This is a genomic window from Rhodococcus tibetensis, from assembly GCF_024438035.1.
GTDB classification, from domain to species: Bacteria; Actinomycetota; Actinomycetes; order Mycobacteriales; family Mycobacteriaceae; genus Rhodococcus_F; species Rhodococcus_F tibetensis.
The window spans coordinates 56,788-170,874 of the sequence record NZ_JANFQF010000007.1 but is presented as its reverse complement, the minus strand read 5'-3'; the positions used below and the strand labels follow the sequence as shown (position 1 = coordinate 170,874).

General features: G+C 65.1%; 108 protein-coding genes, 2 tRNA genes and 7 pseudogenes (1 of these 117 only partly in view). 65 read left to right on the top strand and 52 right to left on the bottom strand.

Annotated elements, in window-relative coordinates; all coding sequences use genetic code 11:
• A protein-coding gene (locus tag NOF53_RS10635) for an SDR family oxidoreductase (protein WP_255968014.1) crosses the window boundary here: on the top strand, nucleotides 1-239 show its end. The gene continues 430 nt to the left of window position 1, outside the view; the window shows 239 of its 669 coding nt (coding positions 431-669); its start codon lies off the left edge, out of view; the stop codon is at nucleotides 237-239.
• 170 nt (nucleotides 240-409) lie between these two features.
• Nucleotides 410-751 (top strand): hypothetical protein, encoded by a 342-nt coding sequence (locus NOF53_RS10630; protein WP_255968012.1) that lies wholly within the window; start codon nucleotides 410-412, stop codon nucleotides 749-751.
• 3 nt (nucleotides 752-754) lie between these two features.
• Here NOF53_RS10630 and NOF53_RS10625 read toward each other — a convergent pair whose 3' ends face one another.
• Nucleotides 755-1,405, bottom strand: a complete 651-nt coding sequence (locus tag NOF53_RS10625) for a maleylpyruvate isomerase N-terminal domain-containing protein (protein ID WP_255968010.1) — start codon at nucleotides 1,403-1,405, stop codon at nucleotides 755-757.
• A gap of 149 nt (nucleotides 1,406-1,554) precedes the next feature.
• Here NOF53_RS10625 and NOF53_RS10620 point away from each other — a divergent pair, with 149 nt between their 5' ends.
• Both NOF53_RS10620 and NOF53_RS10615 read left to right on the top strand, forming a co-directional pair.
• On the top strand, nucleotides 1,555-2,112 hold the full coding sequence (locus NOF53_RS10620; RefSeq protein ID WP_255968008.1) for a CsbD family protein: 558 nt from the start codon (nucleotides 1,555-1,557) through the stop codon (nucleotides 2,110-2,112).
• 28 nt (nucleotides 2,113-2,140) lie between these two features.
• Entirely contained in the window at nucleotides 2,141-2,818 is a 678-nt protein-coding gene (locus NOF53_RS10615) for an IF2 family translation initiation factor (protein ID WP_255968006.1), read from the top strand.
• Here NOF53_RS10615 and NOF53_RS10610 read toward each other — a convergent pair.
• From NOF53_RS10610 to leuS, 5 genes are all read right to left on the bottom strand, one after another.
• Nucleotides 2,815-3,795: an alpha/beta fold hydrolase gene (locus NOF53_RS10610; RefSeq protein ID WP_255968004.1), complete on the bottom strand. Its 981-nt coding sequence runs from the start codon at nucleotides 3,793-3,795 to the stop codon at nucleotides 2,815-2,817. The genes NOF53_RS10615 and NOF53_RS10610 overlap by 4 nt on opposite strands.
• Entirely contained in the window at nucleotides 3,795-5,534 is a 1,740-nt protein-coding gene (gene kstD / locus NOF53_RS10605; protein ID WP_255968002.1) for a 3-oxosteroid 1-dehydrogenase, read from the bottom strand. Before kstD ends, NOF53_RS10610 begins: the two co-directional genes overlap by 1 nt.
• Before the next feature lie 79 nt (nucleotides 5,535-5,613).
• Nucleotides 5,614-6,678, bottom strand: a complete 1,065-nt coding sequence (locus NOF53_RS10600; protein ID WP_255968000.1) for a DUF6777 domain-containing protein — start codon at nucleotides 6,676-6,678, stop codon at nucleotides 5,614-5,616.
• Between the two features lie 61 nt (nucleotides 6,679-6,739).
• The gene (locus NOF53_RS10595) at nucleotides 6,740-7,114 is read right to left on the bottom strand and encodes a nuclear transport factor 2 family protein (RefSeq protein ID WP_255967998.1); all 375 of its coding nucleotides are present in this window, start codon (nucleotides 7,112-7,114) and stop codon (nucleotides 6,740-6,742) included.
• A gap of 71 nt (nucleotides 7,115-7,185) precedes the next feature.
• Nucleotides 7,186-10,050 (bottom strand): leucine--tRNA ligase, encoded by a 2,865-nt coding sequence (gene leuS / locus NOF53_RS10590; RefSeq protein WP_255967997.1) that lies wholly within the window; start codon nucleotides 10,048-10,050, stop codon nucleotides 7,186-7,188.
• Nucleotides 10,051-10,167: 117 nt separating this feature from the next.
• Here leuS and NOF53_RS10585 point away from each other — a divergent pair, with 117 nt between their 5' ends.
• The 3 genes from NOF53_RS10585 (at nucleotide 10,168) to NOF53_RS10575 (ending at nucleotide 12,504) form a co-directional block, all read left to right on the top strand.
• Nucleotides 10,168-10,569 (top strand): SdpI family protein, encoded by a 402-nt coding sequence (locus tag NOF53_RS10585; RefSeq protein ID WP_255967996.1) that lies wholly within the window; start codon nucleotides 10,168-10,170, stop codon nucleotides 10,567-10,569.
• Nucleotides 10,570-10,591: 22 nt separating this feature from the next.
• A complete protein-coding gene (locus tag NOF53_RS10580; protein ID WP_255967995.1) occupies nucleotides 10,592-11,563 on the top strand; it encodes a DUF1648 domain-containing protein in 972 nt (323 codons plus the stop codon).
• Nucleotides 11,564-11,721: 158 nt separating this feature from the next.
• Nucleotides 11,722-12,504: a Mut7-C RNAse domain-containing protein gene (locus NOF53_RS10575; RefSeq protein WP_255967994.1), complete on the top strand. Its 783-nt coding sequence runs from the start codon at nucleotides 11,722-11,724 to the stop codon at nucleotides 12,502-12,504.
• On the opposite strand, the gene NOF53_RS10570 is transcribed toward NOF53_RS10575, so the two are convergent.
• Complete coding sequence (locus NOF53_RS10570) at nucleotides 12,492-12,701, bottom strand: hypothetical protein (RefSeq protein ID WP_255967993.1); 210 nt, start codon at nucleotides 12,699-12,701, stop codon at nucleotides 12,492-12,494. The two genes, NOF53_RS10575 and NOF53_RS10570, sit on opposite strands and share 13 nt — an antisense overlap.
• 228 nt (nucleotides 12,702-12,929) lie before the next feature.
• Here NOF53_RS10570 and NOF53_RS10565 point away from each other — a divergent pair, with 228 nt between their 5' ends.
• The 4 genes and pseudogenes from NOF53_RS10565 to NOF53_RS10550 all read left to right on the top strand — a co-directional run.
• The gene (locus tag NOF53_RS10565) at nucleotides 12,930-13,718 is read left to right on the top strand and encodes an SDR family oxidoreductase (RefSeq protein ID WP_255967992.1); all 789 of its coding nucleotides are present in this window, start codon (nucleotides 12,930-12,932) and stop codon (nucleotides 13,716-13,718) included.
• 726 nt (nucleotides 13,719-14,444) lie between these two features.
• Nucleotides 14,445-15,008, top strand: a complete 564-nt coding sequence (locus NOF53_RS10560) for a dihydrofolate reductase family protein (protein WP_255967990.1) — start codon at nucleotides 14,445-14,447, stop codon at nucleotides 15,006-15,008.
• A gap of 388 nt (nucleotides 15,009-15,396) precedes the next feature.
• Nucleotides 15,397-15,528 carry a hypothetical protein gene (locus NOF53_RS10555; RefSeq protein WP_255967988.1) on the top strand — a complete coding sequence of 44 codons (132 nt, stop codon included), beginning with the start codon at nucleotides 15,397-15,399 and terminating at the stop codon, nucleotides 15,526-15,528.
• Between the two features lie 713 nt (nucleotides 15,529-16,241).
• Nucleotides 16,242-16,454: pseudogene (locus NOF53_RS10550) on the top strand (hypothetical protein); the annotation flags it as partial.
• Here the strand turns inward: NOF53_RS10550 and NOF53_RS10545 are convergent.
• The 3 genes from NOF53_RS10545 to NOF53_RS10535 all read right to left on the bottom strand — a co-directional run bounded on the left by NOF53_RS10545 (nucleotide 16,444) and on the right by NOF53_RS10535 (nucleotide 18,554).
• On the bottom strand, nucleotides 16,444-16,812 hold the full coding sequence (locus tag NOF53_RS10545; protein WP_255967986.1) for a DUF1330 domain-containing protein: 369 nt from the start codon (nucleotides 16,810-16,812) through the stop codon (nucleotides 16,444-16,446). The pseudogene NOF53_RS10550 and the gene NOF53_RS10545 sit on opposite strands and share 11 nt — an antisense overlap.
• Nucleotides 16,813-17,195: 383 nt before the next feature.
• Nucleotides 17,196-17,669 carry a winged helix-turn-helix transcriptional regulator gene (locus NOF53_RS10540; protein ID WP_255967984.1) on the bottom strand — a complete coding sequence of 158 codons (474 nt, stop codon included), beginning with the start codon at nucleotides 17,667-17,669 and terminating at the stop codon, nucleotides 17,196-17,198.
• 9 nt (nucleotides 17,670-17,678) lie between these two features.
• A complete protein-coding gene (locus tag NOF53_RS10535; RefSeq protein WP_255967982.1) occupies nucleotides 17,679-18,554 on the bottom strand; it encodes an alpha/beta fold hydrolase in 876 nt (291 codons plus the stop codon).
• A 200-nt stretch (nucleotides 18,555-18,754) separates the two neighbouring features.
• Between NOF53_RS10535 and NOF53_RS10530 the strand changes: the two genes are divergently transcribed.
• The gene (locus NOF53_RS10530) at nucleotides 18,755-19,102 is read left to right on the top strand and encodes a hypothetical protein (RefSeq protein ID WP_255967971.1); all 348 of its coding nucleotides are present in this window, start codon (nucleotides 18,755-18,757) and stop codon (nucleotides 19,100-19,102) included.
• A 169-nt stretch (nucleotides 19,103-19,271) separates the two neighbouring features.
• The gene (locus tag NOF53_RS10525) at nucleotides 19,272-20,243 is read left to right on the top strand and encodes an NAD(P)H-binding protein (protein WP_255967970.1); all 972 of its coding nucleotides are present in this window, start codon (nucleotides 19,272-19,274) and stop codon (nucleotides 20,241-20,243) included.
• Between the two features lie 465 nt (nucleotides 20,244-20,708).
• Here NOF53_RS10525 and NOF53_RS28025 read toward each other — a convergent pair.
• Nucleotides 20,709-20,819, bottom strand: a pseudogene (locus tag NOF53_RS28025) (DUF2716 domain-containing protein); the annotation flags it as partial.
• Between the two features lie 147 nt (nucleotides 20,820-20,966).
• Between NOF53_RS28025 and NOF53_RS10515 the strand changes: the two are divergent.
• Nucleotides 20,967-21,215: pseudogene (locus NOF53_RS10515) on the top strand (hypothetical protein); the annotation flags it as partial.
• 605 nt (nucleotides 21,216-21,820) lie between these two features.
• Here NOF53_RS10515 and NOF53_RS10510 read toward each other — a convergent pair.
• Nucleotides 21,821-22,210 carry a winged helix-turn-helix transcriptional regulator gene (locus NOF53_RS10510; RefSeq protein ID WP_255967969.1) on the bottom strand — a complete coding sequence of 130 codons (390 nt, stop codon included), beginning with the start codon at nucleotides 22,208-22,210 and terminating at the stop codon, nucleotides 21,821-21,823.
• Between the two features lie 94 nt (nucleotides 22,211-22,304).
• Here NOF53_RS10510 and NOF53_RS10505 point away from each other — a divergent pair, with 94 nt between their 5' ends.
• On the top strand, nucleotides 22,305-22,706 hold the full coding sequence (locus NOF53_RS10505; RefSeq protein ID WP_255967968.1) for a nuclear transport factor 2 family protein: 402 nt from the start codon (nucleotides 22,305-22,307) through the stop codon (nucleotides 22,704-22,706).
• A 67-nt stretch (nucleotides 22,707-22,773) separates the two neighbouring features.
• On the opposite strand, the pseudogene istB reads toward NOF53_RS10505, so the two are convergent.
• Both istB and NOF53_RS10495 read right to left on the bottom strand, forming a co-directional pair.
• A pseudogene (istB, locus tag NOF53_RS10500) lies at nucleotides 22,774-23,603 on the bottom strand (IS21-like element helper ATPase IstB); the annotation flags it as partial.
• Nucleotides 23,600-24,957 (bottom strand): annotated as a pseudogene (locus NOF53_RS10495) (Mu transposase domain-containing protein). The pseudogenes NOF53_RS10495 and istB, both read right to left, overlap by 4 nt.
• On the opposite strand from NOF53_RS10495, the gene NOF53_RS10490 reads away from it, so the two are divergent.
• Nucleotides 24,920-25,156, top strand: a complete 237-nt coding sequence (locus NOF53_RS10490; protein ID WP_255968177.1) for a hypothetical protein — start codon at nucleotides 24,920-24,922, stop codon at nucleotides 25,154-25,156. The pseudogene NOF53_RS10495 and the gene NOF53_RS10490 sit on opposite strands and share 38 nt — an antisense overlap.
• 335 nt (nucleotides 25,157-25,491) lie before the next feature.
• Nucleotides 25,492-25,890: a low affinity iron permease family protein gene (locus tag NOF53_RS10485; RefSeq protein WP_255967967.1), complete on the top strand. Its 399-nt coding sequence runs from the start codon at nucleotides 25,492-25,494 to the stop codon at nucleotides 25,888-25,890.
• 165 nt (nucleotides 25,891-26,055) lie between these two features.
• Here the strand turns inward: NOF53_RS10485 and NOF53_RS10480 are convergent, their stop codons facing one another.
• Together NOF53_RS10480 and NOF53_RS10475 are read right to left on the bottom strand one after the other, a co-directional pair.
• Nucleotides 26,056-26,922: an alpha/beta fold hydrolase gene (locus NOF53_RS10480; protein WP_255967966.1), complete on the bottom strand. Its 867-nt coding sequence runs from the start codon at nucleotides 26,920-26,922 to the stop codon at nucleotides 26,056-26,058.
• Nucleotides 26,923-27,205: 283 nt separating this feature from the next.
• Complete coding sequence (locus tag NOF53_RS10475) at nucleotides 27,206-27,937, bottom strand: TetR/AcrR family transcriptional regulator (protein WP_255968159.1); 732 nt, start codon at nucleotides 27,935-27,937, stop codon at nucleotides 27,206-27,208.
• Nucleotides 27,938-28,067: 130 nt separating this feature from the next.
• Here NOF53_RS10475 and NOF53_RS10470 point away from each other — a divergent pair, with 130 nt between their 5' ends.
• The 4 genes and pseudogenes from NOF53_RS10470 to NOF53_RS10455 form a co-directional block, all read left to right on the top strand.
• Nucleotides 28,068-28,499 carry a hypothetical protein gene (locus tag NOF53_RS10470; protein WP_255967964.1) on the top strand — a complete coding sequence of 144 codons (432 nt, stop codon included), beginning with the start codon at nucleotides 28,068-28,070 and terminating at the stop codon, nucleotides 28,497-28,499.
• Between the two features lie 66 nt (nucleotides 28,500-28,565).
• On the top strand, nucleotides 28,566-28,760 hold the full coding sequence (locus tag NOF53_RS10465; protein ID WP_255967962.1) for a CsbD family protein: 195 nt from the start codon (nucleotides 28,566-28,568) through the stop codon (nucleotides 28,758-28,760).
• Between the two features lie 61 nt (nucleotides 28,761-28,821).
• Nucleotides 28,822-28,977, top strand: a complete 156-nt coding sequence (locus tag NOF53_RS10460; RefSeq protein WP_255967960.1) for a DUF6131 family protein — start codon at nucleotides 28,822-28,824, stop codon at nucleotides 28,975-28,977.
• Between the two features lie 79 nt (nucleotides 28,978-29,056).
• Nucleotides 29,057-30,052: pseudogene (locus NOF53_RS10455) on the top strand (fatty acid desaturase family protein); the annotation flags it as partial.
• Nucleotides 30,053-30,179: 127 nt separating this feature from the next.
• Here the strand turns inward: NOF53_RS10455 and NOF53_RS10450 are convergent.
• From NOF53_RS10450 to NOF53_RS10435, 4 genes are all read right to left on the bottom strand, one after another.
• On the bottom strand, nucleotides 30,180-30,401 hold the full coding sequence (locus NOF53_RS10450; RefSeq protein ID WP_255967958.1) for an antitoxin VbhA family protein: 222 nt from the start codon (nucleotides 30,399-30,401) through the stop codon (nucleotides 30,180-30,182).
• Nucleotides 30,402-30,423: 22 nt separating this feature from the next.
• The gene (locus NOF53_RS10445) at nucleotides 30,424-30,621 is read right to left on the bottom strand and encodes an antitoxin VbhA family protein (protein WP_255967957.1); all 198 of its coding nucleotides are present in this window, start codon (nucleotides 30,619-30,621) and stop codon (nucleotides 30,424-30,426) included.
• A gap of 111 nt (nucleotides 30,622-30,732) precedes the next feature.
• Nucleotides 30,733-30,900: a hypothetical protein gene (locus NOF53_RS10440; protein ID WP_255967955.1), complete on the bottom strand. Its 168-nt coding sequence runs from the start codon at nucleotides 30,898-30,900 to the stop codon at nucleotides 30,733-30,735.
• Nucleotides 30,897-31,121: a hypothetical protein gene (locus tag NOF53_RS10435; RefSeq protein ID WP_255967953.1), complete on the bottom strand. Its 225-nt coding sequence runs from the start codon at nucleotides 31,119-31,121 to the stop codon at nucleotides 30,897-30,899. The genes NOF53_RS10440 and NOF53_RS10435 overlap by 4 nt, the downstream gene beginning before the upstream one ends.
• 196 nt (nucleotides 31,122-31,317) lie before the next feature.
• On the opposite strand from NOF53_RS10435, the gene NOF53_RS10430 reads away from it, so the two are divergent.
• From NOF53_RS10430 to NOF53_RS10405, 6 genes are all read left to right on the top strand, one after another.
• Complete coding sequence (locus NOF53_RS10430; RefSeq protein ID WP_255967951.1) at nucleotides 31,318-31,512, top strand: hypothetical protein; 195 nt, start codon at nucleotides 31,318-31,320, stop codon at nucleotides 31,510-31,512.
• A gap of 21 nt (nucleotides 31,513-31,533) precedes the next feature.
• Nucleotides 31,534-32,454: a tyrosine-type recombinase/integrase gene (locus tag NOF53_RS10425; protein ID WP_255967949.1), complete on the top strand. Its 921-nt coding sequence runs from the start codon at nucleotides 31,534-31,536 to the stop codon at nucleotides 32,452-32,454.
• A gap of 60 nt (nucleotides 32,455-32,514) precedes the next feature.
• A complete protein-coding gene (locus tag NOF53_RS10420; RefSeq protein WP_255967947.1) occupies nucleotides 32,515-33,324 on the top strand; it encodes a hypothetical protein in 810 nt (269 codons plus the stop codon).
• Complete coding sequence (locus tag NOF53_RS10415) at nucleotides 33,302-34,879, top strand: site-specific integrase (RefSeq protein ID WP_255967945.1); 1,578 nt, start codon at nucleotides 33,302-33,304, stop codon at nucleotides 34,877-34,879. Before NOF53_RS10420 ends, NOF53_RS10415 begins: the two co-directional genes overlap by 23 nt.
• The gene (locus tag NOF53_RS10410; protein WP_308213804.1) at nucleotides 34,867-35,262 is read left to right on the top strand and encodes a DUF6262 family protein; all 396 of its coding nucleotides are present in this window, start codon (nucleotides 34,867-34,869) and stop codon (nucleotides 35,260-35,262) included. The genes NOF53_RS10415 and NOF53_RS10410 overlap by 13 nt, the downstream gene beginning before the upstream one ends.
• Nucleotides 35,263-35,541: 279 nt before the next feature.
• Nucleotides 35,542-35,889 (top strand): hypothetical protein, encoded by a 348-nt coding sequence (locus NOF53_RS10405; protein ID WP_255967943.1) that lies wholly within the window; start codon nucleotides 35,542-35,544, stop codon nucleotides 35,887-35,889.
• Between the two features lie 113 nt (nucleotides 35,890-36,002).
• On the opposite strand, the gene NOF53_RS10400 is transcribed toward NOF53_RS10405, so the two are convergent.
• Entirely contained in the window at nucleotides 36,003-36,335 is a 333-nt protein-coding gene (locus NOF53_RS10400) for a hypothetical protein (RefSeq protein ID WP_255967941.1), read from the bottom strand.
• A 377-nt stretch (nucleotides 36,336-36,712) separates the two neighbouring features.
• Here NOF53_RS10400 and NOF53_RS10395 point away from each other — a divergent pair, with 377 nt between their 5' ends.
• The 5 genes from NOF53_RS10395 (at nucleotide 36,713) to NOF53_RS10375 (ending at nucleotide 40,331) form a co-directional block, all read left to right on the top strand.
• Nucleotides 36,713-37,429, top strand: a complete 717-nt coding sequence (locus tag NOF53_RS10395; RefSeq protein ID WP_255967939.1) for a hypothetical protein — start codon at nucleotides 36,713-36,715, stop codon at nucleotides 37,427-37,429.
• Nucleotides 37,426-37,671 (top strand): hypothetical protein, encoded by a 246-nt coding sequence (locus NOF53_RS10390; RefSeq protein ID WP_255967937.1) that lies wholly within the window; start codon nucleotides 37,426-37,428, stop codon nucleotides 37,669-37,671. Before NOF53_RS10395 ends, NOF53_RS10390 begins: the two co-directional genes overlap by 4 nt.
• Nucleotides 37,672-37,784: 113 nt before the next feature.
• Nucleotides 37,785-37,979 (top strand): hypothetical protein, encoded by a 195-nt coding sequence (locus NOF53_RS10385; protein WP_255967935.1) that lies wholly within the window; start codon nucleotides 37,785-37,787, stop codon nucleotides 37,977-37,979.
• 542 nt (nucleotides 37,980-38,521) lie between these two features.
• Nucleotides 38,522-39,034, top strand: coding sequence for a hypothetical protein (locus NOF53_RS10380; RefSeq protein WP_255967934.1), 513 nt, complete (start codon nucleotides 38,522-38,524; stop codon nucleotides 39,032-39,034).
• A gap of 922 nt (nucleotides 39,035-39,956) precedes the next feature.
• A complete protein-coding gene (locus NOF53_RS10375; protein ID WP_255967933.1) occupies nucleotides 39,957-40,331 on the top strand; it encodes an AMIN-like domain-containing (lipo)protein in 375 nt (124 codons plus the stop codon).
• A 93-nt stretch (nucleotides 40,332-40,424) separates the two neighbouring features.
• Here the strand turns inward: NOF53_RS10375 and NOF53_RS10370 are convergent, their stop codons facing one another.
• Nucleotides 40,425-40,829, bottom strand: a complete 405-nt coding sequence (locus NOF53_RS10370; protein ID WP_255967931.1) for a hypothetical protein — start codon at nucleotides 40,827-40,829, stop codon at nucleotides 40,425-40,427.
• A gap of 259 nt (nucleotides 40,830-41,088) precedes the next feature.
• Here NOF53_RS10370 and NOF53_RS10365 point away from each other — a divergent pair, with 259 nt between their 5' ends.
• Entirely contained in the window at nucleotides 41,089-41,517 is a 429-nt protein-coding gene (locus NOF53_RS10365) for a hypothetical protein (protein WP_255967929.1), read from the top strand.
• Between the two features lie 101 nt (nucleotides 41,518-41,618).
• Here the strand turns inward: NOF53_RS10365 and NOF53_RS10360 are convergent.
• The 8 genes and pseudogenes from NOF53_RS10360 to NOF53_RS10325 form a co-directional block, all read right to left on the bottom strand.
• Nucleotides 41,619-41,831: pseudogene (locus tag NOF53_RS10360) on the bottom strand (alpha/beta hydrolase); the annotation flags it as partial.
• 53 nt (nucleotides 41,832-41,884) lie between these two features.
• Complete coding sequence (locus NOF53_RS10355) at nucleotides 41,885-42,319, bottom strand: DUF6653 family protein (protein WP_255967927.1); 435 nt, start codon at nucleotides 42,317-42,319, stop codon at nucleotides 41,885-41,887.
• 23 nt (nucleotides 42,320-42,342) lie between these two features.
• Nucleotides 42,343-42,702 carry a hypothetical protein gene (locus NOF53_RS10350; protein WP_255967926.1) on the bottom strand — a complete coding sequence of 120 codons (360 nt, stop codon included), beginning with the start codon at nucleotides 42,700-42,702 and terminating at the stop codon, nucleotides 42,343-42,345.
• Nucleotides 42,703-44,703: 2,001 nt separating this feature from the next.
• Entirely contained in the window at nucleotides 44,704-45,234 is a 531-nt protein-coding gene (locus NOF53_RS10345) for an MTB12 C-terminal domain-containing protein (protein ID WP_255967924.1), read from the bottom strand.
• Between the two features lie 110 nt (nucleotides 45,235-45,344).
• Nucleotides 45,345-45,863, bottom strand: coding sequence for a hypothetical protein (locus NOF53_RS10340; RefSeq protein ID WP_255967922.1), 519 nt, complete (start codon nucleotides 45,861-45,863; stop codon nucleotides 45,345-45,347).
• Between the two features lie 510 nt (nucleotides 45,864-46,373).
• Nucleotides 46,374-47,138, bottom strand: coding sequence for a DAPG hydrolase family protein (locus NOF53_RS10335; protein WP_255967920.1), 765 nt, complete (start codon nucleotides 47,136-47,138; stop codon nucleotides 46,374-46,376).
• 230 nt (nucleotides 47,139-47,368) lie between these two features.
• On the bottom strand, nucleotides 47,369-47,974 hold the full coding sequence (locus tag NOF53_RS10330; protein ID WP_255967918.1) for a YqgE/AlgH family protein: 606 nt from the start codon (nucleotides 47,972-47,974) through the stop codon (nucleotides 47,369-47,371).
• Between the two features lie 68 nt (nucleotides 47,975-48,042).
• Entirely contained in the window at nucleotides 48,043-48,738 is a 696-nt protein-coding gene (locus NOF53_RS10325) for a TetR/AcrR family transcriptional regulator (protein WP_255967916.1), read from the bottom strand.
• A gap of 140 nt (nucleotides 48,739-48,878) precedes the next feature.
• Between NOF53_RS10325 and NOF53_RS10320 the strand changes: the two genes are divergently transcribed.
• Both NOF53_RS10320 and NOF53_RS10315 read left to right on the top strand, forming a co-directional pair.
• A complete protein-coding gene (locus NOF53_RS10320) occupies nucleotides 48,879-49,820 on the top strand; it encodes an NAD-dependent epimerase/dehydratase family protein (RefSeq protein WP_255967915.1) in 942 nt (313 codons plus the stop codon).
• Between the two features lie 10 nt (nucleotides 49,821-49,830).
• On the top strand, nucleotides 49,831-51,144 hold the full coding sequence (locus tag NOF53_RS10315) for an MFS transporter (protein ID WP_255967913.1): 1,314 nt from the start codon (nucleotides 49,831-49,833) through the stop codon (nucleotides 51,142-51,144).
• Nucleotides 51,145-51,162: 18 nt separating this feature from the next.
• Here NOF53_RS10315 and NOF53_RS10310 read toward each other — a convergent pair whose 3' ends face one another.
• Together NOF53_RS10310 and NOF53_RS10305 are read right to left on the bottom strand one after the other, a co-directional pair.
• On the bottom strand, nucleotides 51,163-51,573 hold the full coding sequence (locus tag NOF53_RS10310) for a PaaI family thioesterase (RefSeq protein ID WP_109334736.1): 411 nt from the start codon (nucleotides 51,571-51,573) through the stop codon (nucleotides 51,163-51,165).
• A 37-nt stretch (nucleotides 51,574-51,610) separates the two neighbouring features.
• The gene (locus tag NOF53_RS10305) at nucleotides 51,611-52,096 is read right to left on the bottom strand and encodes a hypothetical protein (protein ID WP_255967909.1); all 486 of its coding nucleotides are present in this window, start codon (nucleotides 52,094-52,096) and stop codon (nucleotides 51,611-51,613) included.
• Nucleotides 52,097-52,336: 240 nt separating this feature from the next.
• On the opposite strand from NOF53_RS10305, the gene NOF53_RS10300 reads away from it, so the two are divergent.
• The gene (locus NOF53_RS10300; protein WP_255967906.1) at nucleotides 52,337-53,851 is read left to right on the top strand and encodes a glycoside hydrolase family 183 protein; all 1,515 of its coding nucleotides are present in this window, start codon (nucleotides 52,337-52,339) and stop codon (nucleotides 53,849-53,851) included.
• A gap of 35 nt (nucleotides 53,852-53,886) precedes the next feature.
• On the opposite strand, the gene NOF53_RS10295 is transcribed toward NOF53_RS10300, so the two are convergent.
• The 6 genes from NOF53_RS10295 to NOF53_RS10270 form a co-directional block, all read right to left on the bottom strand.
• Nucleotides 53,887-54,966, bottom strand: a complete 1,080-nt coding sequence (locus NOF53_RS10295) for a sulfate/molybdate ABC transporter ATP-binding protein (RefSeq protein WP_255967905.1) — start codon at nucleotides 54,964-54,966, stop codon at nucleotides 53,887-53,889.
• Nucleotides 54,963-55,769, bottom strand: coding sequence for an ABC transporter permease (locus NOF53_RS10290; protein ID WP_255967904.1), 807 nt, complete (start codon nucleotides 55,767-55,769; stop codon nucleotides 54,963-54,965). Before NOF53_RS10290 ends, NOF53_RS10295 begins: the two co-directional genes overlap by 4 nt.
• A complete protein-coding gene (gene modA, locus NOF53_RS10285; protein ID WP_255967903.1) occupies nucleotides 55,766-56,536 on the bottom strand; it encodes a molybdate ABC transporter substrate-binding protein in 771 nt (256 codons plus the stop codon). Before modA ends, NOF53_RS10290 begins: the two co-directional genes overlap by 4 nt.
• The gene (locus tag NOF53_RS10280) at nucleotides 56,533-56,937 is read right to left on the bottom strand and encodes a TOBE domain-containing protein (RefSeq protein ID WP_255967902.1); all 405 of its coding nucleotides are present in this window, start codon (nucleotides 56,935-56,937) and stop codon (nucleotides 56,533-56,535) included. Before NOF53_RS10280 ends, modA begins: the two co-directional genes overlap by 4 nt.
• A gap of 87 nt (nucleotides 56,938-57,024) precedes the next feature.
• Complete coding sequence (locus NOF53_RS10275; RefSeq protein WP_255967901.1) at nucleotides 57,025-61,167, bottom strand: bifunctional nitrate reductase/sulfite reductase flavoprotein subunit alpha; 4,143 nt, start codon at nucleotides 61,165-61,167, stop codon at nucleotides 57,025-57,027.
• Between the two features lie 232 nt (nucleotides 61,168-61,399).
• Nucleotides 61,400-62,851: a CCA tRNA nucleotidyltransferase gene (locus NOF53_RS10270; protein ID WP_255967900.1), complete on the bottom strand. Its 1,452-nt coding sequence runs from the start codon at nucleotides 62,849-62,851 to the stop codon at nucleotides 61,400-61,402.
• 151 nt (nucleotides 62,852-63,002) lie between these two features.
• Between NOF53_RS10270 and NOF53_RS10265 the strand changes: the two genes are divergently transcribed.
• The 5 genes from NOF53_RS10265 to NOF53_RS10245 all read left to right on the top strand — a co-directional run bounded on the left by NOF53_RS10265 (nucleotide 63,003) and on the right by NOF53_RS10245 (nucleotide 71,384).
• Entirely contained in the window at nucleotides 63,003-63,578 is a 576-nt protein-coding gene (locus NOF53_RS10265) for an NUDIX hydrolase (protein ID WP_255967898.1), read from the top strand.
• A 2-nt stretch (nucleotides 63,579-63,580) separates the two neighbouring features.
• On the top strand, nucleotides 63,581-65,971 hold the full coding sequence (locus NOF53_RS10260) for a DUF6049 family protein (protein ID WP_255968156.1): 2,391 nt from the start codon (nucleotides 63,581-63,583) through the stop codon (nucleotides 65,969-65,971).
• Nucleotides 65,972-66,084: 113 nt separating this feature from the next.
• Nucleotides 66,085-69,933 (top strand): murein biosynthesis integral membrane protein MurJ, encoded by a 3,849-nt coding sequence (murJ, locus tag NOF53_RS10255; protein WP_255968155.1) that lies wholly within the window; start codon nucleotides 66,085-66,087, stop codon nucleotides 69,931-69,933.
• Between the two features lie 47 nt (nucleotides 69,934-69,980).
• On the top strand, nucleotides 69,981-70,562 hold the full coding sequence (sigM, locus tag NOF53_RS10250) for an RNA polymerase sigma factor SigM (protein ID WP_255967896.1): 582 nt from the start codon (nucleotides 69,981-69,983) through the stop codon (nucleotides 70,560-70,562).
• 78 nt (nucleotides 70,563-70,640) lie between these two features.
• Nucleotides 70,641-71,384, top strand: coding sequence for an RsmA family anti-sigma factor (locus NOF53_RS10245; protein WP_255967894.1), 744 nt, complete (start codon nucleotides 70,641-70,643; stop codon nucleotides 71,382-71,384).
• Between the two features lie 11 nt (nucleotides 71,385-71,395).
• On the opposite strand, the gene NOF53_RS10240 is transcribed toward NOF53_RS10245, so the two are convergent.
• Nucleotides 71,396-71,965 (bottom strand): TetR/AcrR family transcriptional regulator, encoded by a 570-nt coding sequence (locus NOF53_RS10240; RefSeq protein WP_255967892.1) that lies wholly within the window; start codon nucleotides 71,963-71,965, stop codon nucleotides 71,396-71,398.
• Nucleotides 71,966-72,053: 88 nt separating this feature from the next.
• Between NOF53_RS10240 and NOF53_RS10235 the strand changes: the two genes are divergently transcribed.
• The 5 genes from NOF53_RS10235 (at nucleotide 72,054) to NOF53_RS10215 (ending at nucleotide 77,071) form a co-directional block, all read left to right on the top strand.
• Complete coding sequence (locus NOF53_RS10235) at nucleotides 72,054-73,025, top strand: NAD-dependent epimerase/dehydratase family protein (protein ID WP_255967890.1); 972 nt, start codon at nucleotides 72,054-72,056, stop codon at nucleotides 73,023-73,025.
• 36 nt (nucleotides 73,026-73,061) lie between these two features.
• On the top strand, nucleotides 73,062-74,249 hold the full coding sequence (gene nox, locus NOF53_RS10230) for a 4,4'-dithiodibutanoate disulfide reductase (RefSeq protein WP_255967888.1): 1,188 nt from the start codon (nucleotides 73,062-73,064) through the stop codon (nucleotides 74,247-74,249).
• A 108-nt stretch (nucleotides 74,250-74,357) separates the two neighbouring features.
• The gene (gene trxB / locus NOF53_RS10225) at nucleotides 74,358-75,341 is read left to right on the top strand and encodes a thioredoxin-disulfide reductase (RefSeq protein WP_255967886.1); all 984 of its coding nucleotides are present in this window, start codon (nucleotides 74,358-74,360) and stop codon (nucleotides 75,339-75,341) included.
• Nucleotides 75,342-75,379: 38 nt separating this feature from the next.
• Nucleotides 75,380-75,703, top strand: a complete 324-nt coding sequence (gene trxA, locus NOF53_RS10220) for a thioredoxin (RefSeq protein WP_005249122.1) — start codon at nucleotides 75,380-75,382, stop codon at nucleotides 75,701-75,703.
• A 168-nt stretch (nucleotides 75,704-75,871) separates the two neighbouring features.
• Entirely contained in the window at nucleotides 75,872-77,071 is a 1,200-nt protein-coding gene (locus NOF53_RS10215; protein WP_255967884.1) for an N-acetylmuramoyl-L-alanine amidase, read from the top strand.
• A gap of 4 nt (nucleotides 77,072-77,075) precedes the next feature.
• Here NOF53_RS10215 and NOF53_RS10210 read toward each other — a convergent pair whose 3' ends face one another.
• The 10 genes from NOF53_RS10210 to rpmH form a co-directional block, all read right to left on the bottom strand.
• On the bottom strand, nucleotides 77,076-77,771 hold the full coding sequence (locus NOF53_RS10210; RefSeq protein WP_255967882.1) for a GNAT family N-acetyltransferase: 696 nt from the start codon (nucleotides 77,769-77,771) through the stop codon (nucleotides 77,076-77,078).
• Between the two features lie 154 nt (nucleotides 77,772-77,925).
• On the bottom strand, nucleotides 77,926-78,993 hold the full coding sequence (locus NOF53_RS10205; RefSeq protein WP_255967880.1) for a ParB/RepB/Spo0J family partition protein: 1,068 nt from the start codon (nucleotides 78,991-78,993) through the stop codon (nucleotides 77,926-77,928).
• The gene (locus NOF53_RS10200) at nucleotides 78,990-80,003 is read right to left on the bottom strand and encodes a ParA family protein (protein WP_255967879.1); all 1,014 of its coding nucleotides are present in this window, start codon (nucleotides 80,001-80,003) and stop codon (nucleotides 78,990-78,992) included. The genes NOF53_RS10205 and NOF53_RS10200 overlap by 4 nt, the downstream gene beginning before the upstream one ends.
• Before the next feature lie 69 nt (nucleotides 80,004-80,072).
• Entirely contained in the window at nucleotides 80,073-80,756 is a 684-nt protein-coding gene (gene rsmG, locus NOF53_RS10195; protein ID WP_255967877.1) for a 16S rRNA (guanine(527)-N(7))-methyltransferase RsmG, read from the bottom strand.
• 1,386 nt (nucleotides 80,757-82,142) lie between these two features.
• Nucleotides 82,143-82,322: a hypothetical protein gene (locus NOF53_RS10190; RefSeq protein WP_255967875.1), complete on the bottom strand. Its 180-nt coding sequence runs from the start codon at nucleotides 82,320-82,322 to the stop codon at nucleotides 82,143-82,145.
• Between the two features lie 515 nt (nucleotides 82,323-82,837).
• Entirely contained in the window at nucleotides 82,838-83,392 is a 555-nt protein-coding gene (locus NOF53_RS10185) for a Jag family protein (protein ID WP_255967873.1), read from the bottom strand.
• Between the two features lie 19 nt (nucleotides 83,393-83,411).
• On the bottom strand, nucleotides 83,412-84,521 hold the full coding sequence (gene yidC, locus NOF53_RS10180; RefSeq protein ID WP_255967871.1) for a membrane protein insertase YidC: 1,110 nt from the start codon (nucleotides 84,519-84,521) through the stop codon (nucleotides 83,412-83,414).
• A gap of 4 nt (nucleotides 84,522-84,525) precedes the next feature.
• Nucleotides 84,526-84,903, bottom strand: coding sequence for a membrane protein insertion efficiency factor YidD (yidD, locus tag NOF53_RS10175; protein ID WP_255967869.1), 378 nt, complete (start codon nucleotides 84,901-84,903; stop codon nucleotides 84,526-84,528).
• Nucleotides 84,904-84,909: 6 nt separating this feature from the next.
• On the bottom strand, nucleotides 84,910-85,275 hold the full coding sequence (rnpA, locus tag NOF53_RS10170; RefSeq protein WP_255967867.1) for a ribonuclease P protein component: 366 nt from the start codon (nucleotides 85,273-85,275) through the stop codon (nucleotides 84,910-84,912).
• A gap of 27 nt (nucleotides 85,276-85,302) precedes the next feature.
• Nucleotides 85,303-85,446: a 50S ribosomal protein L34 gene (gene rpmH, locus NOF53_RS10165; protein ID WP_005263481.1), complete on the bottom strand. Its 144-nt coding sequence runs from the start codon at nucleotides 85,444-85,446 to the stop codon at nucleotides 85,303-85,305.
• Nucleotides 85,447-86,152: 706 nt separating this feature from the next.
• Here rpmH and dnaA point away from each other — a divergent pair.
• The 19 genes from dnaA to NOF53_RS10070 all read left to right on the top strand — a co-directional run bounded on the left by dnaA (nucleotide 86,153) and on the right by NOF53_RS10070 (nucleotide 110,401).
• Nucleotides 86,153-87,739: a chromosomal replication initiator protein DnaA gene (dnaA, locus tag NOF53_RS10160; RefSeq protein WP_255967864.1), complete on the top strand. Its 1,587-nt coding sequence runs from the start codon at nucleotides 86,153-86,155 to the stop codon at nucleotides 87,737-87,739.
• Nucleotides 87,740-88,385: 646 nt separating this feature from the next.
• Nucleotides 88,386-89,570: a DNA polymerase III subunit beta gene (dnaN, locus tag NOF53_RS10155; RefSeq protein ID WP_255967862.1), complete on the top strand. Its 1,185-nt coding sequence runs from the start codon at nucleotides 88,386-88,388 to the stop codon at nucleotides 89,568-89,570.
• Complete coding sequence (gene gnd, locus NOF53_RS10150) at nucleotides 89,567-90,544, top strand: phosphogluconate dehydrogenase (NAD(+)-dependent, decarboxylating) (protein ID WP_255968154.1); 978 nt, start codon at nucleotides 89,567-89,569, stop codon at nucleotides 90,542-90,544. The genes dnaN and gnd overlap by 4 nt, the downstream gene beginning before the upstream one ends.
• Nucleotides 90,545-91,801 carry a DNA replication/repair protein RecF gene (recF, locus tag NOF53_RS10145; protein ID WP_255967860.1) on the top strand — a complete coding sequence of 419 codons (1,257 nt, stop codon included), beginning with the start codon at nucleotides 90,545-90,547 and terminating at the stop codon, nucleotides 91,799-91,801.
• Complete coding sequence (locus tag NOF53_RS10140; RefSeq protein ID WP_255967858.1) at nucleotides 91,798-92,358, top strand: DUF721 family protein; 561 nt, start codon at nucleotides 91,798-91,800, stop codon at nucleotides 92,356-92,358. Before recF ends, NOF53_RS10140 begins: the two co-directional genes overlap by 4 nt.
• 125 nt (nucleotides 92,359-92,483) lie before the next feature.
• Nucleotides 92,484-93,398, top strand: a complete 915-nt coding sequence (locus NOF53_RS10135; RefSeq protein ID WP_255967856.1) for a metal-dependent hydrolase — start codon at nucleotides 92,484-92,486, stop codon at nucleotides 93,396-93,398.
• Nucleotides 93,395-94,513 (top strand): PDR/VanB family oxidoreductase, encoded by a 1,119-nt coding sequence (locus NOF53_RS10130; protein ID WP_255967854.1) that lies wholly within the window; start codon nucleotides 93,395-93,397, stop codon nucleotides 94,511-94,513. Before NOF53_RS10135 ends, NOF53_RS10130 begins: the two co-directional genes overlap by 4 nt.
• 46 nt (nucleotides 94,514-94,559) lie before the next feature.
• Nucleotides 94,560-95,483 carry an alpha/beta fold hydrolase gene (locus tag NOF53_RS10125; RefSeq protein WP_255967852.1) on the top strand — a complete coding sequence of 308 codons (924 nt, stop codon included), beginning with the start codon at nucleotides 94,560-94,562 and terminating at the stop codon, nucleotides 95,481-95,483.
• A 222-nt stretch (nucleotides 95,484-95,705) separates the two neighbouring features.
• Nucleotides 95,706-97,748: a DNA topoisomerase (ATP-hydrolyzing) subunit B gene (gene gyrB, locus NOF53_RS10120; protein WP_255967851.1), complete on the top strand. Its 2,043-nt coding sequence runs from the start codon at nucleotides 95,706-95,708 to the stop codon at nucleotides 97,746-97,748.
• A gap of 417 nt (nucleotides 97,749-98,165) precedes the next feature.
• Nucleotides 98,166-101,006: an ATP-binding protein gene (locus tag NOF53_RS10115; RefSeq protein ID WP_255967849.1), complete on the top strand. Its 2,841-nt coding sequence runs from the start codon at nucleotides 98,166-98,168 to the stop codon at nucleotides 101,004-101,006.
• Nucleotides 101,003-101,419, top strand: coding sequence for a roadblock/LC7 domain-containing protein (locus NOF53_RS10110; RefSeq protein ID WP_255967848.1), 417 nt, complete (start codon nucleotides 101,003-101,005; stop codon nucleotides 101,417-101,419). Before NOF53_RS10115 ends, NOF53_RS10110 begins: the two co-directional genes overlap by 4 nt.
• A gap of 7 nt (nucleotides 101,420-101,426) precedes the next feature.
• Entirely contained in the window at nucleotides 101,427-101,801 is a 375-nt protein-coding gene (locus NOF53_RS10105; protein WP_255967846.1) for a DUF742 domain-containing protein, read from the top strand.
• Between the two features lie 13 nt (nucleotides 101,802-101,814).
• Nucleotides 101,815-102,366, top strand: coding sequence for a GTP-binding protein (locus NOF53_RS10100; RefSeq protein WP_374212598.1), 552 nt, complete (start codon nucleotides 101,815-101,817; stop codon nucleotides 102,364-102,366).
• Between the two features lie 12 nt (nucleotides 102,367-102,378).
• Entirely contained in the window at nucleotides 102,379-103,221 is an 843-nt protein-coding gene (locus NOF53_RS10095) for an MHYT domain-containing protein (RefSeq protein ID WP_255967842.1), read from the top strand.
• Between the two features lie 149 nt (nucleotides 103,222-103,370).
• Nucleotides 103,371-105,893, top strand: a complete 2,523-nt coding sequence (gene gyrA, locus NOF53_RS10090; protein ID WP_255967840.1) for a DNA gyrase subunit A — start codon at nucleotides 103,371-103,373, stop codon at nucleotides 105,891-105,893.
• A 257-nt stretch (nucleotides 105,894-106,150) separates the two neighbouring features.
• Nucleotides 106,151-107,275, top strand: coding sequence for a DUF3566 domain-containing protein (locus NOF53_RS10085; protein WP_255968153.1), 1,125 nt, complete (start codon nucleotides 106,151-106,153; stop codon nucleotides 107,273-107,275).
• A 108-nt stretch (nucleotides 107,276-107,383) separates the two neighbouring features.
• Nucleotides 107,384-107,457: transfer RNA gene (locus tag NOF53_RS10080), tRNA-Ile, on the top strand.
• Between the two features lie 120 nt (nucleotides 107,458-107,577).
• Nucleotides 107,578-107,650: transfer RNA gene (locus NOF53_RS10075), tRNA-Ala, on the top strand.
• A 168-nt stretch (nucleotides 107,651-107,818) separates the two neighbouring features.
• On the top strand, nucleotides 107,819-110,401 hold the full coding sequence (locus NOF53_RS10070) for an AMP-binding protein (RefSeq protein WP_255968152.1): 2,583 nt from the start codon (nucleotides 107,819-107,821) through the stop codon (nucleotides 110,399-110,401).
• Here NOF53_RS10070 and NOF53_RS10065 read toward each other — a convergent pair.
• From NOF53_RS10065 to NOF53_RS10055, 3 genes are read right to left on the bottom strand one after another with little or no spacing between them, the layout of a single operon-like run.
• The gene (locus NOF53_RS10065) at nucleotides 110,340-111,380 is read right to left on the bottom strand and encodes an ABC transporter ATP-binding protein (RefSeq protein WP_255967838.1); all 1,041 of its coding nucleotides are present in this window, start codon (nucleotides 111,378-111,380) and stop codon (nucleotides 110,340-110,342) included. The genes NOF53_RS10070 and NOF53_RS10065 overlap by 62 nt on opposite strands.
• Nucleotides 111,377-112,957, bottom strand: coding sequence for an ABC transporter permease (locus NOF53_RS10060; protein WP_305086762.1), 1,581 nt, complete (start codon nucleotides 112,955-112,957; stop codon nucleotides 111,377-111,379). The genes NOF53_RS10065 and NOF53_RS10060 overlap by 4 nt, the downstream gene beginning before the upstream one ends.
• 8 nt (nucleotides 112,958-112,965) lie before the next feature.
• The gene (locus NOF53_RS10055) at nucleotides 112,966-113,997 is read right to left on the bottom strand and encodes an iron ABC transporter substrate-binding protein (RefSeq protein WP_255967836.1); all 1,032 of its coding nucleotides are present in this window, start codon (nucleotides 113,995-113,997) and stop codon (nucleotides 112,966-112,968) included.
• Between the last annotated feature and the right edge of the window lie 90 nt (nucleotides 113,998-114,087).

Sequence of the window (114,087 nt, the reverse complement as noted above, 5' to 3'; positions counted from 1 at the left end):
AATTCGCCCTCCGCGCCTTCGGGGATGCCCTGCGCCTCGAGGAGCCGGGCCTGCGCGTCACCTCCCTTCACCCCGGACGCATCGACACCGACATGCAGCGCGCCATCGTCGCAGGCGAGGGCAACGAATACCGTCCCGAGAATTATTTGCAAGCCTCGACCGTCGCCGCTGCCGTACGCCAAACCGTCGAAACTCCGGCCGACGCACATCCCACGGAGGTCGTCCTTCGGGTGCGGTGACAGCGGGACTCTGCGGTGCCCCCGCAGAAAAGTGACGTGAGATACATCACTGTATGGCCCCTCAGAAAACCCTTAAGCTGCTCACAATCAGTCGCCCTACAGTTCTTCACGTCAGCACAGTTCGCCAGCACGAGTCGGGTTTTTCGCGTCGGCTCAGGAGGTAAGCCACGATGTACGCCGAACAGCGCAAGCCGAACAATTCCGTCGTCGACGTGAGCGGCGATCTCTTCGCTTCGATGTTCTCCCTCGATCTCGGCGACGGCGACGTGGACTACGACGCCGTCGAGCGAATCCACGGTGGTGAGTTCGACGAGTGGACCCTCGCGGCCGCCCGCTCCGGGCTGTTCCCGCCCCACGCCGTGGAAGCCCTGCAGCAGTCGTGGCGGGAGACCCCCCGATCCCTTCTCGACGCCCTACTCGCCGACGCCGACGAAATGACCCGCAAGCGCTGCAACATCATCTGGGCCGGCCTCGACGAGGCCGGCACCTTCGACACCGCCGAATACGCCTGACGGTCAGAACGGCCAGGCCGGAACCGCCGGCAGCCCGGTGCGGGTGGGACGTCCGATCAACCACGCGAGCAGCTCGGGCTGCGGCAGATCCGGCACGGTGACGCCCGGATGCAGCGCCCGCAACTCGGGCAGCTCCGTCCCCAGGGTCCGTTCGACGAACGACTCCGGCCAGTCATCGACCGCATAGTCCAGGCCGAGGTCGACGTGGTGAATCTCGAGTTCGCGCCACCGCAGCACCGGCACATCCCCGGCTGTCACCGGCTTACGCCAGTTCACGGGCGTCGCATACCGGTCAGCGGTGATGTCCCGTAGCGATTCGATCACCCGGCGTCCCGCGAACCGAACGTCGGCGGCGAGAAGCTCGGCGGGCCGTCCGGCCCCCTCCTCGATCGCGGCCGCCCGCGCAGCCGGCCCACCCGGATACATCTCCGGAGCAGGTTCCCCCGTGACGACGCCGACAGCGAAGCGATTGAGGGCGTCGGCGTTCCTCGCCAGGTGGGTCACCACGTGTCCACGACTCCACCCCGGCAACCTGGATGGTTCGCGGGCCTGCTGGTCGGTCAACTTCTCGAGCGTCGACTCGAGCGCCCGCTGCGACGCGGCTACCTCCTCGAGTAGGTGGGCGTACGACTGGTCGGTTTGCGGCGCGGTCATTCCCCGATGCTAGGTGATCAGACCGTAGGACCCGCGGAATAAATCAACTCGGCAGTACTCCCGCGATTCGCGGCAGCTCATTCTGGTTACTCGTCGGTTCGGGACGGCAAAAGCCGGCCATCTCAGTCACGACAGTAGGAGAACCATCCATGAGTGATCGCGACACGTCCGGGGAAGCGCGCGAAGGTTTGCTCGACTCGGTCAAGGGCAAGGCGAAGGAGGTCGCCGGTGCGGTGACCGGAAACGATTCGCTGACCGCCGAGGGGCAACTGCAGCAGGCAGAAGCCCAGCAACGCAAAGAGGCGAACACCGCCGAAGCCATCGCCCGGGCGGAAACCGAGCAGGCAGCCGAAGAACTGCAGGAGGTGCGTGCGGAAGGTGCCGCGGAACGTGCCGAGGTCCGGGACGAGGCGGATGCGGCCCGGCAGGCCGCCGAAGAGCAGCGCCGCGCACAGCTCCGATCGGCAGAGGAGGCGCAGCATCGCGAGGTGGTGACGGAGCAGGCCCGCGCCGGAGCCGACGCTCGTATCGCGACGACTCGTGCCGAAGAGAACGCGCATGCCGAGGTCGCCGCCGCGGCGGAAAATGCCGGTGAGGCCGTCGAGGAGCATCGCCAGTCGGTACGCGAAGCCGAAGCCGCACGGGCCGAAGCCGAGCGTGCACGTCGCGAAGCCGAAGGCCTCAGCGACGACGCCGAACTGTCTTGATCACCATCCACGTACCGAGGGAGATTCGATGAACATCGTCAGTGTGCCGTTAGCGGTACTGCGCCTGCAGTACAAGATCGTGCGGTTCCCGCTGCAACTGATCGAGGACCAATTCATGTCCCGGCTGGGAACCGAGGCGCCGGCGCGGGTGATGTACGAACGAACTCTCGGCGCCCTCGACGGGACTGTCGGCAGCGTTCTGGGCGATCGCGAGATCGAGCAGCGCGGCGCTGCGCTCACGAAGCGGAGCGACGCGCTGATACGCGCCGCGGAACTCGATGCCGAGGCGAGCCGTAAGGAAGCGGAGGCCGACGCCGAGTTGGAAGCCGAGCGACAGCGCGCCAACGAGCAGCAAGTCGCAGCGCAGGAAGCGAAGCAGCGCGAGATCGAGCAAGCCCGTGAGCGTGAAGAAGAACGCAAGCGCGCCGCCGCTCAGGAGGCTGAACAGCGCAAACAAGCCGCTGCGAAGCAGGCCGATCAGCAGGCAGCTCAGCGTAAACAGGCCGCGGAGGCGGCCGCGCGCAACGAGCGGGAGAAGATCAAGGCTGCCGAGGAGAAGGTCGCTGCGCCGGCCAAGGAGCAACTGAAGGAAGCGGCCGACAAGCAGAGCGAGGCAGCAGACAAGCGGGCGCGGGCCGACCGCGTCGAGGATTTGGCCGAAGTCGAAGCCAACAAGCGCAAAAACGAGAAGGCCGCCAACAACTAGCGGCCTGCCGGCCCGGTGACGCACAGGTCGGTGACGAATTTCAGCAGCAGCCGGTTCACCTCGGTGGGCCGCTCCTGCTGAACGAAGTGCCCGGCGCCCTCCAGCACGTGCACACCCCGCAGATCGGGAATTGTGTCCCGCATCCGGTCGAGTGCCGTCGGACCGCTCATCGCGATCACAGGATCGAGGGCGCCGGCAACGAACAGCGTCGGGACCTCGATGTGGGCGCCATCGAGGTCCGCGCTGCGTTTCCAGTTCGCGTCGTAGGCCCGGTACCAGTCGAGACCCCCCGAGAATCCGGTAGCGCTGAATACCTCGACGTAGTGATCGAATGCGGCCTGCGACAGCCATGACCACGGCAAGGGCGGCGCCTGCGGCAACACGTCGAGGTAACCGTTGCCCTCCGAGGGGTGCTGCCAGATGTCGAGGTAGTGGTAGTCGCCCGAGAGCGCGTAGAACACATTGCGCAGAAACCGGCGAGGGTCGGCGTCGAGCTCCCGATCCGCGACACCGGGATCCTGAAAGTAGTGGATATGCAGAAAGTGCTTGCGCGCCATCGCGGCGTACAACTCGGACGGTCGAACCGGGAGGCGGTCGGGCGCATAGGGCACCGCCAGCAGCACCAGTCCCGACACCCGCTCGGGGTGGCGTAGAGCGAGCGTCCACGCCACCGGGGCTCCGAAGTCGTGGCCGACGAACACCGCTCGTTCTTCTCCGAGCGTGTCGAGGAGGCCGATGAGTCTTTCGGCCACGCGGTCGTTCGTGTAGTCGTCGATGCAGGCGGGGATATCCGTACACCCGTACCCGGGCATGTCCGGCGCGAGCGCCCGGAAGCCGGACTCGGCGAGCGCGTAACTCTGATGGCGATAACTGAAGCCGAGGCCCGGGAATCCGTGGCACATCACGACCGGCGGACCATCGCCCGTGTCGGTGATACCCCAACGGAATCCGTCGACCACGACCTTGCGTTCGGGCATCACTCTCCGGGCGTACCGGCCATCGACCGTGCCTTCTCCGCAATATCGAGTGAAGCAAGATAGCCGAAGACCAGCGCCGGCCCGATCGTGGCTCCCGGCCCCGCGTAGGTGTGTCCCATGACCGGCGCGCTGGTGTTACCCGCCGCATAGAGTCCTTCGATGACGGTTCCGTCTTCGCGAAGCGCTCGTCCCGCCGTGTCGGTATTGATGCCGCCCTTCGTGCCCAAGTCGCCCGGGACCATCTTGGCCGCGTAGAACGGGCCCTTGGTCAACTCGCCCAGGCTGGGGTTGGGTTTGTTGCTGATGTCGCCGTAATAATGGTCGTACTTGCTCTCACCACGGTGGAAGTCCTCGTCCACGCCAAGGCGGGCGAACCTGTTGAACCGCTCGACGGTGGCAGTGAAACGATCCACGGGAACGCCGATCTTCTCGGCAAGCCCCTCGAGTGTGGACGCCTTGACGATCGCCCCGCTTTCGAGCCATTTACGGGGAAGCGGGGCGCGCGCCGTGACGCTGGCGAAGAGGTACCGGTCGCGGTAGGTCTGATCGAAGATCAACCAGGCAGGGATGTTCTCACCCGGGCCGTCGCCCTGCCCGAACTCCCCGCCGTACATGCGGTGCACCGCCTCGACATACGGTAGCGACTCGTTCATGAAGCGTTCGCCCCGGTCGTTGACCATGATGCTGCGGGGTAGTGAACGCTCGGCGAGGGCGAACCACGGGCCCTTGGGCAGCGGAATACTCGGACCCCACCACGCATCGTTCATAAAGCTCACGCCCGCACCGAGTTTCAGCGCCGCATTGATGCCGTCACCGGTATTCGTGGGCGCGCCGGTGGTCCAGTCCGAACCGATCGGCTCGCGCTGGTACTTCCGTCGCATCTCGGCGTTGTTGTCGAATCCACCGCACGCCAGGACGACACCGTGCGTGGCGCGCAGCGTCATGGTCTGCTCGTTCGACGTCACGACCACCCCGACCACGCGGCCGTTCTCGGTGACCAGATCGGTCAGTTCGGTGTTCAGCTGCAGCGGGATGCCGGCTTTGCGCACCCCGAGCAGGAGTTCGGCCATCAGGGCCGCACCCATGCCGATGAGATGCTGTCGCCTTACCTTCGCGACCACGCTGCGCAGCCCGACCCTCACCATCCGAACCGGTCCGCGCCAAGTCCGGAATCCCGTACTCAGCCAGCGATAATCCGACTGCTTCACCACCACGTTCAGCGGGGTCTTGCTGTACGGCGGATGCAGGGTGTCGAGGTCGTCGCCGAGTGCGCGGGCATCGAACGGTACCGGCTCGCACGAGCGTCCGGTGGCCAGCCCTCCCGGTGCCTCCGGGTAATAGTCGGAGTAATTCTTCACCCACTCCAACTTCAGCGGACTGTGGTCGATCAGGAACTGCAGTGCTTCCGGCCCTCTGTTGATGTAGGTATCGATCCGCTCCGGATCCACGGCCGGTCCGACGATGCTGTGGACGTACTGGCGTGCCGCCTCCAGATCGTCGGGCGGAGCGTCACGTTGGAGCACCGTGTTTCCGGGGATCCACACCCCGCCACCCGAGCGGGATGTGGAACCGCCCCAGTACGGCGACTTCTCGACGATCACCACCGTCAACCCCCGTGCGGCGGCAGTGATCGCCGCACTCATTCCTGCGGCGCCCGATCCGACCACCACCACGTCGAAGCTCTGGTCCGCCAATTCCTTCGCGGTGGGGCTGGCGTGGTTGTCCCCTGGTGTGGTCATACGGCTCCCTATCGGTACGTGAAATACCAAAACTAGAACACGTTCCACCATAGATCAAGGGTGACGTCGTTCTCGATCCCTACGGGATGGGAATGACCAGCAGCGGCATGCCCGGAATCTGCACCCGAATCTGCGGTTGTGGCACCGGTGCGGGTGCCGGAGCGGGCGGCAATTCGACCCGGGGCGGCGGTGGAGGTGGAGGCGGCGGTGGGGGCGGAGGGGGAGGTGGCGGCGGCACAACCGCCACGGGGGCGGGACGGGGCGCAGCCTGCTGGACCGCAATCGGTGGCGAATCGACGACGGGGGCTTCGGCGATTACCGGCGACGGCGGACTCGTGCGCTCCGCCGGCTGCCCGGGTCCCGCACCGATCGGCAGTGGGGTGAGGCCACCGGTCATCAAATCCACCACGGCTATGTCGTTCATCGCGAGGTTCGACGGCTGCACCACCAAGAGCCGGTCCTCCTGGAAAGTCGGCCACGGGTCGCCGTGCATGTCCGAATTTTCGCCGAGGATCGGGGCCAGAAGGGGGCTACCGTGTACACACCGAACCCGCGGCACGCCATGGTCGTCGACCAGAACGATCGTCCCGGCCTCGAGCACCGACTGGACGGCATGTGCCCGCCCACTCTCGAACCCGTGGTCGGTGACCCGGGTATCCGCGCGGAGCAACACCGGCGTCAGCGTCCGTACATAACTCCGCACATCCTCCACGTCGAACACGCTGGACCACGCCGACATCCGCGCCGGGTCGCGTTCGAGGTTTTCGACGAGTTTCTGTCGGTCACACAGCAATCGGTCCGGGCTCGCACCGTAGAGTCCTGCGCGGTCGCCGACCACTCGAATGCCGCCGGTACCGCCCTCGGTCGGCAGTTCGGTTCCCGCCGGCCCGTAGGGAACGGTGGTGGGTGTCTGCGGCGGCAGCAACACCTCGGTCCAGGGAAACCCGTCGTCCATGGCCCCATTGAGCTCTACGGGGACGGACCGAACATCCGACCCGGAGGAGCAGGCCACCATCACCGTGGCAGCGACAGCACCTGCGACAACCAGCCAGTGACGCGGCGCGCGCCTGGAGCGCGTACCTGCACGTGCGTCTGCTCTACGTCGGGCATCCCTTGCGGCCGGCCCGGCGTCGTCGGTGGCCACCCCGACATCGTAAGCACAGTTCGCGCTCGATCGGGCGTTAATCCCGGTGCGGTCGTGCGTGTCAGCGAGTAACCATGTCTTCCTGCGACCAATACGCCTTCATGGTCGTGATCTTGCCTTCGTCGTCGAAAGTCATGACGTCGATCGGTGCGATCTCGAGCTTCTGCTCGCCCAGTTCGGTGACCAGCGCAAAATGGAACGCCGCTGTGTTCCCGGCGATCCGCAGCGTGAGCAGCTCACTGGTCTGCTGCAACGGCTCGATCACCCCGTAGAACTCGCGAATCGACTCCACCGTGGTCCGCGGGTCGGTACCCACCGGATCCTCCACGATCGCACCGTCGGCATAGAGGGCCAGCACGTCGTCGACAGTGCCCGTGGCCACCACCTCGACGTACTTCTCGACGGTCTTGCGGATGTCTTCTGCGGACGGTGCCATAGCGGGTACTCCCAGGTCGACTAGAACGCGTTCTAGTCGAGAGAGTAGCGCATACTCACGGGCGCAGGGCATCAGAGGACGATATTGACCATCTTCCCGGGTACGACGATCACCTTGCGGGGATCCCTGCCGTCGAGGAGCGCCACGATCTTCTCGTCGGCGAGCGCGATCTTCTCGATCTCCTCGCGCGACGCGTCGGCCGCCACGGTCACCCGACTGCGGACCTTGCCGTTCACCTGGATCGGGTACTCGACGGTGTCCTCCACCAGCCACTTCTCCTCGGCGACCGGGAACGGACCGTGCGCCAGCGACTTCTCGTGGCCGAGCCGCGACCACAGTTCCTCCGCGAGGTGCGGGGCCAGCGGCGCCAGCATCAGCACCAGGGGCTCCACCGCCGAACGCGGGGCGCCGCCGGGGTAAGCCTTGGTGAGGTGGTTGGTGTACTCGATCAACTTGGCCGCCGCCGTGTTGTCCCGCAGCGCCGTGTAGTCGTCGCTGACCCCGGCGATCGCCTTGTTCAACGCCCGCAGGGTGTCCTCGGAGGGAGCGTCGTCCGTGACCCGGACGGCACCGGACTCCTCGTCGACCACGACGCGCCAGGCACGCTGCAGAAAACGCTGAGCGCCGACGACATCCTTGGTCGCCCACGGACGGGACGTGTCCAGCGGGCCCATCGACATTTCGTACACCCGGAGGGTGTCGGCCCCGTATTCCTCACAGATCTCGTCCGGCGACACGGAGTTCTTGAGGCTCTTGCCCATCTTTCCGTACTCGCGGTTGACCTCCGCGCCCTGGTAGAAGAACTTTCCGCCCTTCTCCTCCACCTCGTCGGCCGGCACGTACACCCCCCGCGCATCGGTATAGGCGTAAGCCTGGATGTAGCCCTGGTTGTACAGGCGCCGGTACGGCTCGCTCGAGCTGACGTAGCCGAGGTCGAACAACACCTTGTGCCAGAATCGCGAGTACAGCAGGTGCAGGACAGCGTGCTCCACACCGCCGACGTACAGGTCGACACCACCGGGATCGTTGGGCCCGTGAATCTCCGGCCGCGGACCCGTCCAGTACCGCTCGTTCTCCTTGTCGCAGAACGTGTCCGGGTTCGTCGGGTCGATGTAGCGCAGCTGGTACCACGAGCTGCCGGCCCACTGCGGCATCACGTTGGTGTCGCGGCGGTAGGTCTGCAGACCGTCACCGAGGTCGAGTTCGACGTTGACCCAGTCGACCGCCTTCGCCAGCGGGGGAGAGGGCTCCGAGGATGCGTCGTCGGGATCGAAGGACACGGGAGCGTAGTCCTCGACCTCCGGAAGTTCCACGGGCAGCATGGAATCCGGCAGTGCATGCGCATTGCCCTCGGAGTCGTACACGATCGGGAACGGCTCGCCCCAGTACCGCTGACGGGCGAACAGCCAGTCGCGCAGCTTGTACTGAATGGTGCCCTTGCCGGTGCCGTCCGCCTCGAGACGCTCGGTGATGGCCTTCTTGGCATCGGCGACGTTCATGCCGTTCAGGAAGTCCGAGTTCACCAGCAAGCCGTCCCCCACAAACGCGTCCTGCGCGATGTCTCCACCGGAGATGACCTCGACGATATCGAGACCGAACACCGTCGCGAACTCCCAGTCGCGGTGATCGTGACCGGGCACCGCCATGATCGCGCCGGTGCCGTACCCGGTGAGCACATAGTCGGCGATGAACACCGGAACCTTGCGCCCATTGACGGGATTCGTCGCGTAGGTGCCGAGGAAGACACCCGTCTTCTCCTTGTACTCCTGTCGCTCCAGATCCGACTTCGCCGCAATCGACTTCCGGTACGCCGCAACGGCTTCGACAGGATTGGCCGCGCCACCGGTCCATCGCGGATCGACACCCTCGGGCCACTCCGCGGCAACGAGCTCGTCCACCAGCTCGTGCTCCGGCGCCAGCGTCACATAGGTGGCACCGAACAGCGTGTCCGGACGCGTCGTGAACACCTCGATCTCATGAGCAGAAGATTCACCCTCGCTTCGCTCGACCGCTGCCCGGAACTTCACCTGCGCACCGTGCGAGCGCCCGATCCAGTTGCGCTGCATGGCCTTGACCTTCTCGGGCCAATCCAGGTACTCGAGGTCGTCGACGAGACGGTCCGAGTACGCGGTGATGCGCATCATCCACTGCTGCAGGTGCTTACGGAACACGGGGAAGTTGCCGCGGTCGCTGCGACCGTCCGCTGTCACCTCCTCGTTGGCCAGCACCGTGCCCAAACCCGGGCACCAGTTGACCATCGAATCGGAGTGGTACACGAGACGGTAGGAGTCCAGGACGGCTTCCTTCTCGGAGACCGACAGCGACTGCCAGTCCCGCCCGTCCTCGACGTTCCGCTCGCCCGAGGCGAACTCCGCCTCGAGTTCGGAAATGCGCCGGGCCTTGCCGGCCTCCTTGTCGAACCAGGCATCGTGGATCTGCAGGAAGATCCACTGCGTCCAATGGTAGAAGTCGACGTCGGTGGTCGCGAAGGTGCGCCGCTCGTCGTGCCCCAGGCCGAGGCGCCGCAGCTGACGCTTCATGTTGATGATGTTCGCCTCGGTGGTGGCCCGAGGATGCGTGCCCGTCTGCACCGCGTACTGCTCGGCCGGCAGACCGAAAGCGTCGTAGCCGAGCGTGTGCAGCACGTTGTGGCCCTGCATCCGGTGGTAGCGGGCGAAGACATCGGTGGCGATGTAGCCGAGGGGGTGCCCCACGTGCAGACCGGTTCCCGACGGGTAAGGGAACATGTCCTGCACGAACAGCTTGTCGGCCGGAACCGGGCCTGCCAGCGGGCCGACCGGGTTGGGCGCGTCGAAGGTGCCCTCCGCGCTCCATCGGTCCTGCCAGCGCTGCTCGATCTGGCCGGCGAGTTCCGCGGTGTAGCGGTGCTGCGGGGTCGCGTCGGACGGGTTGGCGGGCTGCGCGTGCTCGGTCACTGTGGTCGCTATCTACTTGGCTGACATTCGTGGATGGAGAGGAATACCGTCAACCAGGGTAGAGCCTCACCCCACCCGGACTCACCTGCGGATCCGGGTCCGCCGTATCCTGGTCACGTGTTGATTGCCTCCGTCGTGCTGTTCGTCCTCGCTGTCGCCGTTGCCGGCGTCGCCCTGGCCGGCCTCGCCGAACGTCTGCCGCGCAACCGGTGGGCGGGTGTCCGGACCCCCGAGACGCTGCGCGACGACGACGCTTTCGCGTTGGCGAACAAGGTCGCAGGACCCACACTTCTCGCCGCCGCCGGGCTGCTGATCATCGGTGGTATCGCCGGAATCCTGATCGGGGGAGTTGTCGGGATCGGCGCCCTCCTGGTCAGCGTCGTCGCGGCCGCGCTCACCGCGGGTACAGGCGCATCACTCGGTGCCCGCGCCGCCGCTGCCGTCCCCGTCGCCGATACCGGTGCTTGCGGCAACTCCTGCGGAGCCTGCTCGCTGAAGGACGCCTGCCAGCCGTCCTGACCGGCTGCAGACGGCCAACCCGGTGCACGGATCGCGAATCGTCGACCCCGCCGGAGCCGTATTCGGTCTCGTCCTGCCCGTGGTGGCCGCGCTGTCCGCCGTACTCCTGACCAAGCTCTGGGAACCCCGTCTCCCCGCGGAAATCGCCACGCATTGGACTACCACCTCACCGGACGGCTTCTCCGCCCCGATGTCCAGTGCCTGGACCTTCGCTCTCGTGACGGTCCTGTTCGGAGGCGGCTGTGCTGCCTTCGCCGCCCTCGCGCCTGCCCTGCTCATGATGCGGCGCACCATGCTCGTCGTCGGGCTGTCCGTGGTCGGGCTGATCATCACCGTGCAGGTGGTCATGCTCGCCGTCCAACTCGATGTCACCGATCCCACCGGCACCGAACTTCCGCTGTGGTCCCTCGGCCTCGGGACGGTGCTCGGCGCCGCCGTCGGGATGATCGGCGCGGCCTGTCTGCGCGACTACCGTCGTCGGGTCGCGGCCACGAAACCACCCGACGCCACGTTGCCCCGAGCCGACGCACCCGCGGCAGTGGCCGTTTCCGTGGGGTTCGGGACAACCGGGTCCGTGATCCTGCTAGTCCTGTTCGGCGTCGTTCCCGCCCTCGTCGTCTGTCGTCTTGCCGGCGGCTGGTGGCCGCTCGCCGTGTTCGTGCCCGTCGGGCTGTTGCTCGTCAGCCTGCTGCGGTTCCGAGTCCTCGTGGACGAGGACGGCATCCGAGTGATCAACATGGGTATGCCCGCGCTCGACTACGGCATCGACGAGATCGAGGGTGCACGAGTCGGCGTGATCAAGCCTTTCGACGACTTCGGTGGCTGGGGACTCAAGGTGAAGGGGGCGCGGAACTACGGCGTCGTCACCCGCACCGGACCCGCTGTGATCATCACCATGGCGTGCGGAGACCGATTGACCGTCACCACCTCGGAGGCCGAGGAAATGGCCGGAGTTGTCAACGCATTCGCCGACAGGCGGCTCCGCCACCCGTGAGTGCCCCAGGAGTGCAGAGACTCGTCAACCACGCACGGACGGGAGCCTGTGCCGTGTGAAGTTTCTCAGCAGCTGATCGTGTTCGCCGCGCTCGCTCAGCGCTACGCGAAGCGCAATCCCAAGGACCAGTCGCCCAGTACTGTGGCCTAGGGATGTGAATGCTGATGCCTGAACCGCTCCGACAGTGCGAGTTCCGCTTCTACGAGGAGCTGAACGACTTCCTCGCGCCGGACTCGAGGAAGCGGACTATCACGCATTACTTCATCGGCACGCCCTCGGTGAAGGACCGCATCGAGGCGTTGGGCGTGCCCCACACCGAAGTGGACCTGGTTCTCGTCGACCAGAACTCGGTCGACTTCGCGCACCGCCTCGTCGGGGGCGAGCGGGTCTCGGTGTATCCCGTGTTCGAACGCATCGACATCAGGGGGCTCACTCGACTGCGACCGCAACCGTTACGAGACCCTACGTTCGTCCTCGACGTGCACCTCGGCCGGCTCGCCGGCTATCTGCGGTTACTCGGCTTCGACACCCGGTATCGCAACGACTTCTCCGACACCGAACTGGTCGAGATTTCGGTGTCCGAGCACCGGATCGTCCTCGCCCGGGACACGGGCCTGCTCAAGCGTGCCGCAGTGACACACGGCGCCTTTCTTCACGAAACCGATCCGCGCCGTCAGCTACGAGAAGTGCTGGACCGCTTCGATCTCCACGCACAAATTGCGCCCTTCACCCGATGCGCGGTGTGCAACGGGACACTCACCGCAGTGTCCTGGGAGGAGGCACGCAAGGAGGTGCCGCCGGGAGTGGCGGAACGCGAGCGCGACTTCAGTCGATGCCGGAACTGCGACCACCTGTACTGGCCGGGCAGCCACCTATCCCGATTACGCCGTCGCCTGCGGGAGGTCGGCGTGGATCTCGGGCCGATCCGTCAGGAGGCGTGACGCAGTTCGGCGGTGAACTCCGCGGTGCAGAAGCATCCGTCGCCGAATTCCTCGCAGTCGATGATCAGAGTGTGTCGAACCTCGGACAGCTCGACGCACGACTCGTCCGTGCACTCGATGCCGCGCCGGCTGTGCACGATCAACGTTCCGTGGCAGTGGTCGATGGCCGTCTCACAACGTCCGCATGGTCTGTTCACGTCTGCTGCCTCCTTACTTCGTCCTGCACTGTTGATACCACCGGTCTCCGACAGACCCCGGGACGTGCGCGAGGTGTGTCGGCTGAACTCGGTGCGACCGATGTCCCGCCACGTGGTGCTCACTCCCGAGCCGAACTACATCGCGCGGCCCGATCCATTCAGGGCACTGAAATGCCGCCGTCGGCGCTGGGTCTTACCGGTAAGCGCGGTAACGTCTATCCTTCCGAGATGCCCATTTCAACTGTCTTCATCACCGGCGCTGCAGCCGGAATCGGACGTTCCACCGCCCTCGAGTTCGCGCGCGCCGGATACCTGGTCGGCGCCTACGACATCGACCTGACGGGTCTTGCCTCGTTGCAGGAGGCGATCACGTCTGCCGGTGGACGCGTCGTCACGGGTGTTCTCGACGTCACCGATCCCGACCAGTGGGAGACACGTCTGAAAGAGTTCGACGCTGAAGGCGGCGGGCGTCTCGATATCCTCATCAACAATGCCGGTATTCTGGTCGCGGGCAGGTTCGAGGAAATGCCGATCGAGGTACACAAGCGGCAAATCGACATCAACTTCAACGGTGTCGTCTACGGAACGCACGCCGCATTCCCCTACCTGAAGGCAACACCCGGCGCGCAGGTGATCAACCTGTGTTCAGCTTCGGCGATCTACGGTCAACCCGAACTCGCCACCTACGGCGCCACCAAGTTCGCCGTACGCGGAGTCACCGAGGCACTCGACCTCGAGTGGGCTGAGTACGACATCTCGGTGAAAGCAATGTGGCCGTTGTTCGTCAACACCGCCATGACCAAAGGCGTCTCGACGGGGACCACCAACTCGCTCGGTATCAAACTGAGTGCCGACGACGTGTCGAAGAGCATCTTCAAGGCGACTCGTCCCTCGAAGCGGCCGTACCACAAAGTGCATTTCCCGGTTGGTCTGCAATCGAAAGCGCTGTCGCTGGGGTCGCGCTTCTCACCCGCGTGGCTCACTCGTGAGGTCAATCGCAGACTCAGCCACACCTGATAGGTAGGGAAATATTTGGCGGGCCGGCAGGCTGAGGTGCCGCCGGCTGATGCCGCCGATTGTAGGGTCTCGCTGCCGGGGCCATTTTGAGACGCTGCGGCCTGCGGACTTGTCACTTGTCTCACGGCATGGCCGCCGCATTCTGTCTCAATTCCCTGGCATTTCTTCAGCCATCACGATGCGAGACGGGGCCGTGCCGACTGCTATGCCGAACGCCAGAGACTGGCGCTTCGAGGGTCCCGGATGCACCAAACGCCCCACCAGCCCAGAACGGTCGGTGGGGGCGTTTCTGCTCGGCGAAAGATGTCGGGGGTGTTTGCCAAGATGTTGCGATGACATCGAGCCAGTACGGTCCGTGCGCGATGGCGCCGAGGTCGGACGTTTCCGGTGGAAGCATGCCTATATGCCACGGCATGGCTCTCCCGATGTGGACGCAGATCGACGGCGGCGCATACCCGAAAACCAGCTCAGAGACGCGACACCGACCCGAACAGGCATGGTCAGGACGTTAGCCTCATCGACGCCATCACCGCCGCGAAACACGGCAGACGGGTGTCCCTCGACAAGGCGACCTGTCCATTGACGGATCGTTATCCGGTGCCGATAGGCGTTCCCTTCCGTCCGCTTGGCGTGGTGGTGAACCGGCCGTCGGTGCGGCCTGACCGATGATTTTTCCGCGCCGTGCTGGTCTGTACACCGAGTACCGACTCACGGGAGGCTGACACCATGCGGAAACTGACCTTCGCCATGAACGTGAGCCTGGACGGTTACATCGCCGCGCCCGGCGACGACCTCGGCTGGAGTGTGCCGAGCGACGAGCTGTTCCAGTGGTGGTCCGACCGGGTGAGGGCGACAGGCACGGCGCTGTACGGGCGCAAACTGTGGGAGACGATGAGCTCCCACTGGCCGACCGCCGACCAGCAGCCGGGTGCCACACCGGCGGAAATCGAGTTCGCCCGCCGCTGGCGGGACATGCCGAAAGTAGTGTTCTCCTCGACGACCAGCACGGTCGACTGGAACACCCGCCTGGTCACCGGCGACGCGGTCACCGAGATCACCCGGCTCAAGGCCGAGGACGGCGGCCCCATGGATATCGGCGGCGCCACACTCGCCGCAGCGGCCATGCGGGATGGGCTGATCGACGAGTACGCGATCGTCACCCATCCGGTCCTGGTAGGTGGCGGCACGCCCTTCTTTGCGGCCCTGGACAACTGGGTGAACCTGACCCTGGTGGAGACCGGGACGTTCCCTGACGGCGTGGTCCTGACCAGGTACGAGACCAGGCGCTGAGTACCAACCTCGGATCGGCCCGGGCTTCGGGCCGCCCAAGGATCTCATGGCGCTGTGTTTCGAGGCGGTCGTGATACCCGTCCCGGATCACAGACCGTGTATGTAAGGGATCGCGGATCGGGATCGGTCAATTGTCGCCGGGAAGCTGACGGAAGTACTCCTCAGGCGAAACCCCGGGTGGAATCCGGTGAGCCTTGTGGTCAGGGTCGTCGTCGAGGGTGATCGTCAGCGACGTGCTGTACGCGCCGGTGCTAGGCCCTTGGGGGCGCGATACGGTTCGTCGCCGACGTACCATGCGTCGGTAGCGACGAAGTCGAAGCCGTCCTGGACCCCCTTCCCGGGTAGGCGTTCCCACTCGAAATACACTTGACGACCAGGATCCAAGCCCATGCGAGTCTTCGTAGAAGGCGTCGTCGCGTGTATCCAGCAACCACCAGGTGTCTCGGGCGAGTCGATGACGCCCCAGCCTTCGTCGTGGTTCCAGGTCCGCATCGTTCCGATGCTCGGAGACATGATTTGATACTGCATCATCACAACGACCGTTCACATGCCAAACTTCCACTCGGCGGGGTAGTGACGGATCCCGTTGCTGCAGTAGTGACCGGTCAGCGATCCGTCACCGGTCAGAATTGGCGGACTAGCTGTTGCGGGTCATGACGTTGTAGACACCGGGCGGAGCATGGGCTGAACGAAGGGGACGGGCCTTCCGGCGGCAGGATGAGAAGTACCACCAACGCATCCGCCGACAGGAAGAACCCGTCCGTGCTCCACCAACTTGTTCAATTTGATGCAGGCGTCGTGGTCTGCAGCCGTGATGTCCGAGGCGGTGGCCGGGCAACGCTCCTGCTCCACCTGTCACCCGTTGCGGGTTGACTCAGTTACGGCATGCGGTCCGGCCACCTCCGCTGGCGTGGAGTGGCTCGAGCGAGGTCTGCAAAGCCGAAAGTTGGTGTGCCCTCCTCGCTAACCGAATCGAACCGAGTCGAGGGAGTGGTGATGACGCAGGCGCTCGACAACTGCACAACGCCGGTGGTGATCGCCATCGAACCGCACAAAGCGTCGTGGACCGCAGCCGCAGTCGACGCCTCACTGCGGCCGTTGGCCACCATCCGGGTTCCGGTCAGCGACGACAGCTACCGAACGCTATGCCGATTCGCGAGGCGCTGGAGGGACGCCGGCTGGGCTATCGAGGGAGCTCCCGCACCGCTCGGTCAGGGTGCTGCCCGAGTCGACGACCAGTGGCGCGCCGCTGGCGACTTGCACCACCAAGCGCTCCGCGCCCTCGGCAACCGCCTCGTCGGAATCCTCCACGGCTGCCTCCGCCACCACACTCGCTACGACGAGCACATCGCCTGGGACCACCGCCGCACCACCCCGGGCTGCTTGACGACTCACAGCCCTGGGATGTCTAACCCGCACGCTCCACTGAGGAGACTCAAGGCTTGAGCACCCTCAATACATCGTCGAGCGAAAGGTCGGGGTCGTTCATATCGGGGCCATCGAACGTCTGCCAGATATAAGACGCCGTCGAGCTCTCCCTCAGCGGATGCAAGTCGGCCAAGTCGGGATCGTCTCGGAAACTGTTGAACGCCTCTTCGGACTCCCATTCAACGAGAAACAGAACCTGTCGCGGCGCGAGGTCACCGGCCACGTTGTCTCGAAAACGGCCGAGCGCCACCATTCGACCACCATATGGCGGAGCCGCTTCGGGCAAACGGCTGAAGTACGAAAGGTACTTCTCCTCGTCGGCCACGTCGAACATATTCAGCGCGTAAAACTTTCCCCCGTGCGAGTTCTCGCTCATTTCCTTACCTCTCTCGTTGGGCTGCCACTGAGGCCGAACATGGTCGGAGTCTCCGAGTGGCCGGTTAATCGATCATCTGGACAATCATTTCGGTCGCTCGCTTGTTCACCGAGCGATCCAGGTCTATCTACGGAGGGCGAGCCACTCGGCGTCAGCGCCGGTACGGCGACGCTGTCGACGACCCGTTCGGGTGAAGGGCAGCTCGATTGGTTCCGCCATGCAGAGAGCTGATGGAATCGCGGGGAATGCGGAGCCGATCAGGTCGAGATCACGGCCATCAGCCACCTCACCCCCGCTCGAGGGCCGCCGCGACGACCTTCTTCCGCTCGAAGTTTTTTGGATCCGGCGATCGGCTGGGATGCCCTGCCGCGCTTAGCTGCGAGCTAACCGGCAGCGATGGGGTCTGCTCGTAGTCCGGGCCCCGGCGGCAGTTCCAGGTCGGTGCCGGCAACAGTCTCGCCGCACTGCTCGCACACCAGCTCGGCGTGCAATTGACCACCGCACGCACGGTGCCGGGTGAGGCGCGGCAAGCCGTCCGGCCCCGACCGGTGCCGGTCGCCCCAATGCATAAGTCCGACCACCGGCGTGCAGAGTTCGAGGCCGACCGCGGTGAGCCGGTACTCGAAACGAGGCGGACGCTGCTGATACTCGACGCGCTCCAGCACACCCGCCTCCACCAACCGCTTGAGCCGGTCGGTGAGCACGTTGCGGGCGACGCCCAGGCTGTGCTGGAACTCGTCGAAGCGGCGCAGGCCGAGCATCGCGTCGCGGACTATCAGTAGTGTCCATCGCTCACCGAGAACTTCGAGCGTGCGAGCGATGGAGCACACCTGGCCGTCATACGTGCGATTCAGCATCCGCCAATTCTACGCCGCTTCGGTTGCATGAAGATACTCACCCGTCATGAGGTCCGCGACCAGCTCAGGCTCGTCGACCTGAACGTAATGCCCGGAGTTCTCGATCAGATGCAGGTTGTTGTCGGGGAACTGGCCGGCGAACCGCTTCGCCAACCGCGGATTGAGGAAAGGGTCACTGACGCCGAAAATGATCCGTACGGGACGGTGGAAATGCCTGAGCTGGCGGGCCTTGAGCCGCCGGGAAACCACTTGGCCGAGCATGCCGGAGGTGTGCCGCCAGAACGCCGGCCGTGAGGTGCGAAACTGCTCGAACAGCCGTGGGACGAGTTCGGCGCGTGCGTCGCCGTCGCGGATGAATGAGCCCACCTGGTAGTGGAAGAGGCGCCGCTCGAGGTCGGGTCGCATCGCCGACAGCTTACGGGCAATCGCGTTGAGCCCGGGCGTCGAGTACAGCACGATGGCATGTGGCCGTCGAAGGCCGACCGTCCACTCGTAGTAGGTGTTGAGCAGGACGAGCTCCTCGACCCGCTCCGGATTCCGCAGCGCCCAGTCGATGGCCGGCGGACCGGACGCGTCGTGCGCGACCAGGACCACTCGCTCGTCCGGCAAGCTGTTCACCACCGCGTCGATGTCGCCCACCTGGTTGGTCGCGGTGTACGGGTAACCATCCGGTTTGTCCGACTCGCCCCAGCCGAGGAAGTCGAACCGCACCACGCGCCGGCGACCGACAAGGTGCGGCATGAGGCGGTCGTAGAGATGCATGCTGTCGGGAAAGCCGTGCATGAGCACCAGCGGTGCTCCCGGCCCGTCCGTAATTTCAGCGTGTATCCGGTGCTGTCCTCGCCGGACTGACAGCGGTACTGAGAGTGGTTTGGTGGTATCCATCAGGGTCTACTCCACATCGAAGTGAGTTGTTTCACGCAACTCGAAAACTGTAACATGAGTCTCGTGAAGCAACTAACCCTTGTAATTTTGCCGAGAGAAGTGGATCATGCGCTACCTGGTAGACCCGCCCGATTGGGCTTGACGGGTACGGCGGCCGGGCCATCGAACGCCGTACGCGGTAGCGGCCCAAGGTCATCGGGTTGGTCGCGACACCGGCCGCCGGGTGCGCGAAGGACGCACTTCTGACCCCTGATCCAGGGTGCATCGTGGTCGCGCTGTCGACGCGGGATGCCGTCCCGACGTTCTGTCTGCGCGACAATTCCGATGGTGATCACGTGATCGCCGGTTTCGATGCGGTGTGCGGGTTCCACCGCCCCATTTCTCGTCGAGACGAACTCCTCCTGCGGAGCGACGAGTGTGATGTCGGTGAGGTGGAGGGTTTCGACGACGAGTTTTCGAGGTTGTCGCCGGATTCCCTGTCGTCCCACACGGACGCGAGTTCCCCTGAGCTGCAATCAAATACGGCCTGCAGGTTGCAGCGCAGGTGACATCCGGCCATCGCGCGAGGCCTAGAGCGGGGCTGATTGCCTCACACCGTCAGGGGTGGGTTGCATCAAAAAACCAATCGGCATACGGTGGGGCAAAACCGATCGGTTTTTAGTGAGAGTCAGGGACTCTACGAGGCACTACCCCAGACCAGTCAGAGGAGACATATCAATGTCAGAGCGCAATCCCATCCTGATCACCGGAGCCGCCGGCGAAGTCGGTGGCGTGAGCAGAACGATGGTCGAGATGCTGCTCGATCAGGGTTACCTGGTGCGCGCGTTCGTGCGACGGGACGACGAACGCGCGCACTCTCTGCGCCAGGCCGGGGCTGAAATCTTCGTCGGCGACCTACTCAACGTCGCCGACGTGACAGCTGCCCTGAAGGGCTGCCGGCGAATCTACTTCAGCATGAGCCTGTCGCCGTACTACACCGACGCCGTCACACTGATGGCTGCGGCGGCGCGGGCCCAGGGCGACATCGAGGTCTTCGTCAACATCTCCGAGTTCGAGCAGGGTTTCATGACGTTCGAGAAGATGACCGCACCGAGCGAGGAACGGCGTTCGTGGCTCGGTGGACTTGTGACGGATTGGTCACCGCAGCATCGGGCCCACTGGATCGCCGAGCAGGTGCTGGACTGGTCCGGTGTCCCGACCGTCAACGTGCGGGCGACCATCTTCGTCGAGAATCCGATCCTGACCTGGTTGACACTGGGTCCGCTGAGCAACGGTGAACTGCGGCTCCCCTTCGGGCCTCAGCGCATCGCGCCCATCGCCGGGTATGACGTGGCGGAGGTGTGCGTGCGAATCCTCGTCGACCCTGCGCCGCATGTCTCGAAGTCCTATGAACTCACCGGACCGGAGCTGAAGGACATGCACGGTTTCGCGGAGGACTACGCAGCTGTGCTGGGACGCCAGATCTCCTATATCCCTGAGGAAGTGGACGCCTGGAACGAAACCTTCGTGGCCAGTGCCCTGACCGAGTATCCGCATGTTGTCGAGCACCTGAAGACCCTGACCAAGCTGATCGCCGGCGGACGGTACGACGTCGTCACCGATCAGCTGGAAACCCTGCTCGGGCGTCGGCCGAAGACCGTGCGGTGGGCGCTGGAGAACAATCCGCGCCTGCAGATGGCGGCTGACTGAGCCCGGATGCTGTGTGCAATTGGCCAGAACGGGTTGACCGACTCAACACCAAGCAGGCCGAGACATCATCGACTGTCGTCACGGGCGGGGGCGGGCAGAGCGTTTCCGCCACCGCCTACCTCGGGTGAATCCCCGAGGTGGATGTAGGCGTAGTCACCGGTGAGGCTGTCGAAGCAGGTTCTGCCGGGAACCGTTGGGCCGCCGTAGGATTTACCGCGGTGGTCGCATGGCTGATGTGGATCCGCCCTCGAACCCAAGGTCGCCGCGGCTCAGTTTCGGCTCAGCCCGCCGTCAGGTCGCGGGCGGTGACCCGGACTTTCTCGTGGTGCCCTTCGGTGGAGGCGATGTCGGCCGGTGACTTGCCCACCTGGAAGCCACCCAGTCGGCTGACCGTGACGGCAGCAGCAGCAGCGCCGGCGGGACATTAAAGTCCTCAGCAGCGACGTGCTCCGCGGCGTCGAACTAGTACCCGGGGTGGTGCCAGTCGAGAACGACAAACCGCGGATCGTCGGAGAACTCGGCAACGAAGCACCGCAGCGCCTCGGCGTTGACCGCATCGAACCGCGCCCGCCAGGAAGTTCGTCCTGCATAGAACGGTGTGGCATCGTCAGGTCCAGGAGCGAACGGAGGTCCTGCTCGATGCGATACACCCGCGACTTCGGCTCTCCATTGCCTCCGGCTTGGACCGACCTGCCCGACCGTGATCGTTAGTGGACTGAGTTCGAGGAAAGATTCGGGTTTCGCTCGGGCACGAATCCCGAATCATGGCCGGCGATCGCCGAGCCGACGCCTTCAGTGACCTTCGATCGCACCAACACCGCCGCCACTGTAGGATCCACGGCTCGGTGTCAGTTCTCTGTCCATCCGACCTGCAGATTCTTAACGTCGTGTCAGTGCGTAATTCTCACGAACTTGTCGGAATCCTCAGCCCGGTCGCTATCCCGTAAGCCGATCGTCGATCGGGACCGCTGAGGGACTGGCGGAATCTCGGGTAGTCGCTGTGTGCATCTACGACTGATTCCCGCGGGGGACAATGGCGCGATGCAATCTGAGCCGAACTCTGATGACGCCGGAACGGCAGCTGTCGATGATGAGCCCTGGTACGAGCTGGCGTTCGCTCTGCTGGGTACGTTCGCTGGTTTCGTCGTGGGCGTCGCACTGGGTTGGTATGCAATTACCTGGGGGGTGGATACGTTGAGGGACGTGATGGATGTCCCGGAGTTGTCGCCGGTGCCCATCGCAGACCGGGCACCAGGTGTCCCCGGCCCAACGGGGGGTACTGGGTGGCGTGGGCGATACCTCTGCTCACGGTGTACGCCATCGGCGCAGTCGTGGTGTGGCGCTCACGAGCGGCACGGTGGTTCACTGCGTCGCTGTTGTTGGGATTCACCGGTCTCTGCTTGATGTTCGCGCCACTGTGGATCTCAATCGACGTTGGCGGGTTCTCCCCAAGCTAAATTCGCCCTGATCCGCGCACCATATGCGGAACCATCAGCGGAACAGTTCGGCCGACAGCACCGGCGGACAATAGGTGTCAGTTTCAGAAGACGACTGCACGATGTCAGGAGTGCACTGCACTAGCGTGCGGTATCGAGGGCCGGTGCCTGGCGGGCGTCGTAGGCGTCCCGCGCACGGTCGACTTCGTGGACGTGGGCTTCGGCCCACAGTCGTAGTGCGGTCAGAGGGTCACGGAGGGTGCAGCCCAGTTTTGTGAGCTCGTATTCCACGCGAGGTGGTGTCTCGTCGTAGACATGTCTGGCGACGATTCCGTCACGCTCGAGGTCTCGGAGGGTCTCGGACAGGACCTTGCCGCTGATGCCGCCCACTTCCGCCTGCAATTTACCGAAGCGTAATCGTCGGTCTCCCAAAGCAATCACGATCATCGCCGTCCACTTGTTCGCAATTCGCGCCAACGAGATACGCGACGGACATGATTCGATCATGACGTTCCATGCGGGTGAAGACATGGTTCCCCCAGCTCATCGACAGTTACGTTGAGGTAACAGGCTACCGGGTGCCACTGTCGCCACGTTGATGTTCCCGGCACAGGAGATGACTCAGATGACGAACACCACCCCACTGAACGTGGCCACACGATACTTCGATGCCCTCGGACGTGGTGACATACCGACAATGATGGGACTGCTCGATACCGACGTAACGTGGTACCAACCGGGACGCAATCAGTTCTCCGGGACGCATCGAGGCGTCGACGGTGTCGGCCGCCTCCTGGGCAGCATGATGGCGGTCAGTGAAGGAACCTTCGGATTGACGGTGGAAGGGACGATGATGGTCAACGGCGACAAGGTCGCCGTCCCGGTGCGTTTCGCCGGTCGCCGAGACGGCGCGTCGATGGACATGTCGGGCGTCGATCTACTCCGTGTTGTCGACGGCAAGATAGTTGCAGTACACCTGTTCTCCGCGGACGGCGAAGCGGAGGACGCGTTCTGGGGCGCGCCCTAGATTCGACCGACTCCTGCCCGGCCGGCACGTTTCCAGCAGTGTCGACGGACCTAGCCGGTGACCTCGGCCGGTAGGACTCGCCGTCGGTGATGACGACGGTGGCGTGGTGCAGAAGCCGGTCGAGGATGCTGACGGCGGTGGTCTGCTCGGGTAGGAATCGGCCCCATTGCTCGAACGGCCAGTGTGAGGCGATGGCCAACGAGCGGCGTTCGTAGGCGCCGGCGACGAGCCGGAACAACAGTTGGGTGCCGGTGTCGTCGAGTGGGGCGAACCCGACTTCGTCGAGAAGGATCAGATCGACCCGCAACAGGGAGTCGATGATCTTGCCGACGGTGGGGGTACCGCCCTGCACGCAGTGCTTGGGGGAGTGTCGGCGAGTCCGCGGTAGAGCGTCTCGACCAGGTCGGTGGCGTGGGGGTCCCTCCCGCTTGCGGGGGAGAAGTAGCGGACTTTGTGCCCGGCGTAGACCGCGGCGATCCCGAGCCCGATCAGGGTGTGTGACTTTCCCGTGCCGGCCGGTCCGATGATCATCAGATTCGACTGTGCTCGAACCCATCCCAGACTGGTCAGGTAGTCGAACACCTTGGGCTGAATCGATGACGCCGCGACGTCGAACGACTCCAACGTCTTCGTGACCGGGAACGCGGCGACCTTGAGCCGGTTCACGATGTTCGAGGCGTCCCGTGCGGCGATCTCCGCCTCGACGAGGGTTCGCAACACCTCTTCCGGGGTCCAGCGCTGGGTCTTCGCGGTCAGGAGGACTTCGGGTGCGGTGCGACGGATCGCGGCGAGTTTGAGCCGGCGCAACCCGGCGTCGAGGTCCGCCGCCAGCACCGGAATCGAGGGCGGTGGAGCAGGTGTGACCGGCCCTTCTGCGGTGGTCGCTGTTTCGGTCATGAGCCGGCGCTCCCGTCCGTGCGCGGGCCGATCGCATTGTCGTCGAGCGATCGGGTCGGTGCCGTCGGAAGATCCAGAATCAACGCATCCCCGGCCGGTCGTGGTTGCGGAGTTCCGGCACCGGCAGCGAGGATCGAGCGAACGTCGGCCGCTCGGAAGCGTCGGAATGCCACCGCCCGGGTCAACGCCGCCACCAACGCCTCGGTGCCGTGCGCGGCGCCCAGTGCCAGCAACACCTCGAGTTCGGGTCCCAGGCGGGTGTTGCCGATCGCGGCGGCACCGACCAGGAACGCGTCGGCGCTCGCACGGAGTGCGCAGAATTGCTGCTCGACATCGTTCTCGGCCTAGGTGCCCGGTTCGGGGTCGGGCGGGGTCCGTCGTAGTGCTCGTCGTGCACCGACGCTCGTTCCCGGTGCGGTGAGGTCGTGTTCGGCGACCACCTGCCCGGTCGCCGGTTCGACGATCACCAGGGCATCGTCGGACTGAACCAGCCGCACGGAGGTCCCGATCAGCCGGGTCGGGACCGAGTACCGGGCGGACGCGCACACACGAGAGCCGGTCCACTTTGCGGGTCACCGGCGGCGGCCCCATCTGCAACCGCAGAGACGGCAACGGGTGCAACAGTTCCCGCTCGTCGCGCAGTCGTTCATCAGGAATCGCGCAGATCTCAGTGTGCATCCGGGCGTTGGCCTCGGCGCACCAGGTGCGGGCGGCGGCGTTCGCGGTATGGACATCGACCGTGGTGTCGGCGACCACAGCCTCGGTGAACAGCGGGACGGCCAGGTCACACTGGGCGTAGCCGACGAGGTTCTCCACGACGCCCCTCGACTGCGGGTCGTTGGCGTGGCAGAAGTCGGGGGCGAAGCCGTAGTGGGTGGCGAAGCGGACATAGTCCGGGGTGGGGATCACCACGTTCGCCACGACCCCGCCCTTGATGCAGACCGCCGACGGTGGCCCAGTCGATCACCAGGTACTCACCGGGTGTCCACACCGCGGGGCGGCGTCCGCGGTGATGTTCGCTGCGCCGCTGCGCTTTCGCATCCGAGACGAGGCGGCGGAAGTTGCGGTCCGACCCGTCGTAGCCGGCGGTCCGTGCGATCGGGAGCAACCGTTTCGCGGAGATGCGGCCCTGGGACTTCTCCACTCGTTGGGTGACGAGTTCGGTCACCGCGTCGTAGTTGCGGGCGCGTTCTGCGCGTGGTCGCGGGGTGTCACCGGCCTCGAACTGCTCAACGACTCGCTTGACGGTCTTGTGGGTGGTGCCGCAGAGCTCGGCGGCATCTCGGTACGACCCGACTTCTCGGTAGGCGGAAATGATGTCCATACGGTCCCGCGCAGTAGAACTGCGGCACATACACATCGCGTTCCTCGACCGAGTTCGCGTGCCGCAGTCCTTCCTCGGGTTCGACGTCCGGGTCGTCGAAGGTGTCCCAGTCGATGTCGCCCTCCTCGACCGGCTCTCCGGATTCGACGTCGTCGTACATCGTGTCGGTGGTCACCCACACGCCCCACAGGAACCCGCGCCGCCAGCAAGCACACGGACCCGCCACTAGCGACGAGCGGGTGGAGGGCTCCTCGCGCGGCCGGTGATACCGCGCTCGGAACCCTTCGACAACCGCGACAGACCCCACCTCCTTGGTCACCGAAGGGTGTTCTTGCATTCGCGAGCAATCCGGTCCGCATCGTCGACCGCGTCGGCCTCGGCGACCCCGCATGGGTGGCCTTACAGGATTGTTGCCGTGCGCGCCGGCCGGATCACCGGATCTTCGCTGGAACCGCCTGTCCCGACGGATCGTGGGATGGGAAGGGCTCGCGACAAGCAAACCCTGGCCGCGGGGAGCGCCATTGTCCGGGGGTGGTGAGGGTGAGATGCGACTAAACTCCGGTGATGGAGCGAAGTAGCGACGCCGCACAAACCCGTGGTAGAGGCGCTCGCCGGTCGCCGTTTGACCGGTTCGTCGAGCAGGCCGAGCTGCGAGTCAGTCAGGCGCCGTTCTTCTTCGTCTGTGCCGGGATCGTCGTGGCGTGGCTGATCAGCTTGCCATGGTGGACGGACCTCAAGGCCTGGCAAATTGCCATTCATACCGTTGCGAGCGTTTTCACGCTGCTGTTGGTGGTGCTGCTCGAGAACGCCGGCCGCCGCACAAGCGAGGCCTCGCAAGAGAAACTCAATGTCATCGCCGAGGCGCTGGCCGCGTTGCTGGCGTCATCCGCATTCAACGATCCCGAGCTTCGAACGGCCGCGGAACGGTTGAGGGAAGCTGTTGGACTCGAAGACCGCCACTGAGATGTGGTTGTACGGGAAGTCCCCAGCGGCCAAATCCCGCCGCCGGTGACCGGAGCCCTTGGGTGGGGACCGGATCCGCTCTCAACGGCCACCCACATCCTCGATGTAGTGGGCCATGGCGAAGCTGTGCGCGCCGCCTGTTGGTGCGGGCCCGGAGCCGCACTGTTACCGATCGGATTCTGAAGCCGGATCGAGGAACTGGTCGAGCACGCGGAAGAACAGCTCCGGTTCGTCCAGTTGAGGGAAGTGACCTGCGCGGGGAAAAATTTCGACGCGACTGTGGGGGACGACGCGGCGCAGGTTCTCGGCGTGGGAGGCGGGAATCATCCTGTCTTTGCCACCCCACACCAGCAGCGACGGAAGCGATTCGAACTTCGAGAAATGTTGCTTGGCGCTGACGGTCTGTCCACGCAGTCCCACAACTGCACGTGTGGAGGCGAGGAACGCTGCTCGCGATGACTTGTCCGACACGGTCTCGAGGGACCGCCACGTTTCCGCGGCGCTGCGGCTGGGCTGGACGGGCAGCCCGAGGCGTCCCAGTTGTTTGAGCGCGTTCTCGGTGTTGCGCCGAAGCCAGTCGGAGGCAAGGAGGGGTAGGACCAGTTCGCTGCCGGGCAGGGTGGCCGCCTTGAGGAACAGGCTCACCTCGGTCCCGAGGCCTCCGCTGCTCACCAGGCACAGCCGCTCAACTCGCTCGGGAAAGAGATACGACAGCTGCATCACGATTCCGCCGCCGAGGGAATGCCCCACGAACGCGGCGGAGGAAATCCCGAGATGGTCCATCAGGTCGCGGAGGGTGGCGGCGTGCGCGCTCAGTGAGTAGTCGCCGGAGGGTTTGTCGGACTGCCCGTGCCCGAAAAGGTCGGGTGCCACCACTCGATGCTTCTTTGCGAGTCTTCTGATCTGCGGCGCCCAGGACTCGTGCGAGCCGAGCAGCCCGTGCACGAGCACCACCGGCGGTCCCTCGCCGACGTCGACGAACTTGAGGACGTCATTGTGCAGGACCACGGACTCGAGCTTGCGTCGCGACACTGTGCCCTTCCGTCTCGTAGTTTCAACCAGCAGAGCGCCCCGACCGCCCGAGGCCGGACTCGAGTACCTGGAATATAGACCAGCTCCGCTGCCCGGCTTCGGCTTCGGCTTCGAAGTGGAGAAACGATGTCGGAGCGCCGCGTCTGTCCGTGTACGCCCTGCCTGATCTTCTCACGTGCGTGCGGAGCCGGCGCGGCGTGAGTCCGCCGCGTCGGTGGAAGTTCTGGCCGCACAAGTGTTGCGGGTCGGGGGTGCAGGCGGGATGGTTCGTCCGTTTCTGGGTTCAGCTCACCTCAGGGGCTGGGCTGTCGGGGTGAGGCAGGGTTGCGGTGAGTCCCGTGATCAGGATGTCGAGGCCGCGCTCGAGTTCCGTGGTGCCGTCGTACGACGCCAGTACGGGTGCGAGACCGCGCAGGAGGGGGAAGTCGCCGATCGGTAGCCGGTGCAGTCCCAGACGTAGCAGGTCGTCGTGCTCGTCGGGTCGTTCGACGAGTTCCTGGAGTTCGTTGAGGACGTGACCGTGGAGGAAGCCCAACAAGGCCCGGTAGACGTGCAGGGCATCAGTCGCGGTGAAGCCGGCCCGGGTGAGCAAGTTCAGGATGTTCTCGAGCGGGCGCAGTGTTCCCAGGGGCCGCAGCCCGAGGGGCGTCGACAGGGGCCGGGTGACCAGGAGCGGGACCACGTGGGGATGGTCGAGCGCCAACCGGCGGAAGCGGCGGGCGACCTCCCGGAGTTGGGTCACCCAGTCGCCGTCATCGGTGTCGACGACGAGCTGCTCGAGGACGCTCTCGGCGACGCCGTCGAGGAGAGCGGCCTTGTTCGGGGCATGACGGTAGAGGGCCATCGGATCGCGGCCCAGGGCCTTGCCGAGGCGACGCATGGACAGTGCGCCGATTCCGTCGCGGTCGATGATCTCGAGTGCGGCAGTCAGGATTCGCTGTCGGGTGATCGGGCCGCCGTCCGGGACCTGACCGTTGCCGGAGAGGGTCGTGCGATCAGCGGGGGCCTTGGCCATCACAAACACTTCCTTCACTGCTTCCAACTGTAGGCCTTTACTGTAGGTCTTGATAGTAGACCTACAGTGTTGACACACCGGGGAATGCGGCGTTGACTGGGTAATACACCAGGGGCCCTGGGAGGCCGTCATGATCATCATCGGACTGATCGCCCTGCTCGCCGCCGTCATCGTCGGAGTCGCAGGTGTGCTGAACAACAGCGGTGATACGCACGCTCTGACCGACGACTTCGCCGTCTTCGGCTATCACGTCACCGGGTCGACCGGCACCCTGTTCCTGTACGGCATCGCCGTCGGCGCGATCGGGATGTGCGGGCTGAGCCTGCTGCTGGCCGGCGCCCTGCGTGGCCGTCGGGCCCGCCGCGAACTGCACGAATCCCGCCGCGAATCCGCCGACGGGAACCCCGGCCGCGACAACGTCGAACCAGGGCACGAGTCGGTCGCCGCGAACCAGCCACCGCACGGGGCCGATCGCAGTCACCGGTCTACCGGGGGACGCGACTGGCGGCACCCGTTCGGCCACCGATCCGAGAGTGCGGCCACCACACGCGTCGCACACTGAGGAAATCCACCGACACCGGGCCCGCAGCCGCGCCGTCCGATCACCGAGAAGAAAAGAAGTACCGCCATGAGCATCGTGAAGAAGCTTCGGCACAAGGCCGAAACCGCCGAGGGTGCCACCAAGAAGACGGTCGGCAAGACCCTCGGAAACGAACGCATGGAAACCGAGGGGAGTGCAGACCAGGCCAAGGGCAACACCAAGCAAACCGGCGACAAGCTCAAGCAGGCGGGACAGAAGTTCAAGCACGTCTTCACACACTGACCCGCTCATACCGTCCGATACCCCAATCCCTAAGTCTCTGTCCCGAAATCAGGTCACCGTCATGATCATCCTCGGAATCATCCTCGCCATTATCGGCGTGGTCATCAGCATGCCCATCCTGTTGTATGTCGGAGTCGCGCTCATCGTCATCGGCGTGGCCCTTGAGATCATGGGCATGACCGGCCACGCGGTTGCGGGCCGACGCCACTACTACTGACCCGGCCCGAGGCCGCACCGGACGTGCGCACACCTCGACGTTCGGGGGTGGGGCACGTCCGAAATCTGGAGAACCACGCATGGCGATATCCGACATCAAGGAATACGCGCACCTCACCGAGGCGGACGTCGAGGCGCTCAGCGCCGAGCTGGACAGCATCCGCCGGGACATTACCGAGTCGCTCGGCGCCGCCGACGCCACCTATATCCGCCGCACCATCGGCTTCCAGCGGATACTGGATGCCGCTGCGCGGCTGGTGATCTACGGCAGCAGGAGACCGGCGGGCTGGGTCCTCGGGACGACTGCGCTCGGTGTGGCCAAAAGTGTGGAAAACATGGAGATCGGCCACAACGTCTCCCATGGTCAATGGGACTGGATGAACGACCCCGAAAATTCATTCCAGCAACTGGGAATGGGACATGGCCGGCCTCTCGTCGCAGTGGCGTTACTCGCACAACTACCGCCACCACGTGTACAGCAACGTCGTCGGAATGGACGAGGACCTCGGCTACGGTGTCCTCCGGATTACCCGCGATCAACCGTGGAAGCCCGAAAACCTATTGCAACCGCTGCGGAACCTGGTGATGGCGGCGATGTTCGAATGGGGCATCGCCCTGCACGACCTGTATTCCGAACAGGATCGCGCCGGCGCCGCCGCCGAGAAATCCGCCCAGACCCGCGCGCTGCTCGGGAAGATTCTCCGCCAGGCGGGCAAGGACTACCTGCTCTTTCCCGCCCTCAGCGGGCGGCGGTGGCGGCGAACCTGACCGCGAATCTGCTGCGGAACGTGTGGGCGTACGTGGTGATTTTCTGCGGGCACTTCCCCGACGGTGCCGAGAAGTTCACCCTCGCCGAACTCGAGAACGAAACCCGGCCGGAGTGGTATCTGCGGCAGATGCTCGGCGCGGCCAACTTCCGTGCCGGCCCGGTGTTGGCGTTCCTCAGCGGCAACTTGTGCTATCAGATCGAGCATCACCTGTTTCCCGACCTCCCCAGCAACCGCTACGCGGAAATCTCCACCAAGGTGCGCGCGCTGTGTGACAAGTATGACCTGCCGTACACCACCGGCTCCCTCGTAGGCTGTTTTTCGAGTTGCAGGATGCGTTGGTATGCGGCTGCGCGTTCGACTACGGCGAGTTTCGCGGGGTCGGTGATGCCGTACTTGTTGTTGAGGACGCCGGGGGCGATCTCGTAGGGATCGTTCACTCGGGCTGTTCAGCCTCGTATTCGGCGAGTGCTGCGGCGACTGCGAGTTCCACGGCTTTGTCGCCGGTGATATCTCCGCGTAGTTGCCGGCGACCGATTTCGATGTCGGTGGCGCTGGGTTCCATGCCTGCCATGCGGTGACCAGCTGTGGCGGCGGCGATCGCCCGGTCGATCTGGGCGTCGGTCATGTGCGACTGCGCGGTGCGTGCGGTGGTCATCGCTGTGGCTCCTTCACTGGTTCTAGTATCCGAGTTCTTTGCGTAGGGCTGCGAGCTCTTCTTCTGCGGTGGTTTCACCGTTGAGTACTCGTCGGCAGGCCGCTTTGTCTTCTTCGGTGACGGTGCCTCCTGCGAGGCGGACGCCTGCGGTGGCGAACTGGATGGAGTCTTCGATGCTGCGAGAGGCGGGGCGAACGGCGGCGTCTTGTGAGGTGGTCACCGATGCTCCTTCGTCTCGAAATGGTGGCGGGGTGCGGGGGAGTGCGCACCTTTGTCTATTCTACCTGATCATTGCCGGTTTCCTGGGGTCAACAGACCTTCGGGGAGCCGGTCAGCACAGGGTGTTTTGGGCTTGGATTGCGGCGTCGTCAGTGCGTTTCTGGTAGGCGGTGGCGAAGGCTTGGGCGGTTCCTGCGGTGCATCCCATTTCCCGGCCGACTTCTGTCCAGGTGAGTCCGGACTGGTGGAGTTCCCAGGCGTCGTGTTCGTCGTCGGTCATGGTGTGAGGTCCTTCCCGGTCGGTTGAGGTGTGCTGCCCCGGCGGCGGTGTTGCCACCAGGTTCCGGTGATGTAGGCGAGGCCGATGACGATCTGCCCGATGCCCGCGTACAGCGCGGATGTTCGGTGGTCGTGGCCGGTGACGAGGAGGGTGCCGACGACTATCCAGCAGATTCCGAACACGGTGTGCGCGATGGGGCCGGGTTTGCTGGTGTCGTTCACAGGATCCTTTCGTTGATGGTGTTGCGGCGTTCGGTGAGGGCGCGTTGACGGCGGCCGAGTCGCACATGTGGTCGTAGAGCTGGTCTAATCTTCATCACCACCGGCAGCGTCCGTGACGTCGTGGGACCGTCGGCGTGTCGGCTTGGAATGGTCGTGAACGAATGGTTGCCTACACCCGTACGGGAAGTGGGTTGCCATGGCGCAGACACAGAAGGTGTCACTGCCGGACGGTAGTGACACCTGGACTGTCCTCGATCGCGACTATGCAGTGGTCCAGCCTGTCGAGGAGTGGCTGCGGGTCGCGTGCGCGTGCAGCCCGAACACGGTCAAGGCCTACTCGCGCGGGCTCGCATTGTGGTGGCATTACCTCGAGGAAACCGGTGTCAACTAGCGCGATCCGGGACTGACCGCGTTGAGCGGATTCATCGGCTGGCTCAACAGCGGGGACCTTCCCACCGCACGCCGGCGCCCAGGCAAGCCTGCGGGGTGCGGACCGCGCACGGTATCGCTGGGACTGGCGGCGTTGGCCTCGTTCTACGAATGGTCCGAACGCCAGTACGGCATCGTTGCTCCACGATTGGGGCGCGCGCGGCGGGATCCCGCGTTCCGACCCTTTCTGGTGCACCTGCGGGATCGGCGGCACGATCAGCCCGCCGCGCTGGTGCCGCGGCGCCGCTGGCATGCGGGGCCGACACCGGTGTTCCTGCCGGTGCAGGTGCAGCGGATCCTCGACGCCGCCGCGACGTTCGATTCCGCCGACCGGTCGTGGGCCGGGAATCTGCGTGACCGTTTGCTGTTCGAGATTCTTGCCGAGACCGGCCTTCGTCTGGGTGAAGTGTTGGGGGTGCGGCATGAGGACTGGGTTGTCGGGCGCGGCGCAACCCCCTATCTCAAAGTCGTTCCCCGAGAAGATAATGCCGACGGCGCCCGGGTGAAGAACATGCGGGGCCGCCGGGTATTCGTCTCCGACCGGCTCGAGTGCCTCTATGGGGATTTCCTCTACCAGGTCGGGGATCTCGCCGACCGTCACGGGTTGCCGCTGCGCGACACCGATCCGGTGCTGGTCAACACCGGTGGCGGCCGGTTGCTGTCGGCGATGACCCCGAGCGGGGTCTACCGGGTCGTCGAACGGCTGCAAAGCCGCCTCGGTGACAGCGTCCCCGCCGGATGGACTCCGCACTGGTTTCGGCACACCCATGCCACCGCACTCCTGCTCAACGGTGTTCCCGAACACGTGGTGATGCGGCGGCTCGGTCATGCCCAGGTGCACGCTCGACCTGTACGGGTGGGTGACCGAGGAGGCGGAGCTGCGCAGCGTGGCCGAATGGCGTAGTTACGCGCAGGGGTGGCGCCTGCCGAGTATGCCCGACAATCCCGCAGATCAGGGGGAGCGATGAAGTCTGCGGCGTTGCCGCTGCCGGCGCACAAGCCGACCGGGGTAACCCACGACGATCTGTGGGAGATCGTTCCCGAACAGGTCCGGCCGAGCGGGACGCTCGACATGCGGGTGTGGCCGTGGCACGAGGTGATCTATCACTCCGAGTTCTGGTCTCATCGGCATGTCGCCCTCGATGTTCCCGACCCGGTCCGTCACGAATTCGTGTGGTGGCTGTGGTCGCTGCACGTCACCGGTGAGCGTGTCTCCCCGGGCGCGGTGTCGGTGTGGTTGCACCTGATCGGGCGGATCAACACCTCGCCGGTGCAGCGGGGTCAGCCGCCGGTGACCTCGTTCCTCGACCTGGACCTCGACACCTGGATGACCGAGGCCCGGTCCGCCTACACCGCCCGTCATCAACGCCGGCCCGGGGTGAGCTTTCGGAACGACTACGCAAATCCGCTCAAGCGGATCCGCCGGGCGGTCGGTATCGCCTATCACGAACGAGCCTGGTGGCAGGCCGACCTGTGGGATCCGGTGCACGACCCGCGGATCCCGACGCGTCGGCACGAACCGCGCGGGCGCGCCACCGTCGACTGGTCGACCGTCGAACCGGACTGGCTGCGGGCTGCGGGCTGCGGGCTGCGGGCTGCGGGCCAATGGTGGCTCGGCACCCTCGTCAACGCCGACCGGATCCGGTGGGGCACCGTCGGCAGATACCGGACCTCGCTGTGCGCCCATTTCGGCCCCTTCCTGATCGAACGGGCAGTCGACCAGCCCGGTGCTGGTCACCGACCCGACCAGCATGCTCAGACCCTTCGCCAATGACTTTCTCGGCTGGTTACGCACCCGCCGCGCTGCCACCGGGCCCCACCGGGGTCAGCCACTGAGCGCCAAGACCGTCGCCAGTGTCCTGACGGCGGTGAACTCGATGTACGCGTTCTTCGTCGAACACCGCGACGAAGCCGCGTTCGTGCTGGGTGACTCGCGGTGGCGCGAGCTCAGCGAACGCCACCTCGTGCTGTGGTCGCACGGGGAAACGATCTCGGTCGGACGGTCGGCGAACGAGGAACCCGCATACCTCGACGACGAAGATCTCAGCCGGGTCGCCGCGCACCTGGACCTGCTCGGGCTACCCACCTCCGAATCCCGCACCAGCGTCGTCGACGGGCACGAGAAGGAGGTCTCCGGGCTCGGCGATCCGCAGGTCATGCGCGTATATCTGCTGCTCATGCTGACCGGTCGCCGCCTCAGCGAGATCCTGATGCTCGATCCGGAACCGCTGAGCTCCCTGCTGACCACACCCACCGACGAGCACGCCGATCGCCAGAATCCCAAAACCACCGAACCGACCTCGGAGCTCTTCGTCGCCCGACTGCGCTACCAACAAACCAAGATCGACGGGGCGCCGAACACAATCCCGGTCGAGCAGGCCGTGGTGAACATCATTCGCGAGCAACAGGACTGGGTCCGCGACACCATTGCGCCGACGCTCAGTCGCGGCGCCGAACCTCAGTACTTGTTCCTCGCCCGCAAGAGCAACCAGCGCGGTCAGCGCCCGCTCGGCGACATCCGCGGGCGCATGACCGAACTCGCCACCCTGATCGAGCTTCGCGACAAGCACGGCCGGCCCGTCGATTTCCAACGCACCCATCGTCTTCGGCACACCAAGGCCACCCAGATGCTGAACGCGGGAACCCCGCTTCACGTCGTGCAACGTTATCTCGGTCATGTTTCACCGGAAATGACACTCCGGTACGCCAAGACACTCGCGAGCACCCACGAACGGGAATTTCTGCGTCTCGCCCTCATCGGCACCGACGGCCGTGACCACGAGGTCGACCAGCGCGCGCTGCTCGATGTCCTGCAACTCGACCAACGCACCGACCGGATCCTGCCCAACGGCTACTGCCTGCTGCCGCGCCCGAAAACCTGCGAACGGGGCAACGCGTGCCTGACCTGCGGCGAGTTCGCAACCAACGCCACCTATCTGACCGAACTGACCGAGCAGAGGGACTCGACACTGCGGTTGATCGACACACGACGGGCGCAACACCGCGATCGCACGGGCCGGGAAATGACCGACGATAACATCTGGCTGACCGCGCGCAACAGCGAGGGTCGCCGCCCTGAACCTGATCATCGACACGCTCGGCGGCGACGACAGTTCCGGCACCGTGCAGGGGGCCGGGATAGCGGGGCGGGACGCGATCCGCAGGGCAGCCGAACCACGGCCACCGGTCGATCTTCCCCTCGGCCCGACCAGGAGAGGATCCCGACCGTGACTCTCGACGCCGACCAACGCGCCCAGCTGCTCCGCCGCTCCGCCGAGCCCGCACCGCTGCCGCGACCGAGAGGGCGAACAAGGCCATTGCTGAACTGAACAAACGCGGCGAACCCGTGAATTTCCGGAGAGTTGCGCGAAAAGGCCAGGTCAGCCTGGATTTCCTCTACCGCAACACGGAGTTGCGCGAGACCATTACCCGCCTCCGAAGCCGGCACCAGTCGGCATCGGCCGTCCCGGTCGAACCGGACCCCCAAAGCACCATCGTGCGCACCCTCACCCGCCAGCTCCGCGACGCCAAGGCCGAGATCACCCGCCTGCAGGCGGCACTCGCCGCCGCACACGGAGAGAATCTTGCACTCCGCAGAACCCAAAATCACCCGGATACCAACCCGCACAATAGTCACCACGCCCACGACCTCAAGCTCGTGGATCGGCCGATCGGGACACCGTTCAGCGATCGTCATCCGGTTCTCCACTAGGTGCTGGTACTCAGCGAGTACGCTCACCTGCAGCAGGGTCGGGACAGGTCCCACGTTGGAGGGCGCGACATGCGCTGTGCTGCGATTTCTCGTTCGTCCGTCGCCTGGGCCGTGGGGTCCGTGGCAATCCTCGCTGCACCGCTCGGCTCGTCCGCTGCGGCGACTGCGAACCCGCCGCCGGCCCCGGCAGCGAGGACGATGTTTCAGGCCCCGGTGACGTTCGTTTCCGCATGTAGCACAGTGGGATTCAGGTGCTGGGTACCGCACCTGCTGGCAACCGTGACTCCGTCCGCAGCAACGGGTGCACCCGGCATGGTGACTTTTGCGGCAGAGCCCTCGGCCACGATCGCGATCACCACGCTCGACTGTATCGACGTGTCGGTGAACTGGCGAAACCTGACCACCGGCGCCGCCGGCACCACCGTGCTCCAAGCCCTTCGGCCCGTCGACTTCAGTCGCCCCATCTCGCCGGACGAGAGGTGCCGATACACCCCGGCGACAGTGGGTACCGGCAGCGGAATGGTCATCGCGACCGCAGACGTCAACGCCCACGTCCTCCCGCCAGCGAGCGACAGATGGCCTCAGGTACCGGTGAACCCTGGGTTCGGATCCTTCCCGGTTCCCTAGAAGCAATCGGCATGTCCGATAGCCGAACCCGCAACTGGGACGAGATCGGGCCCCCGGCACATGCCCACAGCGGTCGGCGCTCGTCCCCGAACGGGGATCGGTCCCCGGGCGTCTCACTCGTCGACCTGGCGGGGTGTTTCGGCGACCCAATCTCCCTTGGGGACTGGTTCTGGATCGATTGGCACTTCGCTGCCCGTGAGCCGCGCGAGAACAACTCGCCAGTGGAGGAGCCCTGCTTCGGTGGCCTTGAGCTCACCACGCACACCGTGGAGGAATTCGAGCGTGGTGTTGCTGGAGTTGGCCTCCATCCTCTGTGCGATGCGTCCGAGCCGTTCGGCCCGCGCGGTCAACTGCTGGACGATCGATTCCACCGGTTGTGCAAGCTCTTCGGATCGTGGGAGGGCGGCCGCGAACCGGTCGATAAGCTCGAACGTCGACTCGTACATCTGATCATGGTGGCAGCTACGGAACCCTGCAGGAGATCTGTTCCGAAAACGGATCTGCTTCCGGAACAAGCACCGACTGCCGTCGCCTTGCGCCCGGGCGCTATCCGTCCGGTCGCGGCTCGCTCTTGGCACTGGGCTGGGGCGGAGTCATTGCCGCAAGCGGCGGAATCCAGTCTGGCTAAAGCTTCGCGCACGGGCGGCGGCAGTCTTCGTCCGAACAGGGGTTGCATCGAGGTTCGGGTGTAAACTCGCTCTCTTCGTCTCCGGATGGAGTCTTTGGGAGCGATACGCGATGCCCGAGCACAAGCAAATGCAAACGATCGCGTGGCTGATGAGCCGCACCGCGGAACTCGAGAGCAGGGACCATGTGTGAGGGCGTGGACCGAACACCGGCTCAGCTGGCTGAGGTAATACACGGCCGAAGTGACGTCGAGCTCGGACCAATGCGCAACTACCTGTCCGCCGTGACCAATCCCGACCGCACACCGGTGCATGAGGTCGGTCCGGCGTTCACCGCCCCGAGCGTCGAGATGGCCGACGTGCGCGTCACGGTGTCCCTGGGATGGCAGGATCCCCAGTTCCTGGGGACGTTCGACAGAACCGCCGCCACCCGCATGATCCAGGTGGCAATCAGCGCACGTTCCACCGACAGCAGCGCGGAGGAACCCGACATCAAGTCTCGGGCAGTGGATCTGCCGGTCAGAGAGCAGATCGCATGGGTGCGGGTGGTGTTGGGCGACCTGGCGGACTACGCGTATCGAATCCTCAACGACATGGCGCAGCTGCGGGTCCGTCCCGCCTTCTTCGTCGTGTTCGTCGATCCCCCCACCCCCCGGCTCGCGCCCAGCGACTTCAAGTGGCTCCTCGTCTGTGGAGGTCGCCGCGCCTACCCGGAGAAACTCGTCCCCGAGAATCGGGAGCTACACATCTACCTCCGCCGGCACGGCGACATGATCAACGCTGACCTGGTACCCCACCCGCAAGCGCCCGCCCCCGAGGTGTGGGCATTCGAGTTCGTTCCCAGCTCGCCGCCACCCTCGCCGACCGGCTCGGCCGAATGGGTGCTCACCGATCGTTCACCCTCGAGGAGGTGAGCCTGCACGGCCGGGACCGGGTCGTCGTCCGCTACACCTGGCATCTGGCCGACGGAGACAAGAAGATCGCGTTCGACATCGACCGCGCCGGTCTCCGCGCAAGTCGCCTGCGAGAGTTCGACGACCCTCGGACACGTATGGCGGCATATGCGGTCGCCTACACACCGTTCGACCAACCGCAGTTCCCCTCTGCCACCCTGGTCGACGGGGTGACCTGGGTCCGATTCGGCGACTCCGACTGAACCGCAGAGGGATCGCCAATCGGAACTGCAGCTGGAGGCCAAATTGACTTCCCTGTGACTCCTGATCGGAGTCCAACCACGGTCCCAACTCAGACTGTCTATCGTGACTGCACATGAGGCAGAGACTGGGTCAGATCGCGGCAGGTGCAGCTGCAGGAGCGTTGACCCTGACGAGCTGCTCGACCACAACCGACGTGCCGGAGACCTTCGCCGCCACGGTGACCGTCACCGGCGAAGCCAACCTGGCATCAGCCGAATCCGGCGAGTGCACCATCGGAGCAATCGTGTTGCCCCGGGCGACAGAGTGATGATCCTCGGCGACAGAGCCGGTGCAACCGCCGTCTCGGATCTAGAAGTCGAGAACATTGATCGGAATCTCGACGGCACGGGCGTATGCACCTACACCGCGCACTTCGACGACATCCCCGCGAATCAGCGACGTTACAAAGTCACCGTGGTCAGCTACACCAGCGCGACTTACTTCCGGCTTCAGTCCTTCAGCCCCGACGAACTGAATAGCGGTGCTACTTACCACCTGCAGAGCGCACCGCCCAAAGACGACGGCATCGGATCTGAAGTGCAGGACAGTGACGGCACCCCCCGAGGAGGGAGCCGGCGGTCGCACATCAACCGACGGTTTGGAGCTCCGATGCGAAGGCCTCAGCCGACACGGTCGGGTGGGGCCCACCCGAACCGGCATCAAGCGGCTGCAGCCGTCCATCGGTGACTGGTCTCCGATCGGTATGCGGGCTATGCGAGCGAAGATTAGAGGCAAGCTGCCGTCCTATTTGCCACACTGTGTACCGATGCGGGATACGACAACGCGGGCGGGGGAACGTTGCTGGCGCCAATGGACATCGAGATCGACGTCGACTACAACGCGCTGATTCTTCGGCCACAGTTCGACGCCGAATTTCTCGGTACGGAGTGGTTCAACCAGGAACCGTGGTTCGTGAATGGTGGTCCCGGCCGGGTGGTCATCCATACGGGCGGGCGCGGCTTGATCCGCGTGACTGTCGCCGCAACCGAAGGTTTGGCTCCTCCAATCACGGACTCGTTGCTCGATGAGTGGGAGGACATTGGTGAGGCGTCGTTCACCACCGAGGATGACGAGATCTGCTTCGACGGCCTGACTGGGACCATCATCGGTCCGATGGATACGGCGGGACCGGGCAGCTACCGGATCCGCGTGTTTGCCCGTGGACGCACTGAATACTGGGACTCGTACCCACCTAAGTCTGAGCAGCCACTGGTACACCTCCAACTCCAGATCTGGCCGCAAGACCCCGCTCCGCGGAGACTCATCCAGTACCGGGACCGATTCACGGGAGATGTGGTACGACCTGCTGGCGGTGTCGTATAGCGATCAATCACCGGGATCACTCCGTCACCGGCCGGCCGAGTAGAGGATTGGACGTAAACGCCCGTGGTGATGATGCAGTATCGACTTATGTCTCCGACGATCGGAACCGTTCGTAGCTGGAACCTCGACGAGGGCTGGGGCGTCATCGACTCACCCGAGACACCCGGTGGTTGCTGGATACACGCGACGACGCCCTCCATGAAGACTCGCATGGGCTTGGATCCTGGTCGTCAAGTGTTCTTCGAGTGGGAACGCCTACCTGGGGAGGGAGTTCAGGACGGCTACGACTTCGTCGCTAGGGACGCATGGTACGTCGGCGACGAACCGTATCGCCGACCCCAGGGACCTAGCACCGGCGCGTTCAGCACGTCGCTCACAATCACCTTCGACGCCGACCCTGACCACAAGGCTCACCGGATTCCGCCGGGGGTTTCGCCTGAGGAGTACTTTCGCCCAGAACCCCCGGGCAGCAGTTGGATAACCGATCAGCGATCCCCGAACGGTGAGCACTTTCCGTCGAAAAGCGCCATGACCAAGGCATTCCGGCAGCACCGAAATCGAGTCACGTTTCCCCGATGTAGGGCGATACCCAGATATGAGGGGCGACACGCGCACGATGATCTCGTACATCGCGATGATGACGTGCATTGCCCTAGCTGTCGGCTGCCAGTCGCCCGGCGAACCGGCCAGAAACCTCGAAAGAACGTCGTCGATCCCGTGGGGCGAGGTCCCCTCGGCGCAGTCCGGCGCTGGCGCCCTTCCCGAACCGCGGGTCCCCGAGTTCCCGGCCCCAACGGTCGTGCCCGGCAGTCCAACTTCTCCCATACCGACTGCAACAGTGAGCCCGACGGAGTCTGGCACCCCTGGCGCACTGCCTTCCTCGCCGACGATTCCGCCCCTCGCCGGTGTGACGGCCAGTGGCATGCACATTGAGCGGCACGAGGGATTCGATCGCATCGTCTACGACTTCGGTGGCACATACGCTCCTCGCTGGCGCGTCGAGTATGTTGCCGAGGCAATTTCACGCGGCGACGAGACTGCGATACGAATCAACGGTCAATCGATTCTGCAGGTCTATTTCTTCGACACGGTCTCGCCGGCCAAAAGTGGGGTCGCCGAGTACAGCGGACCCAATCCGTTGTCGAATCCCGCTGCGCACAGCGTGGCCGAGGTTTACCTGATGCCGAACTATGAGGGAGCCACCCAGGCGTTCGTCGGTCTCCGCACCAATTACCCGCAGTTCCAGGTCATGACTCTTATTGAACCGATGAGAATCGCCGTCGACATCTACGAGTAGCACCAGACCTGGGCGCCGGTCTGCGAGTCACCGCAGAGGGACCCTCAACCGGTCAGGTCAGTCGCGGCAGCAGTACTCACAGCAGCCCGTTCATCAGGTGCGCCTCAGCGATCTCGAAAACACCAAGCCGGCCCCCACCGCGGTCTGACCGATCAGCAATGCCCCGGGCAGGGCGAGTAGCTCCCACCCAGTCGCCGAGGGCAGCCACAGCGACGCAATGCAGGCGGCGAACAACGTGACTGTAAACACCTGTCCAGCCGCGATGAGGCGTTGACCGACCGATGTAAGCCTCCGGCGTCCATACATGATCAACGATGTCACAGCAGCCATGATGCAGACGACAAACCCAACCAGCCCTGGATAGATGAACAACGGCTCGAAGGCAGGGGAACCACCGACATCGATGTATCCCTTCGTCAACAGCTGGGGAAGCACCCACACTCCGATCAGTAAGGCGCACAACACACTGACGTAGGAGCAGCCGACCAAAAACCTCATTTGCGCAGGCTAACTGGTTACCGGTTGCCAGTCCCCGACAAGTCCGGTTGCGGGCCAATCGATCACCTGATCCCCGTTTGCCGTACACGTGATTATCTGGCTTCGTAACCGCTGATGGATCGCTGACCGGTGTCCCGATCCGTCAGGCATCGAGGGTGACGTTAAGTCGCGGACGGGCACACTCGATGTCGTTCAATTCATCGTGTCTAGGTAACACTCTGAAACGATGGCTGGTTTCTTCGACGCTCGCGGTGAGCAAGTGCTGACCGCCGCCTGGATAGCGCGGCAGGGCGTGCACCTGGTGTCGTCGGACCTGCCGGATGCGTGGATCAACGCACTGGGTCGTATTGGCCACGACCTGAACGTGCGTCAGTACGGCGGTCTGATCGAGCGGATCGATTGGGTCGCTGAGTACGAACCGGACAGCGGCTACGTGTTCCTTCTGAGCGACGTGACGGTGCTCGGTCGCGCACCCACCGGTTTAGGTATGAGCGGAAGTGCCGCGCAGGTCGACGACGAAGAGGAGGCGGTCGTCGTCTGCATTGCCGACCTCGTTCAAGACCAGGTGGCCCGCGCCCATGTCGCGTGGCCGTGGGGCGATACCGGTGGATTCATGACCCCTCGACTCGTCGATGCCGTCGCGGTCTGGTCCGACAAAGGTAGCCAAAGAGTGATCGGCAGCCTTTGACAGCAATCCCGAATCGGGACGACGAACGGGTCAGTGTTTCAGGGCTGAGGGGCCCGTCGGGGTACCAGCGCCGCCCGAAGGCCCATCCTCATACGACAAGCTCAGGTCTGGCTGCTGAAGGAGTCCAAGGCAGCCACCAGTGCGGCGCCGAACCCCGCTCCACCGTGGCCGGCGTCGTCGAGCACGACGAGCTGGGCATCCGGCCAGGCACGCGCGAGGTTCCACGCCGTGTCCAACGGTCCCGAGACGTCGTAGCGACCGTGCACCAGAACGGCGGGGACACCTGCCAGGCGTCCCATGCCATCCAGGACTCGTCCGGATCGTCCACGTCGGATACGGTGACCGGAAGCCGACTCGTACTCGGCGCTCAGCCGGTGTTGGCGCACCGGTGCCGGCTGTAGTAGCCGGCCATGAGCCGCCAGTAGACCAGCAGCAGCGCCATCATGACCACGGTGGCACCGGCCGCCGGCGCGGCGCGGCGTCGCCGCGCGGCGATCAGTGCGGTGATGCCGGCCAGCGTGGCCGCCGCGTTTACCGCCATCGCGGTGTCGCGGGGCCGCTCGGTGATCCACAGTTCTTCGCCGAGCACCGCCCGGGTGGACCAGGCGTGCTCGTCCGCCGGTTTCGGGAAGATCACGGGGTTGGCGGCCATCCAGGCACCGACGATCGCGGCGTGGCTCCACCGGCGTGTCCACAGAGGAACGAGCACAAGCGGGGTGCTCAGCCAGCGAGTCCAGGCACTCCACGGGTTGGAGTGGCGAGCGAAGACATTGTGTTTGAGGTCGGCGAAGTGGTGGGTCATGTCAGGATCCTTGATCGGGGCGACTACTGACCGAACGTGAAGCGCAGGTTCGCGTTGATGAGTTCGTTCACTCGCTTGCGCATGCGGACGGTCGTTTCCCCGTCCGGGACCGGTTCGTCGACGATCAATGTCCAGGACAGAGTGGTGCCGCCGCGTGGTGGGCCAGTGATGTCGAAGCGGATCCGTGCATCCGGTCGCCACAGCCAGATTGAGGTCCAGACGACAAGGTTCGGTTCGACAGCTTCTGCGATCGTGGGGGGTTGTTCGTCGGTGTGCAGGATCAGCCACGGACGAACGGGGTCACGGTCCGGGTTGGTGAGAGCTTCGTAGACGATACGAGGCGGCGGTGGTTGGGTGCGACGCCGGCTAGCAATTTCGGGCACACCGAACCATATCGTTGCTTCCCAGGCTTCAATCACCGAACGCATATCGGCACCGGATGAGGATCCACTTACAGCCGGAGGTGGCGTCTGAATTGGGCTCCGGTCGGATGCCGGGCCGCGATGTGCGTCGAAGGTAGCGTGCACAACATGGACCGTCGCCGCCTGCTCACCGCAGTGGTCACACTGACGGCACTGATGAGCGGATGCAATCCGGTCCGCGGACCAGCCCCTGATCGCGATCCCGCCGAGATCGTGGACGCTGCGGTCTGTCGAATGCCGCAAGGCAGCGAATTGCTGGGCGTCACTCCACCGACCGAATTGATGCGGGCGCCGGCACCGCGATCGGGAACGGTGCCGTCGGATTCGAGCCTGTCGCGGCCATCACCTGCGACGAATGGCTCGCGAATTCGGTCACCCCTGATCTCACCGGGAGTTTTGCCGAGCACCGATGGGAGGGTGACTTCGCTGCGGCAATCGACAAGCTCAATGCCCCGTCTGAGGGCCCACGTCTGGATCAGAACAGTTGTGGAACGGCGAGTTTGGCACCGATACCGGACTTGTGGTTGATCGACGCGCGCGGACGGGCACTACGCCCGTCCTACCCTGTCGACGACTGTGGATTCCTCAAGATCGGTGGACTCCGCGAGATCGAGAAAACTGGACCAGGTCGATCGGACCGAACACTACGTCCGCCACACGCCGGACTCGCTGCAACAGCTGATGGGATGCAGCACGCGGCGGGTGACGCCAGAAATCGGTAATCAGCCCCTCTTCGCCGACCAGTACTGGGGCCGCAGTGCAGTCTGTCGTTACACGACGGCGCTTGCAGGGCGATGTGCTCGTCAATGAGTACACGGCGGCATCCATCGATCTCAATGAGTACCGGCAACGGTTCGATATTCTCTGGCCCCGTTAGTGTCACTGTCGTTCCAGCCGTGAGGCTCGCGGCCGACGAACACTCGTATTGCAGGCGGGAGTGAGACGAACGTCTGCCCAAGACTGTCCTGGAGTTCTTCGGCTCCCGTGAAGGTGATACTCCCGTGCGGATCGGGGACGTCATCGCGCAGGTCTCTTAGCTGGCAATTGTTCGTTGAGTCAACCGTTCCTTATGGTGACCCGTAGGCGGAACCTGCACTGGGACGAGGTGGTGGCCCCAGCGCATGCCGGCAGTAGTCTGCCCCGGTCCCGTAAGCGGATCCGCTTACGGGATAGGCAACGACTGCCGGCTTTGTACGCTTGGCGCCGATCTCGTCCCGGTGATGGCTTGCCGTGAGAATGTCTCCGAACGGTGAGCGGGGAATCCAGGCTAAGGCACTGTCCAACCGCCAGCGCCCGGTAAAAGCGTGGTGGGGGTGCCCGGGTAACCAGGAGCACCGCCCGCCGTAACGGCAGCGACCACCGTCCCAGATCCGGTCTGGATAACCCCCGGGGGGCTCGGACCGAACCAGAGGTCCGCAGCGCCACTCGCGCCGGTCGATAGGTTGCGCCAATGGACGACGACGGCGCAGTAGGGTGATGCGCCGCAACGAACCCGAGTGATCCCCGGCTCGTCCGGGTCCGTCCTGACAGTGATGTACGTACTGAACGGCGGGTTAGTCAATCCAGTCGGTCCGTTGGCCAGTCCCGCGAATGGGATCGGCAGGACCGTGTCGGACGGGGCTGCGCTCACGGGCAGGGCAGCTAGCAGCATTGCGGCAAGTGCGATCCCGGCGAGAGTCGTCCCGCTACGGGCCCTCGAAGCAGTTCGGGGCATAGTCCCACCTCCAGCAAGGCGTCGATCTGAGCGTAGCTCGATCCGCTGGTGGTGTCCGCGTCTGGCAGACGCTGCCGAAGCCCCCGCGATGTAAGTGAGAGCAGTCCTACTTGACGATCGTCTACTGGACTCTCTCAATCAGTGAGAGAGTTGACCATGACAGGACCGATCGTTCCGGATAGACCGGATGTTTGCGGCCGCCCTCGCCGCAACCCATGGTGGGATAGCGCTTAACGGTTGCTGGAATCTCACTTGCACTCATGTGCGTTCGTGGTGCGTCGACTTGGATCTGGGAGGTCGGCGAAAACGGTCAATATGCCGCAGACGTAGGCGCGGGATAGCTTCCATTCGTTGTTGGAACGCACGAAGGGAATTGGCCCCACCGGGTAGGGTTCCACGCCTCCGACTCGGCCCTGCCCAGTCGCGTTGATCATGTCTGGGCTGACGGGTTCCACGGTAGTGAACTGGATGTATTGGGGTGTGGGCTGCGCACCCCAAGCCCGCGCGACCCGCAGGGTCTGGTCGCTGGGACCATCCAAGAGTCGCGCGCGGTCCTCCTCGCGTATCGAGTAGTTGGTGGTGGCGTTGTACAGGGCGGTCAATTGCTCGGCGGTGGGCACGAGATCGGTGATCGGCGCCGGCGGCGGTGCGAACTGTGTGGGATGGACGAAGACGGTCGGATCGCGCGCTTCGGTGTCATCGACGGGCGAGCAGGCGCAGGCCGCGATTGCGATCGCGACAAGAGCGCTTGCACCTATCGCGGCTTTCCTAACCCTCATGGTCTAGGTATCGCCCCAAGTCGACGCAGCGTGACAGCCGGTGCCACACCAACTCGCCGATACATCGCCATAAACGATCCGGCACCAGTCATCGATCGGTGGGAGATCGTTTAACCGAGGCTGGGATGGGCGCACGGAATCCTGCGTCCGTCACTCATGGCGACGACAACGGCCGGCTTCTCGCGCCAAGGTGACCGCAGCACCGCGAGAACGAATCCGTCATCGGCGACATCCGCAACACATCTATCGAGGGAACTTGCCACTGCAATGCTTCGCGCACCGCTGGCTGCGAAACCACTGACAGTGATCCACGAACTGTCGGGCGGACCACCGTCAACAGTGGGTGGCCCTGATCGATGAATTTCCAGGCGTTGGATGAACGATGGCCGGAAGTTTCGATCAGGAGCCGCTCGTGGCGACACGCCGACGGTCACCATTTGAGGCGTCTCCCATTGCCCCTCCACCTTGTTCACCATGATGACGCACCTCGACTGGGCGTCCCGGAGCGCAACGGCAGCGACATCCTCACGTACGACGACCAGGTACGGCTCCGCCGTGCCCTCACCGCTCCCACCCGCCCGGAAGCACGCGATGGCGCTCATCGCTGCGGGATGATCCAGACTGTCCACTGACTCAGCGTAGATTTCACCCGCATGCTTCCGCTCACGATGCGCGGTACTTGCGTCGGAGGGCGACGTCGCCCATGTGGCCTGCCCCCTCTGTCAGATTGCCGGTTCAGCGGAGCGGACCGCCCGCGTCCCTCTGCGGCGGAGGCGGGCGTCTCGGTAGGGAACGTTGATTGACACGTCTCCGGAAGCGGGGCGGTGACCGAGACTCCCTGAGCTGCGTGTTCCCGTTGACCCGTCCGGTGCTGATTTTGCTTTCGGGGCGTCAATCGGGATACCCCGAACGATCTGGATCACGCCGCCGCAGTGGCGATCCGGTGACCGGCTAAAATGGCATGTCTCACCACGATGGCGGATCCGCCACCAGGCTCGCCACCGCCGTGAGATTCCGCCACGGGATTCGAGACCCGGTACGCAGCCCCCGCCGAATGCCATCTCACCCATTTGGCCAACTGGCCACCGAGTGGCCATCCCAACTGAGATTTGGCCACGGTTCTCGAGACCCTACACCGATCACAGCTGTGCGTCGCCGCCGAACTCGTTATAGAGGTCGGGGAGGAATCGGGCGAGATGGTGCATCTCCTGGCCGCAGTGCAACAGCAGCTCGCGAGCGGCCTCCATATCGGTAGCGATGTCCCTAGGATCGAGGGACGGGCCCCGCTCGACGGCAGCGACGGCGTTCCGGATGTCGGGAAGGCGAATCCCCCACATGTCGAGATAGAACCGACTTCGCATTTCACATCCTCCGGCAATCGGACGAACCTGGTGCGCAAGCCATCCGACGTTCAAAGGGGCGACAGCACTGCCGACTCTGGCCAGGATCATCGTGTGGCCGTCGGGCACCTCGAAACCGTGGGCGAGTGGATCCTGGAACGCGATCGCCAACTGCTGCAGTTTCGGGCCGATGTACTCGTCGACGTAGGAGACGTTGCCGATGTACTTCGCTCGGTCCGAAATCGACTCGGCGGATTTGTCCACTGCGAGGCCCGCGTACAGGTGCGCGTCCGGATGCCACAGCTTGTAGCGGGCGGATTCCGCCGAGTGCCAGCCGAACCACCAGTCCCACATCGCCGCCGTGACGCCTGGCATCTCGGTGTGCACGGCCACCCACACCTTGCCCGAACTCGTCCTGCCATAGCCGGTCTCAATCGGTGAGTAATCGGTCGCGGCAAGTTCGGTGTGCAGTGTCGAAGCTTCCGGGATTCCTTCCGCCGGTGTCGGCGGACCGGTGTAGGCGGCGGCCACCGAAGGTGTAGGGGGCAACGTCCGATCAGCCATGAACTTCGCATACGGCCTCGCCCAATCCTCAGGCGAGTACCCGCGATAACGCGCGGTGGACGCCGGCTGCGCACGAGCCGCGCTCGCTCTGAGACCTGCCGCCACAGTGCCGACGATGAGAACTCCGACAGAAAGGGCCGCGCGGCGGGTCACACTCGCGTGTCTCGACATCGGTTGAGAGTACTTCCCGGTCGGAACGCGCACCCGAGTTGCGTGCCTGCTATTTCCTGCTAGTTGCGCTCGACGTCGATTGGGTGAGTGGCCAGCAGGGCGAGGGGAAGAGGCTGGCGTCGCAGGACCTGGGCCCAGACGTCGATGCGGGCCGGCGCCACGACGTCCGACGGCAGCGCCGACACGACCATCCAGTCGTCACGCTGCAGCTCCGAGTCGAGCTGCCCGAAGGTCCAGCCCGAGTAGCCGGCGAAGATACGGACACCTTCCACCAGGGGAGCGACGACCTCGGGGTCGGAGTCCAGATCGACCATCACCACCCGGCCGTGCACCCGGCGCAGCCCCGCGACCCCGTCGATGAGCGCTCCGGTCCGCAAGGTGGCCAGGCACAGTGCGGCGTCACGCTTCACAGGACCGCCGACATAGAGAGCGGAGGGCCGAGCGGCGAGCGATGCCCATTGCGGCAGCACGTCCTGCACCGCCGTTTCGCTGGGACGGTTGATGACCACGCCCAGGCTCCCGGCCTCGTTGTGCTCGATCACATAAATCACGGTGCGACGGAATGCGGGCTCGACCAAATCGGTGGACGAGACCAACAAGCTCCCCGGGCGGACCACCGGTTCCGTCGACGCCATTCGATCCTCGGGTTCTTCTGCGTGCGCCACCCGAACATCATCCCACCGCGGCGGGGGCGATGTGTCCCAGGACGCGACCTGCGTCCGGTTCGCACGATTCAGGCGGGAGGAAGCCCGGCGGTGTCGGCGAGGACGGCGAGATGATGTTCGAACAGGGCCGCCGGGTCGGTGAACGTATCGGCGCCGTACTGACCGAATACCTCGAAGTTCACCGCCCCGAACAGGCTCGACCACACCAGCATCCCGCGGGCGAGGAGGTGGTCGGGGGTGGTGAGGCCGAGGTCGGCGCGAATCCGGTCGAGATCGGCCGCGAGACCGTCGTCGACGGGCGCGGACGCATCGGCGTCGAGAAGGCCTGAGCTGTAGGCGCCGTCCAAGATGCGGACCAGCGCGAAAATGACCCGCGTTCCGGGCGTGGTGGTCTGTTCGCCGGGTGCCTCGTACCCGGGGACCGGGCTGCCGAACAGGAGTCCGTATCGGGCCGGCTCACGCAGAGCCCACGCCCGTACTGCGCGACTCAGTGCCAGGAACTGCTGACGCGGGTTCTGCTCGGACGCGACCGCGGCGTCGACCTCGTCCCCCAGTTCGTCGTATCCGTCGACGACGAGCAGGGTGAGTAACTCGTCGCGGCTTTTCACGTACCGGTACACGGCCGACGAGACCACTCCGAGGTCCCGGGCCACCGCTCGCAGCGACAAGGCCGCGGCGCCGACGACTGCCAGCTGTTCGCGGCCGATCCGGGTGATGTCCTGCAGCGTCTGCTCTCGGGCACGTTCCCGTGGTGTTCCTGGCATGGGTTCAGGGTGCCGACTGTAGAGAGCGGTGTCAACAAATGAGAGCAGTGCTCTTGACTTTGCGCCGATACAAGTGCAGTCTTTGAACAGAGAGCAGTGCTCTCGGTTAGCGGAATCCACTCACACAGCGGGAGCAAAAGATGTCGAACATCGAAATCGTCACCGGCGCGGGGCTGGTCGGCACCACCGTGGCACAGCAGCTCGCAGAGCAGGGGCGACGCGTCCGCGTGCTCACCCGGTCGGGAAGCGGTCCCGAACACCCCCTGATCGAGCGGCGGCCGGTCGACGTATCCGACGCCTCGGCCTTGCGTGCGGCCTTCGAGGGCACCACCGCCGTCTATCACTGCATCCACGCCGCCTACACCGCCGAGGCCTGGGAGCGCACCCTGCCGGCAGCCGAGCAGACCGTGCTCGCGGCAGCGGGAGAGGTCGGTGCGGTGGTCGTGTTCCCGGAAAGCCTCTACTCCTACGACACCGAACAGCAGCCCATGACCGAGACCACGCCGCGCACCGCCACGACGGGAAAGCGCGGAATCCGTGCCCGGTTGCTCGACGCTCGCTCCGCCTCCTCGACCCCTACCGTGAGTGTCGTCGCCTCCGACTTCTTCGGTCCGCAGGTGCTCACCGCCCACGCCGGTGAGCGAATGGTCCCGGTCGTCCTCGCCGGCAAGACGATGCGCGTCCTGGGCTCCGCCGACACACCCCACTCCTTCACCTTCGTCCCCGACCTCGCGGCGGCGATGATCATCGCTGCACACGACCGGGAGCTGTGGGACTCCGTGTTGCACGCGCCGACGGTCCCCGCAGTCACCCAACGGCAGATGGTTCAGGCGTACGCCGACGCGGCGGGAGTGCCGGCACCGAAGGTGAGCGCTCTCCCGGGATGGGTTCTCAGAGCGATAGGCCGCGTCCACGAGGGTTCCCGCGAGCTGGCAGAGATGATGTATCAGTTCGAGAAACCGTTCGTCATGGATTCGAGTGCGAGCGAGAAGCGCCTCGGTCTGAAGCCGACACCACTGCCCCAGGCCGCCGAGCAGACCGTCCAGTGGTGGCGGGAGAGGTCGCTCGTCGCGGCCGGATAGGGTCCCGTAGATGGCGAAACAGCTCGGGAACCCCCGAGGACCAGGTCATGGCGAGGCGTGGCGCCGCACCGCACACACATTGCGCCGGTCGCCCGGGTTGGCCCGCCTCGCGACGGTGCGATTCGCCAGCCAGTTCGGGGACGGCATGTTCCAGGCAGCGCTGGGTGGGGCCATCCTGTTCAATCCCGAGCGCGAGACCGACCCAGTGGCGATCGCCGCCGGTTTCGCGGTATTGCTGCTCCCGTACTCGGTGATCGGCCCCTACGCGGGAGCGCTGCTCGACCGCTGGGATCGCCGGGCTGTCCTCCTGTGGGCGAATGTTCTGCGCGGGTTGCTCATTCTGGTGACTGCGGCACTTCTGGGATTCGGGGCCGGAGAGTTCCCGATCCTTCTTCTCGCCCTCGCCGCCATCGGCGTCAGTAGGTTCGTACTCGCCGGCGTCTCCGCCGCACTGCCACGCGTAGTGCACAAATCTTGGCTGGTCGCCACCAATTCGGTGCTCACCACCACCGGTTCGGTGGTTTCCGCCCTCGGAGCCGCAACCTCCGTCGCCATCATCGGTGTCGCGGGCGCAGGCGACCGGGGATCCGGTATCGCCGTCGCCGCCGCCGCGGTCGGTTCCGCGGTCGCTGCGTTCGCGGCGTCCCGATTCCACCATCGGCTCCTCGGCCCACACGCGGACGAACGAGCGGAGTACGGGGTCGTCCGCGCCGTCGCCTCGGGACTGCGCAACGGAGCCGTCGCCGTGTGGCAGTCCCCGGGTGTCACCACCGCCATGATCGGTATCGGAACGCATCGCATCGTGTTCGGTGCCAATACATTGATCATGGTCCTCGTGCTGCGGGACACGTCCAGGGCCGGATCCCTTCCGGGTGGGCTTGCCGGATTCGGTGTCGCGGTCGGCGCGACCGCGGCGGGAATGCTCCTTGCGGCGATCTCCACACCGTTCACGATTCCGCGGATCGGACGTTCTCGCACCATTACCGGGGCGTTGATCCTCGCCCTCGCCGCGCAGACGACTCTCGTAGCGACGTTGACCCAGGCCTCCCTGCTATGGGGCGCACTGATTCTCGGCTTCGCCGGGCAGTCGATCAAGCTGAGCGGCGACGCCGCCATGCAGATCGAGATCGAGGACGACCGCCGAGGGCAAGTGTTCGCGCTGCAGGACACGGTGTTCAATGTGGCGTTCATCGCGTCGATCGCCGCAGCCGCCCTCGTGATCGCCCCCGACGGTCGATCACTCGGATTGGTACTGGCCGGTTCGGCCCTCTACGCCCTGGGACTGGTCGCTGCCCTCCTCAACGCACGCCGCGCCGGCCCCTGAGCGGTCCTGGACGCACCTCTACCCGGAACCGGGCAGCGGCACATTCTGCAGACGGACCTGTCCACGGGCCACCTCTTTGCCGGTGTCGGAAGCGGTGATGACCACCGACCACAACTGCTGGATACGGCCCTGCTGAATCGGTAGGGCTACCACGTCGACGCGACCTTCGGTGCGGGACCGGATGAAGTCGGTGCCGTTGTGCACACCGACCGCGAACTGGCCGCGGTCTGCCACAGCCGTGCTCGCGCCGATACTCGCGGCGCTCTCGACTGCCGTCGTGTAGACGCCGCCGTGAACGACACCCCACGGCGTGTGGTGCTCGGCGGACAGATCGATGTGGCCGACGACTTTCGTGCCCGATACCTCGTCGAGTTCCAGGCCGGCAGCGGCGACGAAAGCGCTCGCCGCGGACGTGGTCAGGTCGGTCATGGTCCATTCTCCTTGTCGATGCGTACTCGGTTTGAAATCACAACTTACCCTTCCCGATCTCGGGGGCCACGTCAATGGCGTGGCCGAGCACCGCCTCGGACCGCCAGACATGGAGTGCGCCGGCCGTCACGGCACCGGGAATCGGCACGAAATCAACCGTGCGCATGTGCGGGTCGGACGGTTCGTCACTTCTCCGATCGGGCACCGGATCCGGTTGACGTCGCAGGTCGTGAGCGGGTTCGTTCTGGTCACCGGCCACCCTCACCTCGTAGTCCCACGTTCCGTTGCCACTTGGGTCGGTGAAGTAGCGAGCTTCGTCCCCGGCGTCGTAGTCGAGCACCGAGTGGTCGGCAGTCCCGTCGCCGTTTTCGTCCCACATGGCGTCGTCGAGGAGCCCGTCCCCGTCGAAGTCCAATCGCACCGCATCCATACCGCGGAGCGGACCCAGGTCGAGGTCGGGAGGGGAGTTCCAGCTCGTGGGGGCTTCTGCACCGGTGCCGAACGAATACTCGAGAGGGTCCATGTAGAGGTTCGACGCAGCGCGGCCGCATCCGGTTCCGCGGGAGCCGAGATTTCGGCGCTCTCCCCGATCGGGGTGCCACGATCAACGAATTCCTGTGCGACCGTGAAACCGTACTGTAATCGGACTGCGATCAGGCTCGCCGGGCGCTGAATCCGGGAGCACGGCCACCGGATGTTACCTTCGACCCTGAACGTGCAGGTCGGTCCACTTTGACTCCGACCACCGATCTGGAGGGGTCCCGTGGTCGAAAAGTCCTGGTCTGTTGCCGGAGTACCGTTGTGCGTTGCCGCCGTCGTCGCGGCAACGATCGGTTTCTCGGCAGTCCCCGCTGCGGCGGAGACGAATACCTGGTTGCCGGTGAACGCCTGTGGTGAAACCGGATTCAACCCGGCCAAGGAGCCACCCACTCCGGGTGGCCCGGTGCTCCCGCCGATACCGCCGACCATCGGCATCCCGATCCCGTACCCCGACTTCGTGCCGGTGCCGGTCCCCGGCCCTACGGTCGATCAGACGCGCGTCGCGCAAGACCTGCCCGCCGACCCGTGCGCGGACCCGTGCCCGGATCTCACCGACGAGATCGAGGAACCGCTACCGGATGCCGGTTCTTCGGGATCGTCCGGGTCGAGCGCACTGCACATTCCGAAGATCGAGATCGACCCACAACCGCAGACCATTCCCATTCCCGTGCCCGGCGGCCCAGGTCCCGCTCCGCAGCCCGCGCCACCGGTGCAGATCAACTCGGCCGAACGCGGCACCCTCAGCGCAGCACTCGACACCCCCGCCGTCGGTGACGTGCGCCTGGTGTCGCAGCTGACCGGCCACGGGTCGGAGAATCGCACCGACAAGCGCTGGCAGGTGGACGGCACCGACCTCGGCATCACCTGGGAGACGAAGCCCGGCGAGGTCGCGGTCGCGTTCGGTGACACTTTCGGCAAGGACTGGGCTCCGCCGGGCGCCTTCGGTGAAGACTGGCGCAGCAATGTTCTCGGGCACAGCACCGACACCGACCTGTCCGACGGCATGACCATCGACAGCATGGTCCAGGACAGCCGGTGCCACGCCGCCGAAATCATCGACAGCAGGCACATCAACAACTTCGAGACCACCACCATCCCCACGTCGGGGTTCGCGATCGGGAATCGGCAGTTCCTGAGCTACATGTCGGTGAAGCGCTGGAGCGTGGTTCCCGGCATGTGGTACACGAACTACGGCGGCATCGCGTACTCGGACGACAACGGTCAGACATGGACCAAGGACCAGCACGCGAAGTGGCACAACATTTTCGGCGCCCGATTCCAGGTGTCGGCCATGGTGCCCCAGGGCGACTACGTCTACATGTTCGGCACCCCCAACGGCCGCATCGGCACTATCGGTCTCGCCCGGGTACCCGTCGATCAGGTACTCAACACCACGTCGTACCAATACTGGTCGGACGGAACGTGGACGCCGGTGTCCGAGCATCTCGCGACCCCGATCATCGGTGGGGTGGCCAGCGAGCTGTCGGTTCGCTACGACACCGGCGCGGGCAAGTGGCTGATGAGCTACCTCGAGCCGATCGGCGGGCGAATCATCCTCCGTCAGTCCTCGGCCCCGCAGGGCGTCTGGTCCGACGGAGCCACTCTCGTCGACACGGCCGACTACCCGAAGGCGTACGGCGGCTTCATCCATCCGTGGTCGACCGACAAGGATTTGTACTTCACGATGTCGGAGTGGGACAGCTACAACGTCTACCTGATGCACGCGTCTTTGCGCTGACACACCCGTGGGTGCTCCTCGAGCACGGAGGTAGGTCAAGAAGTACCCACGGCGTGGATAGCCACCTCGGTGGCCTTGACGACGAAGAACACCTCGAGTCCGGGTACCAGGTCGAGTTCCGCAACCGATTCTGCTGTGACATCGGCGCTCAGTTCCAGTCGGCCACGGGCCGCAGCCGCTCGCACCCGCACGATGGGGCCGCGCACTTCGATTTCGGTCACGATCACACCGAAGACGTTGCGCGGGCTGCCTTCCGGGGACCGGCGGTGGACCGCCACCGAGTGTGGGGCGAACACTGCGACGGCCGGAGCCGTTCCTCCCACGTCGTCGTCGGGCAGGCCGTGCATCCGCACACCGCTCTCGGTTTCGAAACCGGACTGCGTGGCGAACACGGCCACGAGGTTGAGTCCTGCTATCCGCGCGGCGAACGGGCTTCGAGGCCGGGAGAGCACCTCGCGCACGGACCCCGACTCGACGATTCGTCCACCGTCCACCACGATCACGCGGTCGGCCAGCGCGAGTGCGTCGAGTACCTCGTGGGTGACGACGACGGCGGTGCGATGCCCCTCGCGCAGGACCTTTCGCAGCAGTACCCGCAAGGCAGGCGCCGCAGCCACATCCAGTGCCGCCATCGGCTCGTCGAGGAGAAGCGCCTGCGGGTCCGCTGCGAGAGCCCGTGCGACCGCGACACGTTGAGCCTGCCCACCCGACAACTCGTGGGGCTTACGGTCGGCGAACGGCGTGGCGTTGACCGCGTCCATCCATCGGCGGGCGATGGTCAGCGCTTCCCGGCGGCTGCGGCCGGCACTGCGGGGTGCGAAGGCCACGTTGGCTGCGACAGTGAGATGCGGAAACAACAACGGCTCCTGCGCGAGAAGCGCCATTCCCCGGCGATGTGGCGGGACGGCGACACCGGCCTCAGTGTCGGTGAGCACCCGGTGGTTCAGTTCGACGCGACCGCGGTCGGGCCGAACCAATCCCGCCGCGACGGACAGCAGCGTCGACTTGCCGGCACCGTTCGGTCCGAGAACTGCCAGCACCTCACCCTCCGCGACGTCGAAGGCCATCTCGACGTCGCGCGCTTCCACCCGCGCATCGACACTCAGTCCGCTCACGGCACAGCCCTCGACGCCCAGCCGCGCGACCCCACCACGATGACCACCGCGACGACCACCAGGACCAGCGACAACGCCACTGCCGCATCAGCATCCGTCTCACGCTGAAGATAGATCTCCAGGGGAAGGGTACGGGTGACCCCCTGCAGACTGCCCGCGAAGGTCAAGGTGGCGCCGAATTCACCGAGCGCCCGCGCGAACGACAACACGGCGCCGGACACCAGTCCCGGCAACACCAGTGGAAGGGTCACGCGTCGAAAGACCGTGGTGGGAGTGGCTCCGAGGGTGGCCGCTGCGTACTCGTATCGCCGGCCCGCGGTCCGGAGCGCCCCTTCGAGACTCACCACCAGGAACGGCAACGCAACGAAGGTCTGCGCGAGCACGACCGCTGTGGTGGTGAACGCGATCGAGATGCCCGCCACTTCGAGGTGCTGTCCGATGAGGCCCTTCCTGCCGAACGTGTAGAGCAGCGCGATACCGCCCACGACGGGCGGAAGCACCAACGGTAGGAGCGCCAGCGACCGCAGCACGTGTAACCCCCGAAAGCTGCTGCGAGACAGTACGGCCGCCATCGGAACGCCGAACAGGACACACAGCACCGTGCTGGCGGCAGCAGTCCGCAGACTCAACTCGAGCGCGGCGAGTGAAGATTCGGAGGTGACCAACTGGACGAACCGCGACCAGTCGACGCTTGCCAGCATCGCGGTCAACGGCAGTACGACGAACAGACCGCCTACCGCTGCCGGGACGAAGATCCAGCCCGGCAGCCCGGACGGAACCACCGTACGCGCCGATCGGGTCACGGCTCACCGAATCCTGCTTCGGCGAACACCGCCCGGCCGTCGGGTCCCGCGACGAAGTCCACGAATCCTCGAGCCACCTCCGGCGCACCCGAATCGGCGAGAGCCACTATGGGATAGGTGTTCACCGCCTGTGCGGCCTCGGGGATTGCCACCGCCGTCACGGTGTCGCCCGCTCCGGTCGCGTCCGTGACGTACACGAGCCCGGCGTCCGCCTGCCCGGCAATCACCTTGTTCAGGACGTCCGTCACCGACGACTCTTCGCTGACCGGTGCCAAATCGACGCCCGCCGCCGACTCGGCCTTCTGTGTCGCGGACCCGCACGGCACCTGCGACGCGCAGGTGACCACGAGCGTGCCCGCACGGTCCAGGTCGGCGAACGTGGCGATCCCCTTCGGGTTCCCGGGAGCGGTCACGACGGTCAGCATGTTCGTGGCGAAGTCGACGGGACTGCCCGCGGCGAGACCGGCATCGACCACCTTGGCCATGTTGCGTTCGTCGGCGGAGGCGAATACGTCCGCAGAAGCGCCTTGGTCCAGCTGGGCTGCCAGGTCGGAGGAACCGGCGAAGCTGAACTCCACCCGAACTCCCGGATGCTCTGACTCGTATCTTTTCCCCAGCTCGGTGAAGGTGGACTTCAGGGACGCCGCCGCGAACACGGTGATCCGATCACCCGAGCCGGCGTCGTCGGAGCCGCACCCGGACAGGGCACCGAGCGCGAGCACGGCCGCGCAAACAGCTGTCGCTGCTCGCACTGCGATCAGCCTCATGAGGTTTCGCCGAGGGTTTCGACGATCACGGTGGTGGACTTCACGACGGCGACCGCTACCTTCCCGGGTTCGAGCCGGAGGTCGCGCACCGCTTCACTGCTCATGAGGGACACCACCCGAAACGGCCCGCACTGCAACTCCACCTGCGCCATCACCGTGTCGGACACGATGGCCGTCACGATCCCGGTGAACCGATTCCGTGCCGACGACCCCGATCCCAGGAGATCCGGCGACGCGGTCGCGTTGGCCCTGGCGAACTCGGCGAGTGCCGCGCCGTCGACGGCCATGCGCCCGGAGTCGTCCTTCTGGGCGAGAAGACTGCCGTTGTCGATCCACCGCCGGACGGTGTCGTCGCTGACGCCGAGCAGTTCCGCGGCCTGCCGGATCCGTATGCGCGTCATCTAGGCGTACCGCCGCAGCTGCGTCATACACCTCATCGTATGCGCGCATATGCGGTAGAAACAAGCAATACAAGCCGCAGCTGCGACTCAGTACACGTCGCGTACGTACCGCTTGTCGGTCGACAATTGCTTCATGTAGAGCTCGGTGTCCTCTTCGTCGAGCCTGCCGTGTGTACGCACCACTTCGCGGATCGTCTCGTCCACGTCCTTCGCCATCCGGCTGGCATCACCACACACGTAGAGGTACGCGCCCTCCTGCATCCAGTTCCACAGTTTCGCTCCGTGTTCGCGAATGCGGTCCTGCACGTAAATCTTCTGCCGCTGATCCCGGGAGAAGGCCGCATCGAGGTGGGTGAGGAATCCGTCACGCTGCATAGCTTCCATCTCCTCGCGGTAGTAGAAGTCGGTGGCCTCGTGCTGTTCACCGAAGAACATCCAGTTCTTGCCGGTGTGCCCGAGTTCCCTCCGCTCATGCAGGAATCCGCGGAACGGGGCAATTCCCGTGCCGGGGCCCACCATGATCATCGGCGCATCGGCCGACGCCGGTGGACGGAAATGCGCCGACTTCTGCACGAAAATCGGCACCTCGGCCTCGTCGCAGTGATCCGCGAGGAAGGTGGAGCAGACACCGGACCGATCCTTGCCCTCGTGGTTGTACCGCACAGCCGACACCGTCAGCTGCACCTCACCGGGATCGATCTTCGGGCTGGACGAGATGGAATACAGCCGCGGCTGGAGTCGCTTGAGAACGTCGAGCCACTCCTCGACCTCGGCGTCGACGCCGTACTGCCCCAGCACGTCCATCGACTGCCGGCCCCACAACCACTGTTGGAGGGCGATCTTGTTCTGCGGTCGCATCAGCCGGGCCAGTTCGGTGTCCTGCGTGCGACTCTGGACGAACCGGAGCAGCTCGGGCGTGACCTTGGTGATCTCGAACTTGGTGCGCAGCGCCTCGCGCAGCGGCATCTCCGGCAGGTCGGCCACGGTCACCGGGACATCGGGCTTCAGTCCCGTCACCTTCAGCCACTCGTCGACCACCGCGTCGCTGTTGGTGGGCCAGACGCCGAGCGCGTCGCCCGCCTCGTAGACGAACTCCGGATCACTCACCTCGAAACCGAACTGTCGCACGTCCTTCGACGATCCCGCTGCGCTGAGACGGACGTTCTTCGTGAGGCGGGTGACGAACGGCGACTTGCGGGTGAAGGTCGCTACCTTCTTGGGGGCGGCCTCGGGCCGGGCAGTCGGCGACGCGAGCGTCGCCGTGCCCTCGGCGGCCTCCCGCTCACGAACCAGCTTCTGCACCTGTGCCAGCCACTCGCGCGCCTGATCCTCATAATCGGGTTCGCAGTCGACGCGGGCGGTGAGGCGCTTGGCCTGCAGCTGCTCGAGCCGGGCATCGAGCCGCTTACCGTGACCACAGAAGTCGTCGTAGTTGGAGTCACCGAAAGCCAGTACCGCATAGCGGGTTTCGGCCAGGGTGGGCGCTTCGTCACTGCTCAGCGCCGACCAGAAGCTGCTGCCGTTGTCGGGCGCGTCCCCGTCACCGAACGTGCTCGTGATGATCAGAAGGTCACGGACGCCGCTGAGACTTCCGACGTCGTAGTCGTCCATGCTGATCAGATGAGTCCCGTGCCCGGCCGCCTGCAGTTGCGCGGCACATTCGGCGGCGAACTCCTCGGCGTTGCCGGTCTGTGACGCCCACACCACCACGACAGGGTGCTGGACCGATTCAGTACCTGCGGCGCTGCCGTTCTGCGCGGTGACCCCGGATGTCTCGTCCGACCGGGAGAACAGACCGGCCAGCAGCCCGTCGAGCCACACCCGCTTCGAGCCGGAAATCGGTGCGTCCCGAGGCAGGACCGGCACGCCGCGGACTTCGGTGGTCCGAAGTCCCGACAAGAGCCCCGAGAGATAGGTGCGTTCGTGTTCGTCGAAGTTCGGGGGGGACGAATCATCCAGGCCGAGAAGCCGAGTCAGCTCGTCCGTCGGACCCACAAGTTGCAGTTGCGATCCGCCGGTCTCCGGAATCGCCGGCTGGGACACCGGTGATACGCGGGTAAGCGACACCGCGCAGGCCTTGAACTCCGGCTGGAACGACGCCGGGTCGACGGCATCGTTGGTCACGGCGTTGATGCTGAGGTACTCGCCGAACGAGTCGTTCCAGTGGAACGGCGCGAAACAACCACCGGGAAGCACCCGGTCACTGACGACCGCGGGCAGCACCGCGCGTCCGCGCCTCGACGCCACCTCCACCTTGTCACCATCGGATATCGACAGCCGCTTCGCATCCGCAGGGTTGATCTCGACGAAGGGTCCCGAGTTCAGCTTGTTTAGCTTGGCCACCTTGCCGGTCTTCGTCATGGTGTGCCATTGATGCTGCAGCCGACCGGTATTGAGGATGAACGGGTAGTCGTCGTCCGGCATCTCGGCGGGCAACATGTGCGGGCGCGGGAAGAAAGCCGCCTTCCCGCTCGGCGTGGCGAAGGCGAGCCGGGGGAGTGAACCGTCGGGAGCCGACAGCAGCTTCTGGCTAACCCCGTCGTTGACGTAGCGGATGGGGTTGCGGTCCGTGCGGTCACCTGGCGGGCTCGGCCACTGCACCGGCGTGCGGCGGAGACGCTCGTACGTGATGCCGCGAAGATCGTAGCCGGTCTTCGGATTCCACGTGCGCTTGATCTCTTCGAACACGTCCTCGGACGTCTCGTAGGTGAATGCGTCCACGTACCCCATCTCACAGGCGACGCGGGCGATGATCTGCCAATCGGGCAACGCCTGACCCACCGGGTCGACGGCCTGCTGCAGCAGGGTGAGGTTGCGCTCGGAGTTGATCATCACCGAGTCGGACTCGGCCCACAGTGCGCCCGGCAGCAGGATGTCGGCGTAGCCGTTGGTCTCGGTGTCGAGGAACACGTCCTGCGTGATCACGAGCTCGGCTGCCTCGAGACCCTCGATGACGGTCCGTCGATTCGAGACGGTGGCAACAGGGTTGGTACAGATAATCCAGCAGGCCTTGATCCGGCCTGCGGCCATCTGCTCGAACATGTCGACGGTGCCCGTGCCGACCTCGGTGCGGATGGTGCCCTCGGGCAGATCCCACAGGTCCTCGACGAACGCGCGGTCGTCGGCCGCGAGGATCGACCGCTGCCCGGGCAGGCCCGGTCCCATGTATCCCATTTCGCGGCCACCCATGGCATTGGGCTGACCGGTGAGGGAGAAGGGTCCGCTGCCGGGACGGCAGATCGCGCCGGTGGCGAGGTGGAGATTGCAGATCGCGTTGGTGTTCCAGGTGCCGTGGGTGCTCTGATTGAGGCCCATCGTCCAGCACGTCATCCATTCGGCGGCCTCACCGATCCACTGGGCGGCCTGATGGATGTCGGCTTCGGGGATGCCGGTGATGCCCGCGACCTTCTCGGGCGTGTACTCCTCGAGGAACTCCGGCATCACCTCCCAGCCCTCGGTGAACTCGGCGATGAAGGCCGGGTCGGTGTGCCCGTTCTTCACCAGCAGGTGCAGTAGGCCGTTGAGCAATGCGAGGTCGGTGCCGGGCGCGATCTGCAGAAAGAGATTTGCCTTGTCGGCCGTCGCGTTGCGCCGCGGGTCCACCACGATCAGCTTCGCTCCCGCCTTCACGCGCTCGAGGAGACGAAGGAACAGGATGGGGTGACAGTCCGCCATGTTGGCGCCGATCACGAAGAATACGTCGGCCTTGTCGAAGTCCTGGTACGACCCGGGCGGGCCGTCGGCGCCCAGCGACTGCTTGTACCCGGTGGCCGCACTGGCCATACAGAGGCGTGAGTTGGACTCGATCTGGTTGGTTCCGACGAACCCCTTGGCCAGCTTGGTGATGAGGTACTGCGCCTCGATCGACATCTGGCCGGAGACGTAGAAGGCGACCGCGTCCGGTCCGTGCCGGTCGATCTGCTCCTTCAGGCGGCGTGCCGTCTCACTGATCGCGGCGTCGACGTGCACGGCGGTCGGTGCCTCACCGCGCTCGTCGCGAAGGTAGCCGGTCTCCATCCGGCCTCCGGCCACCAGCATCTCGGCGCTCGTCGCGCCCTTGGTGCACAACCGGCCGAAATTGGTGGGATGTTCCTTGTCCCCGGACGCCTTCAGAACGCGGCGCGTACCCGTTTCCGGGTTCGTTTCGACTTCGAGGACCATGCCGCAGCCGACACCGCAGTACGAGCAGGCGGTCTTCACTGTGGAAGTACCGGCTTTCTGCTGCTGCATCGACTGCTCCTTCACCTGCACGGCCGCAACCTGTCCACCTGGTTCGGGGCCTGTATCAAGAGTGCCGTTTGCTGTGTTTCGTCGGGATTAACCCCCGTGAGCGTTCGATGACGTCTCTCGCACCCGAGAAGCAGCGGGGTGGTGAGTCTGTGACGACAACGCAGCAAAATGCGTGACGGCTGTCACTCCGATGCGCTGGTCGGGTGCGTATCTCTCCAACCGTCGCTGCACGTCAGCCCTTGTGCGTCGCCCACCACGACAACAGTTCGGCCTCCGCTTCCTCACGGGTGAGGGGACCACGGTCGAGTCGCAGCTCCTTGAGGTGCTGCCACGCCTTCCCCACCTCGGGTCCGGCGGGAATACCGAGGAGTTCCATGATTGCGTTGCCGTCGAGGTCGGGGCGTACCCGGGCAAGATCTTCCTGCTCCGCGAGTCGCGCGATCCGCTCCTCGATGTCGTCGTAGGTGGCCTGTAGTGCCGCCGCCCGCCGCTTGTTGCGGGTGGTGCAGTCGGCCCGGACCAGTTTGTGCAATCGCGGCAGCAGCGGACCGGCGTCGGTGACATAGCGGCGCACCGCCGAATCGGTCCACTGACCCTTGCCGTAACCGTGGAAACGCAGATGAAGGAACACCAGCTGCGAGACGTCGTCCACCATCTGCTTGGAGTACTTGAGGGCGCGCATCCGCTTGCGCACCATCTTGGCACCCACCACCTCGTGGTGGTGGAAACTCACGCCGCCACCCGGCTCGTTGCGCTTGGTGTCCGGTTTCCCGATGTCGTGCAGCAGCGCCGCCCACCGCAACACGAGGTCGGGGTCGCCGTCCTCGAGGTCGATGGCCTGCGCGAGCACCGTCAGCGAATGCCAGTACACGTCCTTGTGTTGATGATGCTCGTCGATCTCCAGCTTCATCTGCGGCACCTCGGGCAACACGTGGTCGGCGAGCCCCGTTTCACACATCACGTTCATGCCGTCGATGGGAAACTCGCCCAAGATCAGCTTGTCCAACTCGGCGCGCACCCGTTCAGCGGTGATGCGCTCGATCTGCGGTGCCATATCCGTGATCGCCCGATGCACGCGCTCGTGGAGGGTGAAACCCAGCTGGGAGACGAAACGGGCGGCCCGCAACATCCGCAGGGGGTCGTCGTCGAAGGAGTTTTCCGGAGCGGACGGCGTGTCCAGCACACCAGCCAGAAGCGCATCCATGCCGCCGAGCGGATCCACGAAGTTCTGCGATCCGTCCGCGCCGATCTTCACCGCCATCGCGTTGACCGTGAAGTCGCGACGCACCAGGTCGTCCTCGAGCTTCGACCCGAACTGGACGACGGGGTTGCGCGATACCCGGTCGTACGCGTCGGCACGGTACGTGGTGATCTCGATCTGCTGCCCCGCCTTCGCCGCGCTGATCGTCCCGAAGTCGATTCCCGTGTCCCACTGGTTGTCGGCCCAGCCCGACAGCAGCTTCTGCACCTGCTCGGGGCGGGCATCGGTTGTGAAATCGAGATCGGTGCCGAGGCGACCGAGAATCGCGTCCCGCACGCTCCCGCCCACCAGGTACAGCTCGTGGCCTGCCTCGGCGAACCTCTCTCCGAGCGGCGTCAGGACTTCGGACAGCTCGCGCAGCGTCACTGCGGCGCCGGCACGCAGTCGCGTACGGCGCTCGTCGTCGAGAGAAGGGACAGTCACGTGCAGGAAGCTTACCGAGGTGCGCAAATAGCGGGATACGCATGCGGCGGTGGCACCTCGAAGTTTCCGAATACACCAGGACCGTCACGAAGCGTCTCGGTTCGGGTGCGGCACGCAGGGAGAGGCCGCGAAGCCAACTACTATCGATGGGGTGTCTGCTGCCGAACGTGCGAACAGGAGTCGCCGCAACTCGCGGCGGCGCGGCGCCGTCGGCAAACCCGCGAAACCCCACATGAGGACGGTTCGGGAAACCTCGGCGGGGGGTCTGGTGGTCAACGGTCTCGGCGGTCCGAGTGAGAATCTGTCCGCCGCGCTCATCGGGCGGACCGATCGGCGCGGCCGACTGCTGTGGTCGCTGCCCAAGGGGCACATCGAACAAGGGGAGACGGCCGAGCAGACCGCGATGCGCGAGGTCGAGGAGGAGACCGGCATCCAGGGCACGGTCCTGGCGTCGCTCGGCAGCATCGACTACTGGTTCGTCACCGAGGGTCGGCGCGTCCACAAGACCGTGCATCACTATCTGCTCAGATTCCTCGGCGGGGAACTGTGCGACGAAGACGTGGAAGTCACCGAGGTAGCGTGGGTGCCGCTCGCCGAGCTGGGGTCACGCCTGGCCTACGCAGACGAACGGAAACTCGCAGAAATCGCCGGTGATTTGATCTCCAAGATGACAACCACTCCGCCTACTCCCGATCTGAAGCTCCAGAAGGGGCAAGACGCCGGATGAGGATGGCTTTGCGCCGGGTCGGGGCCGCGACATTGACCGCACTCGCGGTCGCTCTGGCTCCCCTCGGCACCGGAGTGGCTGTGGCCCAGGATCCCGTTCCGCCCGAGAGCGCCGGGAGCCAGACCGTCGACGAGGAACCCGAGTTCCTCGAGCTGAACATCGACACCGTCACCCCCAACACGGTCACCACCACCAGCGAGCCGTTCGTCACGGTGTCGGGGTCGGTGAAGAACATCGGCGACCGCAAGGTCAGCGACGTCAGCGTGCGCCTGCAACGGGCCCCCGCCGTAGCCAGCAGCGAAGCCCTTCGGACCTCCCTCACGCTCGACCAGTCGCGGTTCGACACCGTCGGCATGTTCGACACCGTCGCCGAAAGCCTCGACGAAGGGCAGAGCAAACAGTTCACGCTGTCGCTGCCGCTGCGGTCGGACTCCGATCCCGCACTCGACATCACCGAACCCGGTGTCTACCCGATGATGGTCAATGTCAACGGCACCCCCGAATACGGTGGGGCCGCACGCCTGGACGACGCCCGCTTCCTGCTCCCCGTGTTCGGGGTGCCCGGTACGCCTCCGATACCACCCGATATTTCCAGCCCCGTCGCCGTCACCATGCTGTGGCCACTGGCCGACCGGCCGCGTCTCGCCGCGGGAGTGCCGGGTTCGGTCAACGACCCTGTCCGTCTCGTCGACGACGAGCTCGCGACCTCGCTTACCGACGGCGGTCGCCTCCACGAGTTGCTGGCGTCCGCGGAATTCGCCACCCGTGAAAGCGTGGACCGCGACCACGCACTGCGCGACAGCATGTGCCTGGCCTTCGACCCCGACCTGCTCATCACGGTCGAGAACATGACCCGCGGTTACCTGGTGGTCGATGATCCCTCCGCCCCCACCGGACCGGCACACGCAGGTTCCGGCATGCAGGCCGCGGCGGACTGGCTCGAGCGCGCCCGTTCGCTCGCCGCCACCATGTGCATCACGTCGGTGCCGTTTGCCCAGGCCGATCTGTCCGCGATCACGGCAGTCGGGAACACCGAACTCACTGCCGCTGCTCTCGAGGCTCCCGCCGACATCGTCGACAACATCCTCGGAGTCACCTCGCTGCGGAACTTCGTGTGGAGCGACGCGGGAGTCCTCGACGACGACTCCGCCCAACTGCTCCGCGGGGACCAGCCCACCACCACCCTGCTGGCCGCGAACGCCGTCGACACCGAGGCGCCGCGAGAGAGCGCACACGTCATCGAGGCGAGTCCAGCCGAGCCGGCGGCACCCGCAAACGGCGAGACCACCCCCGCGGCCACCGGGACATCCGCGCCCACCGGCAGCCTCGACGCGCTACTGTTCGATCCCGCGGTGGGCGCTGCTCTGGCCGCGACCGGTACCACTCCGCAAACTCCCTCGTACACCCCCGCGAGGGCCCGGTTCGACCTCACGGACGACTCGCAGGCCGCGCGGTTGCAGGACGCCCTCGGTGCCGTGTCCTGGTCTGCGCTCGAGCCCGTCGTCGCCCGCAGCGCCGGAACCCCGCGTTCCCTCATGGTGGTCCCGCCGCAACTGTGGACCGCCGGCGAGGACGACGCCGAGACGATCCTGTCGACGGTGTCGTCGATGATCCGGTCGGGTCTCGCCACTCCCCGGCCGCTTCCGGCGCTGCTGGGCCGCCAACCGGGATCACCCGAGCTGTCCCCACTCGACTACCCGGACCAGGCCACCGAGGACGGGATTCCCGCCCACCACCGCGACGCGGTCGCCGAGCAGATTCCCCGCATCGAGGCACTGGACACGGCACTGATCGACGACCCGCAGGCCACGCTCACCCCGGAACGGTTCACCGCACCCCTCCGCGAAGATCTGCTCCGCTCGATGAGCCTCGCCCATCGCCGTGACGAGGAGCACGACTCGGCGAGTGAGGCATCCGACCTGCGCACCGAGCAGGTAGCCGACACCATGAACGACCTGTTCGGCGCGGTCAGCGTCGTGTCCCCGGGCGGGGTCTACACGCTGGCATCGGAACAAAGTCCCCTTCTCCTCGTCGCCCGGAACGACCTACCCGTGGGCATCACTGTCCGGCTGCAGGTGGACGCGCCGTCCGGGATGACCATCACCGACATCGGGCCGACGCCCCTTCCACCGCGCGGCAGCCGGACGCTGACCGTGCCCACCGAAGCCAACGACTCCCGCAAGCTGGTCGTCAAGTTCTCGCTGACCACGGCCGATGGGCAGCAACTCGGTGAGCCGACCAGCGTGACGGTACGGTCCAACGCGTACGGGCAGGCGTTGGCGATACTGACAGCGTGCGCGGGTGCTCTGCTGCTGTTCCTCGCCGGCCGCCGGCTGTGGCACCGATTCCGCGGCCAGCCGGATCCAGCTGACGAAGGGTACGAACGTTCATGACCGGGAACTTGCCCGACAGGGGCCAGAGGCTTCCCGATCGCTCGCATCCCCGGGTCGCGCCGTGGGAACGGGACCACTGGGCACGGGAAATCCGGCCGGACGAGGCGCCGACGGTGCAGTTCGCGGCCATCCGCGTCGACCCCTCGCCGCCCCCGGTCCGCGACTCCGGGCCCTCGACCGCGCCGCAGAAACAGAGCAACTCCCGCCTGCTGGCGTCCACCGGTTCGATTGCGGTGGCGACGCTCGTCAGCCGCATCACCGGGTTCGCCAAGCAACTCCTCGTGCTGACGTTGCTCGGCGGCTCGGTGGCCAGCTCGTTCACCGTCGCCAGCCAGATCCCGAACATGATCTCCGAGCTCGTGCTGGGCGCAGTGCTCACTGCGATCGTGGTGCCCGTGCTGGTGCGCGCCGAACGCGAGGACCCCGATCAGGGTGCAGCGTTCGTGCGACGCCTGTTCACTGCCACCTGCGTGCTGCTCGGTACGGCGGCGCTGCTGGCGACCGCCGCGGCACCCGTGCTCACCACCCACGTCTTCCTGTCGGCCGACGGCAAGGTCAACACGTCCCTCACCACAGCTCTGTCGTTCCTCCTTCTGCCTGCAATCCTGTTCTACGGCCTGTCGGCCCTGCTCACGGCGATTCTCAATACGCGGCAGGTGTTCAAACCCGGGGCCTGGGCTCCGGTGCTGAACAACGTCGTCATGCTGACCGTGCTGGTGATCTACTACGCGACCCCCGGGGAGATCACCCTCGATCCGGTGCGGATGAGCGACCCGAAACTGCTGGTTCTCGGTGTGGGCGTCACTCTCGGTGTCGTGGTGCAGGCGCTGAGCCTGGTGCCCGCGATCCGGCGCGAGGGCATCTCGCTGAAACCGTTGTGGGGCCTCGACGACCGGCTCAAGCAGTTCGGCGGCATGGCCGTCGCGATCATCCTGTACGTGCTGATCAGCCAGGCGGGCATGATCGTCGCTACCCGCATCTCGTCACACGCGGACGCGTCGGGTCCCGCAATCTACAACAACGCGTGGCTCCTGCTGCAGTTGCCGTACGGCGTGCTCGGCGTGACGGTGCTGACGGCGATTATGCCGAGGCTCAGCCGCAACGCCGCCGCCGACGACACCCCCGCCGTCGTCGACGACCTGTCGGTGGCCACACGGTTGACGATGATCTCGCTGGTACCGATCATCACGTTTCTGACCTTCGCGGGACCGGAGGTCGGGCAGGCCCTGTATGGATACGGAAACTTCGGTACGGGTGACGCACAGCGCCTCGGCCAGGCCGTCAGCTGGTCCGCCTTCACACTCATCCCGTATTCCCTCGTCCTCATTCAGCTCCGTGTCTTCTACGCGCGTGAACGTGCCTGGACTCCCACCTGGATCGTCCTCGGCATCACCGCTGTGAAGATTGCACTGTCCGCGCTCACCCCGCACATCGCCTCGAACGACGACCAGGTGGTGATCCTGCTGGGCGCTGCGAACGGACTCGGATACATCACCGGTGCTCTCATCGGTGGCTACCTCCTACACCGCAGCCTCGGAAATCTCCGAATGGCCAACGTCAGCAAGACCGTCTGGGTGGTGGTGCTCGCCTCCCTCGCCGGCGCACTCACGATGCTCGGCGCCGACCGCCTCCTGCAACTGGATCGCCTCGGCACGCTGTTCGGGGGCCCTGGCTTCATGGTCCGAGTCGCGATCAGCGGAATCTTGATGCTCGGTGTCACATTCGTAATCCTCTGGTTCGCGAAGGTCCCCGAAATCGTGTCCATCACGGTCGCCGTCGCCCGCAAGATCCGGGCCCTGCGCGGTCGAGGCGCCGCACCGGAACCGGAGGCTCTGGACCCGCTCGCAGAGGCCGAAACAGAACTGATCCCCGTGGTCCGTGCCACACCGCACGAGTTCGGGGGACAGCCGCGTGGTATCGAACGACCCGGTGGTCTCCCGTACCCTGGACACGAGCGGGTCGGATCGCCGCCCGGTACTGGTCGGAGTTGGGCATTCGAAAGTGAAGGAGTGAGGGTGAACGACGACGACGTGGCCGGCAGCAAGCGAGCTGGAGGTTCTACGGTGCAAGCGTCCGAACGTGATTCGGCCGCTTCATCGAATGGCGTCGACGCCCCGACCTCCCGGATCGGATCGGAGCCCACGTCCCCCGGCACCCCGAAGACGAAGTCGAACGAGGCCGCACCGACCGACGCGACCCCGAAGGCACCGCCAGCCAACGGCACCGCCGGCTCCGAGGTCGCCGGCACTGCCTCACCGGCCGACTCTCCCTCCGCCGATTCCGGCGAAACCAGCGGTCCTGTGCGCAAGGACACCCGGCAGATGGGGGCGGCGGCGGGACACGATCCGAGTTTCGACACCGGGGTGATTCCGATCACACCTGCGCCGGGTCGTGACCCCGGAGCCGGCCCGCGTCGTATTCCCCGCGGCCCCAAGCTGATTCCCGGCGCCTCAGTCGCCGGTGGTCGTTACCGCCTGCTCACGCCCCACGGTGGGTCCCGCGGCCTGCAGTTCTGGCAGGCCCTCGACGTCAAGCTCGACCGCGAGGTCGCTCTCACTTTCGTGGACGCCGAACAGCGTTCCACCTCGGCCGGTCCTGAAGGACCACAAGCAATCTTGTCCCGCACCCTGCGCCTCGGTCGCATCAATTCGCCGGGCCTCGCCCGGGTTCTCGACGTCGTTCGTGGCAGCTCCGGCGGCATCGTCGTCGCCGAGTGGACACCCGGACGCTCGTTGCGAGAGATGGCCGATACAAAGCCGTCCCCGATCGGTGCGGCCAAAGCCATCCGCGCACTCGCCGCAGCAGCCGAGACGGCGCACCGGGCCGGTGGGGCGCTGTCCATCGATCACCCCGACCGCGTACGGATCAGCATCAACGGCGATGCCGTGCTGGCCTTCCCGGCCACCCTCGCCGACTCCGACTCGAGCTCCGACGTACGCGGACTGGGCGCCATGCTCTACGCGCTCATCACCGCGCGCTGGCCGCTGGGCGATCCGTCCGCGCCGTCCGGCGATCCCGCCCATCGGCCGGGGAGCGTCGGTGGCATGCGGCTGGCCGACCGGGACTCCAACGGGCAGCCCATCGGGCCTCGGGTGATCCGCCCGGAAGTCCCCTTCGAGATCTCGGCGGTGGCGCTGCGCTCCCTCGAGCCGAATGGGGGCATCCGCACGGCCGCCACGGTCCAGCACATTCTCGATCAGGCGTCCGTTGTCAACGAGAAGACCGAACTGATCCCTGCCCTGCGGCTCGGGCAGCGCGCTCCCGGCACATCCGGACACGCGCTCGCCGACCCGGAGGCGATCGAGGCAGAGAAGAAGAAGTCCAACAGGATGCTCGCCGCCCTCGTCGGGCTCGGTGTCGTGACCATCATCGTCTTGGCGTTGCTCGGTTTCTGGTTGGCCACGTTCCTGACCGGGAGCAGTTCGGACGCTCCGCTCACCGAGCAGGACTTCGGCCTCACCACCTCCGCCGAGCCGCCACCGAACGCCGCGGCTCCCGCAGCACCGGCACCGCCGGCGAACGTCGCACCGGTCACCCCTTCAACGGCCACCGTGTTCTCGCCGCAGGGCACACCCGACTCTGCCGCCAATGCCCGGCTCGCCATCGACGGCAACACCGCCACCGTGTGGAGCACCGACTCGTACTTCCAGCCCTTCCCCGCGCTGAAGAACGGTGTCGGGCTGATGATCACCTTGGACGAGCCCGCCAACTTGTCGAGCGTGTGGATCAACTCGCCCACCCCCGGCACCAAGGTCGAGATCCGGAGCGCCCCGTCGGAGGACCCCACCCTCGACCAGACCCAGGTCATCGGTTCGCAGGTACTCGGAAGCGGTATCACCGAAATCCCCGTGAAATCGGAGGCGCCCACCACCAACGTCCTCGTCTGGATCACCGGACTCGGTAATTCCGGGGGCAAGAACCAATCCTCCATCGCCGACGTGGGATTCAACGCGACCACGTAGCAGGCTCCCGGTGCTCGCGCCCGGGCGGTCTGAGCTAACATCCGCCGGTGCGAATCTTCCGGGGGGTCGCCGAGGGCGAACCCTCGGATGTGGAGCTGCTCGCTGCGCACGTCGCCGGTGACCCGCACGCGTTCGCGACGTTGCTCGGTCGCCACTACGACCATCTATGGCACGTCGCCACGCGCACCAGCTACACCCGCGAGGACGCGGCGGACGCACTGCAGGAGGCGCTGCTCTCGGCGCACCGCAATGCCGGCACATTTCGACGCGATGCCGCGGTCCGGAGTTGGTTGCACACAATCGTCGTCAATGCCTGCCTCGACCGCATCCGCCGGAACAAGGCCCGCCCTGCGGTGTCTCTGTCGGCCGACGAGGACGACGAGCCCCGGGACGTCCGCGATCGTGTCTCCGAGTTGGAGATGAGTCTGGTGGTCGATCGCGCGTTGGCGCAGCTTCCGCCGGATCAGCGGACCGCGATCGTGGCGGTAGATCTCGAGGGCCATTCGACCAGTGAGGCCGCCAGGCTTCTCGGTGTTCCGGAAGGCACGGTGAAGAGTCGTTGCGCCCGTGGCCGCAAGAAGCTGGCCGCCTCTCTCGAATATTTCCGGGAAGAGGGGAACCGATCGTGATCCTGTGGCGTCAAACTCTTATAAGAGCGCAGCAGTGTCAGGCCTGGTGGAAGGGTGCGGAATCAGTGAGGAGGTGTCGTGGCCACTGATGATGTCGGCTCCTCGGATGCGGAGTTGCCGCCTCCGCCGTACTCCGCCGATCTGCTTTCCGATCTTCATGCCGGAGTGTTGCCCGAGTCGGTGAGTGAGCGCCTCTGGCCCCTGGTTCGGAACGATCCGCACGCTATGGAGGTCATTTCTGCACTCGACAAGGTCACCGAGCAGCTCGGGGCACTCGGCCGCGACCATTCCGTCGCGTCACCGATTCCCGTCGACGTTGCTGATCGCATCACTCACGCACTCGAGAAGGAGCGAGAGTTTTCGGACTCTCGGGTGGTGCCCCTCGCGCGGCGCAGAAAGTGGGCGGCGGTGGCCGGCGGGGCATTGGCCGCGGCCGCTGCGGTCGTGGTGGCGATCGCCGTCGTCACGCCGACCAGTCGTCCCGCCGATCCGCCGATTGCTTTGCCGAGTACATCCGAAACAGCCTCTCCGGCTGTTCTCGATCTGGACAGCGATCTCGATGCGGGGCGCCTCCTCACCCTGATCGGATCCCGGGAGCTGGGTTCACTCGAGAACCCCGACGTCCTGTCAGAGTGCCTACGGGCCAACGGAATCGATCCCTCTCGTACGCTCCTGGGCTCGGGTGAAGTGCGGCTGGACGGCGCCCCTGGAGTTCTCCTGCTTCTCGCCGGACCTCAGCCGCCGCAGATCACCGCTCTGGTGGTGGGAAACAGCTGCAGTTCCGGGAATCCGGAAACCATGGCGGTCACCGATATCGGTTGAGCGACAACGCCTCAGGTCGCACTGCGCGCAGAGGGAACGAGTAGTTCGAGGATCTTCGCGCGCAACTCCGGCGTGTCGTCCTCCACTGCGATCAGGCTGGCGAACATCGCGGCACCGGCGGCGAGCACGAGGAGTGCTTTCGCGGTGCTCGCCCCGCCGTCCGATGTGGAGTGGTCGTTGTCGAACAGTCGAGTGCTCGGACCGCTGAAGCCCTGCCACAGAGCGTTTCGCAGTTCGGCTTGATCCCGTATCGCGGCGAGGAGGCCCGGTGTCGCCGCCCGAACCTCCGGCCGCGAGAACAGTTCGGCACTGCCGGTCACGACCCACCGGATCCAGCCTTCCCGGTCGGTACCTTCGAACGGCGTCAGGTCGGGGGTGGCACCCAGAATGGCATCGAGCACCAGGTGAGCCTTCGACGGCCACCGCCTGGCGATCGATGCTCTGCTCACACCGGAACGGGTCGCGATCGCCCGCATGCTCAGCTGCTCCCAACCCGACTCGACGAGCATCGCACGGGTCACCGCCAGCACGTCGGTGTCGATGCGCGGGTCGCGGGGTCGTCCTGTTCCGGTGGCATTCATCAGCTCGAATTGTGGGACAGAAGTGCCTTCCGCGCTATATCGTACCTATTACGAGACCACTGGCATCGTAATTGGACAGGACAGGCACATGAAGATCGCGGTCACCGGCGGCACAGGGTACGTCGGCGCTCACACGACTCTGGCGTTGCTCGCCGACGGCCACACCGTCCGCTTACTCGTCCTTCCACACGAGTCACCCGACGAAGTCACGCTGTCGGCGGGTGCCGCCTCCGCGCGGATCGAAGTCGTGGTGGGGGACGTGCGCGACCCAGTGACCGTCGAGCGGCTGCTCGACGGGTGTGACGCACTGATGCACGGGGCAGGAGTCGTGGGGACGGACGACAAGCGTGAACAGCTGATGTGGGAAGTCAACACCCAAGCCACCGCCGCCATTCTCATCCGGGCCGCCTTCCTCGGTCTCGACCCGATCGTCCATGTCGCGAGCTTCAGCGCGCTGTTTCCGTCCCCAGATCCCGTCATCGGACCCGACAGTCCCACTGCAGCAGGGCGCAGTGCGTACGGGCGAACCAAGGCGGCCGCCGTTCGTGTCGCTCGTGCCCTGCAAGACGCCGGAGCACCCGTCGTCATCACCTATCCCACCAGCGTGGTCGGTCGCGGCCTCGGCAGTGCCACAGGGGTCACCGAGCGGGGTTGGCACGCTTTACTCAGCAGCGGGGTAGCGCCGCGGTTCACCGGCGGCATGCAGATGATCGACGTGCGCGATGTTGCCGACGTCCACGCCGCCGTGATGCGGCCCGGCCGCGGCCCTCGACGTTACGTCTGCGGCGGCGAACTGATCGAGTTCAACCACCTCATCGACATCCTCGAGCACTCCTCGAGGCGACGACTGCGCCGGGTCCCACTGTCGGGGGGTGTTGTGCGATTTCTGGGACGGCTCGCCGATGCCGTCGGCAAACACACCGCCGTCAGCCCGGGCTTCAGTTATGAAGCTGCCTGGCTGCTCACCTCGGCCACTCCCACCGACGACTTCCGAACTCGCGCCGAACTGGGCCTGGATTGGCGTCCGGCCCGAGACGCCCTCGCTTCGACGTTCGCCTGATCGCGTCCACCACCGCCCTCGTCCGAAGGTAGGCACATGACCGCTCCGACACCCCGGCGCACCATCTGGGAACCCGCCCGTCTCGGCCCCCTCACCTTGCGTAACCGCATCGTGAAAGCCGCCACGTTCGAGGGAGTCATGCCCCGCGGGCAGGTCACCGACAAGCTCGTCGACTTCCACACCGAAGTGGCACGTGGCGGCGCCGCACTCACCACCGTGGCCTATTGCGCCGTCTCACCCGGCGGACGGGTCCACGCCGACACCCTGGTCTTGGACAAGGCACGAATTCCGGGTCTGCGGCGGCTCACCGACGCGGTCCACGCCGAAGGAGCGCTGGTCGCCGCGCAAATCGGTCACGCCGGTCTGGTCGCGAACACCCTGTCCAACCGCACGAAGACCCTGGCCCCGTCCACGCGACTGAGTCCGCCCGCCATGGCTCTGGTGCGCGGCGCCACTCACGAGGAACTGGACGAGGTCGCCGCGGACTACGAGAACGCCGCGCGGGGCGCCGTGGACGCCGGGTTCGATGCCATCGAGGTCCATCTCGGCCACAACTACCTGCTCAGTTCCTTCATGAGCCCCAACCTCAATAGACGCACCGACGAGTACGGAGGCAGCATGGAAAAGCGGGCCGCCTTCCCTCGCCGCGTCGTCGAGCGGGTGCGCCGCGCCATCGGCGACACGATCGCCGTCACCGCAAAATTCAACATGACGGACGGTGTTCCCCGGGGGTTGTGGCTCGACGACAGCCTCCGCATCGCTCAACTCCTCGAACAGGACGGGCATCTCGACGCGCTGCAGCTCACCGGCGGCAGTTCCCTCCTCAACGGAATGTACTTCTTCCGCGGAGAGGTGCCAATGGCCGAATTCGTTGCCTCCCAACCGAAACTGGTCGGGTACGGCCTGAAGCTCTACGGACCCCGCATCTTTCCGACCTACCCGTTCGAAGAAGCGTTCTTCCTGCCGATGGCTCGCCAATTCCGCGAGGCGCTGTCCATGCCGCTGATTCTCCTGGGAGGCATCAACCGGCTCGACACCATCGACACCGCGCTCGATGAAGGGTTCGATTTCGTCGCAATGGCCCGCGCACTGCTCCGCGACCCGGACCTCGTCAACAAGTTTCGTGATCAGCACGTGGCGGAAGGGCTCTGCATTCACTGCAACAAATGCATGCCCACCATCTACACCGGCACCCGCTGTGTCATCCGGGAGACTCTTCGCTGATCAGAGGCCCACGGGGGAGCGACCGGTATCACCTGCAGTCCGGGAACAACACCCTTTAGTCTGGTGTTGATCATTTCGACTGTGCACGCTCCCTATCGGAAGGCCCGCATGACCACTCCATCGACGGTTCATGAACTCATCATCGTTGGTTCGGGACCTGCCGGATATACCGCAGCCGTCTACGCGGCGCGGGCGGAACTCGAGCCGCTGCTGTTCGAGGGAACCCAGTTCGGTGGCGCCCTCATGACCACGACCGAGGTCGAGAACTTCCCCGGATTCCGTCAGGGGATCATGGGCCCCGACCTGATGGACGAGATGCGCGAGCAAGCCAAGCGCTTCGGTGCCGACATCCGCACCGAGGACGTCGAGGAACTCGACCTCACCGGGCCGATCAAGAAGGTCGTCGTGAACGGCGAGACCTACCAGGCGCACGCGGTCGTGCTGGCAATGGGCGCGGCAGCTCGTTACCTGGGCATCCCCGGCGAAGAGAAGCTCCTCGGCCGCGGCGTCAGCGCCTGCGCCACCTGCGACGGATTCTTCTTCAAGGATCAGGACATCGTCGTGGTCGGCGGCGGCGACTCCGCCATGGAGGAGGCCACCTTCCTCACCCGCTTCGCCCGCAGCGTCACCGTGGTGCACCGCCGCGAGGAGTTCCGCGCGTCCCGCATCATGCTCGAGCGCGCCAAGGCGAACGCGAAGATCCGGTTCGTGACCAACGCGGCGCCCGTCGAGGTGCTGGGCGAGAACAGCGTCACCGGCCTCGTGATCCGCGACACCGTCACCGGTGAGACGTCCACGCTGGACGTCACCGGCATGTTCGTCGCCATCGGTCACGACCCGCGCAGCGAACTCGTCAAGGGGCAGGTCGACCTCGACGACGCCGGATACGTGATCGTCAAGACACCGACCACTGCCACCTCCGTGGACGGAGTCTTCGCCGCCGGCGACCTGGTCGATCACATCTACCAGCAGGCGATCACCGCCGCCGGCACCGGATGTTCCGCTGCCATGGATGCCGAACGCTGGCTCGCAGAACGCGGCGACATCACCGCCAACACCGTCGCCGCCGCCGGCGCACCGGTCGACGCCTAGCACTTCACATACACCCACCTCGAGTAAGGGAAATCCCCGTGTCGAATACCGTCACCATCACCGATGATTCGTTCCAGCAGGACGTCATTTCCAGCGACAAGCCTGTCCTCGTCGACTTCTGGGCCACCTGGTGCGGGCCGTGCAAGATGATCGCGCCCGTTCTGGAAGAGATCGCCGGCGAGCACAGCGACAAGCTGACGATCGCCAAGCTCGACATCGACGCGAACCCGGGTGCCGCCCGCGACTTCCAGGTCATGTCGATTCCCACGCTGATCCTGTTCAAGGACGGCAAGCCGATCAACACCATCGTCGGCACCAAGGGCAAGGCTGCGTTGCTGAAAGAGCTCGCCGACGTTCTCTGATCGACACCTGAACACCCTGCCCGATTCCCGATTTTGTGGGAATCTCTGAGACAATCGATCGATGTGCTCCTGCCGCATCCGCGAACGGGACACATCGATCGACTCGTTTGTAGAGAGCTGTGCTGTAGAGATACACACAGCCGTGGCATCAGACTGAGAGGCTCGAACATGCACCGACTCCGTCACGGCGACCATGGTCCGGCCGTCGCTGAGATTCGGGGCACTCTGGCCGGTCTCGGGTTCCTCCACAATGGTGTCGCCGACACTCGCCGCGAAACCAACAGCGGTTCGCACTGGATCGCGCCCGACGCCGTCTTCGACCATCATCTCGACAGCGCCGTACGGGCCTTCCAGCAGCAACGTGGGCTCCTCGTGGACGGAATCGTGGGTCCCGCCACCTATCGGTCCATGAAAGAGGCGTCCTACCGCCTGGGCGCGCGCACGCTGATCTACCAACTGTCTGCACCCCTGTACGGCGATGATGTCGCCACCTTGCAGACACGACTGCAGGACCTCGGGTTCTACGTCGGCCGGGTCGACGGGTTCTTCGGCCCGCAGACACACGAATCTCTGTCCTCGTTCCAGCGCGAGATCGGGATCGCAGCCGACGGGATCTGCGGTCCCGCCACCCTCCGTTCACTCGAGTTGCTCGGTACGCGCGTCACCGGGGGGTCACCCCACGCGATGAGCGAAGAAGAAATGGTGCGTAGCTCAGGTCCACAGCTCAGCGGTAAGCGCATCGTCATCGATCCCGGTCTGGGTGGTGACACCTACGGTGTGATCGTGCGTTCCCCCCATGGCACCATTTCGGAGTCGGACATTCTCTGGGATCTCGCCAGCCGGCTCGAAGGCCGGATGGCGGCCACAGGGATGGAGACCTTTCTGTCGCGGCCACATCACGCCAACCCTTCGGACATTCAGCGCGCGTCCACGTCCAACGCCTTCGACGCCGACCTCATGATTTCCCTACGATGCGACAGCAACTCGAGCCCTGCTGCGAACGGCGTCGCGAGCTTCCACTTCGGCAACTCGCACGGATCGACGTCGATGATCGGTCAGGTCCTCACCGGTTTCATCCAGCGGGAGATCGTGGCGCGCACTCCGTTGCAGGACTGCCGAACGCACGGCCGCACCTGGGATCTGCTCCGGCTGACAAACATGCCGACCGTGCAGATCGATCTCGGCTATCTCACCAACGAATCCGACGCTGCAGTCCTGGCCAACCCGCGAGCACGTGATGCGATCGCCGAGGCCATTCTCATCTCGGTGAAACGGCTCTACCTTCTCGGGCAGGATGATCAGCCCACTGGTACGTTCACCTTCGCTGAACTGCTCGCTGAAGAACTGTCGTCCTCCGAACGGTCCTGAGCTGTCAGCGCACCCCGACGGGGGTGCGCTCGCCGATGTCGACCATGCTCACCGATGCGGTGTGCAGCAGGCGTTCCAGAGCAGCCTCCACGTCTTCCTTCCACCCGTGGTCGCGATTCAACTCGAGCCGCAGCCGAGGGAACCGGTGGTGTGGAGCGACGATCTCGAAACCGTTGTCCTCGAGGAAATCTGCAGGAATCATGCATTCCTCGGGTGAGCACTCCATTGCAGCGGTTGCAGAAGCGACCCCGGAGTTGACGGCATCACTAGGCCCACCGTCGCGGATACCGAAAGCCTCGAGGGCGCGGACCCCACGCCTCACGAGATCGGCGACCACTGCCTGAATGAGAGTGGCTCCCAAATTCTGTTCCTCGCCGGCAGGCTCGAGCCGCAAGCTGGTGAGAAGGACCGCATCCGCACCCACCGGAGCCGTCGGCAGAAGCCCAGCGCGGGGCACCGTGCGCGGGGGAGCGTACAGCGCGCTGCCCACCGGCTTGCCGTCCATGACCGCGACCTGCCCGCAGGATCCCCACTCGAGCATGACCATCGACAGCCATGCTTCCTTCTCGAATTCCTGGTCACAGAATCCCCGCGAACTATGGATGGCTGCGGGGTCCATCTCCCAGAAGACGCACCGGCGAGCGTGGGCGGAAAGCTTGTCCAGGCCGTCGAGGGTGAGCGAAGTGACGTGAGTCGACACTGGCTAGATCAGCCTCCAAATGTCGCTACCGCAAGTCATGTGATGTCCTCTGATCTTCACTGCTCTTTGCCCCCGATAGTTTGCCTCGAGATGCCGCAATCGGTGCTGTCACAGTGACAGATCACCCGCGGGTGCTTCTACCTCGCCCAGGCGCTCATGAATCGGCTTTTTGTGCCTCCATCATTCCGACAATTCGTTGCAGGTCGTCGACCGACCCGAATTCGACGACGATTTTGCCTTTGCGCTTGCCGAGACTGACCGTCACTCTGGTGTCGAAAGAATCCGACAGCCTCTCGGCCACGTCCTGCAGTCCTGGCATCTGGATCGGCTTACGCCGTTGCGGGGGAGCGATCTGATCGTCGTTGCGGTTCGCGAGAGTGACCGCCTCTTCCGTGGCGCGGACAGACATACCCTCCGCCACGATGCGGGCCGCCATCACCTCTTGCGCATCGGCGCCGGCCTCGAGAGACAGCAGAGCACGAGCGTGGCCCGCGGACAGTACTCCGGCAGCAACGCGCCGCTGGACGGGAATCGGGAGCTTGAGTAGCCGGATCATGTTGGTCACCACCGGGCGGGAGCGACCGATTTTTGCCGCAAGTTCCTCGTGAGTCACCTCGAACTCTTCGAGTAGCTGCTGATAGGCGGCCGCCTCTTCGAGTGGGTTCAGCTGCACACGATGAATGTTCTCGAGAAGGGCGTCACGGAGCATCGCGTCGTCGCCCGTCTCACGGACGATGGCCGGAATCGTGTCGAGTCCGGCTTCCTGCCCGGCCCGCCAGCGGCGCTCGCCCATGACGAGCTGGAACTTGCCATCCTCGACCGGGCGAACCACGATCGGCTGCATCAACCCGAATTCACGGATGGAGTGCACCAATTCCGCCAGTGCGTCGTCGTCGAAGACCTGCCGCGGCTGCTTCGGGTTGCGCTCGATCAGCTCCGGAGCGATTTCGCGGTACACCGCTCCGGTGGGGGAGGGGAGGGGTTCAGCGTCGTTTGCAACCGCTCCGTTGCCGTCGCCGTTGTTCCTCGTGGACGCGGGCGCCTGATCGCTGTTAGAAGAGGGTGCGGACGAGTCCTGGGCGGGCGGGGTGAGAACGTGTCGCTTATCGGTGCCGATCACGACATCGGCGGCCGCGTTTCCCAGTCCCGGCCCCGTTGTGGGGCCGGTCGGAATCAGCGCAGCCAATCCACGGCCAAGTCCACCTTTACGCGTCTGACTCATCTCTGCTCCTGCTTCGTGATCTGTGCTGTGCGCGCTGCGAGTTCACGTCCCGCGTCCAGATAACTCATGGCGCCGCGTGAACCGGGGTCGTAGTCCAACACGGTCATTCCGTACCCGGGCGCCTCGGACACCTTCACGCTTCGAGGGATGACCGCGCGGAGAACGGCATCGCCGAAGTGGGACCGGACTTCCTCGGCCACCTGATCGGCAAGCTTGGTGCGTCCGTCATACATCGTCAGCAGAACGGTTGAAACGTGCAATTCCGGGTTCAGGTGGGCTTGCACCAACTCGATATTTCGCAGCAACTGGCCGACCCCCTCGAGCGCGTAGTACTCACACTGGATCGGGATCAGAACTTCCTTGGCTGCAACCATCGCGTTCACCGTGAGCAGGCCGAGCGACGGCGGGCAGTCGATGAGGATGAAGTCGGCGTCGATCTCTCCGAGCGCCTTCTCTGACAGCGCCCCCTTCAATCGGCCCTCGCGGGCCACCATCGACACGAGTTCGATCTCCGCGCCAGCGAGATCGATCGTTGCCGGGATGCAGAAGAGGCGTTCGTTGTGTGGGCTCGTCTGGATCGCCTCGGCGGCTGTCACCTCACCCAGGAGCAGTTCGTAGCTCGATGGGATACCTGAATGGTGGGCTACGCCGAGAGCGGTGCTGGCGTTGCCCTGGGGGTCGAGGTCGATCACGAGAACCGTCAGGCCCTGCACGGCGAGGGCCGAAGCAAGATTCACCGCGCTGGTGGTCTTGCCGACCCCACCCTTCTGATTCGCGATGGTGAGAATCCGGCGTTCCGGCGGTTTAGGGAGCGTCACGGAGTGGGGGTGGAGTACCTGGCTAGCTCGATGCGCGGCTGCACCGATTGGCGTCTCCTCGGCGGAAATGCCGTTGTACGGGGCCGTGAATCCCTCATCTCCGTTTCCCGAGCTCGTCGCGTGGTCGGATTGATGTTCGGTTTCACGTGAAACTGTTTCACGTGAAACGGCGGATTCAGGCCCACCCGACATTGACTACTCCTTCGATTGGGAATCGCTCGTTACTCGACATACTCACTCCGTATCCGTCGCCCGAGTGTTTCATCGGCGCTGACGGCGTTTCGGCACGCGCTCTGCCCGAACCACCACGGTAGGAACTGGAAGAAGACCCACTCCACATTCCACGATGTCAAGCTTGCCAGCACCCAGCCGAGTCAGAGAGGCGCGGTCGCGGGCGATCTCGTCGGCCGCGCTCGAACCCTTCAGTGCAAGCATTCTCCCATGCTCGTGGATTAACGGCAGCGACCACTTCGCCAACTTCTCCAACGGCGCCACCGCCCGGGACGTGACGACATCGGCGCCACCGGCTTCCTTCACGACCCCCGACTCTTCAGCCCGGCCACGAACGACTAACACGTCCAAACCGTTGGATTCTACAAACTCGGCAAGGTACACCGACCTCCGCAGTAGGGGCTCGACCAGAGTGATCCGCAAATCAGGGCGCGCGATCGCCAACGGGATGCCAGGCAATCCCGCTCCACTCCCGACGTCGACCACGGACTCACCCTCGGCGATCAACTCACCGATTACCGCACAATTGAGAAGGTGCCGCTCCCATAGACGGGGCACCTCACGCGGACCGATCAACCCGCGCTCGACGCCGTCAGTCGCGAGCGACTTGTAGTACCGCTCCGCAATGTCGAATCGTTCACCGAACACTTGGCGCGCCGCCGCTTGTTCATCCCAGTCGGCCGGCTTCTCACCATTCGGTTCCACGTGAAACATCCTCCCGCGAAGAGCTCGTCTTCTACAAACTCAGCGTCTCCATTATCCGCCCTCGCTCGCGACTGCGTCCCCTAACCCTCGCCCGCAACGCCGAAGAGACTTCAGACCGACCGTAGTTCCGGTGGGGGAGGGGAGGGGATGCCGAGGAGTACGCATATTTCCACGAATAGGTACTCACTCGGGCACTTCGCTCCGCGGGTCAGGGCGAGGCGGATGGGGGCAACACGATCGGCATTCCACGTGCATCGAGTCACTGAGACCGCTCATGCTCGTAGTGGCGGGTGCCCCACGTCCCCTCGTGCACGAAGGGCAGTGTTTCACGTGGAACAAGCACCGACGCGTGCGTCTCCCGACGCGAACTCAGGGACCCGAATGGGAGACTTCGTGGAGACTCGCCAACTGGGGCACCAGTACGTGCTTTGAAGGGAGAGATGGATCGTCTGTGTTCAGTGCCGATCAAGAAGGAAGGCCCATGGCGAAGAGTGCGCACGGTTCGTCGGGCATGAGTCGGACAACCGGCTGACGTCGGCGACTCGGTGGTTCCACGTGAAACATCTATATCGAGACTTGTGGCCAGCAATCCTTCCGGCGCCGAGACTCGATTCACTCCTGGGGTCGGCCCGGCTCGTCTTTGAAGCCCGTTGCGTCCAACGCGGCGAAGCGGGTTCCCAATAGTCTCTACGGACAGCGCGGCATGGCGGTCAGTCTCCAGTCGGGGAACCTGCATTCAAGCGGAGGCGGCACGATGACACTCTTCACCGGCTGACGCATCGGAACACAGGCCGACCATAATCATCACAGTGACGAAACGCCCGAGGGTGGTTGGATGGCCATAAATCAACCCCGAATTTCACAAAACTGATTGGAAAGCGCGGCACCAGCGCGCCGAGGAACCGCCAACTGCTTGCCGCGCCACCTGGCGTTGATACCGTCAATCGCGGGCGACCGAGCACCCCACAGACCGCAACACTGGATGTGCGCCCACGGATCGGATCGGCCTGCTCGATCATGAGGAATGAAGGCGCAATCAAGCCATCATCACCACCGCTGGGTCGTCCACTGGTCCCAACCGGCAAGCCAGAAAGCGGAGCGACGCGAGTTGCCCAAGCCCAGCAGGGTGAGGTGTTCGCGATCCACGACTACGAGATCAGCTTGGCCACCGTTCTGCTATTCGCTTGGAAGCATTGTCCCAGCGCCTCAGAAATTCGATGCGGTAGGCCACCGAAGGAGAGCCTCTACCGGGGCATGCGCGACCTCGACCTCAATCATGTCCGCGGCCCGTTCCCCGTGTTGGGCGGGCGAGGCGCCAAGGCTCCGCTGATGCCGGGAGAACAACCTGAACCGTGCCGACGTCCAGATGTGGTTGAAGCCTCGGACGGGAAGTATTCACGGCAGCAATGGTGACCGCAGCGGAGAGTCGGGGAACCGTCGGATGATCAGTCGGAAACGGGCGGAGGACGCCAAACTTGCGCGGGGAACGAACGTCTCGCGGGCCTCGTCCAGACGGAGGATGCGCGGGCCGGCATTGATGAGGGCGAGCGAGTACGAGCAGTGGCTCGAGCGCACAACTCGGTCCTGACCGACCGTGTCACAGCTCGACTCGCGGGCGAGTTACCTGATCGGTCGGGTCGCTACCGGCCTCCCCACAAATCGCGCATCGTTCGTTCGATGAGGAACTTGCGGCCTACTCGGATTGGACGTTCTTGCCGGGGATCGCCTGCGCACTCGCCGCGGCGGGAGGAACGCGCGGTAAGCCGATCGTGGCGACGCCTCGAGTGGGTCAGTTGTGGTCCTGGGTCATTTCCCAGCACTGCGTGCAGAGATATCTCCGCGCTGATGTTCGACTTCTGGGTTTTGAAGTGGGCCGACGTGCGAGTCCGGATCGGCACCGAAGTTGCGTGCTATCGAGTCGCGGACACCAGGAGAACACCGCCGCCCCAAAGTCGGCCGGGGGAGGGGAGGGGCTGGTGTGTTTCACGTGAAACCAGAGCCGACACGGATTGCCTGGCTCGGAGAAGCTCAACCAAAAGGAGGCGGGCCCCAGGATTACTCCTAGGACCCGCCGCGCGATCTGTGCCGAGTCAGTCTTTGATGACGACTACGCGCCGGGACGGCTCGGCGCCCTCACTTTCACTGGAGACACCCGCGACCTTGGCCACGGCGTCGTGCACAATCTTCCGTTCGAAGGGGGTCATCGGAGTGAGTTCCTCCCGCTCACCGGTCTCGAGCACGCGGCGCGCCGCCGACGCACCCAACTCCGTGAGTTCCGCGCGGCGCCCGGCACGCCACCCTGCGATGTCCAGCATCAACCGACTGCGTTCACCCGTCGTCTGCTGCACGGCAAGTCGCGTGAGTTCCTGAAGCGCGTCGAGCACCTCGCCCTTGCGACCGACCAACTTGGTGAGATCGTCACCACCGTCGATGCTGACAACGGCACGGTCACCTTCGACGTCGAGGTCGATATCACCGTCGAAGTCGAGAACGTCGAGGAGCTGCTCGAGGTAATCACCGGCGATCTCACCTTCCTCGATCAGGTAGTCGTCAGAATCGGAGTCAACCTCGGTGTCCGGGTTCTGCGTCGGAGCAGTCACGTCTGTCTCATCTCCGTCCACTGCGATGTCGGGCTCAGTAGCCATACTCGTTCTCTTTTCTGGATCAGCGCCGCTTGCGCTTAGGGGACTTTCCGCGGTTCGTCTGAGGTCGGGCCCCGGGTTTCGGCTTCGACGTACCCGTCGGTGAACCGTCACCGCTCACGGTTCCAGTCGACTGATCGGAGCTGTTGTCTTCCACCACTCCGTCGACAACCTCTGGTTCCGTCGAGGACTCGTCCGCCGCAGGCTTCTTCTTCTTCGAGAGATTGGGGCGTGCACCTGGCTTCGGGGCGTTGTCCGCTCGACGAGCCAGCGCTGCCTGCTTCTTCTCTTCCTCTTCTGCGTCGATCTTCCGGAAGACGATGTGCTGCTGCGCGTAGGTCCAGATGTTGTTACTCACCCAGTACAGAAGGATCGCAATGGGAAGGAAGGGTCCACCGACAAGGACGCCGAGCGGGAAAATCCACAGCGCGAGCTTGTTCATAATTGCGGACTGCGGGTTTGCGGCGGCCTCGGGACTCTGTCGAGCGACGGAAGCACGTGAGTTGAAGTGCGTCGCAACGCTCGCGATCACCATCAGCGGAATAGCGACCGCCGCAATGTTCAGCATGGTCGGCACCGGCCCGTAGATCGCGAACGCCTCGAGCTGATCCGCCGGGGTGGTGATCGCTGCCGAAATCGGAGCACCGAAAAGCCGTGCACTCAGGAAGGACTGGACGTCCTCGACGCTGAAGAAGTAGTTCGGCGTGTTTGCGTTGTCCTCGACCGACATGCCGAGCTGCCCGAAACCGGTGCCGGTGCGGTTGAACGACCGAAGAACGTGGAACAGGCCGATGAAGACAGGCGCCTGAGCAAGCACGGGTAGACACCCCATGATCGGGTTGAATCCGTGCTCCTTCTGGAGCTTCTGCATCTCGACGGCCTGGCGCTGGCGGTCACCTGCGTACTTCTTCTGCAGCGCCTTGATCTGCGGCTGCAGTTCCTGCATCTGTCGCGTCGTACGCACCTGCTTGACGAAGGGCTTGTAGAGGATGGCACGCAGGGTGAAGACGAGGAACACGACGGAGAGGGCCCACGTGAAGCCACTGTCCGGTCCCAGGAAGGGAATTGCCCCGAAGATCTTGTGCCAGACCCACAGGATCCCGGACACCGGATAGTAAATGAAGTCGAGCACGGCTCTATGTACTCCTCTGTTCGTCCACGTTCACCGGACAGTGATGACGGCTACCCGCATGTTGATGAGGGACCGAATCCGGCCCGCCGGGGACGGGATCCCACCCACCAGGGTGCCAGGGCGCACATTTCGCTAACCGGACCACCGTCAAGACCAGGCCTTTGATTACCCCGTGGGTGCGCAGGGCTTGCACTGCGTACTCACTACAGGTGGGTGTGAACCGGCAGGTCGGCAACCTCAAGGGCGACACATATGTCCGGTACAACTCGATGAAAAAGATGAGAGTTCGCGCGGGCAGGGCATAGATCGTCCTCAATGTGGACGTCGTTGGGGAGTGATCACCCACCACGCCGACGCGCGCCTCGTCGAATGCGCTTTTCATGCGAAGTTACTCATGCGCAAGAAGATCCAATCGGGAGAGACCTGCACGGAGTTGCTTGTCCAGATCCCGGCTACTGGCTGTCGCGGCCCCCGGAAGAGCTCGAATCACCACATCGGTGGTGGCCGGAACAATGCCCACCAGGTCGATGCAGATATGACGAAGCCGGCGTGCGACTCGATGTCGAATCACCGCCGGCCCGACAGCCTTACTCACAACGAGTCCAAATCGTGGACCGCCGCTACTCACCAGCTCATCTGTCTGCACACGGTCGAATGCGTGCACAACCAGGTCGCGTCTTCCCATCCGCCGACCGCGTCGCACAGTCAACGAAAAGTCTGAATGGCGACGCAATCGGTACGGCTCAGGCAACACCCCGAGCTCCTGAACCCAGTATCGGGATCAGGCGGTGAGGGATTCGCGGCCCTTACGGCGACGCGCCGAAACGATTGCACGACCCGCACGGGTCCGCATACGAAGACGGAAGCCGTGAACGCGCGCGCGGCGTCGGTTGTTCGGCTGGAACGTCCGCTTGCCCTTGGCCACGGTCAACACTCCTCGAAATTCATCGACGCCTCCCGGCGTCATGGATCTAACATGGTCGGAAACTCAGGTGGTCAACCAGAAGTGATGCACGGCATCGCCACTGGACTGAAGCCAGCACGATACCGCCACCTCACCACAGGGTGACTGTTCGAGAGTACTGATCACTCCCGGTCAGGTCAAACTCGCTCACCTGCACTTCCTCCGCGAACCGGACGACCGACACGCCGAGGATCGACAAATGCTTGCACCCCAACTTCTGATGTGCCAAACCGCTGTGAGGTTGCCGACACTGTTGCTAGCGTCTAGACATGGTCTCGCCGATGAACCCTGATCGAGTGCCCAGCTCTCGACTTCACCGTTCTCATCTGCACATTCACCACAATTCATCCACAGGGCACAGATGGTGTCCCGCCTACGGTCACCCCGAGGGTTACTGACGCACTTCACATCCCGGGTGGGTGCACCCATCACATCCAGGTCTCGCGCGCATATCTGCAGCTCAGAGCGCTGAATCTGGCGTTTTCGCCCCGTAACGACGCCTTCGCACCAGTCGTCCCTGGTTTGTCCACATCTGTGGATAATTGTGTGGAAACACAGTTCAGATGGCATATTCGTAGGTCCGTACGGGGTCCATCCTCAGGTCGGGGAACGCCCAATTCCACCTCGGCGACGGCACCGACATCTCGACAAACTGGGGAGGAACCACGTGAACGAGGATCCGAATGCGCTCGCACGGATCTGGATCGACGTCGTTGCTGATCTCACGTCCGATTCACCCGGCGGCGACCTGCCACCGTTGACGCGTGGCCAGAAGGCATGGTTGGCACTCGTCAAGCCTTTGACGCTGGCGCAGGGGTTCGCTCTTCTCTCGGTTCCGTCCCCATTCGCACAGGAAGCGATCGAACGGGATCTGCGTGAACCGATCCTCCACGCCCTCGGCCGGCACCTCGGCGAACAAGTTGAGGGTCTCGGCGTTCGTATCGCAGCACCGGTCGAGAACGAACCCGACGCCGACCCGCCTCCCCGGGATCACCGACCGGACCCGGAACAGCGACGTAATCCCCGACATCTCGAGACCTCGGCCACCAGCTCAGGCACGTACCGCCGTCGCCGATTCGGTTCCGGCGAAGATCAGCCCTACTCGGACACGACGGACTTCGAAGAGGTCGACGACGACAGCGAGGCGCTTGCCAGCGTCCACGAGTCGTGGCCGTCCTACTTCACGAAGCCACCGGCGGGACCCGCACCCACAGCGACGGGTGGCAACAGCCTCAACGCGAAGTACACGTTCGACACCTTCGTCATCGGCTCGTCCAACCGCTTCGCCCATGCGGCCGCCGTTGCCATCGCAGAGGCCCCTGCCCGTGCCTACAACCCGCTGTTCGTGTGGGGGGCGTCAGGCCTCGGTAAGACGCACCTGCTGCACGCGGCCGGTCACTATGCGCAACGTCTCTTCCCGGGGATGCGGGTCAAGTACGTCTCGACCGAAGAGTTCACGAACGACTTCATCAACAGCCTCCGCGACGACCGCAAGGTGGCGTTCAAACGCCGCTACCGTGAGACCGACGTGCTGCTGGTCGACGACATCCAGTTCATCGAGGGCAAGGAAGGAATCCAGGAGGAGTTCTTCCACACCTTCAATACGCTGCACAATGCGAACAAGCAGATCGTCGTGTCGTCCGACCGCCCGCCGAAACAGCTGGCCACGCTGGAGGAACGTCTGCGCACCCGCTTCGAGTGGGGCCTGATCACCGACGTCCAGCCACCCGAACTCGAGACCCGAATCGCGATCCTCAGCAAGAAGGCTCGCATGGACCGGCTCGAGGTGCCCGACGATGTCCTCGAGTTGATCGCCAGCCGGATCGAGCGGAACATCCGGGAACTCGAGGGCGCACTCATCAGGGTGACTGCTTTTGCATCCCTGAACAGGCAGCCCCTGGACCTCACGCTGGCCGAAGTGGTTCTGCGTGATCTGATGCCGGATTCGTCGAGTCTCGAGATCAATGCGGCGACGATCATGGCGGTGACGGCCGAGTACTTCAACATGTCCATCGACGACCTGTGTGGACCGGGCAAGGCCCGTCCACTGGCTCAGGCACGCCAGATATCCATGTACCTGTGCCGCGAGCTGACCGACCTCTCCTTGCCGAAGATCGGTCAGACGTTCGGCCGCGACCACACCACCGTCATGTACGCGGACAAGAAGATCCGCAAGGAGATGACCGAGCGCCGGAAGGTCTACGACCAGGTCCAGGAGCTCACGGCCCGCATCAAGCAGCGCTCAAAGCGGTAGATCGCCGCACCGTCACTCCTCGTGCCCCGGTAGTTCGACTGCCGGGGCACGAGTCGTCGTGGGGACCGGCCGGCGACTACGGACGGGCCACAGACCACTCGAGGGGGCCCTCGAGCCAGTCCTCGAGGTCGCCCTCGAGGGGTTGCTCGAGGGGGTACTCGAGGGTAGGCGCACCGCGCGGCAGCGCGACACACCGGAGCAACACGCCGAGGCCGGGACCTGGAAGAAAGCATTCACACCTGTGGATAAGTGTGGGGATGACGTGGATTCTCTGTGGACAGAGCGTGCAGAACTTTGGACAACCTCGAGTAGTCCACACGGCCGCCCGATTGGTCCTCGAGTTTGTCCTCGAGAATTCCCCATAGCGCCACACGGACCAACCAGCGTCTAAGGCCGTTCGTCCACAGATTCCACAGGACCTAATAGTACTTCTGAATATTTCTTCTAAGAAACTCTTTCAAAACAGGGTTGGGGATCAAGTCGGTTCACAGGCCCCACCGGAGACTCGAGGACCGCGACGTTCCGCTTTCAAGTTCGCCCTCGAGGGCTTACGGTTATGCATCGCCGCTCTGTGAAAGACTGCAGTGCCAGTGGTCACGGCTCGACCGTGCCGACCAACCGTGCTACCGAGAGGAACAACCCGGCGATGGAGCTTGGAAGCCTGAAGTTTCGCGTCTCCCGGGAAGAATTCGCTGATTCAGTGGCATGGGTCGCTCGCAGTCTGCCGTCGCGACCTCCTGTCCCGGTTCTCGGCGGGGTTCTCCTTGATGCAACCGAGCAAGGGTTGACGGTTTCCGGATTCGACTACGAGGTGTCGGCCCAGGTGCGGGTCGCCGCAGAGGTCGGCAGTACGGGTCAAGTCCTGGTGTCCGGCAAATTGCTGGCTGACATCACGAAGGCACTTCCCAACAAGCCGGTGGATGTGACCCTCGAAGGCACGCGGGTTCTGATTGCCTGTGGAAGTGCCAAGTTCTCCCTGCCCACCATGCCGGTCGAGGACTATCCGCAGCTTCCCCAGCTTCCCCAGCAAACAGGCTCGATCCCCGCGGACCTCTTCTCCGAGGCGATCAGCCAGGTAGCTGTGGCTGCCGGGCGGGACGACACCCTTCCGATGCTGACAGGCATTCGTGTCGAAATCGAGAAGAGCACGATTGTGCTCGCGGCTACCGACAGGTTCCGTCTCGCGGTGCGTCAACTCGAGTGGTCGCCCACCAATCCCGACACGTCGGCCGCCGTCCTCATCCCCGCCAAGACTCTGTCCGAGTCGGCGAAAACGCTTGCCGGAGATGCCACTTCGCCCGTCGAGCTCGCTCTCGGTTCCGGCTCGGCCGTGGGCAATGACGGCCTCCTGGGCATCGTCAACGACGGCCGCCGCACCACAACCCGCCTCCTCGACGCCGAGTTCCCGAAGTTCCGCCAGCTCCTGCCGTCCGAGCACACCGCGATGGCCACCGTAGAGATCGCCCCCCTAGTCGAGGCCATCAAGCGTGTGGCGTTGGTTGCGGAGCGTGGCGCCCAGGTTCGGCTCCAGTTCTCTGCCGAGGGGCTTCTTCTCTCAGCGGGTGGTGACGATGCGGGCCGTGCCGAGGAAGGCCTCAACGCCGTGTTCCGCGGGGAGCCGCTGACCATTGCCTTCAACCCCGGTTACCTGATCGACGGTCTGTCGTCGCTCCACAGTGAAGAGGTGCTGTTCGGTTTCACGGCACCGAGCCGTCCCGCAGTGCTGCGCCCCGCTACCGAAGAGGAGATCGAGCCGGACGAGTCCGGCAGCTTCTCGGCGCCCGAAAGTGCGTACACCTACCTGCTGATGCCGGTCCGACTTCCGGGCTGACGCGTCACCGGAAGCGGAAGGTCCACTGTCGGAAGAAATCTCACGAGCGGACGGAGATCGCGATGCAGGTCGGGTTGGTCGGACTCGGAAAAATGGGATTCAACATGCGCGAGCGTCTGCGCGCACGCGGTCACGAGGTAATCGGCTACGACCCACGTCCTGAGGTCACCGACGTGGCATCCCTCACGGAACTCGCGCAGCGACTCGAGTCTCCGCGCGTCGTGTGGGTGATGGTTCCGGCGGGAAAGATCACCCAGGACACCGTGACGGAGCTGTCGACCGTGCTCGAGTCCGGGGACCTGGTCATCGACGGTGGGAACTCGAGATACAGCGACGACCGTGTGCACGGTGACATGCTGGCGTCCAGGGGCATCGGCTACCTGGACTGCGGTGTGTCCGGTGGGGTCTGGGGACTCGAGAACGGTTATGGGCTGATGGTCGGTGGCGCCGAAGCCGATGTCGCACGCGCACTTCCTCTCTTCGATGCGCTTCGCCCCGAAGGCGAACGTGCTGACGGCTTCGTCCACGCAGGTCCTGTCGGCGCCGGCCACTACGCGAAGATGATTCACAACGGCATCGAATACGGCCTGATGCAGGCGTACGCCGAGGGATACGAACTGCTCGAGGCTGAAGAGCTGGTCACTGACGTCCACGGTGTTCTCCGCGCCTGGACCAAGGGCACCGTCGTGCGGTCGTGGTTGCTCGAACTTCTGGTCAAGGCGCTGGGCGACGACCCTGATTTCGCCGAGATCTCCGGGTACACAGCGGATTCCGGTGAGGGCCGCTGGACGGTGCAGGAAGCGATCAACCATGCCGTTCCGGCACCCGTGATCTCCGCGGCGCTGTTCGCACGTTTCGCTTCGCGGCAGGACGATTCTCCGGCCATGAAAGCGGTATCCGCGCTGCGCAATCAGTTCGGTGGCCATGCCGTGAAAAAGGCCGCAGGCGAGCCGGAAATCGGTTCTGGAACATAGGTGTTCGTCCGCGCATTCTCGCTCAGAGACTTCCGGTCCTGGGACGCACTGAGCCTCGACTTGCGTCCGGGGTGCACCGTCTTCGTCGGTCCCAACGGGCACGGCAAGACGAACGTGCTCGAGGCACTGGGCTATCTGTCCACCCTGTCTTCGCATCGAGTGAGTTCGGATGCCCCGCTGATCAGGACGGGTACGGGACAGGCATTCGCGGGCGCAACCGTCGTCAACGCCGGTCGGGAACTGACTGTGGACGTCGAACTGATCGAAGGTAAGTCGAACAAGGGCCGGATCAATCGATCGCCGACCCGCCGACCGCGCGAGATTCTGGGGATCCTGCAGACGGTGTTGTTCGCCCCCGAGGATCTCTCCCTGGTCCGCGGTGACCCGGGAGATCGGCGGCGCTATCTCGACGAACTCCTCACCTCGCGGATCCCGCGGATGGCCGCGGTACGTGCCGACTACGACAGGGTTCTGCGGCAACGCTCGGCACTACTGAAAACCGCCGGTGGGGCGTTGAGGCGGGTGTCGCGCAGCGGATCTTCCACGAGTGAGGACGGCGCGAGCGCGCTTGCGACGCTGGAAGTCTGGGATGGGCATCTTGCCGAGCACGGCGCTCAACTGCTTGCCGGGCGGTTACAACTCGTGCACGACCTCGCCCCGCATCTGGCGGAGTCGTACCGGTCCCTCGCTCCCGAATCGAGGCCGGCGAGTATCCGCTACCGCTCGAGCCTCGCTTCGTCCCTGCCGCCTGAATTCACCGACCCGTCACGTGGAGCCGCATCCGACGACATCGCTTTTCTCGAGGAACGATTCCTGTACGAGCTGTCGGTCATGCGGTCGAAGGAGATCGAACGGGGTGTGTGTCTGGTCGGACCTCATCGCGACGATCTCGAATTGCAACTTGGTGACACACCGGCCAAGGGGTTCGCGAGCCACGGGGAGTCCTGGTCGTTCGCACTGTCGCTGCGCCTAGGGGCGTTCGGGTTGCTGCGATCGGATGGCAGTGATCCGGTTCTGATGTTGGACGATGTGTTTGCCGAGCTGGATCGGCGTCGTCGCAGCGCGCTGGCCCGCGTCGCCGTGGACGCCGAACAGGTACTCATCACCGCTGCCGTACCGGAGGACGTTCCCGCAGAACTAGATGCCGTCCGGTTCGGTGTGGAGGCCCGCGACACGGAGCGAGGACGCATCTCGCACATTACGGACGAGTGGAAGGAGTCCCCTCGTGACGGACGAGTGGAAGGAGTCCCTTCATGACGGAGGGTCCTGATCCCACCCCTGCGGAGGCTCCGGAACCGGAGTTGAAGGGAGTCGACCTCGCCCGACGTGCGCTCGAGGAGGCGCGGGCGGCCGCGAAGGCGAGCGGTAAATCTGTCGGTCAGGGCCGGCGTTCCGGGACGGGGGTTCGGAGCCTGCGTGCCCGGCGCCGGCGTGGGTGGTCGGGTCCGGGCCCAGACGATCGCGATCCACAGCCGTTCGGCGCGCTGACCAGTGCGCTCGCGAAACAACGGGGATGGGCACCCAAGGTGTCGGAGGGGACGGTCCTCGGCCGGTGGACGCAGGTTGTCGGTGAGGACATTGCCTCGCACGCCGAGCCAACCGGGCTTCGGGACGGAATCTTGAGCGTGTCCGCGGAGTCGACTGCGTGGGCAACTCAGCTTCGGATGATGCAATCACACATTCTCGCGAAGATTGCCGCGGCCGTCGGTGATGGGGTCGTGAAGTCACTGCGCATCACCGGTCCGTCTGCTCCGAGCTGGCGGAAGGGCGAACGACACGTGCGTGGCCGCGGACCGAGGGATACGTACGGCTGACTCGATTCTGCCCAACGACCGCTGGTCGTATCTGATACTCAGTGTTACAGTTACTCCAAGTTGTTGAGTGAACTGTGCCACATCGACCCATGCGTGGCGCAGTGGTGGCACGAAGGAGTAACCGAATGTCCGCCCCGACTGCACCGCGTAACAGCACTGCGATCCCGGAACCGGATCACATCCTGTTGCAGGCAAGGAACGTCGAGTTCGACTGGTCGAATCTCCCGATGCACTGGATTCCGGGTGATCCGTTCAGCACGCACGTTCTGAACGTTCTGCACCTGCTCCTCCCGGCGGGAGAGGAATGGTTCGTCGAGACGTTCAAAGAAGCACTGCCGCTGATCGAGGACGAGCAACTTCGCGACGACGTCGTGGGCTTCATCGGGCAGGAAGCGATGCACTCCAACGCCCATGCCGGTGTGCTCTTACATTTGAAGGAGAAGGGCCTCGATCCGACACCCTTCACCGATCAGATGGAATGGACCTTCACAAAGATTCTGGGACCGCGTCCGCTCACCGGGTTGCGGGAGAAGAACCACCTGATCGAACGGCTCGCCGTCATCGCCGCCATCGAGCACATCACCGCATTTCTCGGTGATTGGGTGCTCAATGCCGAGGGCCTCGACCGCGCCGGAATGCACCCGACCATGCTCGACCTGCTGCGGTGGCACGGTGCGGAAGAGGTGGAACACCGTTCGGTGGCCTATGACGTCATGCGCTACTTCGACAAGCGCGAGTCGCGTCGCATTCGAACCCAGCTGATCGTGACGCCGGTCATCGTGTGGCTGTGGGTGCGCGGCACCCGCTTCCTCATGCGCAACGACCCCGAACTCGCTCAGTGGTCGGCACATCGGCGCAAGCCCCATCTGTCCGACTACTTCGCTGCGGGTAAGCGAGGAACCCTGCCCACCGCATGGGAACTCACCAAGCGGATGTCCACGTATTTCACTCGGTCGTACCATCCCTCGAACGAGGGGTCCACGGCGCAGGCAGTGAAGTACCTTGCGTCGTCGCCGGCGGCACAGGCGGCGCAACGATGAAGCTCGCTTCCATGCGGAACGTCCTCAAAGCCAAGGGCTTAGCTCGCTACGACGCACCGCCGGACATCAAGGGTCGAGCTCGCCCCGACCGGGCCATGCGCATCACCGAGGCCGTCGCCGAAAAGTACCTCCGTGTACTGACGGCGCACGAGTACAACCCTGTGGTCGCCGGGCACAATCCCGACAGCGCGATGACGCTCGTCGTGTCGAGACGTGAGGTCGTGGCGCGCGACGCCAACGTGGTACTCCTGCGGTTCGAGGCGGAAGACGGTGCGACACTTCCCGAGTGGCACCCGGGCTCGCATCTCGACTTCCACCTGCCGTCGGGTCTTCGGCGCCAGTACTCGTTGTGCGGTGATCCGTCCGATCGGAACGGTTACAGTGTCGCCGTCCGGCGAATCCCGGACGGGGGCGGTGGTTCTGTCGAGATGCACGCGCTCGAGCCCGGCACGCCGGTGACGGTCCGCGGTCCGCGCAACGGGTTTCCGTTCGTCGGTGAGGGCAGCGCGCTGTTCATCGCCGGCGGGATCGGAATCACTCCCATTCTGGCGATGGTGCGGGCCGCCCGTGCGCTCGGAATGGACTGGCAGTTAGTGTATTCCGGTCGATCCCGCGAATCGATGCCCTTCCTCGACGAAATCGATGCCTTCGACTCTTCGCGGGTGTTCATCCGTCCCGACGACGAGTTCGGATTGCCGAGCGCTGACGATTTGCTCGGGCGCGCTGTTCCCGGTGGCGCGGTCTACTGCTGTGGGCCGACACCGATGCTCGAATCCGTTCGGCGCGAGTTTCATTCGAGCCCGGCCACCGCGCTGCACTTCGAACGATTCGGTGCACCACCGGTACTCGACGGCAGCGAGTTCGAGGTACAACTCGTCAGCACGGGCGAGGTACTGACCGTTCCCGCCGACGAGTCGGCGTTGAGTGTTATCAAGAACAGGCAGCCCGGTGTCGGATATTCGTGCCAGCAGGGTTTCTGCGGAACGTGCCGCGTAAAAGTGTTGTCCGGCAAGCCGGAACACCGGGAGACGCGGCTCACCGACGCCGAACAGCAGGACGAAATGCTGATCTGTGTCTCCCGTTCCTCGGGCGGCCGTCTCGTACTCGACCTGTAATCCCACACCGACGACACCGATGCTTCGAAAGAGCCGAGGACCCTTCATGAGTGCATACACACCAGGTACTGCCGTGCGGATTTCCAACGGACCCGTGGAACTGGCGGTGTTCGAACAGGGCAATCCAGCCGGCGACACCATCGTGCTGGTGCACGGCTGGCCGGACACCCACGAGTTGTGGCAACGCACGGTGCCCTTCCTTTTGGAGCGGTTCCGGGTGATCAGCTACGACAGCCGCGGCGCAGGACAGAGCAGCGTGCCCACCCGTGTGGCGGACTATCGACTGTCCGAGCTGGCGGGTGACCTCTTCGCCGTCATCGACGCGGTGAGCCCGGGCACGCCGGTACATGTCCTCGCCCACGACTGGGGGTCGGTGGAGGCCTGGGAGGCCGTCTGTGAGCCGGGAGCCTCGGAGCGGATCGCGTCGTTCACCTCGGTGTCCGGGCCCAACCTCGATCACCTCGGCAAGTGGTTGCGCCGCCGGATATCGGACCGCAGCTTCGGTGGACCGCTCGCCCAGGCGGTGGCGTCTGCCTACACGGTCCTGTTCCAGATCCCCGGCCTCGCAACCCTGCCGCTTCGTTTGTGGTTCTCACGACACTGGCCGGCGTTCCTCGGATTCTTCGACGGACTCGATCCCGCGCTCGTGCGCCCGGCTCCGACGCTCGCGGACGACATGGTGAACGGTCTGAAGCTCTACCGGGCGAACATCCGGAAGTGTCTCGGCAAGCCGCGTGATCGCTACACCGACGTGCCGGTTCAGCTGATCCTCAACGCGAACGACAAGGCAGTGCGGCCAGTAGGCTACGAGGACACCGAGAAATGGGCTCCCGACCTGCGGCGACGTCACATCGAGGCGGGACACTGGTCGCCGATCTCGCACGCGGAAGACATCGCTCAGCTCACGGCCGAGTTCATCCTCGATCTCGATGAACTGGCCTCCCGCGATCGGGAGGAGCGCGGCGCCTGACGAATCTCTGGGCAGTTCGGCCTACGTTTTCACCCCCGAACCGGCCTGAAAATTCGCCTACGGGCCGCTCAGGGGTGTCATAGCCCTCTTGTGGGCGTGGCGTACCAGTATGATGGCCGAGGTAACTAGCGGCAAGATTCCCGACTCTCGTTTCCCGCAGGCCCGAATAGGGCGGCGGACGCGTGTGCCGGGTAGTGGACGGAGAAGGAGAGCTACCCACCCGTGGCTGCCCAGAAGTCAGACAAAAGCACCTCCAGCAAGGACTACGGCGCTTCTTCCATCACCGTCCTCGAAGGACTCGAAGCAGTTCGTAAGCGACCGGGTATGTACATCGGTTCCACCGGTGAACGCGGTCTGCACCACTTGATCTGGGAAGTCGTCGACAACTCGGTCGACGAGGCGATGGCCGGCTACGCCAGCAAGGTCGAGATCACCCTGCTCGAGGACGGCGGAGTCCAGGTCGTCGACGACGGTCGAGGAATCCCCGTCGGGATGCACGCCTCCGGTGTCCCCACCGTCGAGGTCGTCCTCACCCAGCTCCACGCCGGCGGCAAGTTCGACTCCGACTCCTACGCCGTGTCCGGCGGTCTGCACGGTGTCGGTATCTCCGTCGTCAATGCGCTTTCCACCCGGCTCGACGTCGACATCAAGCGCGACGGCAACCGCTGGAACCAGACCTACACCGATTCCAAGCCGGGTGAACTCGTCAAGGGCGAGGCCACCAAGGAGACGGGCACCACGGTCACGTTCTGGGCCGATCCGAACATCTTCGAGACCACGACGTACAGCTTCGAGACGGTCGCGCGCCGCCTCCAGGAGATGGCCTTCCTCAACAAGGGCCTGACGATCACCCTCACCGACGAGCGCGTCAGCGACGCGGAGGTCACCGAAGAGGTCGTCAGCCAGGTTGCGGACGCACCGAAGACCGCCGAGGACGAATCCGCGGAGGCGCAGGCGCCTGCCGCGCACAAGGTGAAGACCCGCGTCTATCACTACCCGGGCGGCCTCGAGGACTACGTGCGGCACATCAACCGCACGAAGCAGCCGATCCACAACTCCGTCGTCGGGTTCACCGCGAAGGGCACCGGCCACGAACTCGAGGTGGCGATGCAGTGGAACTCCGGCTACTCGGAGTCGGTCCACACGTTCGCGAACACCATCAACACCCACGAGGGCGGCACCCACGAAGAGGGCTTCCGTTCCGCTCTGACAGCGACGGTCAACAAGTACGCGCTGGACAAGAAGCTCCTCAAGGAGAAGGACCCGAAGCTCACCGGTGACGACATCCGTGAGGGTCTCGCCGCGATCCTCTCGGTGAAGGTGGGTGAACCGCAGTTCGAGGGTCAGACGAAGACGAAGCTCGGTAACACCGAGGTCCGTTCGTTCGTCCAGAAGGCGAGCAACGAGCACCTGTCGCACTGGTTCGAGGCGAACCCGGCCGACGCGAAGACCATCGTGAACAAGGCGGTGTCGTCGGCACAGGCCCGCGTCGCCGCCCGCAAGGCCCGCGAACTGGTGCGCCGCAAGAGCGCCACCGACCTCGGCGGTCTGCCGGGCAAGCTCGCCGACTGCCGGTCCAACGATCCGAGCAAGTCCGAGATCTACATCGTGGAGGGTGACTCGGCAGGCGGCTCGGCCAAGTCCGGCCGCGACTCGATGTACCAGGCAATCCTGCCGCTGCGCGGAAAGATCATCAACGTCGAGAAGGCGCGCATCGACCGCGTCCTGAAGAACACCGAAGTCCAGTCGATCATCACCGCGTTCGGCACCGGCATTCACGACGAGTTCGACATCGCGAAGCTCCGGTATCACAAGATCGTGCTGATGGCCGACGCCGACGTCGACGGCCAGCACATCGCAACGCTGCTGCTCACGCTGCTGTTCCGCTTCATGCGGCCGCTGGTCGAGCACGGGCACGTCTACCTCGCGCAGCCGCCGCTGTACAAGCTCAAGTGGCAGCGCAGCGATCCGGAATTCGCGTACTCCGATCGCGAACGCGACGTCCTCGTCAAGGCCGGCCTCGAGGCGGGCAAGAAGATCAACAAGGACGACGGCATCCAGCGGTACAAGGGTCTCGGCGAGATGAACGCCAAGGAACTGTGGGAAACCACAATGGATCCGTCGGTGCGAGTTCTGCGCCTCGTCACGCTCGACGACGCAGCCGCAGCCGACGAACTGTTCAGCGTCCTCATGGGCGAAGACGTGGAGGCCCGGCGAAGCTTCATCACCCGTAACGCCAAGGACGTTCGCTTCCTCGACGTGTAGGTACCGGACTCGAGAAACACACCGAAGTCGTGCAGCCACCGGCGGGCAGAGCCCCCGGTGGCTGTGGTGTGCAGGCGCGGTAACGGGCACTTGATCACAACGATCTCGACTGGGACACGCGGCTCTGTGTAGCCTGGGCCGCTGATCAACCCGCAAAACGGGGACGTACGAGATCAGTGGTGCGTATGTTACTCGAAAGTAAGAGTCGGTGAAGTTCTGTGGTAAGAACGTTCCCCGTAGGGACGTGATGAACTCGTTACATTCGGAAATGGGTGCGCCGGGCAGCGCCGCACGGTGAGCAGCTGATCGATCACTTCCCTCCGTCGTCACGTGTCGTCGCGGCCGACCGCCTGCTGCCGCGGGCGTGGTGTCGAACACCGACCGGCGATCTATGAATGGGTGGAAAGGAAGCGTGGGATGAGCGACGATTCGCCGCCCCGGGCAAGGTTCTGGGATATCGAGGGCTGGGGCCTCCGATGGAAGGTCACGGCAGTTCTCGCGGTCCCCGTGACGGTCGCCATGGTGCTCGGTGGGCTCCGAGTGCAGAGCGAACTGAGCAACGCCGTTCACTTCACCGAGGCCGCCGACCAGATCGTCGGCGTCCCCGACATCGTGGCCCTCGAGGCAGCGATGGGCACCGTCGCCAGCGGTTATGCATCCGGCACGCTCACCAAGGAAGACCGGGAAACTACGGAGACACTGATGGCTGAGGTGTCCGAGCAGGCCCGCAACCCAGAACTTCAACCGACCGTTGCCTCGTCGATCCGCCAGACGGTGTCGGATGGCCGTGCACTTCTGAACCTGATGGACTCCCCAGGGGTCAGCGCTGACCTGATCGCGGAACGAAACCAAGTGTTCGCAAAGGATTTCATTGGTGTAGTGGACAACATCGTGCGGCCGATTGACGACAGCGAAGTGGTCGACAAGGGATACCTGCTGTCCAGCGCGTGGCAGGCGCAGCGCAGGTTGTTCGATCAGGCTATGGGTCTCATCGCGATCAAGGACGTCTACGCGAGCCCGCAGGGCCGGGAAAAGGCCCGAACCGGTGACATTCCCACGTCGGCCGTGATCGCCGCGGCCGGTGCCGAATCGAGCCTTCTCGACGTTCTCAACAGGTATTACCCGAAGGACGATGCTCGGCTGACGACCCTGCGGGACAATATTGCCGCCCGCAACGCGCTCGTCGATCAGGGCCTCGCCGAAGCAGCGCGCGGCGGTGTCCTCCCCATTCTGCAGTTGCGTTCCTCGCTGATCGGCAGCCGTGACGTCTACCAGGAGCTCACAAGTGAGGCGGCGCAGGACATCGCCGCCACCGTGCAGGCACGCGCAGCCGAGACTCGGTCCGCCGCCCTGCGTGACACCGCGATCGTCCTCGGCACACTGCTCGCCGCTCTCGTCCTCGCACTCCTCGTGTCGCGGTCGCTGATCGGCCCGATTCGACGACTGCGGTACGGCGCCCTGAAGGCGGCCCGCCGCGACCTGCCGGAGGCGATCGAGCAGATCAAGTCCAGCGACGATCCGAGAGACCTGTCATTCGATCCGGTGGCCGTGCATTCGACGGAGGAGATCGGACAGCTCGCCCGCGCCGTCGACGACATCCACGGTCAGGCCCTCAAACTCGCCGGTGAGCAGGCGCAACTGCGCCTCCAGATCAACGACATGTTCGAAACCCTCGCCCGCCGAAGCAAGTCGCTGGTCGACCAGCAGCTCGGACTCATCGAAAACCTCGAGTTCGAGGAAAAGGACCCGAAGCGACTCGAGAGCCTCTTCCGGCTCGACCACCTGGCCGCGCGTATGCGCCGAAACGGTGAGAACCTCCTCATCCTGGCCGGTACCCGGGTGCGTCGTTCCCAGGCGGCGCCCATTGCTCTCGGCGACGTTCTGCGTGCCGCGATCTCCGAGGTGGAGGACTATCAGCGCGTCCAGATGGGAGCGACACCAGAAGGCGCACTCAGTGGTGCCGTCGTCACCGACGTCGTTCACCTTCTCGCCGAACTCGTCGACAACTCTCTGCGGGCCTCACCTCCCGACACGGTGGTCACGTTCAGCTTCGCCCGAGCGGTGGACGGCGGAGTGTTGCTCGAGATCGCCGACCGCGGCATCGGTATCCCCGCCGACGACATGCGGGACATCAACGAGCGTCTCGCGTCCGGAGGCGAGGTCGGCCCCGAGACGGCACGCCACATGGGTCTGTTCGTCGTGAGCCGGCTCGCCAAGCGGCACGGTCTCACCGTGCGATTGCGGTCTACCTTCGACACCGCGCGCAACCCGGGTGTGACGGTGAGCATTCACATTCCGAACGCACTGATCGTCTCGCAGGCGGCGCGCCAGGACACCGGTTCGCAGCGCACAATCAACCAGGCGCCCGTCCAGGCGGCCATCCCGGCACCCGCGGTGCCCGCACCTCGGCGGGACAACGCGCAGCAGCCCTCAACCCGGGGCGGTCTGCCCACCCGCACGCCGCAGTCTCGGCCGGACCCGACGCCCACCGCCGCACCCGCCGTCACCACGGCGTCGCGGACGAGCCTGCCTCGTCGTCAGCCCGGCGCGAGCGGTATCGCCGGCGACCCAGGTGCGTCGGCCGCGGCACCGAACGGTCAGTCGCCGGAAACCGTGAACGTCCGCGGAACCGGTGCCATGCCGAAACTGCCCGTACGACGACCGCAGGCGGCTACCCCCACAACGCCGGCTAACCCCGAAACACCGGCTGCCGGACCTCGGTTGCCGCAGCTCCCGCGGCGCGAAGACCGGCCGGTGCCGGACCGCTCGGCGTCTACGACGACTCCGCCCCCCGCATCCGGGGATCAGGCACCCGTGCGGCACCGATACCGCACCAACCCGGCCAAGACGGCGTCCTTCTTCCAGTCCCGCATCGATCCGCCTCCGGCGGAAGCGGCGCAGCGGTCCGGCGGAGGTACCCCGATCTTTTCCGACATGGTGTCCGACTGGCTGACCGATCCGACCGGTGACGACGGCGCCCCCGGTGTCTGGCATTCCGCCGGTGATGCGGGCTGGTCCGCGGTCGAGCGGGTCACGTCGGCTCCCGTCGAGGTCGATCCAGAGATCGGACTGCCGAAACGGCGTCCCGGCGAACGACTGCTTCCCGGCACGGTCGAAGGCGCGCACAATACGGGGACGCTGCGGCGCGTGCGTGACCCTGAGACAATTCGCGCGAATCTCAGCCGTCACCAACAGGGCGTCCGAAACGGCAGGGCCACGAGGCTCGCGGAACGCAACAGCATTGAAGGAGACCGATGAACACCGCTCATGGATCCGACGTCACGCGACCTCTCGACTGGTTGGTGTCCAACTTCGCCAGTGACGTACCCGGCGTCTCTCATGCCGTGCTCGTGTCGGCGGACGGGCTCCTCATGGCGGCCAGTGCCCACCTGCCGATCGATCGGGCCGAGCAGCTGGCTGCGGTGACGTCCGGGCTCGCCAGCCTGTCGGCCGGGGTGTCGCGACTCTTCGAAGGTGGAGGAGTGCTCCAGTCGGTGGTCGAGATGCAGCACGGCTACCTGCTGTTGATGAGCGTCGGTGACGGCTCGCACCTCGCCGCCCTCACGGATGCCGAATGTGACATCGGGCAGGTCGGATACGAGATGGCCATCCTCGTCGATCGCGTCGGCGCGTCGGTAGAGGCGACGCCGCGCACTCCGCAGGGCCTCTGACTTCGAGATGCCCATGGACGACCAGCACTTCGAGCATCCTGGCCCGAACATCGTGCGCCCGTACTCGCTGACCTCGGGGAGAACCCGGCCGGCGGTCGAGCTCGCTCTCGAAGCCTTGATCCAGGCCTTGCCGCAGTCGGTGGACCGGCAGTGGGAACTCGACGACGTCAACGCGGCCATCGTCGCGCTGTGTCAGCAGTCGCCGTCGGTTGCCGAGATCGCCGCCCGGGTCGGGGTGCCCTTGGGGGTGGCCCGCGTCCTGGTGGCCGACCTCGTCGAAGCTGGTCATCTACAGATCCTGGCAACCCTGAAGGAAGACTCGACCGACTCCGAACGTCGTGAACTCATCGAAAGGGTCCTCAGTGGACTTCGCGAAATCTGATCCCCGCAACCGGGTGACCTCGACCAAGATCGTGATCGCCGGCGGGTTCGGTGTCGGCAAGACAACGCTGGTCGGTGCTGTCTCCGAGATCGTCCCTTTGCGCACCGAGGCGCTCGTCACCAACGCGAGCGACGGCGTCGACAACCTTGCCGCCACCCCGCAGAAGGGCACGACCACGGTCGCGATGGACTTCGGTCGCATCAGCCTGGCCGACGACCTGGTCCTGTACCTGTTCGGCACGCCGGGTCAGCACCGGTTCTGGTTCATGTGGGACGACCTCATCCGCGGCGCGATCGGTGCGATCGTCCTCATCGACACTCGCCGATTGGACGAGAGCTTCGCTGCCGTCGACTTCTTCGAGGCTCGTCGCCTGCCGTTTCTGGTCGCAATCAACGAGTTCGACGATGCGCCGCGATACCCGGTCGAGGACATCCGGGCCGCCCTCGCCATTTCCGAGGACGTGCCGATCATTCCCATCGACGCCCGTGATCGGGAATCGGCGAAGCAGGCGCTGGTGGCGATCACCGAATATGCACTGACCAAGCTCCATACGGCCGTGTACTGAGGATTCGAACAAATGTCGGACGAGTTGCAGCAGTTCTCCATGGGCACATGGGTGGTCGGCCTCGCCGTGGTCACCGCGTTCATCGGCGTCTTCGTCGGTATTGCCAGTGGCCGCAAGGCGATGACCGCCCCGAGTCCGCGACAGCGCTACCTCTGGTTGTCGTGGGGTGCGTTGTCCATCGGTGGCATCGGGGCCTGGCTGCCGCACTACATCGCGATGGTGGGGTTCGAGGTCGCGGGCAGCACGCTGCGCTACAACGTCCTGTGGATCGCGATCTCGTTCGCTGTACCGGTGTTCGCGGCCGGGCTGGCGCTGCTGATCGTCAGTCCGCCCCCGAGCAAGCACCGGCGGCCGACCACGTCGGTGGAGATCAGCCGGCTGTCGGGGGCGGCCGTCATCCTCGGTGTCGGTCTCGCAGGTATGCACCTGGCCATCGTCTCCTCCCTCGTGGTGCAGGGATCCGTCGGCTTCGACCCGGTCCTGACGGCCGCCGCCGCGGGACTCGGTCTTGGAGTCGGTGCCGCGATCATGTGGTCGATCTCGGTCCTCGATTCCCGGACGCTGCGTCTGGTTGCGGCCCTCGTCGTGGCATCCGCGCTCGTGGCCATGCACTACACGGGTGTGTTCGGTCTGAGCGTGACCGTCGATCCGGCGGCCCCGCGTCCCGACGGCCTCGAAGTGTTCTCCATCCTGTTCCCGGTCTTCGTGCTGGGCATGCTGGCAGTGACGATCCCGATCACGGCGCTGCTGATGGCGCCCGACCGGGTGGCCGCCGAACTCGAACTCGAGGCCGACATGCTGGCCGCTGAATCGCTCGCGGCCGAAAGCCGCGGTAGGGAACTGGAACTCCGGTAGCGGACACGCGGAACCCGCCCTGTTCAGGAGTGCATCCGAGTCCTTCACCGTTCCAGCTGACCTGCACCTATAGACTCGGGTGGTTGCGTGACGTCGTGCAGGACCACTCGTCCGCGAGGAGACGTCAAGCCGAGTAGAAGAAGGAGCTCATGACTGACACAACGTTGCCGCCGGAGGGACCGGGGCACGACCGCATCGAGCCCGTCGACATTCAGCAGGAGATGCAGAGCAGCTACATCGATTACGCCATGAGCGTGATCGTGGGTCGCGCGCTGCCTGACGTGCGGGACGGCCTCAAGCCTGTGCACCGGCGTGTCCTGTACGCGATGTACGACAACGGTTACCGGCCCGACCGCGGTTATGTGAAGTCTGCGCGACCGGTGGCCGAGACCATGGGTAACTACCACCCCCACGGTGACGCCTCCATCTACGACACCCTCGTGCGCATGGCGCAGCCGTGGTCGCTGCGTTACCCGCTCGTCGACGGTCAGGGCAACTTCGGTTCCCGCGGTAACGACGGCGCCGCAGCCATGCGGTACACCGAGTGCCGCTTGACGCCGCTGGCGATGGAAATGTTGCGTGAGATCGACCACGAGACGGTCGATTTCGCTCCGAACTACGACGGCCGTACACAAGAGCCGACAGTTCTCCCCAGCCGTATCCCCAACCTGTTGATCAATGGTTCCGGTGGCATCGCCGTCGGTATGGCCACCAACATCCCGCCGCACAACCTGCGCGAGGTGGCCGAGGCGATTTACTGGGCTCTGGAAAACTGGGAAGCCGACGAGGAGTCCACTCTCACCGCGGTCATGGAACGCGTCAAGGGACCCGACTTCCCGACGCACGGCCTGATCGTCGGTGGTCAGGGCATCCACGACGCGTACACCACGGGTCGCGGATCGGTGCGGATGCGTGGTGTGGTGGAGATCGAGGAAGACGCCAAGGGGCGCACCACGATCGTCATCACCGAACTGCCGTTCCAGGTGAACCCGGACAACCTGATCACCTCGATCGCCGAGCAGGTCCGTGATGCCAAGATCGCGGGCATCTCCGACATCCACGACGAGTCCTCGGACCGCGCGGGAATGCGCATCGTCGTCACCGTCAAGCGTGACGCGGTCGCGAAGGTCGTGCTCAACAACCTGTACAAGCACACTCAGCTGCAGACCAGCTTCGGGTGCAACATGCTGTCCATCGTCGACGGCGTGCCCCGCACGCTTCGCCTGGACCAGATGATCCGGCACTACGTCGTTCACCAGGTCGAGGTCATCCGCCGACGCACCGAATACCTGCTCCGCAAGGCCGAAGAACGCGCCCACATCCTGCGTGGACTCGTCAAGGCGCTCGACGCCCTCGACGAGGTCATCGCCCTGATTCGCGCCTCGCAGACGGTCGACATCGCCCGCGCGGGCCTGATGGAACTCCTCGACGTCGACGAGATTCAGGCCGACGCGATCCTCGCGATGCAGCTGCGTCGCCTCGCGGCCCTCGAGCGGCAGAAGATCGTCGACGAACTCGCCGAGATCGAGCGCGAGATCGCCGACCTGCAGGACATCCTCGCCAAGCCCGAACGCCAGCGTGCGATCGTGCGGGACGAGCTGAAGGAGATTGTCGACAAGCACGGCGACGATCGCCGCACCCGCATCGTGGCCGCCGACGGTGATGTGGCCGACGAAGACCTCATCGCCCGCGAAGACGTCGTGGTCACCATTACCGAGACCGGTTACGCGAAGCGCACCAAGACCGATCTGTACCGGTCGCAGAAGCGTGGCGGCAAGGGGGTGCAGGGAGCCGGCCTCAAGCAGGACGACATCGTGTCGCACTTTTTCGTCAGCTCCACCCACGACTGGCTGCTGTTCTTCACGACGAAGGGCCGCGTGTACCGGGCCAAGGCGTACGAGCTCCCGGAAGCGAGCCGCACCGCGCGGGGTCAGCACGTGGCCAACCTCCTCGCGTTCCAGCCGGACGAACGGATCCAGAGCGTCATCAAGATCAAGACCTACGAGGACGCGCCCTATCTCGTCCTGGCTACCCGCAACGGACTGGTCAAGAAGTCGAAGCTCACCGATTTCGACTCCAACCGGTCCGGCGGCATCGTCGCGGTCAACCTGCGCGGTGAGGACGAACTGGTCGGAGCCGTGCTCTGCTCCGCTTTCGAAGACCTCCTGCTGGTGTCGGCGAAGGGACAATCGATCCGGTTCTCCGCCACCGACGAGGTACTGCGCCCGATGGGCCGCGCCACGTCCGGCGTCCAGGGAATGCGATTCAACGAGGACGACGAGCTGCTGTCCCTCAACGTCGTACGTGAAGGCACCTATCTGCTGGTCGCGACGTCGGGCGGGTACAGCAAGCGCACGCCGATCGAGGATTACGTGCCGCAGGGCCGTGGCGGAAAGGGTGTACTCACGATCCAGTACGACCCGAAACGTGGCACCCTGGTCGGAGCGCTCATCGTGAACGATGACGACGAGCTCTACGCGATCACCTCGGGCGGTGGTGTCATCCGCACCGCCGCCAAGCAAGTTCGCAGGGCCGGTCGGCAGACCAAGGGCGTTCGGTTGATGAACCTCGGGGAAGGCGACACCCTACTCGCGATCGCGCGCAACGCCGACGAACCCGACGAGCCCGAAGACAACGCCGAGAGCAGCGGCAAAGGAGCTAAGGAGTCCTAGTGAGCACTCCCAATCAGCCAGGCGGTGACAAGCAGAACGCGGGTTCGGCCGGGTCGGCGCCCTCCGAGCAGCACGCCTCTCGCGCGCCCGAGAACGGCTCTGCGGGGCCGAACCCCACCCAAGGTTCGGCCCCGCAGGGTCAGGCGCCTGCGGGCCGTGGGCCGGCCCCCACAGCGGGTCCGGCTGGGTCCGGCGCGATTCCGCCGTCGGCGCCGCAGCATCAGGGGCCCCGCACCCAGGCCCCTCAGGGTCGGCCGTTGCCGCCCCAGCAGGGCAAGCCGGCCGCGCAGGCTCCCGGTCGTCAGGGACCGCCCCAGCAGGCGCCTGCCGGGGGTGCCCCGGGTAGTTCGGCGCCCACTCGCAGCCAGCCGCCCGCGGGCAACCGAGCTCCCGGCAATCCGGTTCAGACCGATCCGGCCGCGGGCAATCGGTCACCCGCGTCCGGTGCTCCCGTGGACGGTGCACAGTCCGTTCGGGGGAATCAGGCACCGCCCTGGCAGCGGGGGATGCAGCGAGAGCCGCAGACCAACCTGAAGCGGCCGCTGCAGGGGCAGCCCGGGCAGGCCGGTTCCCAGCAGCACCCGCGTGCCGACTCCCCGTCGTCCGCGCCGCCGGCAACCGGCGCCCCGGCCGCAGCGCCGGGGGCCCCGAAGGCACCGGGCGCGCAGAGGCCGTCCACGGCGCCGACAACGTCACCGGGGGCACCGACTCAGTCCGTTCCCGTGCAGAAGACGCCGCCGGCTGCGCCGAAGGGCCAGCCGGCTCCTGCCCAGGGGCGTCCGTCCACGGCTGCTGCGGCCGCCGCCGGAGGTATCACCGGTACCGCTGCTGCGGGCGCGGTGTCGCAGCGGGAAGCCGCGAAGGCCAAGGCGTCCGCGATCGACGGGCCCACCCGGCACATCAACCGCGACGTGCTTCCCAAGGACATGCCCGACCTCTCCGAGGCGAAGCACCCGTTGCCGACGGCAGCGGCCCCAGGGCAGCAGCCCAAGGCGGCCGCCGTTCCTCAGCGGGTCGAAGAGGGGGAGGCTCTGCGGGCGACGGTGCAGATCCGCAAGGTCGACCCGTGGTCCACGCTGAAGATCTCCTCAGTCATTTCGGTGTCGCTGTTCTTCGTGTGGATGGTCGCGGTCGGTCTGCTGTACGTCGTCCTGGACGGCATGGGTGTCTGGGACCGGCTGAACAACGCGTTCACCGACATCGTCGCCGAGTCGAGTTCCGAGGGGCTCGTGACTGCGAGTCAGGTCTTCGGCTACGCGGCCGTCATCGGACTCGCGAACATGGTGTTGTTCACAGCGCTCGCCACCATCGGAGCGTTCATCTACAACCTGTGTTCCGACCTCGTCGGCGGTGTCGAAGTGACGCTCGCCGATCGAGACTGAACTGGGAAAAGAGCCTCTCGCCGGGCCGGTTTTGGTATCTGCCGGTCCGGTGGGGTAATCTTCCGACTCGGTTCAGGGAACTGCGCGAGACAAGTTTCCGGACTTCAGGGGCCTATAGCTCAGGCGGTTAGAGCGCTTCGCTGATAACGAAGAGGTCGGAGGTTCAAGTCCTCCTAGGCCCACTCCTAGTGCCGGTGAAAGGTCATTCGCATGAAGGTCCTCCTGATCGTGGGAGCCGGAGTGCTTGTGACAATCGGACTGACCAGGTTGCTGCGCAGCAACGAGGTGTGGCACGAGGTAACGGGGCCTTAGCTCAGTTGGTAGAGCGCTGCCTTTGCAAGGCAGATGTCAGGAGTTCGAATCTCCTAGGCTCCACAAGTGAAAACAGGTAAGCCACCTTCTCGGATTCGGGAAGGTGGCTTTCTTGCATCAAGTGACTCGCACGTTCCGCGTATGGGCCGGGTCCCGACGGCGGCGCACCTACTGACGAGTGAGGGAGGGCGGCGCTTCTACACTGGGTCGGTGCCGAGTCCGTTCGACCGTATGGATCGTCCCGGCGTGCCCTTTGCGCGTCGCCTGGACGAGTACGGTGACGCCCCCGCCCTGATCACGTCGGACGGCACAGTCACCTACCGCGAGCTCGCCGAGCGGGTCGAGACCGGGGCTCGTCAGCTGGGCGACATCCGGCGTCTGGTGTGTATCTGCGGTGCCAACGACGTCGAGGTGATCGTCGCGTACCTCGCTGCCTTGGCAGCCGGTCATCCGGTCCTGCTGGCGCCGGGTGACAATCCCGGCAGCATCGACGCGGCGATCGCCGCTTACCGGCCCGACGTCGTCGTACGCAGGGACCACGACGGTCGAACGGCTGTCGAGGAACTGTGTGCGGGGTCCACACACGTGCTGCACCCCGACCTCGCGTTGCTGCTGAGCACGTCCGGTTCGACGGGATCGCCGAAACTGGTCCGCCTCTCGCACCGCAATGTGCAGAGCAATGCGGAGGCGATCGCCGAGTATCTCGACATCCGGAGCACCGATCGGGCTGCGACGACACTGCCCATGCACTATTGCTACGGGCTGTCCGTCATTCACAGTCATCTGCTGCGCGGCGCAGCGCTCGTCCTGACGACTTGCTCGGTGGCCGACGCCGAGTTCTGGGAACTTTTCCGCTCCCACGGTGGCACCGGTTTCGCGGGGGTGCCCTACACGTTCGACCTGCTGGACCGCGTCGGGTTCGACACGTTGGATCTGCCGGACCTGCGTTACGTGACGCAGGCCGGTGGGCGACTCGCACCGGACCGTGTGCAGACCTACGCCGATCTGGGTCGGCGCAGGGGCTGGGACTTCTTCGTCATGTACGGGCAGACGGAGGCAACTGCACGGATGGCCTACCTGCCGCCCGAACTCGCAGACACCCACCCGCAGACGATCGGCCGGCCGATCCCGGGAGGATCTTTCCGAATCGAGCCCCTCATCGATGCCCCCGGCGACACGGGCGAGCTGGTCTATTCGGGCCCCAACGTGATGCTCGGCTATGCCGAGGGGCCGGAGGATTTACGCCTCGGTGACGTCCTCGGCGGCGAACTGCGCACGGGTGACCTCGCCCGCTGTCGCGAAGACGGGTTGTACGAGGTGGTGGGACGGCGCAGCCGATTCGCCAAGATTTTCGGGTTGCGGATCGACCTTGCGCTGGTCGAGTCGACACTGGCCGAGCATGGCCTGCGCTCATGCTGTGTCGGCGGTGCGGACGAACTGATCGTGGCTGTCGAACTGGGCGGGACCGTGGACGGCGCGAGGGAGGTCGCAGCGCGAGCGGCCGGGCTGCCGACCGGAGCGGTTCGCGTGCGCGCCGTCAGTGAGCTGCCGCGCACCGCCACCGGTAAGCCGGACTATTCGGCAGTGACCGCGCTGGCGCGGCGACCGGAGCCGGCGCAGAGTGCCTGCCCTGACGGGCGTGCCGATGCGGCCGCGCTGCGCGCTCTATACGCCGACATCCTCAACTGCCCGAACGTCACGGACGACAGCTCGTTCGTCAGCTCGGGCGGAGATTCGCTCTCCTATGTCCGGATGTCGTTGCAACTCGAGCAGCTGCTCGGTTACCTCCCCGAGAACTGGCACACGACACGAATCGGCGACTTCGAACCGCACTGCGGACGCCGCCGACCGTCAGTCGAAACCAATGTTCTCCTCCGCGCGGTCGCGATCATCTTGATCGCCGGCTCGCACATTCACCTGTTCACGCTCCTCGGTGGAGCGCACGTCCTCCTCGGGGTCGCGGGTTACAACTTCGCCCGGTTTCATCTGAGCTCCGCCGGGCGCACCGATCGGGTACGCCACACTCTCGTGAGCGTCGGCCGGATCGCCCTTCCGAGCATGCTGTGGCTCGGGTGTGTCATCGCCCTGACCGGGGAATATCGCATTACCAGCGCATTCTTGCTGAACGGCATTCTCGGCCCACCCGGTTGGACGATAGAGTGGCGATACTGGTTCGTCGAGGCGATCGTGTACATCCTCCTCGTCGTCGCCGCCCTTCTTTGTATTCCGGTGGTCGACCGCACCGAGCGCACCTATCCGTTCCTTTTTCCGATGGGACTCGTCGCGGTCGGCTTGCTGACCCGGTACGGATTGATCGACATCGATGACAGCCGCAATCGCATCCTCACCGCATCGGTCGTCTTCTGGTTCTTTGCGCTGGGCTGGGCCGCCGCCAAGGCGACGACAGTGTGGCACCGCATGTGCGTCACCGTCGCGATCGTGGCAACGGTGCCTGGGTTCTTCTTCGGTGAGACGAGGCGCGAGATCATCGTCATCGGCGGGCTGTGCCTGCTGGTGTGGCTGAGGTCGGTGCCCTGCCCCACGGTGGTGAGCCGAGTGGCCGGGGTGCTGGCAAGCGCCTCGCTCTATATCTATCTGACGCACTTCCAGGTGTACCTCCCGCTTCGGGACGACCATCCCTGGTTGGCGCTGGCGCTCTCGCTCCTCGTCGGCATCATGTACTGGCAGGCAGTGACCTTCGTCCTTCGGCTCGGGCGCCGCGGCGCCCTGCGTTCGGCAGCACCGGGTAACCTCACCGGCCGTAGGCCACTCCCGTTCCGAGAACCCGAATTCCGACGCGTTCGCCCGGGGTGAGAGCGGTGGCGCCGAAGCGGCGCACGGTGACCCGCTCGGAGACCACTCCGTCCGCGGTGTCGAGGCGGATACCGAGCAGCATCTCCGAGCCCAGATATTCGACGTCGACGACCGTCCCTGCCACGCCTGCGCCGTCCGCGGTGACCTCGATCTGCTCCGGCCGCAACATGACGCGAGCCTCACCCTGTACTCCGTTCGCGGTCACGGCCACGTCCCCCAGCGCGCACCTGGCCCTTTCGCCCTCGACGTGCGCGGACAGGACGACGGCGTCACCGATGAACTCCGCGGTGGGAACGTCGATCGGCGCAGAATAGATTTCCCGGGGAGTGCCCACCTGCGCGAGCCGGCCTTCGCTCATCACCGCCACTCGGTCGGCGAACGACAGCGCCTCGGGCTGGTCGTGGGTGACGAGGATGGTGGTGATGCCCGCCTTCGCGAGTACGTCGGCAACGATCCTTCTCGTGTTTGCCCGCAGGCCGGCGTCGAGCGCGGAGAACGGCTCGTCGAGGAGCATGAGTTCGGGTTCCCGTGCCAAAGCACGTGCGAGCGCCACCCGTTGCTGCTGCCCGCCGGACAGCTGGTCGGGACGCCGGGACGCGTACGAAGAGTCCAGCGACACCATCTCGAGCAGTTCGGCGATCTTCGCTCGGGTGCGCGCCCGTCGAGGCAGACCGAACCCCACGTTCGCCGCCACCGTGGCGTGCGGAAACAGTGCACCGTCCTGCGCGACGTATCCCACCGACCGTCGGTGTGCGGGAATCCACTCCTTACCGGCGACCACCCGGCCGCCCAGCGTGATGATGCCGGCGTCGGGCCTCTCGAAGCCGGCAACGAGGCGGAGCAACGTGGTCTTACCGCAGCCGGAGGGCCCCACGATCGCCGTCGTGGATCCCGTCTCGACGGAGAATGCGACGCGCCGGAGGATGCTCGCGGAGCCGAACGACTTGTCGAGCCCTTTCACTTCGAGTGCGTATGTCATAGTCCGGCAACCTTTTTCGACTGAGCAAAGAGCACATAGGTCACGGGCAGCGACAGCACGATCATGATCAGCGCGTACGGCGCTGCGCCTGCATAGTCGATCTCACTGCTCAGCGACCAGAACTGCATGGACAGGGTGCGGGTGCCGGTGGGCGCCAGCAGGAGGGTGGCAGTCAGCTCGTTCACCACACCCAGGAAAACCAGGGCTCCGCCCGCCGCGGTTGCCGGCGCGGCCAGCCGCAGCGTCACTCGTAGGAAGGTCGACAGCGGCGAGACGCCCAACGACCGTGAAGCCTCCTCGAGCCCCACCGGGGCCTGGGCGAGGCCCGCCCGCAGATTGATCAGGGCGCGCGGCAGGAACAGCAGCGTGTATGCCGCGATCACGACGGCCACGGTCTGGTACAGAGGACGGAAGTACTGGATCGCGATCGTGACGAACGCCAGCGCCACCACGATGCCGGGCAGGGAGCTGGAAATGTATGTGGTGCCCTCGAGGACCCTGCTGAAACGTCCGCGGCGCCGAATCGAGATCCAGGCGATGGGGAGCGCGAGCACGCAGGTGACCAGTGCGCCGGCAATCCCGAACCCGAGCGTCTGCGCCAGCGCCGAAGCAACGGCATCCAGCTCCCATACGGCGGCACCGCCGACGACGAGCCACCGCACGACACTGACGACGGGCACCCCCAAAGACAGCACGATCACCGTCCCGAGAAACAGCAGGGCGGGGAGCGAGTAGCGAACGCCGAGATCAGCAGGTACGACCGGGCGGGGCGCACCCGCGCCGATCCGGGCGTAGCGGGCGCTGCCCCGGACGACCGCTTCGATCACCAGCAGCGTGAGGCAGAGCAACACCAGAACCCCGGCCAGCATCGTCGCGGCGGCGCCGTTGAAGGTCGACTGGTACTGCTCGAAGATGGCCGTCGTGAAGGTGTCGAACCGAATGAAGACGAAGGCGCCGTACTCGGCAAGCAGGTGCAGCGACACCAGGAGCGCTCCGCCCGCGATGGCCAGTCGCAGCTGCGGCACCACGACGCGGAAGAACACCGCCCACGGTCCGAGTCCGAGGGCACGCGCCGATTCCTCGACGGCTGGGTCCAGCCGGCGCAGCGTCGCCGCCGAGGGGATGTAGACCAAGGGAAAGTAGGACAGGGTTGCGATCAGAACGCCGCCGCGCAACCCGCCGAGTGACGGAATTGCCGTCACCCACGAGTAGCTGTTGACGAAAGCCGGGACGGCCAGCGGCGCTGCCAGGAGAACCGCCCATACTTTGGCCCCGAACACGCGGGTGCGCTCGACGAGCCAGGCAGCGATGACGCCGACAGCGACGCAGATCGGCACCGTCGTCACTACCAATAGCACTGTGTTGCCGAGCAATTCGCGTACCCGGGGTCGAAAGAGCAGTGCCGACGAGGTCGCCCAGCCGGTGTCGATGCTCGCCGCGATCACGTAGCCGAGCGGGATGAGCGACGCGGCGACCACGACGAGCGCGGCGAGGGCCAGCGGGATCGGGGGTAGGCCTGGCCGGGCGGTCGGGCGACGCGTCGTGTCTGCATCTCCCGACCGCGCTCGGCCGATCAGTGCGAGGTTCAGAGCAGACCGGCTTCCGTCATCAGTTCGGTGACCTGCGGGCTGTTGAGCTTCGCGGGGTCGACCGGCGGGGCCTGCAGGTCTGCCAGGGGCACCAGCTCGGGGTTGGCGGGCACGTCACTGGCCACCGTGTATTCGAACGATGTCCCGGTCTGTAGGACTTCCTGACCCGACTTGCCAGTGACGAATTTCAGGAACTGCTGCGCTGCATCCTGGTTGTCGCTCGACTTCAGGACACCACCACCCGAGACGCTGACGAACGCCCCCGGATCCTGGTTCTCGAAGTAGTGCAAGGCAACATTGTTGCTGTTCTCCCCGGTCTTGGCCTGGTCTCCGAACCAGTAGTAGTGGTAGATCACCCCGCCCGGGATCTCACCGGCATTGACGGCCTTCATCACCGTGTTGTTGCCCTTGTAGGTGCGGACGTTATCTTTCATTGCGGCGAGCCACTGACGAGTGGCATCCTCGCCTTTCAGTTCGAGCAGCGCACTGACGATGGCCTGGAAGTCGGCGCCCGACGGCGAGGCGGCCCAGCGGTCCTTCCAGGCGGGGTCCTGGAGGTCGAGCAGCGACTTCGGGAGCTGGTCCTGGGGCAGCAAGTCCTTGTTGTACGCGAAGACCGTGGACCGCGCCGCGATACCGGTCCAGGCACCGCTCGACGGGCGGTACTGGCTCGGCACCTGATCGAGGACATCCTGGTTCACGTCGGCGAACAACCCGGCGTTTTCCACGAGGGTCATTGCCGGTGAGTTCTCGGTGAGGAACACGTCGGCCGGCGATTGATCCCCCTCCGCGACGAGCTGGTTGCCGAGTTCGGTGTCACTCCCGTTGCGTAGTTCCACCTCGATGCCGGTCTCGGCTGTGAAAGCATCGGCCCATTCCTGAGTCAGCGACTCGTGCTGCGCGTTGTACACCGTGAGCGTGTTGGTGTCGGTCGAGGAATCCGAGCCGGAATCCGAGCACCCTGACACTGTCATCACTGCGGCGGTGGCGAATGCGATCCCCGCCATCAGTCGGATCTGCTTTCTCATGACATCCATCCGTCCTGTGTGTACACCGGACCGCGCCTGGCCCTCGCGATGATCGTACTGACAGGCTTGGCAAACCTAAGGGGAATGAGG

What these genes read in the sequence shown, in the direction of transcription:
- NOF53_RS10555 (WP_255967988.1), top strand. Translation starts at nt 15,397, where the DNA reads ATGCGAGTCTTCGTAGAAGGCGTCGTCGCGTGTATCCAGCAACCACCA.
- NOF53_RS10595 (WP_255967998.1), bottom strand. Translation starts at nt 7,114, where the DNA reads ATGGCACCGTCCGCAGAAGACATCCGCAAGACCGTCGAGAAGTACGTC.
- NOF53_RS10375 (WP_255967933.1), top strand. Translation starts at nt 39,957, where the DNA reads ATGCACATTGAGCGGCACGAGGGATTCGATCGCATCGTCTACGACTTC.
- NOF53_RS10140 (WP_255967858.1), top strand. Translation starts at nt 91,798, where the DNA reads ATGACGGAGGGTCCTGATCCCACCCCTGCGGAGGCTCCGGAACCGGAG.
- NOF53_RS10320 (WP_255967915.1), top strand. Translation starts at nt 48,879, where the DNA reads ATGTCGAACATCGAAATCGTCACCGGCGCGGGGCTGGTCGGCACCACC.
- gyrA (WP_255967840.1), top strand. Translation starts at nt 103,371, where the DNA reads ATGACTGACACAACGTTGCCGCCGGAGGGACCGGGGCACGACCGCATC.
- NOF53_RS10380 (WP_255967934.1), top strand. Translation starts at nt 38,522, where the DNA reads ATGGACATCGAGATCGACGTCGACTACAACGCGCTGATTCTTCGGCCA.
- NOF53_RS10430 (WP_255967951.1), top strand. Translation starts at nt 31,318, where the DNA reads ATGGCGCAGACACAGAAGGTGTCACTGCCGGACGGTAGTGACACCTGG.
- NOF53_RS10260 (WP_255968156.1), top strand. Translation starts at nt 63,581, where the DNA reads ATGGCTTTGCGCCGGGTCGGGGCCGCGACATTGACCGCACTCGCGGTC.
- modA (WP_255967903.1), bottom strand. Translation starts at nt 56,536, where the DNA reads ATGAGGCTGATCGCAGTGCGAGCAGCGACAGCTGTTTGCGCGGCCGTG.
- NOF53_RS10235 (WP_255967890.1), top strand. Translation starts at nt 72,054, where the DNA reads ATGAAGATCGCGGTCACCGGCGGCACAGGGTACGTCGGCGCTCACACG.
- NOF53_RS10610 (WP_255968004.1), bottom strand. Translation starts at nt 3,795, where the DNA reads ATGCCCGAACGCAAGGTCGTGGTCGACGGATTCCGTTGGGGTATCACC.
- NOF53_RS10280 (WP_255967902.1), bottom strand. Translation starts at nt 56,937, where the DNA reads ATGACGCGCATACGGATCCGGCAGGCCGCGGAACTGCTCGGCGTCAGC.
- NOF53_RS10310 (WP_109334736.1), bottom strand. Translation starts at nt 51,573, where the DNA reads ATGACCGACCTGACCACGTCCGCGGCGAGCGCTTTCGTCGCCGCTGCC.
- NOF53_RS10325 (WP_255967916.1), bottom strand. Translation starts at nt 48,738, where the DNA reads ATGCCAGGAACACCACGGGAACGTGCCCGAGAGCAGACGCTGCAGGAC.
- NOF53_RS10345 (WP_255967924.1), bottom strand. Translation starts at nt 45,234, where the DNA reads ATGAGGGTTAGGAAAGCCGCGATAGGTGCAAGCGCTCTTGTCGCGATC.
- kstD (WP_255968002.1), bottom strand. Translation starts at nt 5,534, where the DNA reads ATGACCACACCAGGGGACAACCACGCCAGCCCCACCGCGAAGGAATTG.
- NOF53_RS10105 (WP_255967846.1), top strand. Translation starts at nt 101,427, where the DNA reads ATGCCCATGGACGACCAGCACTTCGAGCATCCTGGCCCGAACATCGTG.
- NOF53_RS10130 (WP_255967854.1), top strand. Translation starts at nt 93,395, where the DNA reads ATGAAGCTCGCTTCCATGCGGAACGTCCTCAAAGCCAAGGGCTTAGCT.
- NOF53_RS10615 (WP_255968006.1), top strand. Translation starts at nt 2,141, where the DNA reads ATGAACATCGTCAGTGTGCCGTTAGCGGTACTGCGCCTGCAGTACAAG.
- NOF53_RS10415 (WP_255967945.1), top strand. Translation starts at nt 33,302, where the DNA reads ATGCTCAGACCCTTCGCCAATGACTTTCTCGGCTGGTTACGCACCCGC.
- NOF53_RS10505 (WP_255967968.1), top strand. Translation starts at nt 22,305, where the DNA reads ATGACGAACACCACCCCACTGAACGTGGCCACACGATACTTCGATGCC.
- NOF53_RS10275 (WP_255967901.1), bottom strand. Translation starts at nt 61,167, where the DNA reads ATGCAGCAGCAGAAAGCCGGTACTTCCACAGTGAAGACCGCCTGCTCG.
- NOF53_RS10370 (WP_255967931.1), bottom strand. Translation starts at nt 40,829, where the DNA reads ATGAGGTTTTTGGTCGGCTGCTCCTACGTCAGTGTGTTGTGCGCCTTA.
- NOF53_RS10355 (WP_255967927.1), bottom strand. Translation starts at nt 42,319, where the DNA reads ATGACCCACCACTTCGCCGACCTCAAACACAATGTCTTCGCTCGCCAC.
- NOF53_RS10305 (WP_255967909.1), bottom strand. Translation starts at nt 52,096, where the DNA reads ATGGACCCTCTCGAGTATTCGTTCGGCACCGGTGCAGAAGCCCCCACG.
- NOF53_RS10470 (WP_255967964.1), top strand. Translation starts at nt 28,068, where the DNA reads ATGATCATCATCGGACTGATCGCCCTGCTCGCCGCCGTCATCGTCGGA.
- NOF53_RS10450 (WP_255967958.1), bottom strand. Translation starts at nt 30,401, where the DNA reads ATGACCACCGCACGCACCGCGCAGTCGCACATGACCGACGCCCAGATC.
- rsmG (WP_255967877.1), bottom strand. Translation starts at nt 80,756, where the DNA reads ATGTTTCACGTGGAACCGAATGGTGAGAAGCCGGCCGACTGGGATGAA.
- NOF53_RS10420 (WP_255967947.1), top strand. Translation starts at nt 32,515, where the DNA reads ATGAAGTCTGCGGCGTTGCCGCTGCCGGCGCACAAGCCGACCGGGGTA.
- NOF53_RS10200 (WP_255967879.1), bottom strand. Translation starts at nt 80,003, where the DNA reads ATGTCGGGTGGGCCTGAATCCGCCGTTTCACGTGAAACAGTTTCACGT.
- NOF53_RS10625 (WP_255968010.1), bottom strand. Translation starts at nt 1,405, where the DNA reads ATGACCGCGCCGCAAACCGACCAGTCGTACGCCCACCTACTCGAGGAG.
- NOF53_RS10460 (WP_255967960.1), top strand. Translation starts at nt 28,822, where the DNA reads ATGATCATCCTCGGAATCATCCTCGCCATTATCGGCGTGGTCATCAGC.
- NOF53_RS10560 (WP_255967990.1), top strand. Translation starts at nt 14,445, where the DNA reads ATGCGGAAACTGACCTTCGCCATGAACGTGAGCCTGGACGGTTACATC.
- NOF53_RS10110 (WP_255967848.1), top strand. Translation starts at nt 101,003, where the DNA reads ATGAACACCGCTCATGGATCCGACGTCACGCGACCTCTCGACTGGTTG.
- NOF53_RS10185 (WP_255967873.1), bottom strand. Translation starts at nt 83,392, where the DNA reads ATGGCTACTGAGCCCGACATCGCAGTGGACGGAGATGAGACAGACGTG.
- NOF53_RS10205 (WP_255967880.1), bottom strand. Translation starts at nt 78,993, where the DNA reads ATGAGTCAGACGCGTAAAGGTGGACTTGGCCGTGGATTGGCTGCGCTG.
- NOF53_RS10475 (WP_255968159.1), bottom strand. Translation starts at nt 27,937, where the DNA reads ATGGCCAAGGCCCCCGCTGATCGCACGACCCTCTCCGGCAACGGTCAG.
- NOF53_RS10525 (WP_255967970.1), top strand. Translation starts at nt 19,272, where the DNA reads ATGTCAGAGCGCAATCCCATCCTGATCACCGGAGCCGCCGGCGAAGTC.
- dnaN (WP_255967862.1), top strand. Translation starts at nt 88,386, where the DNA reads ATGGAGCTTGGAAGCCTGAAGTTTCGCGTCTCCCGGGAAGAATTCGCT.
- NOF53_RS10135 (WP_255967856.1), top strand. Translation starts at nt 92,484, where the DNA reads ATGTCCGCCCCGACTGCACCGCGTAACAGCACTGCGATCCCGGAACCG.
- NOF53_RS10335 (WP_255967920.1), bottom strand. Translation starts at nt 47,138, where the DNA reads ATGGCTGATCGGACGTTGCCCCCTACACCTTCGGTGGCCGCCGCCTAC.
- NOF53_RS10070 (WP_255968152.1), top strand. Translation starts at nt 107,819, where the DNA reads ATGGATCGTCCCGGCGTGCCCTTTGCGCGTCGCCTGGACGAGTACGGT.
- NOF53_RS10565 (WP_255967992.1), top strand. Translation starts at nt 12,930, where the DNA reads ATGCCCATTTCAACTGTCTTCATCACCGGCGCTGCAGCCGGAATCGGA.
- NOF53_RS10400 (WP_255967941.1), bottom strand. Translation starts at nt 36,335, where the DNA reads ATGTACGAGTCGACGTTCGAGCTTATCGACCGGTTCGCGGCCGCCCTC.
- NOF53_RS10465 (WP_255967962.1), top strand. Translation starts at nt 28,566, where the DNA reads ATGAGCATCGTGAAGAAGCTTCGGCACAAGGCCGAAACCGCCGAGGGT.
- NOF53_RS10055 (WP_255967836.1), bottom strand. Translation starts at nt 113,997, where the DNA reads ATGAGAAAGCAGATCCGACTGATGGCGGGGATCGCATTCGCCACCGCC.
- trxB (WP_255967886.1), top strand. Translation starts at nt 74,358, where the DNA reads ATGACCACTCCATCGACGGTTCATGAACTCATCATCGTTGGTTCGGGA.
- yidD (WP_255967869.1), bottom strand. Translation starts at nt 84,903, where the DNA reads ATGAAAAGCGCATTCGACGAGGCGCGCGTCGGCGTGGTGGGTGATCAC.
- NOF53_RS10385 (WP_255967935.1), top strand. Translation starts at nt 37,785, where the DNA reads ATGAGGCAGAGACTGGGTCAGATCGCGGCAGGTGCAGCTGCAGGAGCG.
- NOF53_RS10630 (WP_255968012.1), top strand. Translation starts at nt 410, where the DNA reads ATGTACGCCGAACAGCGCAAGCCGAACAATTCCGTCGTCGACGTGAGC.
- NOF53_RS10065 (WP_255967838.1), bottom strand. Translation starts at nt 111,380, where the DNA reads ATGACATACGCACTCGAAGTGAAAGGGCTCGACAAGTCGTTCGGCTCC.
- NOF53_RS10575 (WP_255967994.1), top strand. Translation starts at nt 11,722, where the DNA reads ATGCTGATGCCTGAACCGCTCCGACAGTGCGAGTTCCGCTTCTACGAG.
- NOF53_RS10510 (WP_255967969.1), bottom strand. Translation starts at nt 22,210, where the DNA reads ATGTCTTCACCCGCATGGAACGTCATGATCGAATCATGTCCGTCGCGT.
- NOF53_RS10315 (WP_255967913.1), top strand. Translation starts at nt 49,831, where the DNA reads ATGGCGAAACAGCTCGGGAACCCCCGAGGACCAGGTCATGGCGAGGCG.
- nox (WP_255967888.1), top strand. Translation starts at nt 73,062, where the DNA reads ATGACCGCTCCGACACCCCGGCGCACCATCTGGGAACCCGCCCGTCTC.
- NOF53_RS10490 (WP_255968177.1), top strand. Translation starts at nt 24,920, where the DNA reads ATGTCCATACGGTCCCGCGCAGTAGAACTGCGGCACATACACATCGCG.
- NOF53_RS10535 (WP_255967982.1), bottom strand. Translation starts at nt 18,554, where the DNA reads ATGGATACCACCAAACCACTCTCAGTACCGCTGTCAGTCCGGCGAGGA.
- NOF53_RS10540 (WP_255967984.1), bottom strand. Translation starts at nt 17,669, where the DNA reads ATGCTGAATCGCACGTATGACGGCCAGGTGTGCTCCATCGCTCGCACG.
- NOF53_RS10440 (WP_255967955.1), bottom strand. Translation starts at nt 30,900, where the DNA reads ATGACCGACGACGAACACGACGCCTGGGAACTCCACCAGTCCGGACTC.
- NOF53_RS10095 (WP_255967842.1), top strand. Translation starts at nt 102,379, where the DNA reads ATGTCGGACGAGTTGCAGCAGTTCTCCATGGGCACATGGGTGGTCGGC.
- NOF53_RS10115 (WP_255967849.1), top strand. Translation starts at nt 98,166, where the DNA reads ATGAGCGACGATTCGCCGCCCCGGGCAAGGTTCTGGGATATCGAGGGC.
- NOF53_RS10240 (WP_255967892.1), bottom strand. Translation starts at nt 71,965, where the DNA reads ATGAATGCCACCGGAACAGGACGACCCCGCGACCCGCGCATCGACACC.
- NOF53_RS10620 (WP_255968008.1), top strand. Translation starts at nt 1,555, where the DNA reads ATGAGTGATCGCGACACGTCCGGGGAAGCGCGCGAAGGTTTGCTCGAC.
- NOF53_RS10545 (WP_255967986.1), bottom strand. Translation starts at nt 16,812, where the DNA reads ATGAGCGAGAACTCGCACGGGGGAAAGTTTTACGCGCTGAATATGTTC.
- NOF53_RS10125 (WP_255967852.1), top strand. Translation starts at nt 94,560, where the DNA reads ATGAGTGCATACACACCAGGTACTGCCGTGCGGATTTCCAACGGACCC.
- NOF53_RS10215 (WP_255967884.1), top strand. Translation starts at nt 75,872, where the DNA reads ATGCACCGACTCCGTCACGGCGACCATGGTCCGGCCGTCGCTGAGATT.
- NOF53_RS10485 (WP_255967967.1), top strand. Translation starts at nt 25,492, where the DNA reads ATGGAGCGAAGTAGCGACGCCGCACAAACCCGTGGTAGAGGCGCTCGC.